The following is a 115,343-nucleotide window of genomic DNA, read 5'->3' as shown; positions in this document are numbered from 1 at the left end:
CGCTCCTGCGCACCTCGGCGAGGACCACGCCCAGGTTGCGGGCACGCATCGAGTCGTGGCGTACGGCCTGCGTCATGGAACACCCACCTCTTGACGATCCCACCACCCCGATCCATATTAAATCCATAAAGTGGATTAAATCGGAGGAACGCAGATGAGCGCCTACACCCCCAAGCCCGAAGACCGCTTCACCTTCGGGCTCTGGACCGTCGGCTGGCAGGCCCGCGATCCCTTCGGGGACGCGTCCCGGGCCCCGCTCGACCCGGTGGAGAGCGTCCACCGGCTCGCCGAGCTCGGCGCCTACGGCGTCACCTTCCACGACGACGACCTGCTGGCCGTCGAGCCCGACCGCGACCGGGCGATCGCCGCCTTCAAGAAGGCGCTGGCCGACACCGGGCTGAAGGTCCCGATGGCCACCACCAACCTCTTCACCCACCCGGTCTTCAAGGACGGGGCCTTCACCAGCAACGACCGCGACGTCCGCCGTCACGCGCTGCGCAAGGTCATCCGCAACATCGACCTCGCCGTGGAACTGGGGGCGACCACCTACGTCTGCTGGGGCGGGCGCGAGGGGGCCGAGTCCGACGCGGCCAAGGACGTCCGGGCGGCGCTCAGCCGCTACAAGGAGGGGCTGGACCTGCTCACCTCCTATGTGATCGAGCAGGGCTACGACATCCGCTTCGCCATCGAGCCCAAGCCGAACGAGCCGCGCGGCGACATCCTGCTGCCGACCATCGGCCACGCGCTCGCGTTCATCAACGAGCTGGAGCACCCCGAGCGGGTCGGCCTCAACCCCGAGGTCGGTCACGAGCAGATGGCCGGGCTGAACTTCGTGCACGGCATCGCCCAGGCGCTCTGGCACGGCAAGCTCTTCCACATCGACCTGAACGGCCAGCACGGCCCCAAGTACGACCAGGACCTGATCTTCGGCCACGGCGACGTGAAGAGCGCCTTCTTCCTGGTGGACCTGCTGGAGCACGGCGGCTACGACGGCCCCCGCCACTTCGACTACAAGCCGCTGCGCACCGAGGACGCCGAGGACGTCTGGGTCTCCGCCGCCGCCAACATGCGCACCTACCTGATCCTGAAGGAGAAGGCCGTCGCCTTCCGCGCCGACCCCGAGGTCGCCGAGGCGCTGGCCGCCAGCCGGGTCGCCGAGCTGTCGGAGCCCACGCTGGCCCCGGGCGAGACGCTCGCCGACCTGGCCCGCGACGACTTCGACCCCGACAAGGCGGCCGAGCGCGGCTTCCACTTCACCCGCCTCAACCAGCTCGCCGTGGAGCACCTCCTCGGGGTCCGCGGATGACCCTCGTGGCCGGGGTCGACTCCTCGACCCAGAGCTGCAAGGTGGTGATCAGGGACGCCCGCACGGGCGCCCTGGTCCGCCAGGGCCGCGCGGCCCACCCGGAGGGCACCGAGGTCGACCCCGAGGCGTGGTGGACGGCGCTGCGGGAGGCGCTGGACCGGGCGGGGGGGCTGGAGGGCGTCGAGTCCCTGAGCGTCGGCGCCCAGCAGCACGGCATGGTCTGCCTCGACTCCTCCGGCGCCGTCGTCAGGAAGGCGCTGCTGTGGAACGACACCCGTTCCGCCGGAGCCGCCGCCGACCTGGTGGAGGAACTGGGCGGGCCGCGGCGGTGGGCCGAGGCGGTGGGCAGCGTGCCCGTCGCGTCGTTCACCGTGACCAAGCTCCGCTGGCTGGCCGAGCACGAGCCCGGCTCCGCCCGCCGCACCGCCCGCGTCTGCCTGCCGCACGACTGGCTCACCTGGCGGCTGGGCGGGGAGTTCGTCACCGACCGGGGTGACGCCTCGGGCACCGGGTACTGGTCGCCCGCGACCGGCTCCTACCGGACCGATCTCCTGCGGGTGGCCTTCGGCGCCGAGCCCGGCCTCCCCACCGTGCTGGGCCCCCGCGACCCCGCGGGCGAGGTGCGGGCCGCGGCGGGCGTGCCCGTCACGGGAACGGTGCGTCTCGCCCCGGGCACCGGTGACAACATGGCCGCGGCCCTGGGCGTCGGTGCCGAGCCCGGGGACGTGGTGGTGTCGATCGGGACCTCCGGGACGGCCTTCGCGGTCGCCGGCGGCCCGAGCGCCGACCCCGGCGGTCTCGTGGCCGGGTTCGCGGACGCCACCGGCCGGTTCCTGCCGCTGGTGTGCACGCTGAACGCGGCCCGGGTCCTCCAGGCCGCCGCGCAGGTGCTCGGCGTGGGCACCGACGAGTTCGACCGGCTGGCCCTCACCGCCCCGGCCGGGGCCGGCGGCCTCGTCCACGTGCCGTACCTGGAGGGGGAGCGCACCCCCAACCTGCCCGGCGCCACCGGGTCGCTGCACGGCCTGACCCTGGCCACCTCGACCCCCGCCCACCTGGCCAGGGCGGCGGTGGAGGGCCTGCTCTGCCATCTCGCCGACGCCTTCGACGCGCTCGGCCTCGACCCGGCCAGGGTCCTGCTCATCGGGGGCGGCGCCCGCTCGGAGGCCGTCCGGCGGATCGCCCCCGCGGTCTTCGGCAGACCGGTGTTCGTCCCCGAGCCCGGGGAGTACGTCGCGGACGGCGCGGCCAGGCAGGCCGCCTGGCTGCTCGCCGGCGGGGACGAGCCCCCGGCCTGGGAGACCGGTGCGGCGCGGCGCTACGAGGCCGACCCGGTACCGGAGATCAGGGCCCGTTACGCCGAGGTCCGCGGCCTCGGCTGATCGGCGTCCCGGGAAGGTTCCGGCCCGGTTCCGGCAGGCCGGGCCTTCCGCGCGGGTCCGGGCGGTGCGTCCGGGACGGGGCAGGGTTCCGGAGCCGTCCGGCGGGGGTTCCCCGAGCCGCCGCCGGCGGGAGGCCCGTCCCTCTCGGGGGAGGGGACGGGCCTCAGGGACGCCTCAGGGTCGGGTCAGGGATCCTGCCGGATGCCTGAAACACCTTCCACCGGACAGTCTTGACGCATGCTCGTGCCCAAGAGGCTCTACCCGCTGCTCGCGTGCGCCGGGATCATGATGGCCGTCGTGGCCGCGGTCGTCGGCCAGATCGAGTCGGCTCCGTACCTGGACTCGCTCCACCTGACGCTCGGCGAGTACGCCGTACTGGGCGGCGGCGGAGGAGCGATCGGGTTCGCGCTGGCCGCGCTGGCGGGCGCCTCCCTCGCCACGGTCGCGGGGCTGCGGGCGGCCGCGGCGCCGGTGGGCACGGCGGCCGAACGGCTCCTGCTGGTCTGGAGCGCCGCGCTGGCCGTGCTCGCGGTGCTGCCCGCACTGGCACCGGGACTGGACGCGGAAGCGGCCGCCCAGGCGTACCGTTACACGTCGATCGTCGCGTTCGCCGCGGTGCCCGCCGCGGGCGGGCTGATGGCGGCGGGGTTCCGCCGGGACGAGCGGTGGCGGCCGGTGGCCGCGCCGGTGGAGTGGCTGGCGCTGGCCGGCGGGTTCGGTCTGCTGGCGCTCGTCTACGTCGCGCTCCCGGGGCACGGGGTGCTCATCGGTCTCGTCGAGCGCGTCACGCTGGTCATCGGAACCGCGCTGATCGGTGTGCCGGCGGTCCGGGTCGCCCGGCTGACCTGGGCCCGCGGTGCCACTCGCGCCTCACAGGCCGCACTGGGCTGACCTGCCACTTCACATAGCTATTTCATGACATGTCACAAATGAGCTACAAATAGCATGGGTCGCCGATGCTATTCTCGTCGCCGATCTAGAGGTCGCCGCGGATCCCCCCATGGCGTTCCGCGAACGAACCGTTGAGGTGACATGGCATCGAGCAGGTCCATTCGGTTCAAGCTCTCGATGCTTCTGGCGATCCCGCTCACCTCACTGGTCGCCATCTGGGGCTTCGCGACGGTCGTCACGGTCGGCGACTCCCTGAGCCTGCTCACCGTCGACAGGCTGTACCGGTCCATCGGCGCGGCCGCCGCGGACCTGAGCACCGCGCTCCAGCGTGAGCACGTCCTGTCCGCCGAGTACCTGGCCACCCGGTCCCGCGCCGACCGCGACACCCTCGCCGGCCAGCGCGTGGTCAGCGACCAGGCCCGCACCCGCCTGCGCAGGCAGACGAGCGCCGACGACGTGCAGTCGTCCATGTCGGCGGAGATGAGGGCCCGCTACGCCGAGCTGATGAAGCACGTGGACGCGATAGGCACGGTCCGCGCCAAGGTCGACGAGGGACGGATCGGGCCGGTGGGCCTCTCCCAGGAGTTCGCCCTGGTGCCGGAGGCGCTGCACCGCCTCTACGTCACCGTGAGCCTCGGCGAGGACCTGCCGCTGTACCAGCAGTCGCGCGGCGTCACGATGATCAGTCAGGCCAAGGACCTCCTCAGCCGCGAACGGGCGCTCGCCACGGGCACGCTGGCGCTCGGGCAGCCGATGAAGGACGACGAACTGCGCTTGTTCGCCCGGCTGGCCGCCAACCGGACCTTCCTCATGGACCAGGCGCTGTCCGAGCTGGAGCCCGAGCTGCGCGCTCCCTTCGCCGAGCTGACCGGTTCGCCGCTGTACGACCGCTTCACCGGGCTGGAGAGCCGCCTCCTCGGCGGCTCGGCCGTCTCCCTCGCCGAGTGGCGGACCGCGGGCGACGACCTGGACGCCTCCTACCAGCGATCCCTGACCGGCGCGGGGCTCGCGCTCACCGAACGGGCCGCCCCGCTGGCCACCGCCACCTTCGTCCGCGCCGGGGTCGCCGGCGTGCTCGGTCTTCTCGCGGTCGTCGCGTCGCTGCTGGTCTCGTACCGGATCGGCAGCGGCCTCATCAGGGAGCTCGCCGGGCTGCGGCGGGCCGCCGCGGACCTCGCCGAGGTGCGGCTGCCGAAGATCATGGAGCGGTTGCGCCGCGGTGAGCGGGCCGACGTGGCGGCCGAGGCGCCCGAGCTGGAGCCGCTGGGCAGCACGGCCGAGGTGCACGACGTCGCCATGGCCTTCGACAGCGTGCGGCGCAGCGCCGTGGACGCCGCCGTGGAGCAGGCCAGGCTGCGCGACGGGGTGGCCCAGGCGTTCCGCAACCTCGCCCGGCGCAGCCAGTCGCTGCTGCAACGCCAGCTGAAGCTGCTCGACGGCATGCAGACGCAGGCCGAGGACCCCGAGGCGCTGGAGAACCTCTTCCTGCTCGACCATCTCACCACCCGCATGCGCCGGCACGCCGAGGGCCTGGTGATCCTGTCCGGCGGCGCCTCGGGCCGCAGGTGGCGCTCGGCGGTGCACATGGAGGACGTGCTACGGGGGGCCACCGCCCAGGTCGAGAACTACGCCCGGGTACGCATCCTCCCGATGGGCGGCACGACCCTGGCCGGCAACGCGGTGGCGGACATGATGCACCTGTTCGCCGAGATCATCGAGAACGCCACGGTCTTCTCCCCGCCCGGCAGCCAGGTCTCGGTCCGGGGCGAGCCGGTGAGCGGGGGCTTCGCCGTCGAGATCGAGGACCGGGGGCTCGGGCTCACCGCCGAGAAGCGCGCGGCGATCAACGAGCGCCTGGCCCGCCCGCAGGAGTTCGATCCCGCCGAGACCGACCGGCTGGGGTTCGCCGTGGTCGGCCTGCTCGCCGCCCGCTACAAGGTCGAGGTGACGCTGCGCTCCTCCCCGTACGGCGGTACCGGTGTGGTCGTGCTGCTTCCCGAGGAACTGCTGGGCGACCCGGAACAGATCGGCCCGCAGGATCCGCCGCATCTCACCGTGCTGCCCGAACTGCCCGAGTCGTCCGCGGCCCCCGAGGACACCGCGCCCGCCGCGCCGCCCGCGGTGCCGATTCCCGCGGACCTGTGGCGGCCGACGCGGCGCGGCGGCGGCCTGCCCCGGCGGGTGCGTCAGGCGAACCTGCCGCCGAGACCCGCCGAGGAGTCCCCCGGTGCCGAGGCCGAGGAGCGGTCGCCCGAGGAGGCGAGAGCGCTGATGACCGCCCTCCAGTCGGGCTGGCGACGCGGCCGGGCCGAAGACGGGGACGGGGATGACGGATGATGAGCGGTGGACGGGGAAACGGCTTCGCGGGGGGAACCGCGCAACCTGATCGACCAGGCCGGTGGGGACCGGCCGCCAACGAGATCATCAGAGGGGAAGGGGTTTAACCACGTGCCGGGTGAGCTGTATTGGCTTCTGGATGACTTCGTCACGAGTGTGGCGGACGTCTCACACGCGCTGGTCCTGTCCAACGACGGGCTCATGATGGCCTCGTCCCGAGGGCTGAGCAAGGAGGACGCCGACCACCTCTCGGCGGTGGCCTCCGGGTTCCAGAGCCTCGCCAAGGGGACCAGCCTGCAGTTCGGCGGGGGGACGGTGCGCCAGACGATGGTGGAGATGGACTCCGCGTTCCTGTTCGTCACCGCCGCGGGCCAGGGAAGTTGCCTGGCGGTCATGACCACCGGCGCCGCCGACGTGGGACTGATCGCCTATGAGATGGCCCGGCTGGTGACCCGGGTCGGCCAGCATCTGGCCACCAATCCCCGGATGGCGGGCCAATGAGCGATGTCGAGTGGGTCGACGAGGACGCCGGGCCCGTCGTGCGTCCCTACGCCGTCACCGGCGGACGCACCAGGACCGCGTCCGCCAGGTTCGACCTGCTGGCCATGGCCGTGGCCACGGGGACGCCGATCTCCGCGGGCACGCACCTGGGCTCCCAGCACCGCCGGCTGCTCAACCTGGTCCGGCGGGCCCGCCCGATCGCGGAGATCGCCTCGGACGCGGGCCTGCCGGTCGGGGTGATCAGGGTGCTGCTGGGCGATCTGCTGGACCACGGCCTGATTCTGGTGCGGTCGCCGATCCCCGCAGCGTCGGCGCCGCCGGAGAACCTGCTCAGGGAGTTGATCAGCGGCCTGCGTGCCCTGTGAACCGGATCTTCTCCGAGGGCCCGGCCTCATGAGGCCGGGCCCTCGGAGAAGATCCGCCGGTCCGCTCAGCTCTGGTTCGCGGTCAGCACCTTCAGCGAGTGCTCCACCAACGTCACCAGCACGGTCTTCGCCGAAGCCCGGCGACGCACGTCGCACAGCAGCACCGGCACGTCCGGGTCGAGATCCAAGGCCACCCTGACCTCCTCGGCGTCGTGCCGGTCGGCGCCGTCGAAGCAGTTGACGGCCACGATGAACGGCGTGCCGCGCTGCTCGAAGTAGTCGATCGAGGGGAAGCAGTCGGTCAGTCGGCGGGTGTCGGCGAGGACCACCGCACCCAGCGCGCCGTAGGACAGCTCATCCCACATGAACCAGAAACGCTCCTGGCCGGGGGTGCCGAACAGGTAGACGACCAGGCCGTCCCTGATCGTGATGCGTCCGAAGTCCATCGCGACCGTGGTGGTGGTCTTCCCCTCGACGCCGTCGACGTCGTCGATGCCGATGCCGCGGTCGGAGAGCACCTCCTCGGTGCGGAGCGGCCGGATCTCACTGATGGCGCCGACGAGCGTGGTCTTGCCCACCCCGAAACCGCCCGCGATGAGAATCTTGAGGGCGACGGGTTCGTCAGAGGGCCCGAAGTCCATTGATCACTTCCTTGAGAATGCGCTCGCTCGCGGAGGCGCGCCCGATCGAGATGAGCTTGTGGTCCTTGAGGTCGCCGAGCAGGACACGGACCACCCCGAGCGGCAGATCGAGGTCCGAGGCGATGTCGGCGACCGAGGTGGCGGTGGTGACGAGGGCGAGGATGCGTTCCTGCTCGGGGCCGGGCACGAACCCCCCGGCCGGGGCGGTACCGGTCGCGGTGACCATCGCGACCAGGTCCAGTGTGTCACCGGAGGAACGCGTGCGGCCCCCGATGAGCGCGTAGGGCCGTACGATCGGCCCGGCCTCCTCGTCCATCCACTGTGTCATCCGGACCTCCGGCGATGAGCCAAGGGATCGAACGGCCCCCACGGGGAGACGTGGTCGCCTCGTTCGCTCACGAGAGCCCCTGACGGGGGTTGGTGGAGATGTGCTGGCCGACCCGCTTGACGAGCATCGCCATCTCGTAGGCGATGTGGCCGACGTCGGCGTCGGAGCTGCTCAGCACGGCGAGGCAGGTGCCCTGCCCGGCGGCGGTGACGAACAGGAACGCCGACTCCATCTCCACGATGGTCTGGCGCACCTCGCCACCGCCGAAATGGCGTCCCGCGCCGCGCGCCAGGCTCTGGAACCCGGAGGCGACCGCGGACAGATGCTCGGCGTCCTCGCGGCTGAGCCCCTTCGAGAAGCCGACGGCGAGCCCGTCGGTCGAGAGGATCACCGCCTGTCGTACCGCGCCCACCCTGGTGGTCAGGTCGTCGAGGAGCCAGTTCAGCTCGCCGGTGCTGCTCAATTTTCCGGTCATTCGTCCCCCTTGTCGCCTGTCATGTGGTGTGCGAAGTCAGTGCTCTGCTCCTCGCGCCCGCGCCGGGCACCCGCCTGGAAGGCGGAGAACAGGGCACGGACCTCCTCGGGTGAGCGTTCCTCGCACGGCCCGGTCTTGGGTGCCCGGTCGGCGGGCGTCGCCTCCGGCTCCTGACGGAGCTGGGGTGCCAGGTTCGCCTGCCGGATCCGCCTGGGCAGCCCGCCCGGCCCCTTGGGAGGCTCCACGGCCGTGTGGCGCGTCGGGCCGCCGTGCCCGGTCGTGGCGGTGCGGCCGGCCGGGTCCTCACCGGATGTCTCGCCGACCTTCCCCGGCCCCTCCGGCGGCTCCTGGGGCTGCAGAGGCCGTGAGCCCGCATCCCAGATCGACTCGCGGCGGGCCGGCTGCCCCGCCGGGTCACCGGGAAGCGTCCCGGGCCGGCCGTTCGCCGGATCGTCGGACCGCGCCGCCGACCGGCCGTTCCCCGGGTCCCCGGAACGCGTCCCGGAGCGGCCGTTCGCCGGACCGCGGGCGGGCAGATCGGTCACCACGCTGAGGGACGGACCGGCGGACGCCGCGGACGGCGGGACCGACCTCGTCCTGCGGGGCAGGCCACCGGACGGCCGGTCCTCGCCCGCGCCTGCCCGGGACGCCGCCGGTGCGGGGTCGGACGCGGAGCGCGGGACGCTCCCGGCCGGCTCGCCCGCCCGGTCGGCGGAGCTGAAGGGCGTCCGCTCGGCGGAGCTGAAGGGCGTCCGCTCGGCGGTGAGACTGAGCGGCGTGTCGGACTCGGCGATCAGCGCGCGCGGAATGAGCACGATGGCCGTGGTCCCGCCGAACGGCGAGGCGCGCAGCATGACCTGGACCCCGTGCCGGGAGGCGAGCTGGCCCACCACGAACAGGCCGAGGCGGTCGCTGTCGGCGAGGTCGAACTCCGGCGGGTCGGCCAGCCTCTCGTTGATCGCCGCGTACTCCATGCTGCTCAGCCCCAGGCCGCGGTCCTCCACCTCGACGGCGAAGCCGTTGGCCACCACGTCACCGCGCACGGTCACCGTGGTCTGCGGCGGCGAGAAGATCGTGGCGTTCTCGATGAGCTCGGCCACCAGGTGCGTGAGGTCGGCCACCGCGGAGCCGTCGAGCGACACCTCCGGCAGCGGCAGCACGTTGACCCGGGTGTAGTCCTCGACCTCGGCGATCGCGGCCCGCAGGACGTCGACCACCGGCACCGGCTTGCGCCACGCCCGGCCCGGCGCCGCACCGGACAGGATGATCAGGCTCTCGGCGTGCCGCCGCATGCGGGTGGTCAGGTGGTCCAGCCGGAACAGGTCCTCAAGGCCGTCGGGGTCGGTGGACCGGCGCTGCATGCTGTCGAGCAGCGTGAGCTGACGGTGGAGCAGGCTCTGCTTGCGCCGGGCCAGGTTCACGAAGACCTGGCTGACGCCGCGGCGAAGGTTGGCCTGGCCGACCGCGGCCTCGACGGCGGTGCGCTGCACCGAGCCGAACGCGTGGGCGACGTCGTGCACCTCGGCCGAACCGCCCGCCTTGATCGGCGGCGCCTCGGCCTGCACGTCGACCTCCTCGCCGCGCCGGAGCCGCTCCATGACACGCGGCAGCCGCACGTCCGCGAGGTCCAGGGCCGCCGAACGCAGACCGGCGAGCTCCCCGGCCAGCCGGCGGCCGAACCGGACGGAGAAGATGATCGAGGCGACCACCGCGACCAGGCCGACGCCGCCGGCGATCGCGATGCGGATCATGATGTCGGTGGCCACGGCCCCGGCCCGCTCGGACAGCTTCTTCGAGGACGACAGGCCGATCTGGTCGAGCCAGGTGGCGACTCCGTTGGCGGTCGCCTTCCACGAGGCGGCCTGCGGCGGCAACCGGTCGCCGGAGGATTCGATGATGGCCTTCTCCAGCTCGGTGAACTTCTCGAAGGCCGTGGAGGAGAAGGTGTCGCGGTAGGGCTTGCCCAGCTCGGCGTCCAGCGCGGCCAGTCCGCGCGTGTGCAGGAAACGCCGCGTGGCGACGTAGTCGGCGAAGGCGTGACGTTCGTCGTGGGACAGCTGATGATCGATCAAAGCCCCGCTGACCAGGGCGTTCTCCCGGGCGATCATCTCGCGGGCGTTGCCCATCGACTGCATGGCGGAGGCCTGCTGGAAGATCGCCAGGTCGGGCACCGCGGACATCTGGTCGTAGATCAGGAAGACCGAGTCGAGGATCTGGTTGTAGCTGGCCAGCGCGCTCAGCCGCGAGTGCCGGCTGCTGTCGACGCCCGCGCGGATGGCGGGGAGCCGGTCGAGCTGGCGGAGCAGCCCGGTCAGCGACGCGCGCAGTTCCGGACTGCCGGAATCACCGTCGGCCGAGGCCTTGCGGAACGCCTCGGCGGCCCGGTCGGTCCGGGCACGCTGCTCGCCGACCCCGCTGACGGACTCCCGGGAGCTGACGACCACCGACGCCTGGGTCCGCTCCGCCTGGAGCTGCAGGCCCAGCTCGGTGGAGGTGAGGCCCACCGACTGGTAGAGGTCGGCGGCCCGCAGCAGGCTGACCCCGTCGCCCACGGTCAGGTTGAGGACGAAGCCCCACATCGCGCTCAGGGACAGCAGGGGTAGGAGCAGCAGCAAGAAGATCTTGAACCGAATCGAGCGGTTTGCAGAGCCCATGTCCACTCGTCCCAACCTCTGAGCGTGTGGAGGCTCGTGCCGCTTTAGGGATGTATACGCCTCCGGAAGATCGCACAGGAGACTAGCACCGAATAAGGTTTCCGCGCAGTGGAGGATGGGATGATTACTGTGATTACCGGGGCCAGTGCCGGAATCGGCGAGGCCGCCGCGGTGGAGCTCGCCCGGCGCGGGCAGCAGGTTGTTCTGGTCGGCCGTAACCCGGAGAAACTGGACCGGGTGGCCGAGCGGGTGCGGGGGGCCGCAGGAGCCCGTCCGGCGACGTTCACCTGCGACTACACCTCTCTCGACGACGTGCGCCGGCTCGCCGCTGACCTGCGCGACCGATACGAGCGGATCGACGTCCTCGTCAACAACGCGGGTGTCATGACCACCGAGCGGAAGCTCACCCGCGACGGTCACGAGACCATGATCCAGGTGAATCACCTCGCGCCTTTCCTGCTGACGAACCTGCTGCTCGACCGGGTGGGGAGCCGTGTGATCACCACTTCCTCCCGCGCGGGCAAGACCGGGCGGCTCGACCCGTCCGACCTCGACCGCGAGCGGCGGCGCTGGAGCGGCTGGCTGCAGTACGGCGACTCCAAGCAGGCGGGAGCGCTGTTCACCGTGGAGCTGGCCCGGCGCCTGGCCGGCACCGGCGTGACCGCCACCTGCTTCCACCCCGGCGTGATCAAGACCGAGTTCGCCCCGTCGACGTTCGTGATGTGGATGGTGAAGAACATCCCCGGCATGGGGCAGACCGTCGAGCAGGGTGCGAGCACCCTGGTCCACCTCGCCACCCATCCGGACGGCGCGGCGCACCCGGGCCGTTACTTCGCCGGGAGCGCCCCCGCGTCCGTCCCGAAGGGGATGTCCGACCCCGAGCTCGCCCGCGTCCTCTGGGAGGCCAGCGAGGCCGCCGTGGCCTGACCGCCGCCCCGCCGTCCGGCGGGCGTGCCGTGGAGGCGGCGGGGACGAAGTTCCCCGGGGCGTCATCGGCGGTTCGCCGGGCGTTGGACACGGCCGGTTAACGTCCCGGGGCTGTGAGCGTCACGACCCCGCCGCGGGTGGCCCCCACGCCCGCCGGGGGCCGGGATCCCTTCTTCGACAACGCCAAGTTCCTGGCGATGGTCCTCGTCGTCTCCGGCCACCTCGTCGAGGACCTGCGGGACGTGGCCGTCGCGCACGCGGCCTACTTCTTCGTCTACACCTTCCACATGCCGCTGTTCATCGTGCTCAGCGGTTACCTGTCGCGGAACTTCACCTTCTCCTCGGGCAAGGCGCGCAAGCTGATCAGCACGCTCGCCGTGCCGTATGTGATCTTCGAGCTGCTCTACGCGCTGCCCCGTCTCGTCCTGTACGGCAAGCTCGACATCAGCCTCCTCGATCCGTACTACCTGACCTGGTTCCTGATGTCGCTGTTCCTGTGGCGGCTGTCCACCCCGGTCTGGCAGCAACTCCGGTGGCCGCTGGCGGTCGCGGTCGGCCTGTCGCTGCTGTCGGGGATGAGCAGGCTGCCCGACGAGCTGTCGATGAACCGCACGCTCGGGCTGCTCCCGTTCTACGTGCTCGGCCTCATGCTCCGGCCGGAGCACTTCGCCTGGCTGCGGCGGCGGCGGGTCCGCGCGGCCGGGGCGTTCACCCTGGTCGCCGGGGCCGTCGTGGCCCTGGCCGTGCACACTCAGGTCAAGACCGAGTGGATCCGCTGGCGGCACGCCAACGACGTGATCGGGGTGGACGACCTCACCGGCAGCCTGATCCGCCTCGGCATGCTGGCCGCGGGTGCGCTGCTGGTCGCGGCCTTCCTGGCGGTGACCCCGTCCCGGCGGACCTGGTACTCCGGGCTCGGCGCCGCCACCATGTACGCCTACCTGCTCCACGGCCTGATGGTGAAGGTCGCCGAACGCTTCTACGGCGACTGGGCCGAGACCGTGCCGGGGGTGGCCGCGGTGGCGCTCTTCGGGGTGGTTCTCGCCGCCCTGCTGTGCACCGGGCCGGTCAGGCGGGTCACCCGCTGGGCGGTCGAACCCGAGATGAGCTGGGCATTCACCAGGATCAGGCGGCCCGTGCGATCCGGTGGCGGCGTCGCACCGGCCCGTAGCGGACCGGTGGACGTGAGCGACGGCGCCGCGCTCGGCCGTACCGGGCCGGTGCCGCACGCGGGCGACGGCGTCGCACCGGCCCGTGCCGGACGGGCGGATGTGGGCGACGGCGCCGTACCCGGCCGGGGGCGTCAGGTCTGAAGGTCGTCCACCGCCCGGTAGGCGGCGGTGATCGCCGCGTCGGCGCGGGGGGACGGGACGGAGTCGGAGTTGGCGATCGCGATCCGGCCGTGCCGCCGCCGGGCCGCGTTCGCCGGGAACGGGCCGTCGGGGTAGAAGTCGATGTCCCACGGGGTGGCGTACTCTGGCGCGTAACCGTGCCCCCACCGGTTGACGGTGATCGCCTCGATGTCGCGGACCGGATCGAACCCGCCGGGCCCGAGCAGCCGGGCGAGCTGCTCGCGGATGCCGTACTCCAGGTGGGCGTACGGGGTCTTGAGCAGCGCGTACCGCCCGGCGATCGAACCGTGCGCCGGGGACATCCCCGGCGCGACCGGCGAACCGGTCAGGTGCACGGTGATCGGTTCCTCGGGCCGCCCGGGGCTCCGGTAACCGCCGATGTCGATCGGATCGGCGAGTTCGGCCACGCACCAGTAGGCACCGGTGAACCGGGTCCGCCGTATCCCCAGCTCCTTCCAGGCCCGCCAGTCGCGCAGCTGGACCGTCGCGTGCAGGACCGGCACCTTGACCGCCCGGTGCAGCGCCCGCTCCTGGGCGGGCGGCAGGTCGTCGACCAGGTACGGGATCATCGCGTTCCAGCAGGCCAGGATGACACCGCCCGCCTGGACGGTCCTGACCCGGTCGCCGTCGAAGTAACCGACCGTGGCGCCGGTGGCGCGTCCGGGGGCACCCTCGGGGGCACCATCGTTGGCGACCGAGACCACCGGGCTGGACAGCCGGACGCGCACCCGGTTGCCCGGCCGGTCGAGCGTGCCGTAGTCGAACTCCGCGGTGGTGATCCTCTCCGCGTCCACGGCGGTGGCGAATCCGGGGATCATCCGGCCGAGCATCATCCGCACGATCGCCTGGTTGCCCTCGGGGAAGCAGTGGACGCGCGGCTCGTCGGCGCCCCAGTTCCTGATCACGGTCGGGGAGTTGTACCGGGACGGCTTGTCCCGGTCGAGCCCGAGCCCCTGGAGGCCGGGGTACGGCCGGCCGTCCACGCCGCCCCAGGCGTCGATGGCGCCCAGCGCGTCCGCGCCGTACCCCCACTCCTCGACGGGCAGGGTTCTGACGAAGGCCAGGACGTCGGGGTGCGCGCCGCAGACGTCCCGCAGGAAGCCCGAGTAGGTCAGCCGGGCCAGCCGCTCCTGCTTCTCCTCGGCCGACAGCCGGGGGAACCAGTCGGGCGGGTCCTCGTACAACATGACCAGGTCCCTGCGGGCCCGCTCCGCGACCGGCAGCTCGGCGATCCAGCGGCGGGGGCGGGCATCGGGGGTGAGCACGACCAGCCGGTCCGCGGAGCCGGCGGGGAAGGACTCCCGGTCGCAGAAGACGGAGTCGTGCATGCCCAGACGTTCGTACCGCCGCCGGTCGACGTACCTCTCCAGGCGCCGCGGCCGGATCCCGAGCTTGTCCAGCAGGTCCTTGCCCTCGGGGGTCCAGGCCGACGGGTTCCTGATCGACCGCGACCCGCCGTACGCGACCAGCGGCCCCGTGCGTCCCCGCGGGGAGAACTCGTTGCGGCGGGCGTGTCCGCCCACCTCGTCGTGGTTGTCCAGGATCAGGATCCGCGCGCGGGGGTGGCGCTCCAGCCACCGGTGGGCCGCGGCGACGCCGCTGATGCCCGCGCCGACCACGACCAGGTCGTAACGCTCCCCGGTGGCCTCGGGCGTGCCGGCGTACGGCCAGAACCGTCCGTCGCGCAGGGCGTGCGGCACGCCGATCGCCTCCGCGGTGTCGCCGCGCAGCCCGGTGAAGGCGGGCGGGTAGGAGAGGTCGGCAGGAGCCTGGAGCTCGTCCGCGCCGGGGGCACCGGTCACGGCGGCCCGCGCGCCGCCGCACCCGGCCGGCGACCCCAGCGCCGCGATCCCGGCGATCACGGCCACCCCGTCGAAGAAGTCGCGGCGGGAGATGGGCCGGTCCATGCCGAGTTCCCGGGCCTTACGCGGATTGATCTCGCGAGGATCGGTCATGGGGCGATCCTCACGATGTGAACGGACCGTCGCCGCCGCCGCGCTGCTTTCCCGTGAACTTTTTACCCGGGCTGGGGAAACGTGCCGGGTGACATCTCCACCATGCCTGCCATGTAGGGACACACGAAAATTCGGCGGGCGGTAACCGGCTATACCTGGATTGTTTCCGGTGATGTCCGCGGGGAATGCGGTGCGGCGTTCTCCGGCCCGCCGCGCGGACCGCCGTCCTGCTGTCTTCGGACGACCGTGCGGGCCGCCGTCCTCCGGCTCACCGTGCGGGCCGTCGACCCTCCGGCCCGCGCACCGGACCCCGGGCCCCGGGCGGACCGGCCGCCTCCGGCCGTTTCCGACCCCGGGCGGGCCGCGGGCATTGACCGTGGAGCGCCGGAACGACCCCGGGTACCGGATCGTTGCCGGGAAGATGATAAAACGCCAGGAATAGCGCTGTTATTGGGGCGATGGTCATTGCACCGGTTATAGGCTGGTGAAGCCAGTCCCACCGGAGTAACGTCCACAATCGCAGTTCTGTCTGACGGTGGTGCGAGGAGCTTTGGGTGATCGGTAAGCAGGGCAGGGTCACCGGAAAGATCGGCCCCGGTCTGGTGGGGGAGGTCCTGGTGTCGGTCCGCGGGGGCGTCGAGGCGTTCTACGCGCATCCCACGGTCCCCGACGAGGAGATCGCCACCGGCTCGATCGTGGTCGTCGTCGAGTTCTTCCCGCCGCGGACCGTCTACGTCGCCCGCGCGCTCTCCTGACCTCCACTCGCTCGTCCCTCCACTTTTCCCCATTCGTCCCCCCGCTCGTCCCTCTGCCTGCCTCCCCGCGTCCGTCCGTCCTCTTCCCCGCGTTTCTGTGTTTTCCGTCGTTTCCCTCCCCCCATCCCCGCACCCCTCATCTCTCCGCACCCCACCGTGGAGGCCGTGATGCCTACGGAGTACCTCGTCATCGGGGGCGTCGTCCTCGTCGCCCTCCTCATCCTGATCATGCTGTTCAAGGCCTTCTGGCGGGTGGCCGAACCCAACGAGGCGTTGATCGTCTCCGGCCTCGGCGCCCGGGGGAAGTCCGACACCGCCGACAGCCTCGGGTTCAAAATCATCACCGGGAAGGGCACCGCGGTGCTGCCCGGCTTCCAGAACGCCCGTCGGTTGCGCCTGGACAGCCGCGCGGCCAACCTCCAGGTCTCCTGCGTCACCCAGCAGGGCATCCCGGTGGTCGTGCGGGGCGTGGTGATCTACAAGGTCGGCGACGACCTGCACTCGATCGCCAACGCCGCACGCCGTTTCCTCGACCAGCAGGACTCGATGAACGGTGCCATCCACGAGCTGTTCACCGGACACCTGCGTTCGATCATCGGCAACCTGACCGTCGAGGACCTCATCCTCAACCGCGAACGGCTGACCGGTGAGACCCGCGCCTCCGCCGCCGACGAGATGATCAAACTTGGTCTGATCGTCGACTCGCTGCAGATCCAGGAGATCGACGACGAGACCGGCTACATCACCAACCTCGGCAAGCCGCACGCCGCCAGGATCGCCGCCGCGGCCCGCATCGCCGAGGCGCAGCGCGACCAGGAGGCGACCGAGGCGGAGCAGGTGGCCGCCGCCAACAAGGCCGCCGCCTGGCGTGACTCCCAGATCAAGCAGGCCGCCTACCAGGCCGAGATCGACGAGGCCATGGCCAGGTCCCGCCAGGCCGGACCGCTCTCGGAGGCGTCCGCCCGCCAGGAGGTCGTCGTCCAGGAGACCCGCGCCGCCGAACTGGAGGCGTCCCTGGCCGAGCAGCGCCTCCAGGCCCAGGTCCGCAAGCCCGCCGACGCCAAGGCGTACGAGACCGTCAAGCTCTCCCAGGCCGAGCGCGACGCCCGCATCGCCCAGGCCGAGGCCGAGGCCCGGGAGACCGAACTCCGGGCCGCCGCCCAGGCGTCCCAGGTCAAGCAGGCCGCCGCGGCCGAGGCCGAGTCGGTCCGGCTCCGCGGTGAGGCCGCCGCCGCGGCCACCAGGGCCACCGGTCTCGGTGAGGCCGAGGCCGCCAAGGCCCGCGGCCTGGCCGCCGCCGAGGCCGCCAGAGCCCAGGGACTCGCGGAGGCGGAGGCCGCCAAGGCCAAGGGCCTGGCCGAGGCCGAGGCGATCCGGGCCCGCTCCGAGGCGCTGGCCGAGAACCAGGAAGCGGTCATCGCCCAGCAGCTCGCCGAGAACTGGCCGCAGATCGTCGAGGCCGGCTCCAGGGCGTTCGGCAATGTCGACCACATGGTGGTCCTCAACGGCGCTCAGGGTGTCGAGGAGATGCTCGCCAAGGCGCTCACCCTCGGCGGCACCGGGCTGGGCCTGGTCCGCAGCCTGCTCAACGGCGCCACTCCCGCTCCCGCCCCCGCCCCCATGTCCTCCGCCGCCCCCGTGCCCGCTCCCACCCCCGTGTCCTCGGCCGATCCCGTGCCTGCTCCCGCCTCCGCCCCGGGCGGTTCCGGGGGGCGTGAGCGGAGCCGCTGATCCCGCTCCCACCAGGTCTGATCAGCGCAGGTAGATTTTGCGGCACCCGTCATGTGTTGACCCCCTTTTCTCGGGCATACGCCTGGCAGCTGAGCAAACAGGGAGTGTGCAACATGACAGTTACCGGTATCCTCACCGCCATCGTCATCGGCGCCATCATCGGAGCCCTGGGCCGGCTGGTCGTGCCCGGCAAGCAGGGCATCCCGATCTGGCTGACCATCGTCATCGGTATCGTCGCCGCCCTCATCGGTACCGCGATCGCCGGTGCCCTGGGAGTCGCGAACACGGGCGGGGTCGACTGGATCGAGCTGCTTCTCCAGGTCGCTGTCGCCGCCGTCGGCGTCATCCTGACCGTGAGCCTCTACCGTAGGCGCGGGGTCCGGTAACTCCCGCTCCCGGTCCGGGCCCGGAGGCGTTCTCTGAGCCCGGGCACGGAGCCGGGGAGCGGTGCCAGGCAGGCGCACGAGGGCTCATGCGACGTGCGACCTCATTCGCAGCGGCCCCGCCCGGGATCCCGGGCGGGGCCGCTGTTGGTTGATTCCGCCCCGCCGAATCCCATCCGGCGGGGCGGACTGCCAGCAGTCGACCTTCGAAGGTGATCTCAAAGGCGTTCAGAACTGCCTTCCCTCGGTTCATCCAGCGTTGCGGCCCGTGCCGGTGGGGTCCAGGCTCATGATCACCACGTAGACGCACTTGAGCGCGGCTTGCTCGTCGGGGAAGTGCCCGCGGGCCCTGACCGCCCGGCGGATCCGGGCGTTGACCGACTCGATCGCGTTCGTCGAGCAGATCATCCGGCGGATCTCGACATCGAACGACAAGAACGGCACGGATTCAACTCAGGCGTCCTCCCACGGCTTGACGATCGCCGGATACCTGCCGCCCCCGGCCTCGGCGAACTCCATGAACCGCTTGAGCGCGGCGATCTCCACCGGTCCGGCATCGATGATGACGGTCTTGGCGCGGGTGCCGTTACGGGTGTTGCCTCCACCGCGGCCGCCTCGTGTATGTCGTAGCCGAGATGGTCGGCGGCCGGTCCGTCGGGTGCCACCAGCAGGCCGCCCGGGTTCCGGTAACGGCTCGACGGCGGCGCCGTGTCTACGTGATCAGGGCCGGGTGTTGCAGGTAGGGCTCCAGGAAACCGACGGGCGGTCGTCGACGGTGCCCTCGGCATGGTCGACCGCCGTGGTCGAGCCGTCGGACTTGCGCTCCACTAGATCAAGGTGGTAGATCCTCCTTCTCACGGTCACGGTAGGGCTTCGATCGGGGCCGGTGGGCATGTAGTAGACGCAGCGAGACTGGGCGTCTTGGATGAGGCCTATTTTGGCGGCCGTCTTCATGGCCGTTGCGCCTTGTATGCTGTCCAGCTCGTCGGCCATGCCATCCTGCCATTGGCCGACGGTGACGGCGGCGGTCGGGTACCCGCATACCTGGTAATTTCCCCAACGGCGCTCGCGGGTGCCTTCGCCCGCGGCGACGCCCCAGACCGCGGTGGAACTGCAGTCCGCCGTCACGGTGGTCGTTTCCATCAGCGTCGCCTGGACGTACGTGCTGCTCGTGACGGCTGCCGCTTCCGTCGCGGTCAGGCCGGGAATCGATACCGCGACCGCTGCGGCTACGGCGGCGGATACGAATCTTCGGTAGCTCTTCAAGGAACTCTCATTCGTCTTTCGGGTGGCGGAAGGCGGAAGATGGGATTTATCGGACTCCATCGGTGAAGCAGGCGATCCGCCACTCCTTGTGTTGGATGTGACGCCGGCTCCGGCTTGCCGTCCCGCTCCTGTTGGAAACCGACACGCATGTCTCCTCTGGGCAGGGGTGCCCGGCCTACCGGGGGCATGGAGAAAGGATCCCCCGGCGGGTTTGGAACTACTTTGGATATTCCTTGGAGGGGACTTAAGGGCCGCGTCATGGGCCCTTGGCGGCGATGCCTTTGCAGAAGGGGTGTTGTCCGGGCGATGCCGGATCGGAAATGGCGTCGGCCGGCGCAGCCGAATGGCCGGCGCGGGTGCATGGCGTGCCGACGTGGTGCGGTTCCATCTCGCCGGGGACCGTCGCCCCTGGGCCGCGACGCCGGGGTCGCGATCCGGGGCTGTCGCCCCGGCCGGAGAACGTCAGATCATCACGTGGTCGTCGGGGCGGCCGACGAAGGAGAACTGGGCGTTGCGGGTGAGCTTGATGTCGTCGGCCTGCCAGGTGTGCTTGCCCGCGTCGCCGCTGCGCCAGTAAACGAAGTTGAACCGGTCGGCGGAGTAGATCTTGACCCGGTCCTCCTTGAGACGGCGGACCAGGCGGGTGTCCTCGCCGCGGGTGACGTCCTCGAACCCGTAGTGGCGGAACATGTCGGCCTTGCCGAGGAAGGTGCCGCCCTGGACGAGGAAGGCGTAGCGGTGCTCCAGGCCGGGCAGGCGCAGCATGGTGGTGTTGCTGCCCTCGAAATAGGCGTAGTGGGCGCCCTTGCCGACGAGTTCGGCGTCGGAGTAGTCGAAGGCGCGGGCCAGGTCCGACAGGTAGTGCTCGCCGTAGAGATTGTCGTCGTCCATCTTGGCGATCAGCTCGCCCTCGGCGGCGGCGATGCCCATGTTGAGGCAGGCGCCCAGCGAGAGCGAGGCGTCGGCGGGCAGCACCACGACGTCGGTGACCCCGGCCACCCGGGCCTTGTCGGCGACGACGACCGGGTCGATGTCGAGGCCGTGCAGGACCATGACGAGCTGGACCGGCCGGTGGGTCTGCCTGGCCACCGAGGAGATCGCGTGCTCGATCTGGGAGGCGCGGTTGGTGGGCAGGACGACCGAGATCGACCGGGTCCTGGGCTGCACGGGCTTGCCGAGGACCTGGAGGACCTGGTCCACCCGGTGGGAGAACAGGTGCTTGTCGAAGACCTCGCGCATGGCCAGGTGACCCTGGCGGGCCCGCAGCTCGGGGCTGTTGACGAGGTGGAGAACCTGGTTGTACGACTCCAGCTCGTCCCGGGCGATCGGGATCAGCGAGCCGAAGGTCTCCTCGATGGCCCGCGACCAGCCCGAGACGACCGAGGTGGCGCAGGCCGACAGCTCGAAGACCCGGCGCGCGCACATGGTCGGCGAGTCGAGGACCGAGTTCACGTTGAGGAAGACCTTGTACATCTTGTACGCGGCCAGCATCTGGTCGTAGGGGAGCTCGCCCACGATGTGCGGGACGTACTCCTTCGGCCAGGCGTACTTCTCGTCGACGGTGCCGTTGCGGGCGAAGATGTGCAGGCCGAGCTCGCGGATCGGGGCGAGGACGGTCTCCATCTGCTCGCGGCGCTCGGGGTGCTTGTCCCGGAAGTACATGCCGGCGAAGACCACGTCGTGCAGGCGCCCGCGCTTGTCCTGGATGGGGTTGTGCACCCGGGGCTGGGCCGCGAACTGCAGGACGTCGACCCGGTCGTGGCCCAGCACCTCGCGGTAGCGGGGGACCATGTCGCCGTCGCAGGTGAAGACGTAGTCGAACAGCTTGGCCGTGTCGATGAAGAAGTCGAAGTTCGGCGGGTCCTCCTTGTTCCAGAAGACCGTGGGGATCCCCTCGGCGCGGCACCAGTCGACCAGTGCGCGCAGCTCCGCCTTGGGGGCGTTCGTCCCGGTCATCTGGTAGCGCCAGCGGCCCTGGTTGCCGTACCAGGCCGACTCCACGAACAGCAGTTCGGGCCGGCGCTCGGCGAAGACCTCCGGCCAGTCGCGCAGACCGAACTCGATCTGGTCCCACTCGTACCTGAAGGCCATCCGGGAGAAGTCGTCCAGGATGACCGCGACCCGCAGGTCGGGCCGGACGATCGGGCCGTCGGGCCACGTGACCTTCGGTACGTCGACGACGGGCCCCTGGTGGGCCAGTTCCTCGACGACCTCGCTCACCGGCCGGGGCGGCCTGGGCCCCGTGCGCGTCTGCATCGCGGAGCGGAGTTTGCCGGGCAACGCGGTGACCCCCGAGCCCTTGGCCGCCGTCAGCACCTCGGCCACCCGGTACGGACGCTGGACCCTGGTCGACTCCAGCTTCCACTGGGCGTAGTCGGCCTTGGCCTCGGCGATGGCGAGCCGCCGCTCCAGGTCCTGGACGCGCTCCTCGTAGCGCTCGATGACCTTGCGCTCCTCGGGCAGCCAGTTGACCGGTCCAAGACGCTTGAACTTCGGCTCTTCGGGGGTCTCTTCGCTCATGGGGGATCGCCTTTGTCCGGGTCGTGACATGGTACGGCCGGAGCCGTACCCTAATGGCCGCTTTACGGAGATTTGAGGAGCGCGGCCGGAGCGGAGCCGGCGCGGCGCGGGCCTACTCGGGGCGGGGGTTCACGGTCCCCTGCGCGGCCGGGGAGAGGTTGCCGCCGCGGAGCCAGGTCTCGATCACCCGGGCGATCCGCGGGCCGGCCTTGCCGTCCCAGAGCGGGGGCAGCTCGCCCGACGGCGTCGCGGCGCCGTCGGCCAGCGCGCGGTCGGCGGCGGCGAGCAGCTGCGCCGGGGTGACCAGCCGGTTGGTGCCGTGGCTGACGGTGATCGGCCGCTCGGTGTTGGGCCGGACGGTGAGGCAGGGGACACCCAGCATGGTGGTCTCCTCCTGGACGCCGCCGGAGTCGGTGACGACCAGGGCGGCGCCCCGGACCAGCGACAGGAAGTCCACATAGCCGAGCGGATCGACGATCGACAGGTTCCCGCCGTCCACCAGACCGGCCTCGGCGAGGCGGGTCCGGCCGCGCGGGTGGAGCGGCACCACGATCGGCAGCCTCTCGCTGACCTGCCGCACCGCGTCGACCAGTTCCTTGGCGGAGGCGGGGTCGTCGACGTTGGCGGGACGGTGCAGGGTGGCCACGCCGTACCGCTCGCCGAGCCCGAGGCGGTCGCGGACCGGCGCCGGGTCGAGCCGGTCCAACGCGGAGAACAGGCTGTCGATCATCGGGTTGCCGACCAGGTGGACCCGGGCCGGGTCGACGCCCTCGGCGGCCAGGTGCGACAGGGCGTCCGGGGAGGTGGCGAAGAGGATGTCGGACAGCGCGTCGGTGACGATCCGGTTGACCTCCTCGGGCATCTCCCGGTCGAAGGAGCGCAGGCCCGCCTCGACGTGCGCGGTCGGCACGTGCAGCTTGGCGCAGACGAGGATCGCGGCCAGCGTGGAGTTCACGTCCCCGTAGACGACGACCAGGGCGGGCCGCTGCGCGAGGACCACGTCCTCCAGGCCGGTCAGCAGGGCCGCCGTCTGGCGGGCGTGCGACCCGGATCCGACGCCGAGGTTGGCGATCGGCTCGGGGAGGCCGAGGTCGGCGAAGAACACGTCCGACATGAGCGCGTCGTAGTGCTGACCGGTGTGGACGATGCCCTGCCGCACGCCCTGTTCCGCCAGGGCCCGCACCACCGGAGCAGCCTTGACGAAGTTGGGTCGCGCGCCGAGCACGTGCAGGACGAGGGGATTTTCGGGGCCCGGAGCAGCGCCCGGACGGGCAAAGTCCCTCATTGACCTCGCCTTTCATGCGGCAGTGGGGCAAACGTTGCCTATGGTACGGTCACGGCGTGGTATCCGACGCCAACAGACCAGAGTCCCCCTCGGTTCCGGCGGAGCCCTCCGGTCCCGCGACATCCGCGGGTGCGAAGACATCCCCGCCGTCCTCCGAGCAGGTGAAGCCGTCGGCCCCGGTGACCCCGCCCGAGTCGGCGACGCCCCGGGCGTCAGAGACCGTCGAAGCCGCCGTGGAACCCGTGGAAACCGTGTCGAGGGTTCCCGAGGCCGCGGCGGAGGCCCCCGAAACCGAGGTGGCGGCTTCCGGGCCCGGCGCGGAGGCTCCCGCGGTCACGCCGGAGGTTTTCGAGCTCGGCTCAGAGATTCCCGGGCTCGGGTCGGCGGCCGAGACCGCCTCGGAGTCCGCCGGGACCCCCGCGGAGGCGCCGGAAGCGGAGCCCGAGGCCGTGTCGGCGGCACCGGAGGAGACCGCCGGGCCCGCGGACGACGCGTCCCCGAAGGACACGGAGAAGGACGCGGAGACCGCCGAAACCGTGACCGGCACGTCGCAGAAGGCACCGGAGACGTCCGAGGCATCCGAGACGCCTGAGGCATCCGAGACGCCTGAGACGCTACCTGCCTCCGAGGACGATGACACCGGCGTGGCCGCGAGTGCCGGAACACCGGGGAAGCCGGAAAGCGATGGGAAGCCGGGGGATGCCGCAAGGCCCGCGAGCGCGGTGAAGCCCGGGAAACCGGAGAACACCGGGAAACCGGAGAACACCGGAAAGCCGGCGAGCGCCGGAGCGCCGGGGAGACCGGGAAGCGGCGGAAAGCCGGGGAAGCCGGAGAGCACCGTGGTTCCGGGAGGCATCGCGGTCCAGGGAACCTCCGGGGCTCCGGCAGGCCCGGTCGGCGGGAGGCGGCGGCCGGTGTCGGCCGCGAAGGCCCGCGCCGGACTGCGCGGGCTGATCAGGGGGTTCCTCCAGCATCCGGTGATCGTCTCCCGGGTGGTGGCGACCAAGGTCAAGTCCGACCCGGTGCGCGTGGCGCAGGCGGCGGCCGAGACGCTCCCGCCGCGGCTGCGTCCGGTCGTGGGCCGCTTCGCGTGGCCCGTCGCGCGCCGCGCCAAGGTGGCCGTCCGCAAGCTCGGCATGCGCATGGTCAAGGGCCCGTGGGCCGAGGCGAAGGAGCACTTCGACGCCGGACGGCTGAGCGAGGCCGTCGCGGTGCTCCAGGCCCACACCCGTTACCCGTTCATCAGGCGGCGGGCCGCCTACTACGCCGGTGAGCTGGCCTCGATCCAGCCGAACCCGATCCCGCCCAGGGAGAAGGTCATCGTCGGCGAGCGGATCCAGGGCCGGGTGCTGCACTGCGTCACCAACGCCCTGCCGTACACGCAGGCCGGCTACACCGTCCGCACGCACCGGATCGTCACCGCGCAGCAGGCCGCCGGGCTGGACCCGCACGTGGTGACCAGCTGGGGCTGGCCGATGATGCAGGGGCACGCCGACGCGACCCCGTACGAGGAGATCGACGGGATCCCCTACCACCGGCTGATCCCCTCGGGCGGCGAGGTGCCCTTCGAGAGCCAGGGTCGGATGATCAAGGGTGCCGCCGAGGTGACGGAGCTGGTCAGGACGCTCCGGCCGCAGGTGCTGCACGCCGCGACCGACCACCGCAACGGTTCGGTGGCGCTGGCCGTGCGCGAGCGGACCGGCACGCCGATGGTCTACGAGGTGCGGGGCTTCCTGGAGGAGACCTGGGCCTCGCGCGACCCGAAGCGGGTCGGCAGCCAGCGGCACGTGCTCCAGCGCGACCGCGAGGCGTTCATCATGCGCTCCGCCGACGCGGTGGTGACCCTCGCCGAGACCATGGCCGCCGAGATCGTCGAACGGGGTGTGCCCCGAGAAAAGATCTACCTGGCACCCAACGCGGTGGACGACTCGCTGCTGACCGCCGAGTACGACGGTGACGCGTTCCGCACCGCGTACGGCATCGAGCCCGGCGACATCGTCATGGGCTCGGTGTCGAGCATCGTGGCCTACGAGGGCTTCGCAACCATGATCAACGCGGCTGCGCTGCTGCGTGACGAGGGTGCCCCGGTGAAGGTGCTGCTCGTCGGCGACGGCAAGGAACGGCCGGCGCTGCTGGAGCAGGTCGAGGAGCTGGGGCTGGGCGACATCGCGATCATGCCCGGGCGGGTCGGTCCCGAGGAGGCCCTGCAGGCGCAGGCGGCCATCGACATCTTCGTCTGCCCGCGTGAGGACCTGCGGGTCTGCCGGCTCGTCACGCCGCTGAAACCCGTCGAGGCGATGGCGCTGGGCAAGCCGGTCGTGCTGAGCGACCTGCCGGCCCTGTCGGAGCTCGTGGGCTCGGAGGGGGCGGGGTTCCTGGTGCCCGCAGGCGACGCCGAGGCGCTGGCCAAGGCGATCGCCGGGCTGCGTGACGACCCCGAGCGCAGGGCCGCGATGGGGGAGGCCGGGCGGGCCGAGGTGGCGGCCAAGCGCACCTGGAGTCGTGTGGCGCAGACGTACCGTGAGATCTACCGTTCGATTGCCAGCTGACGGCCTTATGGTGACCTTGGAAAGACCGGGCGTTTGTGATGGGTTCAATGGCATTAGGCGTGGCTCGTTCGGACTTGAGATAGCCTTTGCCACCATGAAGTGTTGTTTCCGGCTTTCCAAGGTCATCCAGTGACTGCCTACGACTTGGCAGTCATCGGACTGGGCTACGTCGGCATGCCCCTGGCCAAGGAGGCCACGGCGGCGGGTCTGCGGGTCGTCGGTTTCGAGGTCGACCCCGGCAAGGTGGCGGCCCTGAACGCGGGCCGCTCCTACATCGACGACCTGACCGACGCCGATCTTGAGCACATGCTGGCGGGCGGCTTCAGCGCCACCCTGGACGAGTCCGTACTCGCCGACAGCCGGACCATCGTCATCTGCGTCCCGACCCCGCTGGATGAGGACCACCGTCCCGACCTGTCGGCCGTCGAGGGTGCCACCGGCACCGTGGCCCGCAACCTGCGCGCGGGCACGCTGGTGGTGCTGGAGTCCACGACCTGGCCCGGCACCACCGACGAGGTCGCCCGCCCCCTGCTGGAGGCTTCGGGCCTCGTCGCGGGCGCCGACTTCCACCTCGCCTTCTCGCCCGAGCGCATCGACCCGGGCAACCCCAAGTACGGCCTGCGCAACACCCCCAAGGTCGTCGGCGGCTACACGCCCGCCTGCCGTGACCGCGCGGTCGGGTTCTACTCCCAGTTCATCGAGCAGGTCGTGCCGGTCAGCGGCACCCGCGAGGCCGAGATGGCCAAGCTCCTGGAGAACACCTACCGGCACGTCAACATCGCCCTCGTCAACGAGATGGCGATCTTCTGCGACGAGCTGGGCGTCGACCTCTGGGAAGCGATCGAGGCGGCGGCCACCAAGCCGTTCGGTTTCCAGAAGTTCCTGCCGGGCCCCGGCGTAGGCGGTCACTGCATCCCCGTCGACCCGTCCTACCTGTCGTACACGGTCCGCAAGCTGGGCTACCCGTTCCGGTTCGTGGAGCTGGCCCAGGAGATCAACGAGCGGATGCCGGCGTACGTGGTGGCCCGGGTGCAGCGCCTGCTCAACCGCCATCGCAAGGCCGTCAACGGGTCCAAGGTGCTGCTGCTCGGCGTCACCTACAAGCCCGACATCGCCGACGAGCGCGAGACCCCGGCGCTGCCGGTCGCGCGGGCGCTGCGGGAGCTGGGCGCCGATCTCGTCTTCGCCGACCCGTACGTCAAGGAATGGCATGTGGACGGCGGCCCGGTGCCGCGTATGGAAGACCTCGCCACGGCGGTCGCCGAGGCGGACGTGACCCTGCTGCTCCAGCAGCACTCCGCCTTCGACCTGTCGACCGTCGAGGACCACGGCAAGCTCGTGCTCGACACCCGAGGCGTGCTCGCCGAGGGTGAACGCGTCGAGCGGCTCTAGCGACGAAAGGGCTGCCGCAGTGCACGTGCTCGTCATGACGGTGGTGCATCACCCCGAGGACGCCCGGATCCTGCACCGCCAGATCCGCGCGCTCGTGGATGCCGGTCATGAGGTCACGTATGCCGCGCCGTACACGGCGCGGGGTGTCATGGCCCGGCCGTGGGTGAACGCGGTCGACCTTCCGCGCGCCGCGGAGCGCAGGCGGCTGTCGGCCGTGCGCGCCGCGCGCAAGGTCTTCAAGCGCATGCGTGACCAGGTCGACCTGGCGGTCATCCACGACCCCGAGCTGCTGCTCGCCGTGGCGGGCGTGCGCAGGCGGCCCCCGGTGGTCTGGGACGTCCACGAGGACACCCCGGCCACGTTGTCGCTGAAGCCGTGGCTGCCCGCGTTCCTGCGTCCGCCGGTGCGGTTCCTGGCCAGGCTGCTGGAGGGCACGGCCGAACGCCACCTGCACCTGCTGCTCGCCGAGAGCGCCTACGCCGGACGGTTCCGTCAGACCCACCTGGTGGTGCCGAACGAGACCTGGGTGCCCGACGAGGTGACGGCTCCGGGCGACGACCGCGTGGTCTACCTGGGCTGGCTGTCGGAGGCGCGCGGGGTGCGCGAGGCCATCGAGGTGGCCCGGCTGCTGCGGCCGTACCGGGTGACGGTCGAGCTGATCGGCTACGCCGACCCGCAGTCGCGGCCGGCGCTGAACGAGGCGGTGGCCGAGGGCGTGCTGGAGTGGCGCGACTTCATGCCGAACGACGAGGCGCTCAAGCGGCTCGACGGCGCGCTGGCCGGGCTCTCCCTGCTGCACGACGAGCCCAACTACCGGCACTCCATGCCCACCAAGATCGTGGAGTACATGGCCCACGGGATCCCGGTGATCACCACTCCGTCGCCCCGCGCGGTGGAGCTGGTCGAACGGTACGACAGTGGCATGGTCGTCCCCTGGAGGGATCCCCAGGCCGTCGCGCAGGCCGTGCTCTACCTGCGCGACGACGTCCGCGAGCGGCATGCCCGGGGCGCTCGTGGGTATGCGGCGGCCCGTGCGAATCACCACTGGCCCAACTCGGCACGCCGGTTCGTCGCCCAGCTGGAAGCGTGGGCGAGCGTCAAGAACTGACCTCTTGTATGGCGAAACGGCTTATATCCGCCTGATCACCAGAACGGTAGTGTCCTGAACGTGCGCTGGCTCATCGCCTTCCTGGGTGTGGTGATCATCGCCGTGGTGGCGGCGGTCGTGCTGGTCGTACCGATCGGCGAGAGCACCCCGAGCAGCGGAAGCTCGCCGGTCGCCTCGGGCTCCTCCCCGGCGGCGGTCGCGAAGCCGACCGAGTTCACCGACCCCTGTGGAACGTTCGACACCGCGGTGCGGGCCCCCTACGCGATCACCGGTTACTGGCTCATCCCGACCGCCGACCACTGCACGTGGCGGCGGCAGTTCCGCGCCATCCACCAGGTGGGCGGCGACACCGTGATCCGGATCGGCTGGGGCCTGCAGGCCCGCCGCCTCGACTCCGACGGCCGGATCCTCGACAGCGAGGGGAACGTCGACCCCCGCTACGAGCCGTGCGAGGAGAACGGCGTGCCGTGCGCCGTCGCGGCGGAGAACGACCTCAAGGCGGCCAACCCCGGCAACCGGGTGAGCTGGACGTTCGTCTACCGCACCGACGAGGCGTTCGGCCCCGGCCTGTTCCGCTGCCCCGAGTTCGAGCGGAGGATCCCCGTCGGGAAGACCGTCTTCTACCGGATCGTCGCCGTCGACGACGGCAGCGACGACTCCGACTGCGCGAACATCCGGGGCAGGGGCCGCAGCTACCACGTGATCCTGATCGCGGGGGCACAGGACGACAGCCTCACCGAACTGCTCGACCTCGGCGACCAGTTCGGGGTCAAGGTCTTCCCCGCACTGCCGCTCGCCCCGCGCGACCCGGCGCAGAAGACCCGCGCCTACAAGAAGGGCACCGACACCCTGACCACGCTCACCCGCCGCGTCATGCAGGACTACGGCGAGCGGTTCCGGGACCGGACCTCGCTGGGCGGCTTCTACCAGCCGTTCGAGCTCCAGATGCGCGAGATGAAGTACACCGGCACCGCCGAGGACGACCACCCGACGCTCAAGGTCTACGCCTCCCAGCACGCGATCGTCGAACAGGAGATGCCCGGCCGGCCCGTCCTGGTCAGCCCCTACCTCGACGCCCGCAGCCGCCTGCCGTTCAGCGCCACCCCCAAGCAGGTCGCCCGGGGGTTCGAGGCCCTCGCCCGGACCGGCGTCGGGATCGTCGCCCCGCAGGACAGCCGGGGCACCGGCAAGGTCGGCCTGTTCTGGCCCGACGAGCGCGAGGAGAAGGTCGACGAGCGGCTGCGTCCGGTCGTCGGCGAGACGACCAACGGCACCGCCTACCACGGCTCGACCCGCGACTACTACCGGGAGATGTCCATCGCCCGGGACAAGATGGTCGAGCAGGGCTTCAACGTCCAGCTCTGGGCCAACGTGGAGGCGTTCGAGCCGTCCGACCAGGAGTTCTGCGCCGAGCGGGCGGGCACCCGCGGACGCACGGACAAGGAACGGCTCGACCGGGCCGTGGCCATGGTCGGACGGTACGTCTCCAAGGTCGTCTCCTACATGTGGAGCGACTTCTACACCTGCGGCTCCCCGTCCCTCGCCGATGAGATCGCCCGCGACCACGACCGGCCCATCGCGGTCGACGCGGTCCGCATGGGACGCGACATCCAGGACGGGGTGGAGATCCGCGGCTACAACCTGCCCGTCGGCTCCAAGGTCACGATCACCTGGGAGGGGCGGGAGCAGCCCAAGGTCGTCGACGTGGCGGGGGTGAACCTGACGGTTCCGCCGCCCGGCCTGCCCGCGGGGATGGGCACGGCGTGGATCCCGTTCGACTGGTCCCAGGTGCCCCCGGACACGTGGGTCCGGCTCTCGGTCGCCGCACCCGACGGACGGGCCGCGGCTGAGCCGTTGCACGTCCGCATACAGCTCTGACCGGTGTAACGTGCCTGCCATGGTTCCGCGCATTCCCGTCAGCGTGGATCTGGTCGTCCTGACGGTGCGCTGCCAGGCGCTGTGCGCGCTCGTCTGGCAGCGCGACAGACCGCCGTACGAGGGACGCTGGGCCCTGTCAGGCGGGTTCATCCAGCTCGACGAGGATCTTCCCGCCGCCGCGGCCAGGGTCCTCGCCGAGCGTGCGGGCCTGCCCGGCGCACCCGTGCACCTGGAGCAGCTCCAGACCTACGGCTACCCCGACCGCGACCCGCGCCAGCGGGTGCTCAGCGTGGCCTACCTCGGGCTCGCCCCCGACCTGCCGGCCTCCACCGAGGCCCACATGAGCTGGGAGCCGGTCTCCTCGCTGCTGCGCGAGATGGCCTTCGACCACCGGCGCATCATGATCGACGGTGTGGAGCGCGCTCGTGCCAAGCTGGAGTACACCCCGCTGGGGGCGGCCTTCTGCCCGCCCGAGTTCACCGTCGCCGAGCTGCGCAGGGTCTACGAGATCGTCTGGGGCCGCGGCCTCGACCCGCGGAACTTCCACCGCAAGGTCACCAAGGCCGAGGGGTTCCTGGTGCCGACCGGTGGCACCACCACGCGCGACGGGGGCCGCCCCGCCAAGCTCTACCGGCGCGGCCCGGCCGTGCTGCTGCACCCGCCGATGCTGCGTTCCCTGAAGGAGGAACCGGGTCGGGCGGCGGCCGGTGGGCCCTGACGACCGCCGCGCCGGCCCCGGTCAGAGGTCGTCGATCTCCGTCAGGTCGATGTCGACGTCGAAGGGGACGGAGACCTTGAGACGGTCGTGGTGGATCCCGGTGAGCGCGTAGGCCTTGGTCGCCGGGTCGAGCTCGTAGACGTAGGCGGTCGGGCGGCCGTCCTTCTCCTCGATCCGCCAGAAGTGCTCGATGCCCGCCCGGGCGTAGAGCACGGGCTTGCGTTCCCGGTCGCGCAGCTTCGACTCCGCGGAGACCACCTCGACGGCGAGAACGACGTCGGCCGGCTGGTAGGTGGTCTGCTCCGATCCCAGATCGCCGTCGGCGTGAACCACGATGAGGTCAGGCTCGGGACGCTGGCGTTCTCCGAGCGTGACGGTCATCTCCCGGCGGACCCGCAGTTTCGCGGGCACGGTACGGCGCAGTGCGCTCTCCAGGAGGAACAAGATGAGTGAGTGGAAACGGGTCTGGGGGCTCACGAGGACGAGAGTGCCATCGATCAGCTCGGCGTGCGGAGGGATTCCGCGAAGCCGATCGAGGTCATCGGCCGTGAATCCCTCTTCCGGGGGAAATATCCACGCGGGCAGGGGCTCCGGCTCGGGTGACTCCGTCTCGGCCGCCTCGGCATCCGGCGTCTCGGTCTCGGCCAGCGATGTGACGCTCATGTCGTCCTTCCGGTCGGGCATGCCTCTCACCTCCAGTGTTCCAGGGTGGTGCCCCATCCGTCCGCTGCTCATAAAGTAAGGCCATGCCTCGTTTCCGCGCGATCCTGGACACGATGCCCGCCTACAAGGCCGGCAAAGCCGTGGTGTCCGCCGACGGCCGGTCCCACAAGCTGTCCTCGAACGAATCCCCCTACGACCCGCTGCCGTCGGTGCTGGAGGCGGTCGCCTCGGCCGCGACCCGGATGCACCGCTACCCCGACCCCGCGGCGACGGAGCTGACCGAGGCGCTCGCCGAGCGGTACGACGTGCCGGCCGAGCACGTCGCGCTCGGCGCGGGCTCGGTGACGGTGGCGCAGCAACTCTTCGAGACGGTCGGCGAGCCGGGCGCCGAGGTGATCTACGCCTGGCGGTCGTTCGAGGCGTACCCGCTCCTGGCCGACCTGTCGGGGGTGACCTCGGTGCGCGTCCCGCTCCTGGACGAGACGCACCACCTGGACGCCATGGCGGACGCGATCACCCCGAACACGCGGATGATCTTCGTTTGCAACCCGAACAACCCCACCGGCACGGTGGTCCGCTCGGCCGAGCTGACGGCGTTCCTCGACCGGGTGCCGGAGAATGTGCTCGTCGTGCTCGACGAGGCGTACCGCGAGTACGTCAGGGACGCCGACGTGGTCGACGGGCTCTCCGTCTACCGCGAGCGGCCGAACGTGGCCGTGCTGCGGACGTTCTCCAAGGCGTACGGCCTGGCCGGGCTCCGGGTGGGCTACCTGATCGGCGCCGAGCCGGTGGCCGCCGCCGTCCGCAAGACGATGGTGCCCTTCGCGGTCAACCACCTGGCCCAGGCCGCCGCGGTGGCGTCGCTGGCGGCCGAGGACGAGTTGCTGGAGCGGGTCGACGCGGTGGTCAAGGAGCGCGACCGGGTCCGCGAGACCCTGATCGCGCAGGGCTGGACGGTGCCGGTCACCGAGGCCAACTTCGTCTGGATCCGCCTGGGCGAGCGCACCCTCGACTTCGCCGGGGCGTGCGCCGCCGAGGGCGTCGCCGTGCGGCCCTTCGCCGGGGAGGGGGCCCGGGTCTCCATCGGCGATCCCGAGGCCAACGACACCTTCCTCGCCGCGGCGGCGGCCTTCCGGAACGCCTGACGGCTCCGGTCGCGGTGGCGCCGAGGGGCGACGGGCGGGTTTCCCGGCGCCCCGAGGGCCGCTCCCGTCCGTGTGCCGGGCCCTACACGGTCGCGGGTTCCTTCTCCGGCGTCGTCGCCGGACTCCCGCGCCGCTCGGTGGAGACCACCAGCGCCACGCCGAGGACGATCACCACGCCCGCCGCCATCATCGGGGCGGTGACGGGCTCGCTCAGGACGAGCGCGCCGAGCGCGACCGCCACGACCGGGTTGACGTAGGCGTACGTGGAGACCAGGGAGATCGGGGCGTTGCCCAGCAGCCACACGTAGGCGGTGAAGCCGACCAGGGAGCCGACCAGGATCAGGTAGGCCAGCGCGGCCCACGACCGCCCGGAGACGACGGCCGGGTCGAGACGCTCGCCCATGGCCAGGCCGGTCAGCACCAGCCCGGCGCCGCCCACGGCCATCTCGACCGCGCTCGCGGCGAAGGGGTCCGCAGGCATCGGGATGCGGGCCGACAGGAACGAGCCCACCGACCACGACAGCGACGCCAGCAGGATGATCACGATCCCGGCGCCGTCGCCGGTGGCGCTCCCGCCGGACAGCGACAGCCCCGCCACCCCGCCGAACCCGATGAGCACCCCGGCGAGCGCCGACATCCGCGGCCTGTCGCGGGTGAGCATCCTGAAGATCACAAGCCAGAGCGGCACGGAGGCCACCAGCAGCGCCGCCAACCCGCTGGAGATGTGCTGCTCGGCCACCGCGACCATGCCGTTGCCGCCGTTCAGCAGCAGCAGGCCGACCAGGGCGGCCCCGCCCGCCTGCTTCCACGTCATCCGGAAGGCCGCACGGCCCTTCGTCAGGCATATCGCGGCCCCCAATAGGAGGGCGGCGGTGATGAAGCGCATGGAGCCGCTGAGCAGAGGCGGAATCGTCTCGATCACGATCATGATCGCGAGGTAGGTGGAGCCCCAGACGATGTACACGATCACCAGCGCTCCCCAGATGAGAAGCGCCCTGCGACCGTCAGTAGTGTCATGACCCATAGCTCATGACAATAGCCCCTGGCTCCGACGTCCTCCTCGCGGGATTCGGACTTCGGAATCCGGACGGCCCGCGGCGACCTGGGAGGTTCCACGGCGGTGGTGGAACCTCGCAGGTCGGCGATGACGCCCGCGAAGGCTCAGCGGGCGCCGGGCTCGTGAAGGCTCAGCGGGCGCCGAGCTTCTCCACGATCAGCCGGTAGAGCTGGCGCGGGCGCCCCGGCTGCGGGGTGCGGTTCGGCGGAAGCGGCCACGCGAGTCCCTCGTCCACCAGCGTGCGCAGCAGTCGCCGTGCCGTCCGCGGTGTGACGCCGAGCATCTTGCCCGCGCTCTCCGCGTCGACCACCGTGTCTCCGCCCTCTAGCTTGGCCGCCAGGCGCGCCAGCACCTCGATGCCCTTCGGCTTCAGCTGTCCGGCCCCCTGGGGCGGCGTCCTGGGGGCGGGGATCAGCGCCCGGCCCTCGCGGTCGACCGCGAAGCCCTGTGCCTGCTTGCCCGCCTGGGAGCGCGCCAGCGCGGCCCTGGCGTGCGCCTCGGCGTCGTGGGCGGTGCGGCCCATGCCCACCCCCACCTCGACTGCCAGGCCGAGCTCGTCCCGGACGCGCGCGGCGAACGGCAGAACCCGGAAGCCCTCGGTGACCGTCGCCACCGAACCGCGGGTCGCGGTGATCATGTAGCTGTGGTCGTCGACCGCGGTGACCGAGGCATTGATCCGGTTGGCCTCCTGCACCAGCAGCCGGTGCAGGGAAAGGCGCAGCTCGTCGCGCCAGTAGCGCGGCGCGGTCCGGCGGACCGGCTCGCGGAGCGTCGGCACCTCCACCAGCACCACGGTGAGCTGCGACTCCTCAAGCCGGTGGTGCGCACCCAGCAGCGCGGCCGTGTGCAGCGCCGTGCGCACCGCGGCGGAGGTGGGCCGGATCCTGATCGCCGGCACCCCGGCCGACTGGAGACGCTCGGCCACCGAGGGCAGGCAGGTGAGCGCCCCGCTCGTACTGCCCTGGCGGACGAGGCGCTCGTGGTAGGCCGCGATCGTGCCGGCGGCACCCGGCTCGTCACGGCTCTGCACGTCTGTGAAGGGGAGGTTCAGATCGGAGTACGTCTCCTCGATCTCCGCCCTGTTCAGAACGTCGATGCTGACCCTGCGCGGGTCTATCCGTTCGTCCAGTGCCGCCCTCGCCAGCGCCGCGACCAGGGCGGCGCCCCCGAGCTGGACATACGTCGCGGGCATCGTCAGCACCCCCGATCGCCGTGCCGACTCGTAGGGGACCGGACTGGCGAACAGACAGGCGTCCACCCCCGTCCCCAGCCTGGTCACCTTGTCGGCTGCCTCCTGCTCGTCCCGGTATGCCGCCGCAACTAAGCGGCAGGGTAACGGGGCCGCCGCGTGCCCCATCAACATCACCCGTTCGACGAGGTCATGGGGGCCCACCACACCGATAGTGAGGTCCGGTGTCATGGCACCCGGGCGTGACACTCGTGGCGCTTCTTCGGCCCGCTCGACCAATGTTCGTCCCATCATGCCGTCCGTTTGTTTTCGGCTCTCTTTTGGAACGATCGCTTGCCGGGGCCGTAATGTCACGCCCGATTTGCGGCCAATTCCGGAAGCGGCTTCCGGGCTAAACCCCTGACTCCGACTGTTCACACAGGTCAGGGCGGTTTTTGAGTGGCGCAAACCCGCTGATTATGGAGCTGAAATCTCTCGGCGTACATCCGCACCCAGGGCCTGCATACGCTCGGCGAGATATGAGTGCCCCCGGTCGATGAGATATCCCGATCCGATCACGGTCTCCCCTTCGGCGGCGAGGCCCGCGAGCACGAGTGCGATTCCCGAACGCAGATCGTGAGCGGTCACCTCCGTTCCGGTGAGCGGGGTGGCTCCGCGGACGACGGCGCTGTTCTGTTTCACCTCGATGTCGGCGCCCATCTTGTTCAGTTCGGCGGCCAGCGCGAACCGGCCGTCGAAGATGCGCTCGTGGATATAGCTGGCACCGTCGGCGAGACAGGCGACCGTCATGATCGGCGACTGGAGGTCGGTGGCGAAGCCGGGGTAGGTGTCGGTGATCACGTTGATCGGACGCAGCGGGCGGTCGCGGCGCACGTGGAGCACGGCGCCGTGGTCGGCGAACTCCACCCCCATCTGCTCCAGCTTGTAGCGGACCACGCCGAGGTGGTCGAGGTCGGCGCCGACCAGGTTGACCTCGCCGCCGGTGACGGCCGCCGCCATGGCGAAGACGCCCGCGTCGAGACGGTCGGGCATCACGGTGTGCTCGACGGCCTGGAGCTCCTCGACGCCCTGCACCGTGATGAACCCGGTTCCGCCGCCGCTGATCTTCGCGCCCATCCGGGTCAGCATGTCGATCACGTCGAGGACCTCGGGCTCCAGCGCCGCGTTCTCGATCACGGTGGTGCCGCGCCCGAGGGCGGCCGCCATGATCAGGTTCTCGGTGCCGGTGTGCGAGGGGGTGTCCAGGTACAGGGTCGCGCCGGTCAGGCCGGCCGACTTGACGTGGATGACCGCGTCGCCCTCGTCCACGGCCGCACCCAGGCGCTTGTATCCCAGGTAGTGGAAGTCGAGGTTGCGGCTGCCCAGGTTGCAGCCGCCCACGCCCTCGATGATCGCCTCTCCCAGGCGGTGCAGCAGGGCGGGCACGAACAGCACCGAGCCGCGGAAACGGCGCGCGATCTCGGCGGGCAGCACCGGGCTGGTCAGCGTCGAGGCGTCGATCACCAGCGTGCGCTCCGCCTCGTGGAGCTCGACCTTGGCGCCGATCGTCTCGGCCAGCTCGACCGCGCGGCGCACGTCCTCGATGATCGGGACGTTCCGCAGGACCGTACGGCCCCTGGCCGCCAGCAGCGCGGCGCCGATCATGGGAAGCACGGCGTTCTTGGCACCCTGGATGAAGGCGGTTCCCTTGAGCGGGTTGCCACCTCGCACGCGGTAACGGACCATACGTCATGCTCCTTGCAGAAGTGTTGGGGTGGGATTCGTGTGCCGCGGGCGGCAGCCGGGGCTGTCGGCCAACAGTAGCCGTTTGATGCCCCTGAACCAGCCGGTTCGTGGGTGAACTACCCATCGAGCGGCCGGTGAGTCCACCCCGGTGGCTCGTCGGTCACCGACGCGCGCCTGCGCGCCGCCCTTCGTCCGCGAAAGATCTACCGGATCGAGTTCCCCCAGCTCTCACACCTCCTTCACCAGAGGAAGATTCTGTAGTCGCTCATCCAAGTGGGCGGCGACGAAGGCGGGAACCGGGCAATGTCTCTTGACCTCCGGCCATGAGTCGGCCAGCGCGTGGACGGTGTGCCGTACGGTCGCCGTCACCGCGGCGGGATCGGCTCCGACCGTCTCGGCGAAGCCGCGGAAGTGATCGAGCGTGATGTAGCGGGTATCGGGCTGCCCGTTGAGGGGGAGGGTCAACACGTCTTTCTGGAAAGCCGGGTAGGAAGTCACACAGACGAGGTCATAGGCAGGAGAGAGCCGCCGCCGACGCCCACCCGGATACTGCAGCGACCAGTTCTTGAGATGCTCGTCGGTGTTTCCCATCACCACGCAGGCGGTGATTCGTCGGACGTATTCTTCGAGATCATCGGGACACTCCTGCTGGATCACGCGGCCCACATCCTCGGCCCGGCCCCGATCCTTCTCATGCGGCAGCACCCCGAAGACCTGCGCGAAGTCCTCCTGGTGGATGCGGAGGCCACCGAGCCGGTCGAAACGCCGGATGGCGAAAGCCTGCCGGCCGTGGGCCTCAAGCTCCGAAGGGATGTTCTCGAGGGCGCCGACCCGGGTCAGCGTGTGCTCCGGGACTTCGATCCCGGCCATAGCCGACCAGGTCATCATCGAATGCTCGTTCTCCGGCAGGAGATCGTGACGCGAACTGGGAAACTTCACGATCCAGTCGCCTCCCACGCCGACATACCGGAACCCTTCGGGGGTGCGGGCCATGGAGAGCTTTACCTGCATCCCGGCCAGGGAGAAGCTCATCTTCCGCGTGGCCGGGTGCGGCCCGTCGCCCTCGGGCCCACTCTCCGCGTGGGTCTCCTCACCGATCACCCGGACCGCTCCCGGTAGATCTTGACCCAGGTGGGTCAGGAGAGTGAAATCACTGACCGCCTTGAGCCCGAGCTGGGCCGTGACGAGACGACGCAGACCGGACTCGGGCTCCGGGAGCAGGTTCCCGAACCAGGAGGGCAACCGGCCCCCGACGGCCTTCTCGATCTTCCTGGGGTTGTATTCGTACTGCAGGCCCAGAACCGGTCGATCCGCGGCACGGTCCAGGTACCGGAACTGGGCCCTTCCCGCCCGCCATTCCAGCATGCCGACAAGTCGGTCGCCAAGCAGTACCTGGGCGGTTGTGATGCCTTCAGTCATCCTATGTTTCCGGAATTCTCAGGGTGGTCGGGTCCGGGCCGTCGGGGAAGCCGAACAGAGCGTTCTCCTGGACATGCTCGGCGATGGCCGTCCGGACGAGCGCGGCTCGATGAGTGACGAACTCCCCTTTTTCGCCCCGCCGCCACAAGTCCAGCCCTCTGTCATCGATGAAGTGGCTTTGCAGAACCTCGGGGTCGAGTTCCTCGTGGGACAGTGCCCGGCGGATGTCGCCGACGGACACGTCGCGAGTATGGATCAGGCGGTTGGCCATCGTCTCATAGAGTGCTCCACGGTTTGCTGTGATCGGGAACAGCGGGCCTCCGGCTTGTTCCATGAGCCCCTGCGGATCCGCCACTGTGCCGACCAGGTCGTCGCCTCCCCGAGGCTGCACGAGGATTCGAGGGTGGCGGGACAGCATGCCGAGAAGGTTGACTTTCGTCTGTGCCTCGTCAAGCCGGGTGGCGTTGAGATCAGGTCTCCACGTCGTATACGGCGGAAGCATGCCGAGTAGCCGATCCACACTGGCCGCAGGGTCGCCCTTCACGGTTTCGCTGTACTTTCGCAAGGTCGCGGTGGAACCGCGCGGGGCCATGCCAAGTGCTGATCCCCGCCAGATCCAGCGGCGGAGAAGCTCCGCCACACGCCCTTCGGGAGGCCCGAACAGGGCGGTGAAGCGCACCAGGACGGGTAGGAAGACCGGGTAAGGCAGCAACCGGACATGTGGAATGGCTGCTTCCTCCCGCAAGAAGTCGACGGCGTCTCCGAGCGCCTGCGCGGCGGTCTGGACGGCCTCGCGCCGCTCGTCATCGCTCAGTGCCGCGAGGGATGCTCGCCTGGACCGATCCTCTCGCGTGGCGAGAATCGACTGGGCGAGCACACGCGTGGGAATCGTGCCGAAACCCAGCCTCCTCGCAACTGAACCCAGCATGGCCAGATCCGAACCGTCCGCCTGGTCGGATACGGCCCGGCGGGCGTGGTCGATCTCGTCACGACGCAGTGAGACGCCGGAACTGTTGATCCTCTGGAAGATTTGGGTGTAGTGCCCCATATTGTCGTCACCCTCGATGACGTACATGGCGATGGGATAGTCCCGTATCGCTGTCATCACGGTGAAGCATCTCGTCAGTTCGGCGTCGGTGAGCCTTGGGCGCTTACGCTGCCAGGCGAGCGTTTCGGCAGTGCTCATCGCGGCCGGCAGCGGGAACCAGTGCTCAGGCACCTGCCGGTGTCGATCGGCGGAGACGAACTCGTTCTCCCGGAGATCGAAGAAGATCCGGAATCGTGGGTCGGCGGTCTCCGGCGGAGCAGTGAGGGCCCCGACCAGGCTGATGACGCGCTGTTGCCCGTCGACCACCCAGAACGCGTCCGGTCTTGCTTCCGCGGCGATCGTCAAAGGGCCCAGCCGGAGAGTGTCCGTGTCAGCGGGGTGTCGCCAGATGATCAGGGTCCCGATGGGGTGACCCCGCAGGACGCTGTCGAAGAGTTTTGTGACATCTTCGTGCTCCCAGCGATAGGAACGCTGGAAGGACGGGAAACGGATGCGTCCGGACAGAACCCAGGAGACAAGCTCGACAGGACTCGTCTGGCTCACACGTGGCCGAGTGACCATGGTCATACGCCTCCTGCCTGTCTGATCAATGGTAAGCGGGAGGTTGGGCTTCACCTGCTGTTATCCGGCCTCCGGGCACTCGGTGGCGGTTGATGGAGAGACGGGCGGCCGCCGGTCCGCCCGTCGGGAAGGAGTGCCGCCCCCTCGCTCCTCAGACGTCGCGGCCCGCGATGTCGGTGCGGTGGTGCGAGCCGCGCATCCGGATGCGCCCGACCGCCTCGTACGCCGCCGCGCGGGCCGCGGGGACGTCGGGGCCGGTGCCGACCACGCTGAGCACCCGGCCGCCGTTGGAGACGATTCTGTCGCCGTCCCGGGCGGTGCCCGAATGCAGCACGTAGGCGTCCTCGAACGGGTCGGACAGGCCTTCGATCACGTCGCCCTTCACCGGGTCGTCCGGATAGTTCTCCGCCGCGATGACCACGGTGACCGCGGCGCCGTCACGGTAGGAGATCGGCCCGAACTCGCCGAGCGTGCCGTTCGCGCAGGCGAGCAGCAGGCCCGCGAGCGGCGTCTGGAGCCGGTCGAGCACGACCTGGGTCTCCGGGTCGCCGAACCTGGCGTTGAACTCGATCACCTTTGGCCCCTTGGCCGTCAGGGCGAGCCCCACGTACAGCACACCCGTGTAGGGGGTGCCGCGCCTGGCCAGCTCGGTGATCGTCGGGATGACGGTCTCGACCATCACCTGGTCGGCGAGGTCGTCCGGGGCCCACGGCAGCGGTGTGTAGGCGCCCATCCCGCCGGTGTTGGGGCCGAGGTCGCCGTCGTAGGCGCGCTTGTGGTCCTGGGCGGGTTGCAGCGGCACGGCGGTGGTGCCGTCGCAGAGGGCGAACAGCGACGCCTCGGGACCGTCGAGGAACTCCTCGATGACGACCCGCTCGCAGGCGGCGGCGTGCCGCAGGGCCTCGTCGCGGTCGCCGGTGACCACCACGCCCTTGCCCGCGGCCAGGCCGTCGTCCTTGACCACGTACGGCGCGCCGAACTCGTCGAGCGCTGCGGCGGCCTCCTCAGGCGTGACGCACGTGCGCGAGCGCGCGGTGGGGACGCCCGCGGCGGCCATGATCTCTTTGGCGAACGCCTTGGAACCCTCGACCCGCGCCGCCTGCCGCGACGGCCCGAAGCAGGCGATGCCCGCCTCCCTGACCGCGTCGGCCACCCCGGCGACCAGCGGCGCCTCGGGACCGATCACGACCAGGTCCGCGCCGAGGCCGCGGGCCAGCTCGGTGACCGCCGCAGGGTCGGTGGGCGTCACCGCATGCAGGGTCGCGACCTGCGCGACACCGGCATTGCCGGGAGCGCAGTGGACCTCGGTGACCTGGGAGTCTGCCGCCAGCGACCGGCACAGGGCATGCTCACGCCCGCCGGATCCAATCACAAGAACGCGCACTTGACAGAGCCTATCGGCCCCGGACGGGTATCCCGCAGCCCACCTGCGTCCATGTCCGGAGAGATCCCGCGGGCGGAAGATCGCGCGGCCGGAGGGATCCCGCGGGCCGGAGGGGGGCCGCGCCTCCGCCGTGTGCCGCGCGGGAGGAGCGGGGGTGCTCCGGGCGTTCACTGTCGGAGTGCGGCCGTAAACGGGGCGTGAATTTTGTCGGGTTGTGCGGGATCACTCCGGAAGTCGGCGGTAGGGTGAGATCGACCCCCAGATTTATGCTAGTTTTGGGTGGCTTTGCCTGTCTTTAACCGATTGGAGGTGGTCGGGGATGTCCTCTGGCGATCCCAGCAGTACGTGCTCGCGCACGTGCTTCGTGCGCACCCTTCACCACTCCACATCGGTGCCCGACCGGCTCCGCATGCCTTTCCGCGCCTACACGGGCTGATACGACGCGGCATGCGTTCCGGCCAGGTCGGGCGGGAAGGCTTGCTATGCGCTCCTCGCTCCTTTTCCCCCGGATCCGGCACGCACGCATGATCCGAGCCGCGCACGCCCCCGCCGTCCCGCTCCGCGCGCGGACGACCGGCGTCTGCGTTCCGCCGAGCGACTCGCTCGTCGACTACGCCGCCTACGTCGGCGGCAAGAAGATCGAGGCCCTGGGCATCCCCGACGCCCTGGAACTGGTCCGCGCGCACAACGCGGCCAGTGAGAAGCCGAACGCCTTCGTCTGGGTCGGCCTGCACGAGCCCGACGCCCCCGAGGTCGAGTGGCTGGCGGAGGTCTTCGCCCTGCACCCGCTCGCCGTCGAGGACGCCGTCAAGGCTCACCAGCGGCCCAAGGTCGAGCGGTACGGCGACTCGCTGTTCGTCGTCCTCAAGACGGTGGCCTACCTCGACCACGAGGTGCTCACCGAGACCAGTGAGATCATCGCCACCGGCGAGATCATGGTGTTCGTCGGCCCCGACTTCGTGGTGACCGTGCGGCACGGCAAGCACTGCCCGCTGGCGGACGTACGCGAACGGCTGGAGGACAAGCCCAAGCTCCTGAACCGCGGCCCGACCGGCGTGCTGCACGCGATCGCCGACCACGTCGTCGACAAGTACCTCAGCGTGGCCGACCAGATGCAGGCCGAGCTGGAGGAGGTCGAGGCCATGGTCTTCGCCGACGTCAGCGCCCGTGACATCGGCCGGATCTACAACCTCAAGCGCGAGATGATCGAGATGAAGCGGTCCGTGACGCCGCTCCAGTCGCCGATGGCCACGCTCGCCCAGCGCCGGATGATCCCCTCGGAGATGCGCGAGTACTTCCGTGACGTCGTCGACCACCTGGCCCGCGTCTGCGAGCAGGTCGAGTCGTCCAACGAACTGTGCAACTCCATCCTGCAGGCGGCCTTGGCGCGTTCCAACGCGCTCGCCAACGAGGACATGCGGAAGATCTCCTCGTGGGTGGCCATCATGGCCGTCCCCACGATGATCGCCGGCGTCTACGGCATGAACTTCGACCACATGCCCGAGCTGGAATCCGTCTTCGGCTACCCGGTCGTGCTGTGCGTGATGGTGATCGCCTGCTCGCTGCTCTACCGGGGCTTCCGCCGCAACGGCTGGCTCTGACCCCTGGCTCTGACCCCGCCCCCGCGGGCCGGTCGTGTTCGCCGGCCCGCGTGTCCCGGCTCCTAGGCGCTCGCCCGGCGCGTCGGGGCGACCGGCTCCGGCACGCGCATGCCCCGTTCGGCCCACAGCGCGCGCATCCGGTCGGGATAGTCGGTGACGACCGCCACCACCCCGAGGTCGAGCAGCTCGGCGGCCCGGCCGGGTTCGTTGACGGTCCACGCCACCAGCGGCATCCCGGCCCTCTCGGCCCGGCGCGCGAACTCCTGGTCGACCAGCACGTGCTCCGGGGAGAGCGCGGTGCCCCCCGCCTCCACTGCGGCGGCCGGGACGTCGTCGCCGAAGTCCGCGAGGTGGAGGCCGTCGAGCCAGACGCTGTCCATGGTGACCCGCTCGATCAGGGCGTAGCGCCGGGTCGCCGGGACGAGTGAGCGGGCGACCCGCAGGATCCGCCAGTCGAAGCTGAGGATCGCCGCCCGGTCGAGCATGCGGTGCCGGTCGAGCTCGGCGACCACCAGCTCGGTGAACTCGCGGGGATCGGCGCTCAGCTCGGGCCGGGTCGGGTCCGACTTCAGTTCCACGTGCACCCGGACGTCGTCGGCGCCGTAGGCGTCCACCACCCCCAGCGCGGCCCCGAGAGTCGGCATCCGGGTCTCCGGAACCGGGATCTGCGTGGGGGCGAACCGGTCGCCGGCGTGACGCGGTCTGCGCACCCCGCACTCCAGGGTGCGCAGCTGCGCCAGCGTGAGCTCACGGACGGGCCTGCCCACGTACGGGTAGCGGGGGTCGCCGGGGAAGGCCGGGCGGACGTCGGCGCTGGTGACCGAGGACACGGTGAGGTCGTGGGTGAGGACCAGGCGCCGGTCGGCCGTCAGCGCGACGTCGAACTCCAGCGCGTCGACGCCCACCTCCAGGGCGTGGGCGAGACCGGGCAGCGTGTTCTCGGGCCGGAGCCCGCGTGCCCCGCGGTGGCCATGAATCTCGGCATGCACAGGGGGACTGTACCGACCCCGCCCGCCGATCTCCGGTTGCGGCTCGCGCACCCGCGCGGCGGGACGCGAGCCGCGACCGGAGGCGGCTAGATCAGCGGGTGGATCTGGAGCGTCTCGGTGCGGCCGGGGCCGACCCCGATGGCGGAGATCCGGGCGCCGCTCATCTCCTCCAGGGCCTTGACGTACGCCTGCGCGTTGGCGGGCAGGTCCTCGAAGCTCCTGGCACCGGTGATGTCCTCCTTCCAGCCGGGGAACTCCTCGTACACCGGCTTGGCGTGGTGGAAGTCGGTCTGGGTCATCGGGATCTCGTCGTGGCGCACCCCGTCGACCTCGTACGCCACGCAGACGGGGATCCGGTCCAGGCCGGACAACACGTCCAGCTTGGTCAGGAAGTAGTCGGTGACGCCGTTGATCCTGGTGGCGTAGCGGGCGATCACCGCGTCGAACCAGCCGCAGCGCCGGTTGCGGCCGGTGGTCACGCCGTACTCGCCGCCGGTCTTGCGCAGCCAGTCGCCCATCTCGTCCTCCAGCTCCGTCGGGAATGGGCCGGAGCCGACGCGGGTGGTGTACGCCTTGAGGATGCCGATCACCCGGGTGAGCCGCGTCGGCGGGATGCCCGAGCCCGAGCAGGCGCCGCCGCTCGTCGGGGAGGAGGAGGTGACGAACGGGTAGGTGCCGTGGTCGATGTCCAGCAGGTTGCCCTGGCCACCCTCCAGCAGCACGACCTTGCCCTCGTCGAGGGCCTTGCCGAGGATCAGCGAGGTGTCGGCGATGTGCGGCTTGAGGCGCTCGGCGTAGCCGAGGTACTCCTCCAGGACCTTGTCGGCGTCGATCGCCCGCCGGTTGTAGATCTTGGTGAGGATCTGGTTCTTCTCGTTCAGCGCGACTTCGATCTTCTTCTGCAGGATGCCCGGGTCGAGCAGGTCCTGGACCCGCACCCCCATCCGGTAGATCTTGTCGCCGTACGCGGGACCGATGCCACGCCCGGTGGTCCCGATCCTCGCCTTGCCGAGGTAGCGCTCGGTCACCTTGTCGATGGCCTTGTGGTGCGGCATGATCAGGTGCGCGTTGGCGGAGATCAACAGCCGCTCCGAGGACACCCCGCGCGCCTGGAGGCCGTCGATCTCGCCGAGCAGCACGCCCGGGTCGATGACGACACCGTTGCCGATCACGGGGATGACGTTCGGGGAGAGCACTCCCGTCGGCAGGAGGTGCAGGGCGTACTTCTGGTCGCCGATGACGACCGTGTGCCCCGCGTTGTTGCCCCCTTGGTATCTGACGACGTAGTCGACCTGGTCACCGAGCAGGTCGGTCGCCTTACCCTTGCCCTCATCGCCCCACTGGGCACCAACGAGAACGACAGCCGGCATCGTGAATCTCCCACCGCAAAAACGAAAACCCCTGACGCAATCGCGACAGGGGCTCTTGCGAGGAGAGAATACCCGACGCCGTCCGATATGGGGATCTCCCACCTGGTGGAAGGAGATCCCCACCGCTGGTCAGGCGCCCGTCAGCTCCGCGGCGGCCTCGGTGCTGGAGTCCTTCAGGAACTGGAGGCAGCGCTCGGCCTCGTCCTTCTCCCCGATGCTCTGGGCGGCCCGGGCCAGCGCGTACAGGCACCGCAGGAAACCGCGGTTGGGGGCGTGTGCCCAGGGAATCGGGCCGTGCCCCTTCCAACCGGCCCTGCGGAGCTGGTCGAGGCCGCGGTGGTAACCGGTCCGGGCGAAGGCGTACGACGTCACGGCGTGACCCGCGGCGAAGTACTCATCGGCGAGAGTCGCCCACGCGGCGGGGTAGGCGGGGAAACGCGCGGCGACGTCGGATGCCTGGGCGCCGGACTCCAGCGCCTCCCGGGCCTCGGGGACGTCCGGCAGCAGGGTGGGCGGTGGGCCGGCGAGAAGGTTCTCGTGCGATTCCGTCATGCCAGGGAGAGTACTTGCTGGGTCCGCGCGGCGGCTTGCCGGCTTCGCCCGGCGGACGGACCGCGTCCCCGCCGGGGTCACACCGCACGCGACCTCCGGTGCGCGGGACCCGGGGAACCTCCCGGGAACGGGCTCCCGAGCGCGAACCCCGGGGACGGGGACGGCATGCCCCAAGCGCGAACCCCGCACAGCGGTCACCCGTCCCGCCGGGCGGAACGGGGAGCCGTTCTCCCCGGCGGGACGAGTGCCGCGGGGCCCGGATCAGGAGATCTTCGTCCCGGCGGACTTCAGGTGCTGCGCGGCCTCGACGATGCGCGCCGCCATCGAGGCCTCGGCGGCCTTGCCGTAGGAGCGCGGGTCGTAGGTCTTCTTGTTGCCGACGTCACCGTCGACCTTGAGCACGCCGTCGTAGTTCTTGAACATGTGATCGGCGATCGGGCGGGTGAAGGCGTACTGCGTGTCGGTGTCGATGTTCATCTTGATGACGCCGTACGAGATGGCCTCGTGGATCTCCTCCAGCAGCGAACCGGAACCGCCGTGGAAGACCAGGTCGAACGGCTTCTCCTTGCCGTACTTGGCGCCGACCGCCTCCTGGATCTCCTTGAGCACGCCCGGACGGAGCTTGACGTGGCCCGGCTTGTAGACGCCGTGCACGTTGCCGAAGGTCGCCGCGAGCATGTAACGGCCCTGCTCACCGACGCCCAGGGCCTCGGCCGTCGCCAGGGCGTCCTCGGCGGTGGTGTAGAGCTTGTCGTTGATCTCGCCGACGACGCCGTCCTCCTCGCCGCCGACCACGCCGATCTCGACCTCCAGGACGATCCGTGCACGGGCCGTCTTCTCCAGGAGCTCCTTGGCGATCTCCAGATTCTCCTCCAGCGGTACCGCGGAACCGTCCCACATGTGCGACTGGAACAACGGGTCCTGGCCCTTGGCCACCCGCTCAAGGGAGATGTCGAGCAACGGGCGTACGAACCCGGGCAGCTTGTCCTTGGGGCAGTGGTCGGTGTGCAGCGCCACCGTCACCGGGTACTTGGCCGCGACGACGCGGGCGTACTCCGCCAGGGCCACGGAACCGGTCACCATGTCCTTGACCGTGGTGCCCGAGAGGAACTCGGCGCCGCCGGTCGACACCTGGATGATGCCGTCGCTCTCCGCTTCGGCGAAACCTCTGAGCGCTGCGTTGAGGGTCTGGGAGGAGGTCACGTTGATGGCCGGGTAGGCGAACCCGCCTGCCTTGGCCCGGTCGAGCATCTCGGCGTAGACCTCTGGAGTCGCGATAGGCATGGGTGTCATCTCCCTGGAGACGGCTGTGAACAGCTGGCGCGGGGCTATGGAGACACTGCCCGTGGGCCAGTATTCCGGGTTCCTTCCCAGGCGGATAGCTCCGCCAACACTTCGAGCCGCGTGAGATCCCCCGACGCCGGCCCGCGGGCCGGTCGGGGCGACCGATATCGCAGGCCGGTCGTGAGATCTCCTCACAAACCGCTACTCTCCACTGTGTGGGACGCCACAGGTCTGACCCGATGGGGATCGCGCGCCTGGCCTTGGCCGGTCTGGCGGTGCTGGCGCTCGTCGCCCTGGTCGTGATCGGGGCCTTCTCGTTGTTCGGAGCCCTCCGGTCCGGCACCGAGCCGGTCGCGTCGCCCACCGCCGCGGCGACCGCCGAGTCTTCGCCTCCCGGCGACGACCGGGTTCCCACGGTTCTCGTCGAGTGCCTGCGGGACACCTGCCCCACGGTCTTCCTCAAGGTCACCGGGGGCGACGTGCTGCTCGACCGGGAGATGGTCGCCGGCGAGCAGTTCCGCTCCTTCGACCCCAAGGTCGACGTGGTGCTGGCCGACGCGGCGTCCGTTCGTGTGCTGGCGAACGGGGCCGCCCGTGACCCGGGAGAGGCGGGAGAGCGCCAGGAGTTCACCGTCTCCCGCGAAGACTGACCGGGGTCCGGTGCCCCGGAGAGGACGGCGATGAACCAGGTGAGTTTCTGCGGCTCGATCGACACCGGCGACTACGAACTCGTCGCCGGGTTGCTCCGCGACTGGCTGAGGACCGACGCGCTCCACGTCAAGATCCGGCTCTTCGGAGAGGAGATGACGTACGAGGATGAGACGATCTACCTCTACTGCTACAACGCTCTCATCAGACCGCCGAACGCCCCTTACTTCCTGCTGGAGGGCCACACCGGCGGCACGCTGGACGAGGCGGCCGGGTGGCTGCGGCAGTTGACCCGCCTGTGTGCCGGTCGGGGTGTCTCCTGCACGATCGACTACCAGGAGGTCGATGAGGACGGCACACCGGTGAGCGAGGAGGAGTTCACGGTGCGGGACGGGTTCGCGGAGCGTTAGCGGTCCGCCCGCCGGTCCGCCGACGGGCTCGGCAGGGATCGGCTCAGGCCAGGCCGAGGTCGGCCAGGCTGTAGGCGCTCCGGTACGGCAGGCCCGCGGCGGCGATCGCCGCCGCGGCGCCCCGGTCGACGATCGTGGCCACCGCCACCACCTCGGCGCCCGCCTCGCGCAACGCCTCCACCGCGGTCAGCGGGGAACCACCGGTGGTGGAGGTGTCCTCCACCGCGAGGACCCGCCGCCCCGCGACGTCCGGCCCCTCGATCCGGCGCTGCATGCCGTGCGCCTTCTGCGCCTTGCGCACCACGAACGCGTCGAGGCTCCTGCCCCGTGCCGCCGCCGCGTGCAGCATGGCGGTCGCCACCGGGTCGGCGCCCAGCGTCAGGCCGCCGACCGCCTCGTAGTCCAGATCCTCGGTCAGATCCAGCATGACCCGGCCCACCAGCGGCGCGGCCCGCCCGTCGAGGGTCACCCGGCGCATGTCCACGTAGAAGTCGGCCTCCATGCCGGAGGAGAGCACGACCTTGCCGTGCACGACGCCTTTGCCCTTGATCTCGGCCAGCAGGTTCTCGCGATCGCTCATGGCAACAAGGTTAGGGGTGGCCGGCACGGTGCCCGGAACGGGCCCGTACACGGCGGCGGGCGTCCGGTGGCAAAAACGCGATACGGGTTCGGCGGCGGCGCCGACTGCGCAATCATCGGGCAGGAAACCCAGGGTAATGGTGAGGTCACAATGAGTGTGAGAGCCTCTCGGGGGGACGCCGAGCTGCTGGCCGCGACCAGGAACGGCGCCGCCGCCGCCTACCGGCGACTCCAACGGCGGCACGTCTCTGCGGCGTGGGCCCTGGTCCGCCGGCTCGTCGCGGACGAGACCGAGGCGGCACGGATCGTCGAGGAGACCTTCGCCAGGGTCCACCATGTCATCGGCCGGGGTTGCGGCCCCGAGCAGGCGTTCCGGCCGTACCTGCTCACCGCGCTCCGCCGTGCGGTCCGCGACCGCTCAGGCCTGTCCGGTCGTCCGCAGGCCGGGGCGGTCGAGCTCTTCGACCCCGGCGTGCCCCTCGTCGACCCGGCGCTGGCGGGCCTGGAACGCTCTCCCGTCGCCAAGGCCTTCCTGTCCCTGCCCGAGAGGTGGCGGCTCGTCCTGTGGCACGTCGACGTCGAGGGGGCCGGACCGGCCGACGTCGCACCGCTGCTGGGCCTGACGGCGGACGACGCGGCGGTGCTCGCGCACCGGGCGCGCGAGGGCATGCGCCAGGCGTGCCTCCGCGTCCACCTGGCCGGGAGACCGCGGCCGGAGTGCCGCGCGCCGCTGGCCGGGCTGGGCCCGTACGTCCGGGGTGACCTCGGCCACGACCTGAGCAGGGCGGTGGACGAGCACCTGGACACCTGCTCCGGCTGCCGCCGGGTGCTCGCCGAACTGGCGGGCGTCACGAAGACCCTGCGCGCCGTCATCGGCCCGCTCGTCGCGGGCCCCGCGTTCGCCGGGTATCTGGCGGCGGCCCGCGGCGCGGGCGCCGTGCCCGGGAGGGGCCCGGCCATCCGGTGGCGGCGGGCGTCCCGGCCCGTGCGGCGGGCCGTCATGACCGGCGCGGCGGTCACCGCCGTCATGGTGGCGGCGGCGCTCGTGCTGGTGTCGGCGGAGGAGCCGACGCCCCCGCCGCTCGTCGCCCCCGAGCCGATCGTCGTCGCTCCGACGCCGGAGCCCTCCGGCGTCGGTGCTCCCGCGTCGGGGCTCCCCGACGTCGTCACCCCCGCCCCGGAGCCCTCCGGCGTCGTCACCCCTTCCGGGGAGGGGCCCGCCGCTCACCGCGCCGACCCCGGCTCCCCGCGCACGGGTCCGGGCCTCTCCGGCGCGGGTCCCGGCTCCCCGGGAACGGACCCCGGGGGACCGGGCGGAGCCGCCGGTTCCCCGGCCGCGGGCCACGGCGGCGCCTCGCAGGGGGATCCCGGCCGGATCCTCCCGGAAGAGGCGGAGGCCGTGCCCCGGTTGGCCGCCAGGATCGACGTGCTGGGTGCGCTCGTCAGGTCGGAGACCGGCATCGTGGCCGTACGCATGCGCAACACGGGCCGGAAGGAGAGCGGGGAGGTCGTCGCCGACGTCACCCTGCCCCGGGGTGTGGCGCCGCTGGTGGGAGCCGGACGTGGGCGGGCCGCACCCGGCGGCGTCACACCGGTCGGCACGGTCGACGGCTGGTCCTGCCGGGTGCGGAGCCGGGGCGCGCGGTGTGTGCGCGGCCCGCTGGAGCCCGGCCGCGCCACCGCTGTCTTCCTGCGGGTCCTGGTGTCGGCCGCAGCGGCCGAGGGGGCGGCTCCCTCGGTCAGGGTCCGCACGACGGGGGCCCGGGTGACGGCCAGGTCGCATGGCGGGGTGCGGACCCACGGCACCCCCGCGAGGTTCGCCACCGACGGCAGGGTGGCCGTCTCGGCGATCGGCAACACCCTGCTGAGCTGCCCCGCCGACCACGCCGGATGCGAACGGGCCCGTGCGCGCAGGGGCGGAGTGCGCGACAACGACCACTGGGAGATGCGTCCCGTCGACCGTGACGGGGATCCCTCGACGAGCAGTTCGAGCGCCGCCCGGTTGCGTGTCCCGGCGTCGGGAGAGGTGGTGTGGGCCGGGCTCTACTGGTCGGCGAGCGCGCGGCCCGGCGACCGGACGATCAGGTTCAGGGTGCCGGGTGACGCCCGGTACCGCCGGGTGAAGGCGTCCCGGGTGGTGGAGCGGCGACTGCCCGCGGGCTGGGGCTATCAGGCTTTCGCCGACGTGACACGACTGCTCGGCAGAGCCGGCGGGACGTACTGGGCGGCCGATCCGTCGTTGCGGCCCGGCGTCTCGCGGCACGCCGGGTGGAGCCTGGTGGTCATCACCGCCGATCAGCTCCGGCCGTACAGCCGGGTCGTGGTCGTCGACGCCGCGGCGGTGCTCGACCGGGAACGCCGCGTGTTGAACGTCCGGCTCGGCGGACTGGCCTCCGCCGCCGCGCCCGCGAACCTCACCCTGGTGACCTGGGAGGGGGACGCGGACGTGCGGGGAGACCGCGTGGCGCTGGGCGGCCGGACGCTGCGGCCCACCGGCGGCGACCGCGACCCGCGCAACCCCTTCGACGGCTCCGTCCCCGGCTCGGTGGGCACGGGCGTGACCTTCGGCACGGACGTCGACCGCTTCCGCACCCCCCTCGGCCGTGACCCGGTGCTGCGGCTCAGCACCCGCCGGGACGTCCTGCTCTTCGGCGCCGCCGTGGCGAGCGTCCCCGCCCCCTTCTGAGGTCCCGCGACGGCGACCGGGGGCTCGGGTTCCGGGCGGGGGCTCAGGTTCCGGGCGGGCGGCCGATGGTGACGGGCAGAGTGCGGAGCCTTTCCCGGTACGGTTTCATAAACGGACGAACTGGTACGGTCTGCCGGAGCGGCCCAGCTTATGGTCAGGCGAAGGCGGAATCGTCGGGATTCACTCTCGAACGATCAGCTGCTTGACTACCCTGAGGAAGGGCTGTTTCCCGGGGCTTCGGGGGCTCTTTCACGTCTGTCTGAGCCGCAGGGTCGGGCCACGAAGGAAGGGCGGTGTCGTGTGGATCGCTGCGCGCTGTTCGTGGACGCTGGCTACCTGTTGACCGACGGTGCGATGGCCGCGCACGGCACCCGCCACCGTGAGGCTGTCTCCTGGGACTATCCCGGTCTGCTCCAGTTGCTCGGCAGGCTCGCCACGGAGCGCACCGGCCTGCCGCTGCTGCGCTGCTACTGGTATGAGGCGACCGTGGAGGGCCGCCGCACCCCCGAGCACGACACCCTGGCCGACATCCCCGGCCTGAAACTCCGGCTGTCGCGCATCCGTCCCGGCCGTCGTGAGGGCGTCGACGCCCAGGTGCACCGCGATCTGATGACGCTGGCCCGCAACGGCGCGATCTGCGACGCGGTGGTGGTCAGCGGCGACGAGGATCTGACACAGGTCGTCTGCGACGCCCAGGATCTCGGTATCCGGGTCACCGTGGTGCACATCGCCGCGGACGGCAGCTGGGCCGTCTCCCGCATGCTCCGCCAGGAGTGCGACGACCTGATCGAGATCGGCGCCGACCGGCTGCGGCCCCACGTCAGCCCGGTCGGCGGTGAACCGGCCGCCGTGGGTTCCACGGGGCGCCGGCCGTCCGCCAACGGCCGGACCACCTCCTCCTACGGCGCGGGCGCCTCTCCCCTGGACGCGGATGCCTCCTCCCGAGGTGCGGACCTCTCCGCGTCGGCGGCCGGTGGCCTCACCACCGGTGGGGCGAACGGTCCGGTAGCTGGTGCGGCGACCGGTGCGGCCGGTGGTTTCGCCGCCGATGGGCCTGTGGGTGCGGCCGGTAGCCCGGCGGCCGGTGTATCCGGCAGTACGGCGGGGGGTGTATCCGGCCGTCCGGCGGCCGACGAGGCGAACGGGCAAGCGGACAGGGGGGCGACCGGTCCGGTGGCCGGTGCGGCCGGCGGTTTCGCCGTCGGTACGTCGACCGGTCCGGTGGCCGGTCCGTCGACCGGTCCGGTGGCCGGTGTGGCCGACGGCTCGCCGACCACCGGTCCGATCTCCGCGGTCCGGCCTTCCCGCGCCGCCCACGCCCAGCCCGGGGCACACTCCTCCTATTCGGGGTACACCCAGGAGCCGCCGATCACTCCGACGGCCCCGTCCCCTCAGACGCCTCCGCCCGCCGCCACGCCTCCGCCCGCCGCCACGCCTCCGTCCGCCGCCACGCCCCCGCGTGTCACCGCCGGCGGGGGCCTGACCGGCCCGCTGCCCTCCCCGCCGCAGTACTCGCTGGGCGACACCGGCGGTATGCCGAGCTACCAGTCGTCACGGACGGGCGCCCCCTACACCGGCCCCCAGCCGGCCCCCGTGCCGGTGCGGGACGGTTCCGCCGACGGCGCCGCGACCACCCTCTCCGACGCGGTGCAGGCCGCCCACAAGGAAGGCCACGACTTCGGCGAGTCCGTCGCCAAGGACGCCCCCGCCCTGTGGCTGGAGGCGGTGCTCGCCCGCAAGCCCCGTATGCCCTCCGACCTGGAGGCCCGCCTGCTGCAGGGGTCGTCCCTGCCGATCGACTTCCTCCTGCACGACGAGGTCCGCCACGCCCTGCGTCGCGGCTTCTGGGACGCCCTGGAACGAGCCCGCCGCTGAATCCGGCCGTCCCGGCGGGACGCCCCGGGCACGAGGCGCCCGGGGACGAACGTCCGTGGGATCGGCGTCGGCCAGCGGGCCGGCGCGGGGGTGTCAGGTAAGGGCGTCGAATCCGGCGCGCAGGTGGTTGACGCGTTTGGCCAGGTCGGAGACCGCAGCGGTGAGGGAAGGGTCGGCGCTGTCACGGGACAGGTCGGCCACCCGGCCCATCTCCTCCTCGATCGCGGCCAGGCGCCTGGACAGTTCGGGCAGCACCGCCGCCTGGTCGGCGGAGTCGCCGGGCGGCAGCTCGGCGGTGAGCCGATCGCGCAGCATGGCGGCCTGCTCGGCCAGCCGCCGGTTCATGTTGTACAGCTCCACGAACACGGCGACCTTGGCCCGCAGCACCCACGGGTCGAAGGGCTTGGCGAGGTAGTCGACGGCGCCCGCGGCGTAGCTGCGGAAGGCGTAGTCGGGTGCGCTGTCGACCACGGTCAGGAAGATGATCGGGATGTTGCGGGTGCGTTCACGCCGTTTGATGTGCGCGGCCGTCTCGAACCCGTCCATGCCGGGCATGCGGACATCGAGGAGGATCAGCGCGAACTCCGTGCCGAGCAGTGCCTTGAGCGCCTCCTCCCCCGAACGTGCTCGGACGGGTATCAGATCGAGCGAGCTGAGGATGGCCTCAAGCGCGATCAGATTCTCCTCGCGGTCGTCGACCAGGAGGATCTTGGCTCTGTCCGGCATCGATCACACGCCTTCGTTGGAGTCAACGGACGGCTTGCCCCGGGAGAGCCAGCCGCGCAACCGTTCCAGAAGACGGTCCACGTCGACGGGCTTGGGGACATAGTCGGAGGCGCCGGATGCGATGCTTTTCTCGCGGTCGCCCCGCATGACCTTAGCGGTCAGCGCGATGATCGGCAGATCCGCGAACTGCGGCATCCGGCGGATCGCGGAGGTGGTGGCCCAGCCGTCCATCTCCGGCATCATGATGTCCATCAGGACGAGGGCGACGTCCTCGTTGCGTTCGAGCTGCTCGATGCCCTCGCGGCCGTTCTCGGCGTAGACCACGGTGGAGCCGTACCGTTCCAGAACGCTGGTCAGCGCGAACACGTTGCGGATGTCGTCGTCCACGATCAGGATCTTGGCGTCGGTCAGCGGGTCGTCGCCCTGCCACGCCGGGCTCTCGCTCTGCGCGAAGTGGGGAACGGGCAGGTCGTCGGAGATCGGGGTCTCCGGCAGGTCGTCGGTGCCCGCCGGCGCTCCGGCGAGCGTCGTCTCCGGTGGGGCGGCGTTGGGCGTGCTCGCCCCGCCGTCGCGGGAGGCCAGCGGACCGCCGTAGGACGGCGGCAGGTAGAGGGTGAAGGTGCTGCCCTCGCCCACCTTGCTCACCACGTGGATCTCGCCGCCCAGCAGGCGGGCGATCTCGCGGCAGATCGACAGGCCGAGGCCCGTCCCGCCGTACTTGCGGCTGGTGGTTCCGTCGGCCTGGCGGAACGCCTCGAAGATGACCTCCAGCTTGTCCGCGGCGATCCCTATCCCGGTGTCGATCACCTCGAACGCGAGGATGCCGTCGGCGCCCCGCAGGGTGTCGTCGACGAACGTCACGGCGCGCGCGGCCCGGACCACCCGCAGCCGCACCTGACCCTTGGGCGTGAACTTGATCGCGTTGGAGAGCAGGTTGCGTACCACCTGCTGGAGACGCTGCTCGTCGGTGCGGATCTCGTGCGGCACCGACGGGTCGACCTCCACGGTGAACGACAGGCCCTTGTCCTGGGCCAGCGGGGCGAAGGTGGCCTCGAAGTAGTCGACGAGCTTGGGCAGCGAGATCTGCTGCGGGTGGATGTCCATCCGCCCGGCCTCGACCTTCGACAGGTCCAGGATGTCGTTGATCAGCTGTAGCAGGGCCGATCCGGCGCCGTGGATGGTTCTGGCGAACTCCACCTGCTGGGGGGTGAGGTTGCCCTCGGAGTTCTCGGTGAGCAGCTTGGCCAGCACCAGGAGGCTGTTCAGCGGGGTGCGCAGCTCGTGGGACATGTTGGCCAGGAACTCGGACTTGTACCGCGAGGAGACGGCCAGCTGCTCGGCGCGCTCCTCCAGGGTGCGGCGGGCCTGCTCGATCTGGAAGTTCTGGATCTCGATGGCCCGGTTCTGCTTGGCCAGCAGGGCGGCCTTGTCCTCCAGTTCGGCGTTGGAGCGGCGCAGTTCCTCCTGCTGCCGCTGGAGCTCGTCGGAGCGTTCCTGGAGCTCCGTGGCCAGGCGCTGCGACTCCGTCAGCAGGTCCTGGGTGCGGGAGTTGGCGATGATCGTGTTCATCGTGACGCCGATGGTCTCGACGAGCTGGTTGAGCAGGTCGTGGTGGATCTCGCTGAACTCGTTGAACGAGGCCAGCTCCAGCACGCCCAGCACCTGGTTCTCGAACAGGATCGGCAGCACGACGATCTGCGCGGGCGCGGAGCTGCTGAGGCCGGTGTCGACGGTGAGGTAGCGGGAGGGCACGTTGCCAAGGATGATCTTCTTGCCCTCCAGGGCGGCCTGGCCCACCACGCCCTCTCCGGCCGCGAACCGCTGGCGGGGGCCGGAGCCGGGCCGCACGCCGTACCCGGCGATGAGGATCAGCTCTCGCCCGCCCGTGGGCTCGGCGAGGTAGAAGGCGCCGTAGCGGGCCGACACCAGCGGCGTCAGCTCGCTCATGATGAGCCTGGCGACCTCCATCAGGTCACGGTGGCCCTGCATGAGCCGGGAGATCCTGGCGAGGTTGGACTTCAGCCAGTCTTGCTCCTGGTTGGCGGTGGTGGTGTCGCGGAGCACCGCCACCATCATGTTGATGTTGTCCTTCAGCTCGCCGATCTCACCCCCGGCGTCGACGGTGATGGAGCGGGTCAGGTCACCGGTGGCGACCGCGGTCGTCACCTCGGCGATGGCGCGGACCTGGGTGGTCAGGCGGGCGGCCAGCTCGTTGACGTTCTCGGTGAGGCCCTTCCAGATGCCCTCGGCACCCTCGACGCGGGCCTGGCCGCCCAGTTTGCCCTCCGAGCCGACCTCGCGGGCCACCCGGCTCACCTCGGAGGCGAAGGACGACAGCTGGTCGACCATGGTGTTGATGGTGGTCTTGAGCGCGAGGATCTCGCCCTGCGCGTTCACGTCGATCTTGCGGGTCAGGTTGCCCTTGGCGACGGCGGTGGTGACCTCGGCGATGTTGCGTACCTGGTAGGTCAGGTTGTTGGCCATGGAGTTGACGTTGTCGGTGAGGTCCTTCCAGACGCCGGAGACGCCGCGGACGCGGGCCTGTCCGCCGAGCTGGCCCTCGGTGCCGACTTCGCGGGCGACGCGGGTGACCTCGTCGGCGAACATCGACAGCTGGTCGACCATGGTGTTGAGGGTGTCCTTGAGCTGGAGGATCTCCCCCTGCGCGTCGGCGGTGATCTTCTTGGACAGGTTGCCCTGGGCCACCGCCGTCGACACCGCCGCGATCTGGCGCACCTGGGTGGTCAGGTTGTTGGCCATGACGTTGACGTTGTCGGTGAGGTCCTTCCAGGTGCCCGAGACCCCGGGCACCTGCGCCTGTCCGCCGAGCTGGCCCTCCGAGCCGACCTCGCGGGCCACCCGGCTCACCTCGGAGGCGAAGGACGACAGCTGGTCGACCATGGTGTTGATGGTGGTCTTGAGCGCGAGGATCTCGCCCTGCGCGTCGACGTCGATCTTGCGGGTCAGGTCGCCGTTGGCGACGGCGGTGGTGACCTCGGCGATGTTGCGTACCTGGTAGGTCAGGTTGTTGGCCATGGAGTTGACGTTGTCGGTGAGGTCCTTCCAGACGCCGGAGACGCCGCGGACGCGGGCCTGTCCGCCGAGCTGGCCCTCGGTGCCGACTTCGCGGGCGACGCGGGTGACCTCGTCGGCGAACATCGACAGCTGGTCGACCATGGTGTTGAGGGTGTCCTTGAGCTGGAGGATCTCTCCCCGCGCGTCGGCGGTGATCTTCTTGGAGAGGTCGCCCTGGGCCACCGCCGTCGACACCGCCGCGATGGCGCGGACCTGGGTGGTCAGGTTGCCCGCCATGACGTTGACGTTGTCGGTGAGGTCCTTCCAGACGCCGGAGACGCCCCGCACCTGCGCCTGTCCGCCGAGCTGGCCCTCGGTGCCGACCTCGCGGGCCACCCGGGTCACCTCCTCGGCGAACGCCAGCAGCTGGTCGACCATCGTGTTGACGGTGTTCTTCAGCTCGAACATCTCGCCGACCGCGTCGACGGTGACCTTGCGGCTCAGGTCGCCCCGCGCGACCGCGGTGGTCACCGCCGCGATGTCGCGGACCTGCGCCGAGACGCGGCTGGACATGGTGTTCACGGCCTCGGTGAGGTCACGCCAGCTTCCCGACATGCCCCGCACGTTCGCCCGGCCGCCCAGCCGGCCCTCGGTGCCGACCTCGCGGGCCACCCGGGTCACCTCGGAGGTGAACAGCGACAACTGGTCGACCATGCCGTTGATCGCCTTGCCGAGGCGGCGCACCTCACCCCGGGCGCTGCGGTCGAGATCGATCCGCTGGGACAGATCGCCCTTGGCCACCGCGTCGATCACGTCCGCGGCCCCGCTCACCGGGCCGACGAGCGCGTTGATCAACGCGTTGACGGAGTCGACGCTCTCGGCCCACGACCCGACCCCCGGGCCGGGGGTGAGACGCTCGCTGAAACGGCCCTCCTTGACCACCTCTCGCCGCACCCGGTGCAGCTCGTTGGCCAGGTGCTCGCGCCGGTCGGCGACCTCGTTGAGCAGCAGCCGGATCTCGCTTAGGATCCCTGGCGGAGCATGCGGCACCCGGCGGCGGAAGTCTCCGTCGCGCCAGGTGATGAGCGTCTGCAGGATCGGGCGCAGGTCCGACTCGCTGTAACGTCGCTCCTCGACGTCGGGCACGGTGTTGACCGTGGTCATATGGCCTCCTTGACTCCCGGGGGGCGCGGCCGTGAGTCATCCCAGTCTGTCACGGTGCGCAATGTGTAGTCCCACCTTCGATTCACCCCACGTGAGCGGGAAGTGTGGTAGTCACGGAACAATGACCAGTGCTTCCCACGCCGTCCTGGCGGCGACCTTCGCTCCAGGAGAGACGGCCGTTCCCGCCGTCAGGCGGTTCACCAGAGAGGTGATGACCGCCTGGGCCGCCACGCCCGTGCTCGCGCCGGCGGAGCACCTGGCGGCGGAGCTGGCGGCGCAGGCGACCGACGTCCCGTTCGAGGTCGTCTGGAACCACCTGGGAGACGGCCTGCAGGTCGAGGTGCGCCAGAAGTGGACCTCCGACGACGACCCCGACGCCCCGCCCGCGCCGGTGCGGGGTGCCCCGCCCGTGCCGGTGGAGGAGTGGGGTGTCACCTTCGCCGGCCAGTGGCGCACCCACTGGGCCCGTATCGCGCTTCCCGGTGCCCCGGGCCGCCCCGCGGAGGAGTGGTCGGCGGAGGAGGAGCCCAGCCGCGGGCCGCTGTGGATGGGTTTCCTCGCCGACGCCAGCGACCTGCTGGCGGGAACCCTCAACCCGGACATGGTGCCCGCGATCATCTCCCAGATCGTGGTGCCTCGGCTGGCCACCTGGTGCGCCGTCTACACCTGGGGCGACGGCGGCGGCCCGCAGCGACCAGCCTACCTCTGGCACACCGATGAGCGGCGCATCGACGAGTTGCGCGAGGAGCTCGCCGCGGTCCGCGTCCCGCACGGCGGCGGCGCCATGCAGCTCGGCGACTCGCACGTGCTGGTGTTCCCGCTGCTGGCCCGGGGCAGGACCCTCGGCGCGATGTGCCTGGGCCGGCCCGACCGGTTCGCCGACGACGTCTTCCAGTACGCCGAGGACATCGCCCGCCGCGCCGCTCTCGCCCTGGACAACGCCCTGCTGTACGCCACCCAGGCGGCGGCCAACCGGGCGTTGCAGCGCAGCCTGCTCCCGCCCGACGAGCCGGGCGAGATCCCGGGCCTCGACCCCGCCGTGGTCTACGAGCCCGCGGGCGAGACCAACGAGGTCGGCGGCGACTTCTACGACCTGTTCGCGGCCGGTGACGGCTCCTGGCGGTTCGCGGTGGGCGACGTCTGCGGGACCGGTCCGGAGGCGGCGGCCGTCACCGGCCTGGCCCGGCACACCCTGCGGCTGCTCGCCAGGGAGGGGTACGACGTGGCGGCGGTCCTCGAACGCCTCAACCAGGCCATCCTGGACGAGGGCGACCGTGCCCGCTTCCTGACGCTGCTGCACGGGGAGATCACGCCCGTCGCGGACGGGCTGGACGTTTCGCTGGTCTCCGCCGGCCACCCCGAGGCCCTGCGGCTGCGGCCCAGCGGCGTCGTGGAGACCGTGGTGACCTCCCAGTCGCTGCTGGGGGTCTTCCCCGAGGCGTCGTTCGAGGCCGAGCTCGTCCACCTCGATCCCGGTGACGTGCTCCTCGCGGTGACCGACGGGGTCACCGAGCGCCGTCGCGACGGGCGGCTGCTCGACGACGACGGGGGCCTGGCCAAGCTGTTCGCCGAGTGTGTGGGCCTGTCGGCGCGGGCCGTCGCCGAGCGCGTCCGCCGTGCCGTCCAGGACTTCGCCCCGGAGCCGAGCGCCGACGACATGGCGATCGTGGTCCTGCGCGCCTGCTGAGCCCCGCGCGTGTCCGCCGGGTCCCGCCGCCGGGACCCGGCCCGTGCGGCGGACGGAGCACGGACGGGTCCGAGCCGGGCGGAGCGGGGACGGGGCAGATCCGATCGGGGCGTCAGGGAGACTGCGCGTCGGTTTTCACGTGCTTGCGGGCGAAGTCCAGCTGCGCCGCCATCTGCGCGATGCGCTCGGCGACGACCAGCGAGCCGTGGCCCGCGTCGTAGCGGTAGACCTCGTGCTCGTGCCCGCGTCCGGCGAGCCGGGTCACGTACGCCTCGATCTGGCCGATCGGGCAGCGCGGGTCGTTCTCGCCGGCGAGGATCAGCACCGGGGCCTCGACCTGGTCGACGTAGGTGATCGGTGAGGAGGCGGCGTAGCGTTCCGGCTGCTCCTCGGGGGAGCCGCCCAGCAACGCCCGGTGGTAGGAGCGCAGCGCCTCCGTCTCCTCCTCGTACGCCGCCCGGTGGTCGGCGATCGGCACCCCGGCGATTCCGGCCGCCCACATCTTGGGCTGGGTCCCCAGGCCGAGCAACGTGAGGTAGCCGCCCCAGGAGGCGCCGGCCAGCACCAGCCGGTCCGGGTCGCAGACGCCCCGCTCGACCATGGCGTCCCTGACGGCCGCCACGTCGGACAGTTCGATGTGCCCGACGTCGCCTGACAGGGCGTCCCGCCAGGCCGACCCGTACCCGGTCGAGCCGCGGTAGTTGACCCGTACGACCGCGAAGCCGAGGTCCACCCAGGCGGCCACCTGCGGCACGAAGGAGTCGTCGTCCTGCGCGGTGGGACCGCCGTGCAGCAGGAAGACCGCGGGGAAGGGACCCGAGCCGCGCTCGGGCCGGGAGACCAGCGCGTGGACCCGCCCACCCGGCCCCTCCACGTCGACGTCCTCGACCGGGACGGACGGCGGCGGGGTCGGGCCGCTGTGGTTCAGCACCACGTGGCCGCCGCTCGACCGGATCACCGGCGGGTGGGCGCCGCTGGACCAGGAGTACTCGACGGAGCCGTCGGGGCGGGGCACGGCGGCGTGGATCACGCCGTGCCGGGTCTCGATCGGGTGGAGCGCACCGCCGGCGAGGTCGTAACGGGTCAGGGTGGTACGACCGCGGTGGTCGCGCACGACGAGCAGGGATCGGCCGTCGTCGTACCACTCCGCGGTGATCTCGCCCGGGTCGCGCAGCCAGATCTCCCGCTGCTCACCGCTCTCGGGGTCCCAGACCAGGGGTTCGCGGCGGCCCCTGCGCTCGTGCAGGGCGAGCAGCCGCCGGTCGCCCTGCACGGGTGCGAAGCGCAGGCCCACGACGCCCTTGCCCGGGCCGTCGTGCAGGTCGCCGACGACGTCACCGTCGCGCCGGAGCACCCGCAGCGCGGGATGCCGGGAGTCGCCGTGCTCGCTGTGGCCGATCGCGATCAGGGAGCCGTCCAGGGAGACCGCGGAGACGGAGGCGGCCTCGGTGTGCTCGTAGAGCGTGCTCGGGGGCTCGCCCGGTCGTAGGAGATGGATGGTGAAGCCCCGGCCCGGCCTGGCCATGCCGATGACGGCCTCGCCCGTGGAGGCCAGCGCGATTCCCGCGGGGAAGCCGGGTTCCAGGTCGACCGGCTCGTCGGGGCCGCCGTCGAATGGCTGGCGCATCCATCGGCCCCACTCGTCGCCGTCGGTGTCGCAGAACCACCAGATCCACCGCCCGGTGGGGTCGATCTCGGCGTGCGAGGTGCCCTTGGGCCGGGCCGTGGCCTGGCGTACGGACCCGGACCGGCGGTCCCAGGCGTAGATCTCCCAGGTTCCCGAGGCGTTGCCGCGGTAGAGGGCCCGGCCGGGCGCCTGGCGCGCCCACGCGGGAAGTGTCACGCGCGGCGCGCGGAACCTGGCCTGCCAGCGCTCCTCCGCCTTCATATGGCGCTTCCCTCCGTCAAGGCAGTGGCCGCACGCCTCCAGGCGTGGGCTCGCCGGATTGCGGTCCAGTATGTCGCCTTCACAGAGCATTCGCTGGAGTAACGCCCGGGAATTTATAACTAAATGCCACATCAGTCACACTGGCCCCAAATAGGATTAAGTGCCCGGCTTGCCTATTGACGACGGCCGAAGACGGACATCTGGAAAGAGGCCGTGACGAGACTTTTCATGGGGAGTTCTTCGATCTTTCGCCGAACGGCCGCCGTGTCCAGGTGCCAGGCGCTGGGACCCATACCGGCCACCGCCTCGACCGCCGCGTGCCCGAGCGTCATCTCGAACTCGACGGTGCTCCGCCCGGTCTCGACGAAGTGATCCCCCAGGCTCTCCGCCACCCGCCGCTCCTTCGACGCGTCCACCGAGAGGAGGCCCAGCCGCTCCACCAGCGGGGCGAGGTGCCTCGCGGTGGGGGTGACGACGATCAGCTCGCCGTCCTCCCGGAGGACGCGGGCGAACTCCGCCCCGTTCCGGGGAGCGAACACGTTGAGGAGCACGTCGATCGTGCCGTCCGCCACGGGCAGCGGCCGCCACACGTCGGCCACCACCGCCCCCAGCCGGGGATGTGCCCGGGCGGCCCGCCTGATCGCGTGCTTGGAGATGTCCAGCGCCAGCCCGACGGCCCCGGGCAACCGGTCGAGCACCCCGGCGAGGTAGTACCCCGTCCCCGCCCCCGCGTCCGCCACCGTCTTCGCGCCGTCGCGGCACGCGGCGGCGACCGCCTCCGCCAGCGGGCCGAAGTGCCCGGCGCCGAGGAAGGAGTCGCGGGCCGCGACCATGGCCGCGCTGTCGGCCGTGCCCGGTGCCTGGGACCCGGTCAGCAGGCTGACGTACCCCTGCCGCGCCAGGTCGAAGGCGTGCCCGAGGACGCACCGGACGACCCGGCCGTCCAGGTGCAGGCCGCCCGCGCAGACGGGGCAGCGGAGGTGGTCGACGACGTCTGCCAGCATTCCCCCATCATTCCCGCTCCCGGCAGCGGCCCGTATCGTGGTGGCTCCGCCGGCCCATCCCGGCGGAGAACGAACGGAGAGCGATGCCGCACCAGCCCGTGACGGTCGCCGGGATCGAGGTCTTCCCGCTGTGCGACGCCGTGGGGCCGATGGGGGACGCCATCCGGCGTCCGCTGCCGGAGATGTTCCCCGGCGGCTGCCACGGTGAGTCCGGCGAGTGGATCCTGCACTTCCACTGCTACCTGCTGCGCGACGGGGCGGGCCGCACGGTGCTGGTCGACACCGGCGTCGGCGGCGACGACTCGCCCGCGTCGAGCTGGGCGCCGGTGCCCGGCAGGCTGCTCGCCGAGCTGGCGCACGTGGCGGTGAGCCCGGAGGCCGTGGACGCCGTGGTCATCACGCACCTGCACAGCGACCACGCGAGCGGCGCGGTGACCGGCGGGTCACCGGTCTTCCCCAACGCCCGGCACGTCCTGCAGCGCGCCGAGATCGAGGCGGCGGACGAGTCCGTCCTCGACCACGTCATCCGGCCGCTGGGCGAGCGGGTGCAGGCCGTGGACGGCGGGGCCGAGGTGCTGCCCGGTATCCACGTGCTGCCCACGCCGGGGCACACGCCGGGTCACCAGGTCGTCCGGGTCGGGGACCTGGTGCTGACCGGAGACGTGGTGCTCCATCCGGTGCAGTTGGAGAACCCGCGGGTGCCCTACCTCTACGACGCCGATCCGGAGCTGGCCGCAGCCACCCGCGCGGAGCTGCTCGACCGGGTGAGGGCGGAACGGGGCATGATCGGCACCGCCCACTTCGCCGAGCCCTTCGTCAGGCTCGGCTGACGGCTGCGTCTGCCCGTCGCGCGGCCTCAGGAGCCCGTCCGGGCCATCAGGAGACGCCGGGCCTTGCCCCGGTATCGGAGCACCTGGACGGCGCCCAGTGCCCAGATCGGGTACTGCGTGGCGAACGCCCACCGGAAGGCGTCCAGGCCGCTTCCGCCCGTCACGTCGAGGACGGCGCCGACCATGGCGATCACCGACATCGACGCGACGAAGCCGCCGCCGTTCACGATGCCGGTGGCCGCGCCGATCCGGGTGACCGGGTTGAAGGTCCTGGCGTAGTCGAAACCGATCATCGACCCGGGGCCGTTGGCCGCGAGCACCACCACGAGCGCCACCAGCAGCCAGAGCGGGGCCCGCCCCGGCCAGACCAGCACCGCGGTCCAGGCCCCCGCGGTGGTGCCGATCACGATGAGCACCATCCGGGAGCGGTGGAACGGGAAACGCCCGGCGAGGTGGCCGAGCAGCGGCCCGCACACCATGCCGCACAGGGTCAGCGTGGTCAGCAGGACGCCCGCCGTCGCCGGGGTCAGCCCCTGGCCCTGGACCAGGAACGGATACCCCCACAGCAGCAGGAACGCCGCCGCCGAGCACTGGGTGGCCGCGTGGGTCCACATGCCCAGCCGGGTGCCCGGCTCGGCCCATGCCGCCTTCAGGCCGGGCGGCTCCCCCGTCCGTTCGGGACGGGCGTCGCGCAGCACCGTGAGCAGCAGCAGTGCCGACACCACGCCCAGGATGGCGGCTCCCAGGAACGTGGGCGTCCAGCCGTAGGCGTGCAGCGAGTGGATGAGGGGGACCGCGGAGGCGACCGCGCCAAGCTGGCCGAGCAACCCGGTGATCTGCACCATCACCGGGTTCCTGCGGGGGGAGAAGGTCAGGTTGACCAGGCGGATCACGCTGATGAACGTCATCGCGTCCCCGCAGCCGATCAGAGCGCGGCCCGCGATGCCCGGCAGCAGTCCGTCGGCCAGCGCGAAGACGAGCTCGCCGCAGGCCATCACCGCGGCCCCGAGGACCAGCATGCGCTTGGACCCGAGTCTGTCGACCAGCATCCCGACGGGCACCTGCATGCCCGCGTAGACCAGCAGTTGCAGCATGGCGAGGACGGACAGGCCGGCCGGGCTGACGTCGAGCCTGGCCGCGGCCTCGATGCTCGCGACGCCGAGCGACTGGCGATGGAACACGGCGATGACGTAGGCCAGTACACCTGTGGCCCAGAAGAGGACAGCTTTGGACCCTGGTGTCATAGGTCAAATATTACGTTTATCTATTTTTATGGGAGAAATCGGGTCACAGGCTTTCGCTTCCCGGCGGCGTCAGCGACGCGGGTAGCGCATGAGCAGGCTGGCCTGGACGTCCTCCTCGCCGAGGACGGTGTAGGAGTGCGGGACATCCGACCGCCAGGAGATGTGCTCACCGGGGCCGGCGCGCAGAGGCGCGTCGGCCGGTCCGGCGCTGAGCGTGCCCGCGAAGACGGTCACGTGCTCGGTGACCCCTTCGTGGTGGGCGGGTGAGACCTGCGGTACCCCGGGCCGGATCACCAGCCGGTAGAGCTCGTAGGTGACCCCCTCGTCCGCGAAGACCTCAAGCAGCGTCCCCCTGACGGCGGTGCCATGGATGACGGGGCCCGGGGCCGGGGGCGTGCCCCGGGACGCGGGGCTGCCGATGGCCGTCGCCAGCGGGATGCCGAGCTCGCCGGTGATCGCCCAGAGGGTCTCCAGGGTGGGGTTGCGGGTGCCGTTCTCCAGGCCGGAGAGCGTGGCCTTGCCGATGCCCGCGCGACGGGCGAGCTCCGACAGGGAGATACCGCGTTCCTCCCGTAGTGCACGGATCCGTCGGCCGATGTCATGTGCGTCGCCGTCCGTAGCGAGACGAGGGCTTTGTGATCCGAGGTTCATGAGGCTATCGTGCAACACGGCCCTGTTCCGTATACGGAACGATCGATCGGTACGCCACATCGGCCCGGTGAGGACGGATGAGATGACACGCCTGCTCCAGCCCGTCCTGGCCGGGGTGACGACCGCGGTGGTCGGCTTCGCCAGCTCCTTCGCCGTGGTGCTGGCCGGCCTCCGCGGGGTGGGGGCCGACGAGCGGCAGGCGGCGTCCGGGCTCCTCGTGGTCTGCGTGGCCAGCGGTGTGGTGGCCGTGTGGCTGGGGCTGCGGCAACGCCTGCCGATCGTCATCGCCTGGTCCACCCCGGGTGCGGCGCTGTTGGCGGCGACCGGCCCCGTGGCGGGCGGCTTCCCCGCCGCGGTCGGCGCGTTCGCGGTCTCCGGGCTGCTCGTCATCACCGCCGGCCTCTTCCCCGCGCTGGGCCGCTGTATCGCGGCCATCCCGGCCCCGATCGCCGGGGCCATGCTCGCCGGAGTCCTGCTCGACCTGTGCCTCGCACCGGTCAGGGCGCTCGGCGAGGTGCCGTCGATGGCCATGCCCACCGTGCTGGTCTGGGCGTTGCTGAACCGCTACGCCCACACATGGGCGGTGCCGGGAGCCCTGGTCGTCGCCGTGGCCGCCATCGCGCTGTCCGGGCCCGAACTGGGGGCGGTCGACGCCCGGCCGGTGCTGGAGGCGACCGCCCCGTCGTGGAACGCCCAGGCACTGGTCACCATCGCCCTGCCGCTGTTCCTGGTCACCATGGCCTCGCAGAACGTGCCTGGCATGGCGGTCCTGGCCGGGTACGGCTACCACCCGCCGTTGCGTGGCATCCTGGTCTCCACCGGCCTGGCCGGTGTCGTGGGGGCGCCCCTGGGCGGCCACGCGGTGAACCTCGCGGCCATCAGCGCGGCCCTGTCCGCCGGGCCCGACGCCGACCCCGACCCGGCACGCCGATGGGTCGCCTCGGTCACCGCCGGCGTGTCCATGATCGTCCTGGGGGTCGGTTCCGGACTGGCCACCGCGCTCGTCGTGCTCTCCCCGCCGATGCTGATCGAGGCCGTCGCCGGGCTGGCCCTGCTCGGCGCGCTCGCCTCGGCGATCACCTCGGCCGTCGCCGAACCCGAGGGCAGACAGGCGGCGATCGTCACCTTCGTGGTCACCGCGTCGGGCCTGACGATCCTCGGCGTGGGGGCCGCCTTCTGGGGTCTCGTCGCGGGCGGCCTCATGACGCTCACCCGGCGCCGGCACTCCGGAGCCGCGCCGGCCGCCGGGCGGGCCGGACCGGGCGGGAAGACGCGGGAGGACCGGCCGGACGACGCGACCCGGCCGGACGACGCGGCGCAACCGGACGACGCGGCGCAACCGGACGACGCGACCCGGCCGGATGACACGGCCCGGCAGGCGCGGCAGCCGGCGGGGTGAGAGACCGGGCGAGGCGGGTGGCGAGACCGGGGGCGGACACGGATCCGCCGGTGCGGCGGGAGCCACACCGGCGGAGGGCGGAAACAGGCGGAGGGCGGAACGCGGGGGGCGGGGGCGGGGTGACCCGGCTCCGTCACCGCCGCTGGTCCGGGCGGCCGTGGCGGCCGGCCACGAGCTGGTCGGCGGAGTGCTGGCGGGGCACCTCGACCCGCGGGTGCGGCGCCGTGTTCTCCAGCCGGTCGTCGACGCCGTCGCGGTCGCGGTCGACCCCGGGGGCGGCGGCCGACGGGGTGGTCGCGGGCGGGGTGGCGGGGGTCTCCTCGAGCTTGCGCTCCAGCTCCCGCTTCTCCTCCTCCAGGCGGGCGACGCGGTCACGGGCCTCGGCGCGGGAGGCGTTCAGCCGGCGACGACGCGCGGCCGCGCGCCGCATGCCGGCGAACATGACCGCCAGGCCGAGCAGGAAGACCGCTCCGGTGGCGACACCGGCGAAGAACATCTCCAGCTGGGTGAACTGGAACGTCCGGTCGAAGACCGTGAACGACGCGACGGCGGTCGAGGCCGCGGTCTCGTCCCACGACACCGCGACGACGGTCGCGCCCGCGAGGACGATCAAGAGTAGTCCGAGCACTATCATTTGACCTCTTCCCCAGGCTTCACATGTTGTGGTGAATGCTGCTGCCCGGCGGGAAGGGGATTATTCGTCGGGCCCCGCGGTTCCGTGGGCCATGCCGGACACACCGGCCGCGTACGGAGTGGAATACCGGAAGAAAAGCCGGATTTCCCGAACGTTTGCGAGCGCGGGTCGGAGGTTAGTGTTGACCGACATGGACCGCACCCGCCTTTACCGCAACGGCGTCCTGGAAGCCGAGGGCTTCCCCATCGACGACGTGTCCGAATACGTGAAAGACCGGTCCGCCGTCGTCTGGTTCGACCTGTGCTCACCCACACCGGCGGACCTCGCGAAGATCAGCGAGGAGCTCGGCCTCCACCCGCTGGCCGTCGAGGACGCGATCCAGCCCCGTCAGCGGCCCAAGCTCGACACCTACGACAGCCACCTGTTCATCAGCGTCTACGCGACGAAGCTCGTCGGGCACCGGATCGACTTCATCGAGATGTCGATCTTCGTGACCAAGAACGCCCTGGTCACCGTCAGGGAAAGCCCCCTCTTCGACATCGACGAGGTGATCAGGCGCTGGGACGCCAGCTCCGAGATGGCCAGGTACGGCGTGGCGTACCTTCTGCACGGCCTGCTCGACACCGTGGTCGACGGCTACTTCGACGTACTGCAGGCGATGGACGACCGGATCGAGGAACTGGAGGACGACCTCTTCCAGGACAACCCCCGGGACACGCCGCACATCCAGCGCCGGACCTTCGAGCTGCACAAGAAACTGGTGCGGTTCCGGCGGCTGGCCGTGCCGGTGCGCGAGGTCGTGGGCAGCCTGCTCCGCCGGAGCGGCGAGGTGGTGAGCCCTCCGCTGACCCCGTACTACCAGGACGTCTACGACCACACCCTGCGTGCGGCCGAGTGGGCCGACTCCCTGCAGGAGCTGACGGCCAGCGTCCGCGAGGCCCACATCAACCAGCAGGGGTTCCGGCTCAACGACATCATGAAGCGGATCACGAGCTGGGCGGCCATCATCGCGGTGCCCACGATGATCACAGGTTTCTACGGGCAGAACGTGCCGTATCCCGGCTACAACCATCCGCTCGGCTTCTGGACGTCCACGATCGCGATCGTCGTGGGCACCGTGCTGCTCTACCGGGCGTTCCAGAAACGGGGCTGGCTCTAGCGGCCGAGCCCCGGCCGCCGCGCGTCCCGCACCGGACGTGCCCGTGTCAACCGGGAGACTTCCGGGAATCGGCAAAGAAAGGGCCGGCGGACCCTCCGGGAGGCATGGGTGAGCACGCGGGGGGTGGTCACCGTGGCGCTGGGCGCCGCGGTGCTGTTCTCACTGACGACGCACGACGACACCCGGGCGACGTCCGGCGGCCCCCCGGTGGCCGCCGTGCCGCTGGACAACCCGCGCGGCACGCGACCCGGCCTGGCCCCTGTCCGCTCGGCCGCCGACCGGGCCGCCGCGGTCAGGATGATCAAAAGGCTCCGGGTCGGGCGGATGGGGCCCAAGGCCGGCTACGACCGCGCCAGGTTCGGTGAGAACTGGGCCGACACCGCCCGCGGCGTGCCGTACGCCCGCAACGGCTGCGGCACCCGCAACGACCTGCTCGCCCGTGACGGCGAGGACGTCCGCTACCGGGCGGGGTCCGACTGCGTCGTCGTGTCCATGAGGCTGCGCGACCCCTACACCGGCCGGGACATCCGGTGGAGCAAGCGACGCTCCGACGAGATCCAGGTCGACCACGTGGTCCCGCTGTCGTACGAGTGGCGGATGGGCGCCTCCCGCTGGCCGATGTCCAAGCGGGTGCGCATCGCCAACGACCCCCTCAACCTGCTCCCGGTGTACGGCGACGCCAACGAGGCCAAGGGCGGCTCGGGACCTGCCTCCTGGCTGCCCCCGGTGCGCAGGGTCCGCTGCGCCTACGTCGTCCGTTTCGCCCAGGTGGCCGTGAAGTACGGCCTTCCGGTGACCCGCGCCGACAAGAGGGTCATGCTCGCCCAGTGCCGTTAGAGGCCGTTCCCGCCGGCGCGGGGTCCGGCCGGGGCGAGCCGCCGTTCCGGGATCTGGAGGCCGCTGCCGGGCACGATCCGCGGGATCTCGCCGTTGAACGCCCAGCTCCCGACCCGGACCATGACCTCCGCCATGCCGGAGATCCTAGGGGGATACGGGCTGATTGTCGGGATCCGAGACGTGGCACCGGGTCACGGGCCGGTTTCCGGCCGACGTGACCGGTCTTCTATCCTTCGGAAAACCGGCCCCCGTCCACGTCCGGGCCGATCCCGACCAGCAGGCGAAGGAACTTTCGTGAGCACTCCGGCCCTCTCGGCCCTGCCCCTCGACGAGCTGACCGCCCAGCGGGACCAGGCCCTGCGCGACTACGAGGCACTCGTACGGCGCGGTCTCTCCCTCGACCTCACCCGGGGCAAGCCCTCGGCGCGGCAGCTCGACCTCTCCGCGGGCCTGCTGGACCTGCCCACCGGCCACACCGCCGCCGACGGCACCGACTGCCGCAACTACGGCGGACTGCAGGGCCTCGCCGAGCTGCGGGAGATCTTCAGCGGCCCGCTCCAGGTGCCCGCCGCGCAGCTGGTCGCCGCCGACAACTCCAGCCTGTCGCTGATGCACGACTCGATCGTGCACGCCATGCTCGGCAAGGTGCCCGGGGCCGAGCGCCGCTGGGCGGACGAGCCGAGGATCGCGTTCCTGTGCCCCGTGCCGGGCTACGACCGCCACTTCGCGCTCTGCGAGCGGTTCGGCATCGAGATGATCCCGGTCCCGATGGACGACCAGGGGCCCGACATGGACGTCGTGGAACGCCTCGCGGGCGGTGACCCGCAGATCAAGGGCATCTGGTGCGTCCCCAAGTACAGCAACCCCAGCGGCGTCTCCTACGGCGACGAGACGGTCCGCCGGCTGGCCGCCATGCCGACCGCGGCCCCCGACTTCCGCATCTTCTGGGACAACGCCTACGCCGTCCACCACCTCACGGACACCCCGGTGGAGATCGCGGACATCCTGGCGCTGTGCGCGGAGAACGGCCACCCCGACCGCGTCTTCGTCTACGCCTCCAGCTCCAAGATCACCTTCGCCGGCGCGGGCGTCTCCTTCTTCGGCTCGTCCCCGGCCAACGTGGCCTGGTTGCTCGGGCACACCGCCAAGCGCACCATCGGCCCCGACAAGGTCAACCACCTGCGTCATGTCCAGTTCCTCCGGGACGAGGAGGGCCTGGCGGAGCACATGCGCCGGCACCGCGACCTCATCCGGCCGAAGTTCGACGCGGTCGAGGCCATCCTCGCCAAGGAGCTCGGCGGCTCCGGCCTGGCGACCTGGTCCACCCCCGAGGGCGGTTACTTCATCAGCCTCGACGTCCTCGAAGGGTGCGCGCGCCGGGTGGTGAGCCGGGCCGGGGAGGCGGGCATCGCCCTGACCCCCGCGGGCGCCACCCACCCGTACGGCGACGACCCGCGCGACAGCACCATCCGCATCGCCCCCACCTACCCCGAACTGGACGAGGTGGAGCTCGCCATCTCCGGCCTGGCCGTCTGCGTGCGCCTGGTCGGGATCGAGAAGCTCCTGGAACAGGCCGGCTGATCCCCGCACGCCGCACAGCGGCCCCGCGTCCCGCGTCCCGCGTCTCGCGGAGCATGATCCCCGCCGGAACCCGGCGGGGAACGGGTGCACAATCGTCGGTATGAGAACGGGATCGACCGCCGTGGCGGACATCGACTGGTCGGGGTTGTTCCATGCCTACGGGCGGGCGTCGGACACGCCGGGTCACCTCCTGGCGCTGGCCGGGGACGATGAGGAGGCGCGGGGCGCGGCGGTCGACCACCTCTGGGCCGCGGTGATCCACCAGGGCACGGCCTGGTCGGCGACGCCGCCCGCGGCGCTCGTCGTGGCGGGTCTGCTGTCCGACCCCCGGACACACGACGCCTCCCTCCCGTCCGGCTCCGAACCGCGGCCCCTCCGCGTCGACCTGCTCGGTTTCCTCGGCGCGGTCGCCGAGGCGGCCCGGCCGGACATCCCCGAGGACGAGGTCAGGGCGGCGGCCTTCCCCGCGGGCCGCGGGGAGGAGGAGGTGGCCGCCGCGCTGCGCACGATGCTCGCCGACGACGACGCCTGGGGCGAGGACGTCGGCGAGTACCCGGACCACGAAGACGAAGAGGACGAAGAAGGAGAAGAGGAAGAAGGAGAAGAGGAAGTCTGGGACGAAGAGCTCACCAGCGCGCTCCTGGCGCGGGTCGTCCTCGACATCCGGGCCGTCGCGCCGGCCCTGTACGAGCCCGTCCTGTCGTGTCTCGACGACGCCGACCTGCGGGTGCGCACCGCCGCCGTCGGAACCCTCGCCGCCCTCGCGCTGATCCCCGGTGTCGTCGACCGGCCGGCCGAGGTCGTCGGCCGTCTGGAGGAGGCCGCCCGGCTGGCGGCCGGCCACGACGAGCGCGCCGTCCTGGTGCTGGCGCTGGGCGAGCTCGGCGCCGCCCCGCGGGAGTTCCTCGCCGACCCGCACCCCGCCGTCCGGGCCTGCGCGGCACTCGCCCCGGCGCTGGACGGCGACGCCGCCGCGGCCCGCGAGGTCCTGTCCGCGCTGGCGGACCCGGCCGCGGCGGACTCCTGGCTCAGCGTGCGGCCACGCCAACTCTCCGGGCACCTGCGCTTCGCCCTCGTCGCCACGGCGATCAGGAGGGCGGGCTCCTTCGAGGAGCTGCTGCCCGCCGCCCTCGGCGTGGCGGCGATGACCACCCAGTGGACGGTCGACTCCGACTGGGGCCCGCTGCTCGCGGCCGCCTTCCCCGAGCCTCTCACCGCGTCCGGCTCCCTGACCGGCGCGCAGCGGAGCTACCTCGAAGCGCTCGTCGCCAACGACGACCTCTGGAGTGAGACGGCGGGCAACCCCCTCGTCTGGTTCAAGAACGCCGGCCTCACCTACGACCGCGCCGCCTGCCGGGCCCTGCTCGCCGGGTCCACCGGCTCCGCCGGGTGACCTGACCGGCGGGCGGGCCCATGGCCGGCCCGCCGGTTCCCCACGACCATCCGCCACCTCCCCATGCCCGCCCGCCGGTCCTCCGTGACCTCCCCGCCGGTTCCCGCGACCCGCCCGCCGGGGCGGCCTCGCACCCCGTCCGGCCGGTGCCACGCAGGCGGGACACCCCATGAAACGGTAAAGAGTAACTGCGCGTTTTCACTGCGCGACCCAGAGTGATGGTACTAACCTGCCTATCAGCGCAGAACGGCGGAGGCGAGGTCGTGGTGGGGGAGGGCACGGTGGCCGTGGCCACCGGTGCGGTGCAGGAGGGCGACGACGCCCCGGCTCGCATCTTCGCCGTCAACGCCGGAGGCGTCCCCCACCTGCCCCGCGCGGTCGTCCGCCGGATGACCCCCCGCGAATCCGGGCCGGTCATCGCCACCGGCTCCGGCGTCGCGGGCGTTCCCCAGGCCGGCAGGCCGGTCCGCGCCGCACCCGGGGCCGACCGAGGCACCGCGCTCCGGTTGTAGCGCGCCCGGCCGCCCGGCCGCCCCGCCCGTTCCACCCTTCGGATCCCCTCCCGACAGGAGAGTTCTCACCATGTCGCCGAACCATGCCCGCACGAGCCGCGTGGCCCTCACCATGCCCCGGACGCCCGACCCGCTGTGGGAGTACGAGCCCGGCGCCTTCTTCTTCACCTCGCCCGCGCGGACCCTGCTGGCCAGGGGGGTCCACCGGGAGGTCCCGGGCCCGGGGGCGGCCGGCCTGCCCGACCGCGTCGCCGCAGCCCTGCGCGAGGCGGAGGAGGCCGGGCTCGTCCATCCCCTCGTGGTGGGGGCGATCCCGTTCCGCGACGACCGGCCCGCCCGCCTGCTGGTGCCCGCCGAGGTCCGTTGGACGGATGCCCCGGCCGGGTCCCAGGCCGTCCCCGAGCCGGTACGGGGCATCTTCACCGAGTTGGGCCCGGTCCCCGACCCCGGCGACTACATGCGCGGCGTGGAGAAGGCACTCGACAAGCTGACCGCCGGGGAGCTCAAGAAGATCGTGCTGGCCCGGGCCCTGGACGTCACCCTGGGCCGTCCGGTCGACGTCAGGCAGGTCCTGCGCAACCTGGTCCGGCGCGACCCGCAGGCCTACGGCTACGCGGTCGACCTGCCCTCGCGCACCGCCGCGCCGCGCACGCTGCTCGGAGCCAGCCCCGAACTTCTCGTCTCCCGCTCCGGGCGGCGGATCGCCACGAACCCGCTGGCCGGCTCCGCACCCCGTGACCCCGACCCCGCCGCCGACCGCGAGCGGGCCCGTGCCCTGCTCGCCTCCGACAAGGACCTGCGCGAGCACGCCCTGGTGATCGAGAACGTCGTGGAGGCCCTGCGGCCGTACTGCCGTGAGCTGTCCGTCCCCGCCGGGCCGTCATTGCTGTCCACCGCGTCCATGTGGCACCTGTCGACCCGGATCACCGGCGTGCTCGACGATCCCGCGGTCACCTCGCTGGAGCTGGCCACCGTGCTGCACCCCACCCCGGCGGTCTGCGGCACGCCCGCGGGTGCCGCGCGCCGCGCCATCGAGGAGATCGAGCCGTTCGACCGCGGCCTGTACGCCGGGCTCGTCGGCTGGTGCGACGCGACCGGCGACGGCGAGTGGGTGGTGACGATCCGCTGTGCCGAGGTCGCCGACCACCGCCTCAGACTGTTCGCCGGCGCCGGGATCGTCGCCGGTTCGGTGCCGGAGACCGAGCTCGCCGAGACCACCGCCAAGTTCCGCACCATGCTCCGCGCCGTCGGCCTGGACCACGACCGCTGACGGAGATGATGGAGACGAGCGCCTCCCGGCAGGGTCTGCCCGACCGCTGACCGACTTCGGGTCTTCGGCGGGATCTGCCGGCCCTGGCCGGGGGGCTCGTGCGCACTCACCGGACGTGGCGTTGTGGCCCCACCGCTGCTTCGAGAGCGATCCGGAGGCGTCGTCACGCGGTCAGTCGCTCACCCAACGCAGAAGGCCGCTTCCGGTCTTCGGAAGCGGCCTTCTGACTGGCCTTGCTGGGTCGGGGTGGCGGGATTTGAACCCACGGCCTCTTCGTCCCGAACGAAGCGCGCTGCCAAGCTGCGCTACACCCCGGTCGCACGCCGGTCTTGCTCGTGCTTCGGAAAGTCTAGCGGACTTCGGGGGTGCTTGCGCCGCCTCTGCGGCGGGGGACCAGAGTGAGGAGGCTCGCCTCGGGATAACAGGCGAAGCGGACCGGGGAGTAAGGGCTGGTCCCGAGGCCCGCCGAGACGTGGAGGAAGGCGGATTCGTGCCGGCTCAGGCCCTTGACGCGGGCACGGTCGATTCCGCAGTTCGTGACCAGGGCACCGTAGAACGGGACGCAGACCTGGCCGCCGTGGGTGTGACCGGCCAGGAGGAGCTGGTAGCCGTCGGCGGCGAAGCGCGACATGTTGCGGGGCTCGGGCGAGTGCATCACCCCCAGGCGCAGGTCGGCCTCCGCCGGTGCCGGGCCGGCGATCAGGTCGTAGCGGTCGAGGTTGATGTGGGAGTCGTGGATGCCGCCCACGGCCACGTCGAGGTCGCCGACCTTGATCCGGGCGGTGGTGTTGTTCATGTCGAGCCAGCCCTCCGCGGCCATGGCGGCGCCCAGTTCCTCCCAGGGGAGTGAGGGGACCTTCTGGCCGTAGTCGGCCTTGGAGGTGCGCCAGAGGTACCGTGCGGGGTTCTTGGGCCGTGGCTCGTACATGTCGTTGGAGCCGTAGACGAACAGGCCCGGCCGTGCCAGCAGTGGCTCCAGGGCGTGCATGAGGGGTGCGACCGCCTCGGGGTGGGCGATGGAGTCGCCGGTGTTGACCACCAGGTCGGGGTTGAGCGCCCCCAGCGAGCGGACCCAGTTGATGAGCATGCTCCTGCCGGGGGTGAGATGCAGGTCCGACAGGTGCAGGATGCGCACCGGACGCTGCCCGGGTGCCAGCACGGGGACGTCGAAACGCCGCAGCCGGAACGCGTTGCGTTCGACGACCGAGGCGTAGACGAGGCCGGCCAGACCGGCGCCGAACAGGGACAGGGGAATCGCGGCTGCTTTCCTCACCCCCTCATCATGCCTGAGATCGGCGCGTCGGACGGAAACTCGGGATACAGCGGGGCTGGTGAGGCGGCAAGATGGACCGCATGAGCGCATTGAAGGACAAACTGAGGGCCGATCTCACGGCCTCCATGAGGAATAGGGACGAGGTCCGCACCCGCACGCTTCGCATGGCCCTGGCGGCCGTGAACGTCGAGGAGGTCTCGGGCAAGGCGGCGCGTGAGCTGACCGACGACGAGGTCCTCAAGGTGCTGACGAAGGAGGCCAAGAAGCGCCGCGAGGCGGCCGAGGCGTTCACCGGCGCCGGACGCGCGGAGCAGGCCCAGGCCGAGCTGGACGAGCAGGCCGTGCTGGAGGGGTACCTTCCGGCTCAGCTCTCCGACGAGGAGCTCGCCGCGATCGTGGACGAGGCCGTCGCCGAGAGCGGCGCATCCGGACCGCAGGCCATGGGGCAGGTCATGAAGCTGGTGAACCCGAAGGTCGCCGGCCGCGCCGAGGGTGGCCGCGTCGCCCAGGTCGTCCGCGCCAGGCTCTCCTCCTGATCTCTCCGGCCCTCGCGGCCGGCCCGGTGGCGGGAGCCGCGCGGCGGGCTCGGCGGTGTGAGGCCGCACGGCCGGCCCGGTGGGTCCGTAGGACCGGTCGCCGGCCCGTGTGACGGCGGGAGCCCTCCTCCCCGAGCCCCTCGAAGGGGCCGGGAGGAGGGCTCCCGCCGTTGTCACCGGGTCATCGGGTGACGATCGGGATGCTCCCGCCGCCGTTGCGTCCGCCGTCGTTGCCCGGCCAGAACGTGCCGCCGTTGCCGTCCTCGCCGTCGCCCGGCCCGTCGGGGCCCCGGTCGCCGCCGTCGTCGTCGCCCTCGGGCTTCGGCGGGGGCTTGGGTGCGCACCGGCCGGCGGAGCAGCCGCCGAAGCGATCCATGTTCACCGGGGTGAAGGGGGTCGCCTTGACGCCCTTGAGCGCGTCGATCATGGAGTACTTCCAGATGCGGCCGGAGATCGTGGCGCCGTAGACGTAGCCGTAGTACTGCCCGCCGATGTTCACGTTGAGCAGGGGGTGCTTGAAGGCGCCGCGCGGGTCGCCGATGCTCACCGCGGAGGCGAGGTCGGGGGTGAACCCGGCGAACCAGGCGGCGGTGTAGCCGTCGGTGGTGCCGGTCTTGCCCGCCGCCGGGCGGCCGATGCCGCCGTACTGGCTCATCGTGCCCTTGGTGAACACCCCGGACATGATGTGCGAGGCCGCGTCGGCGACCTCCTCGTCGAGCACCTGCTTGCACTCCGGCTTGTACGGCGTGGCCTTGCCGTCACGGTCGACGCTCTCGGTGATGACCATCGGCTTGCAGTAGGTGCCGCGGGCGGCGATCGCCGCGTAGGCGCCGGCGACCGTCACCGGGTCCATCTCGTTGGGGCCGAGCGTGAAGGTCTCGACCTCGGCCAGCGGACGGCCGTCGGCGCGCTTGATGCCCAGCCGCTTGGCCATCTTCACCGTCTCGCAGAGCCCGACCTCCTCCTCCAGGCGCAGGAAGAAGGTGTTGACCGAGCCGAGGGTGCCGGTGGTCAGGGTCTTGAAGCCGCCGCCGCCCTCACTGGAGTTGCTGACCGTGTGCTTCGGGTCGCCGACCGCGTTGCCCTTGCAGTCGCGGAAGGCGCCGTAGCTCGGCGCGTTGTAGCCGGAGCCGGTGGTGAAGCCGTCGTTGAGCTTCATGCCCTGTTCGAGCGCCGTCAGCAGGGTGAAGGGCTTGAACGTGGACCCCGCCTGGAACCCACCGCCGCCACCGTGCGCCGCGTCGCCGACGAGGTTGTAGCTGATCTCGTTCTTCTTCTTGTTCCCGCCGAACTTGCGGCTGGCGGCCATCGCCTTGATGGCGCCGGTGCCGGGGACGACCATCGCCTGTGCGGCGACCGGCTTGTCGCTGGTCTTGACGAACTGCTTGATGGCCTTCTCCGAGGCCTTCTGCGCCTTGCGGTCGAGCGTCGTCTTGATGACGAGGCCGCCCCGCTCCAGCGTCCGCTCGCGCTGCTTGCGGGACTTGCCGAAGGCCTCGTTCGTCAGGAGCTCGTGCTGGACGTACAGGCAGAAGTAGGGGTAGTCGCTCTCCTCGCAGCCACCGGGGGCGGGGATGTCCTTCCAGCCGAGCTTCTTCTTCTTGGCCTCGTCGGCCTCCTGCTGGGTGATCTTGCCCAGCTCGGCCATCCGGTTCAGCACGACGTTGCGCCGCTCCAGCAGCCGGTCGCGGAAGGCCTTGCCCCGGCTGGGGTCGGTCTGGCTGGGGTTCTGCACCGCTCCGGCCAGGGTCGCCGCCTCCCACAGGTTGAGCTTGGAGGCGGGCTTGTCGAAGAAGCGCCTGGACGCGGTCTCGATGCCGTAGGCGCCCGCGCCGAAGTAGGAGATGTTCAGGTACCGCTCAAGGATCTCCGACTTGGTGTACTTCTCCTCGACGGCCAGCGCGTGACGCAGCTCGTTGAGCTTGCGGGAGAAGGTCGGCGCCACCGCGGCCTCCTGCTCCTCCTTGGTCTCGGCGCTGTTGAGCAGCACGAGCTTGACGTACTGCTGGGTGATGGAGGATCCGCCCTGGATGACCCCGCCACCGGAGACGTTCTTCACCGCCGCGCGGAAGGTGCCCTCCAGGTCGATCGCCCCGTGCTCGTAGAACCGGTAGTCCTCGATCGCGACGATGGCGGTCTTCATCACGTCGGCGACCTGGTCCAGCTTGACCGACTCGCGGTTGCCCTCATTGAAATGGAACTGGGCGAACTGCTTGCCGTCGGCGTCGAGCAGGGTGGTCTTCTCCGGGAGAGGGGGCTCCTTGAGCTCCTCGGGGCGGAGCTGTAGCTCGTCCGTCGTGGCGTTCACCGTCATTCCCGCGCCGCCCACTGCAGGGAGTGCCACCGCGGCGACCAGCACGCCCGTGGCGATCGACGCGCCGAACAGCTTGACGACCTTGACGACCGCCGACCCCTGATCTTTGCCTTGAGCTTGCACAAATCCAAGGGTACGTCGGGCGGGTGACCCAAACGGTCACGGACCACCATTTTGCCGTGACGGTCCCCTGCGCAGGGACGGGGTGACTAGTCATTCCCGGCCAGATGGCCGTGGATGACCATGTGAGAATTTGGTCCCGCCGGGGTCTGTCGGCCCGAACGTCTGATTGCGTACGTTCTCTTTCTGCAGCAATTGAATACCGAGGCCCGACGCCCGCGCCCGTCGGCCCAAGTCACGACTGACCACCTAAGGGGAGTGGGGTCGAATGTGGATCACGGATTGGACCTCCCGTGCGGCCTGTAAGGGTGCGGATCCTGACGCGTTGTTCGTTCAGGGCGCTGCCCAGAACCGAGCAAAGCTGATCTGCCGAGGATGCCCGGTCCGGACCGAGTGCCTCGCCGATGCGCTGGACAACCGCATCGAGTTCGGGGTGTGGGGCGGGATGACCGAGCGCGAACGCCGAGCGCTGCTGCGCCGGCGACCTGACGTCGACTCCTGGCGGGAACTGCTGGAGATGGCCAAAGAGGAATACGAGCGGACCAACGAGCTGATCGCCGGCTGAGTTCGCGCACACGTGTACGGCCGGCGCCGGGCGCCGGCCGTACACATGTGTCAGGAGCCGATGCCGTGCCCGGTGAACCGTGGCCGGCGCGTGCCGCCCATCCGACGCCGGGCAGCGTGTCCGGCGGGTTCGGCGGGCCGGAACGCGCCGGTCGTCACTGGGCGGCCAGGAGGCGGCCGACCTCGCGCAGCCCGTCCAGGTCGTGCACGTCCTCCGACATGGCGGTGACCCGGGCGACGGGCACCGTGGGGTGGGCGGAGAAGAAGTGCTCCTGCTCGCGCTGCTCGCGGGCGACCAGGTGCATGCGGTCGGCGTGCAGCCGCAGCACGGCCGAGGTCAGCTCGTGCTCGCCGCGTGAGTCCAGGTCCTCCGCCGCGGCGGCGCTGCGGGCCGCCGACAGCGCGGCCGCGGGTGAGTGGTGCACCCGGTTGACCACGAGCCCGGCCAGCGGCATGCGCTCCTCGGCGAGCCGCTCCACGAAGTAGGACGCCTCACGCATCGCGTCGCGCTCGGGCGAGGCCACGACGACGAACGCGGTTCCGGGTGCCTGCAGGAGCTGGTAGGTCTGCTCGGCGCGGGCCCTGAACCCGCCGAAGACCGCGTCCAGCGCGGAGACGAACGTCTGCAGGTCCTTGAGCACCTGGGCCCCCAGCAGCTTGGTCAACGCCCCGGCGACGATACCGAAACCCGCGTTGAGCAGCTTGAACGCGCTCCGTCCTCCAGCCTTGGCCGGGGCCATGAGCAGCCGGATGAGCCGGCCGTCGAGGAAGCGGCCGAGCCGTTCGGGCGCGTCGAGGAAGTCGAGTGCCGAGCGGGACGGCGGGGTGTCGACGATGATCAGATCCCATTCGCCCGACCGGCGGAGCTGGCCGAGCTTCTCCATCGCCATGTACTCCTGCGTGCCGGAGAAGCTCGACGACAGGGACTGGTAGAAGGGGTTCGTCAGGATCTGGCGGGCCCGCTCGGGATCGGCGTGCGCTTCGATGATCTCGTCGAAGGTCCGCTTCATGTCGAGCATCATGGCGTGCAGATGGCCCTCGCCCGACACGCCCGTGACCGGCCGGGGGACGTTGTCGAGCTCGGTCAGCCCCATCGACTGGGCCAGGCGCCGGGCCGGATCGACGGTGAGCACCACGGCGGAGCGCCCGCGCTCGGCCGCGCGCAGGCCCAACGCCGCGGCGGTGGTGGTCTTGCCGACGCCGCCGGAGCCGCAGCAGACGATGATCCGGGTGCCCGGGTCATCGATGATCGCGTCGAGGTCGAGGACCGGCGGGGTCTTCACGCTGCTCCCTGGGTGCGGATCGATTCTGCCAGCTCGTACAACCCGGACAGGTCCACCCCGTCGGCCAGCAACGGCAGCTCGTAGCGGGGACGGCCGGAGGTGTTCAGCGTCGCCCTCTCGCGACGCTCCAGCTCGCCGCGGCGGGCGTGCTCGGCGATCTCCTCGGTCAACGCCTCGGCCACGCTGACCGCGGCCGGGCCCCCGTCGGTGAGCCCGGCGACCTTCAGGCCGAGTATCAGCTCGGACGGGTCGAAGCGGTCCTCGGCGGCGGCGTCCAGAACCGACGCGGGAAGCCGCGACTCACGGACCATGTTGGTGAAGATCCCGCCCGGCGGCAGCCCCGCCTCGCGCAGCTCCTGCAGGCCGTCGAGGGTCTCCTGGACCGGCATTTCCTCCAGGAGCGTGACGAAGTGCACCGCGGTCTCGGGAGAGGACACGACGCCGTTCACCAGGTCGGCGTGGTTCTTGATCGGACCGACCCTGGCCAGCCCGGCGACCTCGTTGGTGACGTTGAGGAAACGCGTGATCCGGCCGGTCGGCGGAGCGTCGAGCACGACCGCGTCGTACACCCTTCGGCCGTCCTTGCCCTTGCGCCGGACGGCCTCGCTCGTCTTGCCGGTGACCAGGACGTCGCGAAAGCCCGGCGCGATGGTGGTGGCGAAGTCGACGACGCCCATCTTGGTGAGCGCCTTGCCGGCCCGGCGCATGCCGTAGAACATCTCCAGATATTCGAGCATGGCCTCCTCGGGGTCGACGGCGAGCGCGTAGACGTCCCCGCCGCCGGGCGCGACGGCGATCTTGCGCTCCTCGTACGGCAGCGGCGGCAGGTCGAAGACCTGGGCGACCCCCTGCCGCCCCTCGACCTCGACGAGAAGGACCTTCCGGCCGCCCGCGGCGAGGGCGAGGGCGAGTGCGGCGGCCACCGTGGTCTTGCCGGTGCCGCCCTTGCCGGTGACGACGTGAAGGCGTACGCCGTCCCAGTCGGTGTCGCGAGCTTTCACGTTTCGAAGGCTACCCAACGGTTACTTGACGACTCTCCGGACCCTTGACCGTGAACCCCCCGCGGCGACCCCCACGACGGGGGTTCCGTGACCCGCCGGAGCCGGGTCCGTTGCGCCGCGGCGGCCGTCCGCCGCGCGGGAGGCGCACGCCCGCTCACCGCTGCGGGTACCCCATGCCCGAGAACCGCGCTGGTCAGCGCCTTATGTCCGGTCCGTCGCCCCGCGGCCGTGCCGTACCCGGGCCGGGGGCCGGCCGAAGGGGCGGCCGGACGGGACGCCGCCGGCCGCGGCCCTAATCGATGGGGTGCGGAAAGTAAATATGCCGATTCTCACAGGGCTCTCATAGGGCGCCGACCCTGCTCGTGGGGAGCCGGCGCGGTTCCGTCCCGGCGTCGCGAGCCTGGCCGCGGACCGGCGGCGGGCGTGGGGAGGCCCTCGGGGACCGCCCGGCGGGCGGGGTCTCGCTAATGTGTCCCGCATGACGAAATGGGAGTACGCGACGGTGCCGCTGCTGGTTCACGCGACCAAGCAGATCCTCGACAACTGGGGCCAGGACGGCTGGGAGCTCGTCCAGGTCGTGCCGGGGCCCAACCCCGAGCAACTGGTCGCCTACCTGAAGCGGCCCACGCAGTGACGGCCGAGGAGAGGCTGGCCGAGCTCGGTCTGACCCTGCCGCAGGTCGTGCCGCCGCTGGCGGCGTACGTGCCGGCGGTTCGCACCGGTGACCACGTCTACACCTCGGGTCAGCTCCCGATGGTGGACGGCAAGCTCCTGGTCACCGGCAAGGTCGGTGCGGAGGTGAGCGCGGAGGAGGCTCAGGGGCTCGCGAGGATCTGCGCGCTCAACGCCCTCGCCGCGGTCGCGTCGGCGGCCGGCGGGCTGTCGAACATCGTGCGGATCGTCAAGGTCGTCGGTTTCGTGGCCAGTTCCGCCGACTTCACCGGTCAGCCGCAGGTGGTCAACGGAGCGAGCGAACTGCTCGCGGAGGTCTTCGGCGAGCAGGGCAGGCACGCCCGCAGCGCCGTCGGCGTCACCGTCCTTCCGCTGGACGCGCCCGTCGAGGTCGAGCTGATCGCCGAGGTGCGCTGACGTCCGAGGTGCGCCGACGCCTGAGGACACCGGCCGCCGGTGCGCGTCGGCGGTCGGCGTTCCCGGCGCCGGTGTGCGGCGACGGTCGGTGTGCGGCGGCCGGAGATGGGAACAGGACGCCGGAACCCCGGCGATTGTCCGGGACGGAGCCGTGCCACATGATGGACCTGCAACCGAGCGATGTTCTGGTGGAGGGTCGGAATGGGCGGTATCCCGCTTCCCGGTGAGCTGGGCGAGCATGCACGCGGCATCCTGGCCGGGCAGGTGAAACCCGTCCCGGCCAGGGACGCCGCGACGGTGGCCCTCCTGCGCGAGGGCTCCGGCGCCGTGGAGGTCTACCTGCTGCGCCGCAAGGCGAGCATGGCCTTCGCGGCGGGGGCCTACGTCTTCCCCGGCGGGTCGCTCGACCCGCGTGACGCCGACCAGGCGATCGCCTGGTCGGGGCCGTCCCCCGCGGCCTGGGGTGAGGTCTTCCGCGCCGACGAGCGGACCGCCCGGGGCCTGGTGTGCGCGGCCGTGCGGGAGACGTTCGAGGAGTCGGGCGTGCTCCTCGCCGGAACCCCCACCGGATCCGTCGTGGCCGACACCACCGGGGACGACTGGGAGGCCGACCGGCTCGCGCTGATCGACCGGACCCTGTCCTTCGCCGACTTCCTCGGCAGGCGCGGCCTGGTCCTCCGCTCCGACCTGCTGCGGCCCTGGGCACACTGGATCACCCCCGAGGTCGAGAGCCGCCGCTTCGACACCCGGTTCTTCGTCGCGGCCCTCCCGTCCGGTCAGCGCACCCGTGACGTCGGCGGCGAGGCCGACGAGGTCCTCTGGGCACGGCCCGCCGACGTGATCACCCGCGCGGCGGAGGGCCAGATCTTCCTGATGCCGCCGACCCACCGCACGCTCGGCGAGCTGGCCGCGTACGAGAAGGTCGCCGACGTGCTCGCGACCGAACGTGAGATCGTGACGTTCATGCCGAGGATCGCCGAGGTGGACGGGGAGATGCGGATCGTGCTCGACGACGGCTACCGGTTCGGTGGCGTGTGAGCGGGCTGCGGATCCCCCTCACCGGGCCCGACGGGGCGGGTACCGAGCACGCGCTGAACCTCCTCGCCCCCAACCCGTCCGAGATGACCCTGGACGGCACCAACACGTGGGTGATCGGCGACGGGGAGGAGACACTGGTCGTCGACCCGGGGCCGGACGACGAGGGGCACCTCGCCAGGGTCGCCGCCCATCTGGAGGGCCGCCGGGTCGTCGCGATCCTGCTCACCCACGGGCACCACGACCACAGCGGCGGTGCCGCCGCCTTCGCCGCCCTGGTAGGCGCGCCGGTACGGGCCCTGGACCCGGCGCACCGCCTGGGCGAGGAGGGGCTCGGCGACGGGGACGTGCTCGTGGCCGGAGACGTGGAACTGCACGTGGTCGGCACGCCCGGCCACTCGTTCGACTCGCTCTGCTTCTGGCTGCCGCAGGACCGGGCGATCCTCACCGGCGACACCGTCCTCGGCCGGGGCACCACGGTGATCGCCCCGGACGGTGACCTGGCCGACTACCTGCGCTCCCTGGACCTGCTCCGGGCCAGGGTCGAGCAGGTCGGCGCGGAGGCGTTGCTGCCGGGTCACGGCCCCGTGCTGCCCAACCCGATCGGAGCGCTCGACGGCTACGTCGCGCACCGACGGCGGCGGCTGGACCAGATCCGGGCGGCACGGGAACGGGGGGCGGTCACACCCCGGCAGATCGTCGAGATCGTCTACGCGGACGTGGACGAGTCGCTCTGGTCCGCCGCCGAGATGTCGGTGCGCGCGCAGCTCGCCTACCTGGACGGGCTCTGACACCGCCCGCTCCGGCTCCGCGACCGTCCCCGGCCGAAGCCCCGGCTCCGAGACCGCCCGTCCCGTGCGGGACGGGCGGCATGGCCCATGACAGGCCCGTCCCTCCCACGCGCCGGAGCCACCCGGGCGGGGCGGCCGGCGACACGGTCAGCGCGAACGGTTGTGCAGGCGGTCCATATCCATGATGACCACGGCCTTGGCCTCGATGCGCAGCCAGCCGCGCTGGGCGAAGTCGGCCAGCGCCTTGTTCACGGTCTCGCGCGAGGCGCCGACCAGCTGGGCCAGCTCCTCCTGGGTGAGGTCGTGGTGGACGCGGACGCCGTCGTCGACCTTCTGTCCGAAGCGGTCGGCCAGGTCGAGCAGGGCCTTGGCCACCCGGCCGGGCACGTCGGTGAAGACCAGGTCGGCCAGTACGTCGTTGGTCCGGCGGAGCCGCTGGGCCAGGGCTCGGAGCAGGTGCAGGGCCACCTCGGGGCGGCCGGTCAGCCAGGGACGCAGGTCGTCGTGACCGAGGCCGGCCAGGCGGACGTCCGTCAGCGCGGTGGCGGACGCCGTACGCGGACGAGGGTCGAACAGGGACAACTCGCCGAACATCTCGCCGGGGCCGAGCACGCTGAGCAGGTTCTCCCGGCCGTCGGGCGCGGTGCGGGAAAGCTTGATCTTCCCTTCGAGCACCACGTAGAGGCGGTCGCCGGTCTCGTTCTCGCTGAAGAGGGTCTGCCCCTTGGACAGTTCCACCTCGGAGACGCTCGTGCGCAGCGCGGCGGCGCCCTCACGGTCGAGCGCGGCGAACAGAGGGGCTTTGCCCAGCACGTCGTCGGTGTTCACGGTGCCTCCTGTTTCACGGCTCACGCAGTAATTGTGACCCATTCCACCGCACGACTCTCCGGCGGCCCTTGAGCGTAGGCTGTCGGGGTGCTCCGCAACGCCAGTCCATCCGGGGAGTCCCGGCTCGCCTTGGTCCGCCGAGCTCGGCGGATGGCCCGAATTCTGGCGGAAACCTACCCCGACGCGCACTGCGAGCTCGACTTCGGCAATCCGCTGGAGTTGCTGGTCGCGACGATCCTGTCCGCGCAGTGCACCGACAAGAGGGTCAACACCGTCACACCCCGCCTCTTCGCCAGGTACCCGGCGGCGGAAGACTACGCCGCGGCCGACCGGGCCGAGCTGGAGGAGATCATCCGGCCCACCGGGTTCTTCCGGGCCAAGGCCGCCGGCATCATCGGGATGGCCCAGGTCCTGTGCGAACGCTTCGGCGGCGAGGTCCCGGGCCGGCTGGAGGACCTGGTGACGCTGCCGAGCGTCGGCAGGAAGACGGCCAACGTCGTGTTGGGCAACGCTTTCGGCACGCCGGGGCTGACCGTCGACACCCACTTCCAGCGGCTCGTCCGGCGGTTCGGCTGGACCGCGGAGACCGATCCGGTGAAAATCGAGCAGGTCGTCGCCGGACTCATCCCCAGGCGCGACTGGACGATGACGTCCCACCACCTGATCTGGCACGGCCGCCGCGTCTGCCACGCCCGCAGGCCAGCCTGCGGCGCCTGCCCGCTCACGACGCTCTGCCCCTCGTACGGGATCGGCCCCGCCGACCCGGTGGAGGCCGCCAGACTGGTGCGTCCCGGCCCCTTCTCGTGACCGCTCGCGGGTTTCCCGCCTTCCGCCGGCCGAGACCGGGAAGCGGGTGGCGGGACGGCGTGTTGCAGAAGACCGGAGGTGTGCCCGTGGAAGTCCCTGGGTGGCTGGAGACGCTGGCGGAGCGGGTCGCGCGGATGCAGGTTCCCCCGTTGCTGCGTCCACCGGCGTCGGGCGGGCGACCGGCCGCGGTGCTGCTGTTGTTCGGGGAGGGGCCGTTCGGGCCCGACGTGCTGCTCATCCAGCGCAGTTCCCGCGGACGCACGCACGCGGGCCAGCCGGCCTTCCCCGGCGGCGGGGTCGACCCCGACGACGGCGGCCCGGTCGCCGCGGCGCTGCGTGAGGCGGAGGAGGAGACCGGTCTCGACCCGGCCGGTGTCCACGTGGTCGGGACCATGCCCGAGCTGTACGTCAGCCGCAGCGACAACCGGGTGACCCCGGTACTCGCCTGGTGGCACACGCCCTGCGTGGTGCACGCGGCCTCCCCCGACGAGGTGGAGTCGGTGGAGCGGGTCCCCATCCGGGAGCTCGTCGACCCGGCCAACCGGCTCAGGCTCCGCCACCCCGGCGGTCACTGCGGGCCGGCGTTCCGGGTGCGCGGGCTGCTGGTGTGGGGGTTCACCGCGGGAGTGCTCGACGGGGTGCTCGCCGGCTCGGGGTTCGCGCTTCCCTGGGACCACTCACGGGTCGAGGATCTTCCGCCGGACGTCCTCAACCTCGCGTCCCGTTGACAGGGCGAGCCCGAGACACGCCCAGTCGGCCACGTCGTCGTCCGGATCGTGGATCAGCCGCCGCAGGGCGGCCAGCCCGGTCGGGTCGGGCGGACTTCCCATGATGTTGGGCAACGCGTACGCCGCGCCGTACCGCACCCCCGGATCGGGATGCTCGGCCAGGGTGATCACCGACGGCAGCGCGCGGCGGTCCCTCAGGTGCCCGAAGGCGATCAGCACCGAGTAGAGCACCAGGCAGTCGTCCTCGCGGGCGGCCAGGGCACGCAGCACCGGCAGGCTCCGGTCGGCGAAACCGAGCCGGCCCAGGATGTCGACTCCGAGCATGCGCTCGGCCGGTGTCTCGCCCGCGCACAGGCGCCTGGCCGCGTCGAAGGTCTCCAGGTCGCCTCTGCGTTGCAGCTCCTCGATCGCCTGCCAGCGGATCACGCCGTCCTGGTCCCGGTCGCGCAGCGCGGTCTCGATGAGAGCCGCCACGGGCGCCGACCCCCCGATCGTTGCCATCCGGCCACGATAACGGCACAGACCTCCGACAAGGTGTGCACGCGCGGGGCGACGTCTGGATAACGTAAAGGAGTGACCGGTGATCTCCTCGACCTCGTCCTGATCGCGTTGATGGTGGCCTTCGCGGTGTCGGGGTACCGCCAGGGATTCATCATCGGAGCCCTGAGCTTCGTCGGTTTCGTGGGCGGCGGCCTGCTCGGCATGTTCATCGCCCCGCCGATCGCCGGAGCCCTGGTCGACGGCGACACCGAGCGCGCGCTGCTGGCGATCGTCATCGTCTTCCTCGCCGCCACGATCGGGCAGTTCGCCTCCTCGACGATCGGCGCCGTCGTCCGGAGTCACGTGACCTGGGAGCCCGCCAAGGTCGTCGACGCGGTCGGCGGCACCTTCGCCAGCGCCTTGTCGGTCCTGATCATCGCCTGGCTGATCGGTTCCCTGGTGGCCTCCTCGCACTTCACCCTGATCAGCGAGCAGGTCAACAAGTCGTTGCTGCTGAGCACGGTCGACCAGGCGCTGCCCACCGCCGCCAAGGAGTGGCAGAAGCCGTTCAAGAACTTCATCGACACCTCGGGCTTCCCCAAGGTGTTCGACGCGCTCGGAGCCGGTCAGTTCGTCGAGGTCGCGCCGCCCGACCGGAGCGTGGCCACCGGCAACCGCTACCTCTCCCGGGCCCGCCGGGGCATCGTCAAGGTCCAGGGCGTCGCGTCGAGCTGCCGTAAGCACATCGAGGGCACCGGGTTCGTCTTCGCCCAGAACAAGGTCATGACCAACGCGCACGTGGTCGCCGGAGTCGACCAGAGCCTCCAGGTCACCGACTACACCAACCGGTCCCACGCCGCCCGGGTCGTGCTCTACAACCCCGACCGGGACATCGCCGTCCTGCACGTCCCCGACCTGAACATGCCGATCCTGCGCTTCGACGGCACCGCCAAGAAGGGCGCCGACGCGATCGTCGCGGGCTTCCCGCACGGCCAGGGCTACACCCTGCGTCCGGCCCGCATCCGGGTGCAGCAGCGGGCCAAGGGCTTCAACATCTACGAGGACAAGACCGTCTACCGCGACGTCTACGCGATCCGCGGCCTGGTCCAGCAGGGCAACTCCGGCGGTCCGCTGCTCACCCCGGAGGGGAAGGTCTACGGTGTCGTCTTCGCGGCGGCCCTCGACCAGCAGGAGACCGGCTACGTCCTCACCGCCGCCGAGGTCGCGCCGGACGCCGAGGACGGCTCCAAGCTGTTCAACCGGGTCGGCACCCAGGAGTGCGACCAGAACTGACCGGTGCCCGGGGCCGCGGGCGGGGCCTACAGCAGGGCCTCGACCCTGGCGATCGCCGCGTCGGCCTCCAGCTCGTCGAGCAGGTAGGCAGTCTTCGCGAGCCGCTCGTACGACATGCCGTACCGGCTGATCCGGTCGGCTCCGCGCGCGAACAGCGCCGCGGCTCCGCGCCGGTTGCCCCGTTGCAGGTGGGTGAGGCCGACGCAGATCTGCGCCAGCCCCTGCCACAGCTCCCGTTCCTCCTGCGGGGAGTTCTTCCAGCGTCCTTCGAGCACCTCGTGGGCGTGGAACGGCCGTCGCTCGCCCAGCAGCCGCCGCGCCTCGGCCAGGGCCTCCTCCGCGCTCGGGGCGTAGTCGTCGGGGACGCGTTCGACGCCTTCGGCGCCGTGTGGCAGCGGGCGTCCGAACGCGTCGCGAGGCCGCTGGTTCCTGGGCCTGCCGTCGGAGTCGCGGTCGCGTCCGTTCACCGGTCGGCCTCCGGGTCGGCGAGCCAGCGGACCAGCTCGGCGTCGAACTCCTCCGGGCGCTCCTCGTGCGGGAAGTGCCCGGCGCCCTCGACCAGCCGCCACTGGTAGGAAGCCGTCACGTAGCGGCCGGAACCCTGGGCGGTGCGGGGCAGCACGTGCCTGTCGAGCGCGCCGTGCACCTGCAGGGTGGGCACGTTGATCTGGGCACGCATGGTTCTCGCGTAGCGCGTTCCGTCGGGGCGGAACTGGGAGCGGCCGAACCAGCGGTGGTACTCCAGCGCGCAGTGCGAGACGCTGGGGATGCGGAACGCCTCACGGTAGGTCTTCGAGACGTCCTCCTCCGGCCAGCCGGGCCCCGACCACTGCTCCAGCAGCCGCCCCACCAGGGCGCCTCCAGCGGCGGTCAGCCGGCGCTCGGGGAGCAGCGGCAACTGAAAGCCCAGCGCGTAGCGGGCCGCCATGAGCTGGCCGAACGGCTCGCCGAACAGTGCGCTGCGCAGCCTGCGCGGGTGCGGTGCCGACACCGGGACCAGCCGCAGGACCACCTTGGGGTCGGTCACGGCCATCGTCCAGGCGATCAGGCCGCCCCAGCCGTGGCCGACCACGATCGCTCCGGTCTCGCCCAGCGCGCGGATCAGCCCGGCCGCGTCGGCGGCCAGGGTGTACAGGTCGTAGCCGCGCGGCGGTTTGTCACTGGCGCCGTAGCCCCGCAGGTCGACGGCGGCGGCGCGGTATCCCGCCGCGGGCAGCGAGACGAGCTGGTGACGCCAGCTCCACCAGAACTGCGGGAAGCCGTGCAGGAGCAGCACCAGCGGTCCCGTACCGGCCTCCACGACGTGGAAACGGGTGCCGCCGGCGTGCACGGCGCGGTGGGTCCAGGGACCCTCCACCGCGACCAGGGACTCGTCGGGCCGGCTCACCTGGTCGGTCTCACCGGCTCGCGGTGGCTGCCGACCTGGCCCGCGGTGGGCGGGGCCGCAGGGGTGGGAAGACCGGGTGCCGTCTCGCCGCTCTTGATCGTCTTGAGCGAGCGCAGGGTTCGCTTCATCCCGGTGAGACCCTTGAGCCGCCGGATGCCGACGAAGACCAGCAACCCCGCCACGATCAGATAGAAGACGGTGACGATCGTGAAGGCCAGCCATGTCCACACGCCCAGGGCGACCAGGCCGTACGCGATCGCGAACGAGGCGAGGATCAGGCAGAGGTGGCCCATGAAGGCGGCGGCGCCGAAGAGGCCCGCGGCCATGCCGACCCGTTTGGCGTCGAACCTGAACTCCGCCTTGGCGAGTTCTATCTCGGCACGGACCAGGGTGGAGATGTGGTCGCTGGCGGCGGCGACCAGCGCGCCCAGCGACTCCTCCTGCGGTTCCGCGGGCGGGTTTTCTGTCATCGAAATCCTCCAGTATGGAGATCCCGGGCTTCAGCCGCGGGGAGGAAACGCGTAACGGTAACGGAACGTGCCTGGTACGGTACCGACTGTCCGGCGGTGAGCACCATGCCGCCGCACTCCACCGGCCGGCCCGCGCGATGCGGGGCCGGCGGAGGCCGGGTGAGAGCCGGCCCGGGTCCGGAACCGGGGCGACCGTCGGCGAGGCGGGAGACCCGGCCCGTGCGGGCCGGAATCCCTTGGCTTCTGCCGTGTGGCGGCTGGCAAGGACGATCTCCCATCGAAGGTCGGTGTCAACCATCATGCTGCGCTGTGGCGGGATCACGCGCGCGGCGTGAGGCTCTCCGGGACGACGCGAATACGACCGGCCATCCGGTCTGACGGGGTCTCTTCTCGCCGGAGTCGCGGTGCACGCGGGTCGACACGCCGGGAAGCTACCCCGGCGGCGGTCGGGTGAACACCGTTGCGGGGCATGAGACCTCCGGGAACACAAGGGGGCGTCCCCCACCGGCCGACCGGGCTTCCGGCACACCTGATCACCAGACTACAGAAGTCCACGGTGAAGATCCCGGCCGGGTTCGCGCGCGGCGGGGGCGGTGCGGAAGAGCCGGCCCGCAGCCGGGGACACGGTACGGGCGAGCGGGGAGGCCGACCACGAAGGACGGGCGGCGGGGCCGTTCTCCCCGGCGCCGGGGAGAACGGCCCGGTCGGCGGGGGCATGCGGAGGGCACGGCCCCCGTCGCCGGAGGCCGCGCCCGTGGTGTGCTCACTGCTTGTATGCCGCGCCGCGGGTCCCGGGTGCCCCTGAACGCCTCCCGGGGCCTTGTCGTCCCTTCGGTGCCCGTTCGCCGAGATACCCGCCTGGCCCGGCCTGGCCCGGTCGGTCGCGGCCCCGGCGGGAGACACTCGTCTACATCGTCCCGGTCAGTCCTCGCTCTTGGCGCCGGGCAGCTTCGCGGAGATCAGGTTCATCACCGCGCTGTCGGCCAGCGTGGTGACGTCGCCGATGCTGCGGTTCTCCGCCACGTCACGCAGCAGGCGGCGCATGATCTTGCCCGAGCGGGTCTTGGGCAGCTCCGGGACGACCAGGATCTGACGCGGCTTGGCGATCGGGCCCAGCGTCTTGGCCACGTGGTTGCGGAGCTCGGTGGCGATGTCCTCGCTCTCCTCCACACTGCCGCGCAGGATCACGAACGACACGATGGCCTGGCCGGTGACCGGGTCGGTCGCGCCGACCACCGCCGCCTCGGCGACCTTCGGATGCGAGACGAGCGCCGACTCGACCTCGGTGGTGGAGATGTTGTGCCCGGAGACGAGCATGACGTCGTCGACCCGGCCGAGCAGCCAGATGTCACCGTCCTCGTCCTTCTTGGCGCCGTCGCCGGCGAAGTACATGCCCTCGAAGCGGGACCAGTAGGTGTCGATGTAACGCTGGTCGTCGCCCCAGATCGTGCGGAGCATCGACGGCCACGGGTCACGGATGGCGAGGTAACCGCCGCCGCCGTTGCCGACACTGTTGCCCTGGTCGTCCACGACGTCGGCGGTGATGCCGGGCAGCGGGCGCATGGCGGCGCCGGGCTTGCCCTCCGTCACGCCGGGCAGCGGACTGATCATGATGGCGCCGGTCTCGGTCTGCCACCAGGTGTCCACGACCGGGGTACGGTTGCCGCCGATGTGCTCGCGGTACCAGACGTAGGCTTCGGGGTTGATCGGCTCGCCGACGCTGCCCAGGATCCGCAGGGACGACATGTCGTACTTTGCGGGAATGTCGTCACCCCACTTCATGAACGTGCGGATGGCGGTCGGGGCCGTGTAGAGCAGCGTGACCTTGTACTTCTGCACGATCTCCCAGAACCGGCCGCGGTGCGGGGTGTCCGGGGTGCCCTCGTAGATGACGCTGGTCGCGCCGTTGGCCAGCGGGCCGTAGACGATGTAGGAGTGTCCCGTCACCCAGCCGATGTCGGCGGTGCACCAGTAGACGTCGGTCTCGGGCTTGAGGTCGAACACGGCGTGGTGCGTGTAGGCGGTCTGGGTCAGGTAACCGCCGGTGGTGTGCAGGATGCCCTTGGGCCTGCCGGTCGTCCCGCTGGTGTAGAGGATGAAGAGAGGGTGCTCGGCGTCGTGCGGCAGGGCCTCGTGGACGTCCGGCTGCCGCTCGACGAGGTCGTGCCACCAGACGTCCTTGTCGGTCCACTCCACGTCCTGGCCGGTCCTGCGGACCACCAGCACGTGCTCGATGCCGGGGCACTCCTTCAGCGCCTCGTCGACGGTCGGCTTGAGCGCGCTTGGCGCGCCGCGGCGGTAACCGCCGTCGGCGGTGATCACGATCTTGGCGTCCGCGTCCTTGATGCGACCGCTGAGCGCGCTCGCGGAGAATCCACCGAACACCACCGAGTGGATCGCGCCGATGCGGGCACAGGCCAGCATCGCGATCGGCAACTCGGGGATCATCGGCATGTAGATCGCGACACGGTCGCCCTTGCCGACGCCCAGCTCCCGCAACGCGTTGGCGGCCTTGGCGACCTCGCGCTGCAGGTCGGCGTAGGTGAGCGTACGGCTGTCGCCTTCCGGCTCACCCTCCCAGTGGTAGGCGACCCTGTCGCCCCGACCCGCCTCGACGTGGCGGTCGACGCAGTTGTAGGCGATGTTGAGCTCTCCGCCGACGAACCACTTGGCGAAGGGCGGGCTCCAGTCGAGGACGCTGTCCCAGCGCTTCGACCAGGTCAGCCGGTCGGCCTGCTTCTCCCAGAAGGCCAGACGGTCCTTCTGGGCCTCGGCGTAGGCGTCGGCGGTCACGTTCGCGGTCGCGGCCAGGTCGGCGGGAGGGGCGAACCGTCGGGTCTCGTGGAGCAGGTTCGACAGGGTCTCCTGGGTCTCACGCGACTCGGAACCAGAGGTCTCCGGGGCCACTACGCACTCCTTACGTACTGCTGTCGGGTCGTGTTCCACTTCACCAGGCCAGCGGTCCTCGCCACAAGAGGTCTAGACAGGTCTGTACCAAGTGGTGAGGAGATGGCATATACCTACAAATTGCCTTGATAGTGATATGAGATGGTTAGGAAGCGTTGCGTTTTCGACACCTTAGGAAGGTAGAGGGCGTTATTCAACGCGCGTTATCACGGCGGTGCGCCGGGCGGCGGGATGCGTTCGCTGAACGGTTTCCCCACCGCCTCCCGTACCGCTCGTCGCATGCCTCCCCACGCCCTCCTCCTCGCTCCTGCCTTCGACGCCGTCCTGGTCACCGCCTTCATCTTCGCTCCCGCCGTCGTCCCGGTCACCCTCCCGGCCTCCGTCACCGCTCCGGTCCCCGCGGCCGGCCCGGTCGCCACCCGTGGCCTGCGCCGCCTCCTCCGTCCACCCGGCCGTCGGATTCCGCCCGTTCGCGGGACGTCTTCGTCGTCCGCGCCATCGCCGAAGCCCTCTCCGGTAGCTCCCCTACCGCCCGGTAAGGTCGGGCACCGTGAGCGACCCATTGGCTGTCATCGCAGAAATGCCCGAGGTGTCCGAAGCGGTCGCCGGTGCGCGCAAGGCCGTCGACCGGCTTTACGGCCACCGCGTGCTCCGGCGCAAGAGCCCGGACGTGTCGGCCAGGTCGGCGCTGCGCGGTGCCCGCGCGTCGGCCGCACTGGCGGGTGTCGACGTTCCCCTGGAAGCCGTCCCCGAGGCCACCGACCCCGTGATCCAAGGCGCGTTGCGCGTCTCGGCGGAGCTGGGACGGCTCGGCGCGACCTGGCGCACCGCACCCCGTCAGGTGCTGGCCAGGCTGCACACACTCGCCGCCACAGGCCTGACGGAAGACCTCGGCCGTCCCCGCTCCGTCTCCGTCGTGCCGGACCCGCTCGGCCTGGGGCCCGCTCCCGGCCCCGAGGAGACGGTGGCCCGGGTGGACGGGCTGGTCGGCCTGGTGACGTCCTCCTCCAAGGCGCCCGCACTGGTGCTCGCCGCCATCGTCCACGCGGAGTTGATGGTCCTGCGTCCCTTCGGGACGGCGGACGGGGTGGTCGCACGGGCGGCGGAACGGTTGACGCTGGTGGAGTTCGGTCTCGACCCCAAGTCGCTGGTGGCCGTCGAAGTGGGGCACCTCGAACTCGGCCCCGCGTATGCGGACGGTCTGCGGGCCTATCTCAGCGGCACCGCCGACGGCGTGGCGACCTGGGTGCGTCACTGCGCCTCGGCGGTCACCCTGGGCGTGCGCGAGACCACGGCGATCTGTGAGGCCATGCAACGAGGTTGAGAGCCTTGGGGCAACGAGGGCGAGGGCGTCGAACGCGCCGTCCGGCGGACGTGGTCGCCATGGTCCGGCTGGTTCGGGGTGAGCCGGGTCCGGCCGGGGAGGAGTTGGGCCGGTTGCCGGGATCATGGGGCGTGGTTGATCATGGAACGCTGTCGATCAGGGACATCCGTGACATCCGCCCCCAGTAAAGCGGACGACGCCCCTGGGATGGGGCGCCGTCGCCGGCACGCTCCACCGGGTTACCAAGCGTGCACCTCATAATCATTGGAGCGGGACAAGCCCGATCCAAAGTGCCTCCCGCGGCTGACGGCGCGTGGGTACCCGGGGTCGTGCCCGGACAGGTGGTCCGTGCAACCTTTGTACGCCGGATCCAGGCTGGTGGGAACCCCCGGCGTCAAGACCTTTACGGATCGGGGGGCATAAAAGGATGAACCATCCCGTACGTCTTCTCGCTCTGCGAGGCCGCCGATCGTCGTCCGGACGGGCCGGATCGAGACGCCGGATGCGCTCACCGAGAGTGGTCGCCATCGGAGCCGGGGATGGGAGTGATCGCAGCCCGATGTCACGGAGACCGGGTCGTTACCTTAAAAAACCAGCAGAAATCAAAGATTTCTCCTCGACGAAACTTGCGTGGATCGGGCAGCATGAGGTGGTATCTCCGCATACTGGAGTAACTGTGCATGGGTTTGCATTGCGATCCCCTTGCCAGGCTCCGGTCGGCTGTTGAAAGCTTTCTTCTGAAACGGGACCGGCTCTACCCCCCCAGAGCCGGACCGCTCGGCGACCCCCGCTCTCCCCCCCGGCGGGGGTCGCCCCTTTTCCCCCGCCGTCCCGGCCTTCGAGTCGCCGCGGTTTTCCACAGGCGGAGGCGCTTGCCGCAGGTCTGTCCACAGAATGGTGTTCGGCTTCCCGGGTAGGGGGGCCCGTCCCGGAAGCTGGGCCTCCCGCAACCCCGGGAGCCCCGCCGAGAGCGCGAACACGCCTTGTGACCCCGGCGGGCTCCCGCGTCCCAGGGAGGCACCCGTGGACCGCCCGCTGGTCATCACCGAAGACCATGATCTGCTTGACGATCTACTCCGCGTCGCTGCCGCGGCCGGAGCGGAACTCGACGTCACCCACGTGCCCGCGCACGCCCGCCCCTACTGGAACCGTGCTCCGCTGGTGGTGGTCGGCGGTGACGTGGCCGACGCCCTGGCCGCCGTCGGGCCGCCACCCCGTCCTCGTGTCTTCCTCGCCACCCGCACCCCCGAAGATCCCGACATGTGGCGCAAGTGCGTCGCGGTGGGTGCGCAGGCCGTGCTGGAGCTGCCCTCAGCCGAGCGGCGGCTCGTCGACGAGTTCGCCGACGCCGTGGAGCCGCCCACGCGGCCCGGAGCGGTGGTGTGCGTCGCGGCCGGGCGCGGCGGCGCCGGAGCCAGCGTGCTGGCCGTCTCACTGGCGCTGACCGCCTCGCGGCGCCGCCTCCGCACCCTCCTCATCGACGCCGACCCGCTCGGTGGTGGCCTGGACGTCCTCCTCGGCCAGGAGGAGTGCGACGGGGCGCGCTGGTCCGACCTGGTCGCCAGGGAGGGGCGGGTCAGTTTCACCGCGCTCCAGGCGGCGCTGCCGACCTTCGCCGGGCTGACGGTGCTCTCCTTCCACCGGGGCGAGGTCGAGCCGGTCCCCGCCGAGGCCATGCGCTCGGTCCTCGAAGCCGGGCAGCGCGGTTTCGATCTGGTGGTCGTCGACCTGCCCCGCTACCTCGACCAGGCCGCGGTGGAGGTGCTCGGCCGGGCCACCAGCACCCTTCTGGTCGTCACCGCCGACGTGCGGGGGGTGCTCGCCGCGGCCCAGGTGCTCGCCGGGTTGCGTAAGCACACCGGCGAGGTGCGGGCCATCGTGCGTGACGGCGTGCTGGACCATGAGGTGGTGACCGGCTCACTCGGCGTGCCGTACGCCGGGAGCATCCCCGATCAGCCACGCCTCACCGCCATGCTCAACCGCGGTGACGTCCCCCCGACCGGTCGCCGCACCTCCCTTGGCCGGTTCTGCGGCTCGTTCCTCGACGCCGTGCTCGGGCCGGACGCATGAGACGGGCTGAGAACACCACCGCCGTTCCGCCCGAGCTGGTGGAGGCGGTCCGGTTGCGGTTGGCCCACGCCGGGGTCGAGCCCAGTGCCGCGCACGTCGCGGTCGCGCTCCGTGCCGAGCGGGCGATGCTCGGTGACGCGGAGATCCTGGCGGTCGCCCGGGTCCTGTGCGCCGATCTGATCGGCGCCGGTCCGCTGGAGCCGCTGCTGGCCGAGCCCGAGGTCACCGACGTTCTGGTGAACGGCCCTCGCGAAGTGTGGGTCGACGACGGCCGCGGCCTGCGCCTCACCCAGATCGTCTTCCCCGACGAGGACGCGCTCCGGAGACTCGCCCAGCGTCTCGCCTCGGCCGCCGGCAGACGCCTGGACGACGCCTGTCCCCACGTCGACGCACGTCTCGCCGGCGGCGTCCGGCTCCACGCGGTTCTCCCACCTGTGGCACCCAACGGCACCTGCCTGTCCCTGCGGCTGCCACCCCGGTGCACCTTCACCCTTCCCAACCTCGTCGCGGCGGGTGCCGTCCGGGCCGACTGCGTGCCCGTCCTTACCGCGGTGATCGAGTCGAGGCTCGCCTTCCTGGTCACCGGCGGCACCGGAACCGGGAAGACCACGATGCTCTCGGCCCTGCTGTCGCTGGCGGATCCCGGTGAGCGGCTGTTGCTGGTCGAAGACTCGGCCGAGTTGAGGCCGCTCCATCCCCATGTGGTGCGCCTGGAGTCCCGCCCGCCCAACATCGAGGGCGCGGGCGGCGTGGGCCTGCGCGACCTGGTCCGCCAGGCCCTGCGGATGCGTCCCGACCGCCTCGTGGTCGGTGAGGTCAGAGGTGCGGAGGTCGTCGACCTTCTGGCGGCGCTCAACACCGGCCATGAGGGTGGTTGCGGCACCCTGCACGCCAATACGGCGACCGACGTGCCGCCCAGGCTTGAAGCCCTCGCCTGCGCCGCCGGTCTCAGCAGGGAGGCGGTCCACAGCCAGATCGCGGCGGCCCTCGACGTTGTGATCCACCTCGTCCGCGACCACGCCGGTGGCCGTCGCCGGGTCGCTGAGATCTGCATGATGATCCGCCGCCCCTCCGGTCTGGTCGACGCCGAGCCGGCTCTCACGTTCACCCCGGACGGAGGTGTGGTCGCCGGCCCCGGTCTGCCTACACTGGCCGCCCGAGCCCCGGGCGTCCTGCTTCCCGTCGCCCTCCGCCGCAGCCCTTACACCTCCTCGCGTTCGGTGCGCTCTTCCACGACCGGCGGTCCACCACCCCCGGGCCGCCCGCTCCGCCCGCCCACGCTGGAGAGCCCGGCTGCTCCGGCGCGGAGGGAGGGGCCATGACGGCGGGAGCGGTGCTGGCGCTCACCGCCGTGGCGGTGTGGCTGTGGACCGGCCCCGATCGCGGGACCACCCGTCTGCACCGGATGAACCGGCGCGGTCCGGCCATGTCACACTCCCTGCGGGAGAGATTCGCCCGCCGCTCTCGGCCTGCGGGGCGTGCCGCCGCGTGGCGGACCGCGTCGATCGAGCTGTGTCAGGGGCTGTCGGCCGAGCTGTCCGCAGGGCGGACCGCCGGTGAGTCGCTGGCCCGTGCGGTTCAGGCCGCGAGTTTTCCCGACCCCGTGGTCCTGCGTCCACTGGTCGCGGCGGCACGAGACGGAGGTGACGTCCCCGCCGCCCTGCTCGCGGTCGCTCCCGAGGAGGGCGGCGAGGCTTTCCACGCCCTGGCCGCCTGCTGGAAGGTCAGCGTGACCACCGGGGCGGGCCTGTCCGTCCTCGTCGAGCGCGTCACCGCCTCCCTTCGCGAGGCACAGGCGCACCGTCGCAATGTCACCGCCCAGCTCGCCGGCCCCCGGGCCACCGCCCGGCTCCTGGCGGGCCTGCCCGTTCTCGGCATCACGATGGCGGCAGGCCTCGGCATGCGCCCGTTGCATTTTCTCTTCGGTGGCCCGGCAGGCGCGGGATGCCTGATCCTCGGTCTCGCGCTCGACGCCTGCGGCCTGTGGTGGACCCACCGCCTGGTGGTTCGCGCACAGCGGGCCTGACCTGGGCCTGACCCCATGGGCCCTGATCTGGGCGTGACCCCATGGGCCTGACCCGATCCTGTCCTCATGGGCCCTGACCCGGGCCTGACTCCGGCTGGCCGGAGTCAGGCCCACCACCGCGCGGCCGACTGGGTTTATGCGGGCTCATCCGGCAGGTCGAGGGCGGGTGACCGGCTGAGGTCGTGCAGCCATCGAGGACATGTGGTCGGCAGGTTGAGATCGTATGGCTGGCTGAGGTCCTGCGGCTGGCCGGTCGAGACCGTGCGGCCGGTCGAGACGGGAACTGAAGCGAACACAGGGAGGATCCCATGATTGGTTGGCTGGCCGTGGCGCTCGCCGCGATCGCCGGGTGGTTGTGGAACACCCGCGGCGATCCCGCAGACCGCATTCGCGGAGCCCGGCGTTCGGTGGCTGCCGATGGCCCTTCCGAGATGAGACCGGAGACCGGTGGGGTCCCGCTCCGGTCGCGTCCGGCGACCGCCACGGGGAAACCGGAGACCGGTGGAGTCCCGTTCTCGCCGCGGCCGGCAACCGCCACCGGACAGGCGCACGATCCGGCATGGGGGCGGCGACCGAGCCGGGGTGAGGTGACGATCTCATTCGCCGTCGGGCTGACGGTGTTCCTCGCCGTCGGCGGTATGCCCGGAGGAGTGGCCGGAACGGCCGGTGCCACGATCGCCCTGGTTGTCCTGCGTCGGCGGGAACCATCGGAGCTGAGGCGGGAGCGTGAGCGGGTGGCGGCGGATCTTCCGCTGGCGGCAGATCTCATGGTCGCCTGCCTCCGTGCCGGGCAACCGATCACCGGAGCCCTCGACGTCACGGCGGAGGCGATCGGCGGGCCGCTCGGTGACCGCCTGGTCTGGGTCGGCGGCCAACTGCGGCTTGGGGCCACGCCGGAGACGGCATGGCAGGCCCTGGCGACCGAACGCCCGCTCACCTTCCTGGCGCGGACGATGAACCGGGCCGCGCTCAGCGGTGCTCCGGTGGCCGACGTTCTCACCCGCCTCGCGGACGACTCCCGGCATGCGGCCCGTGCCGCGTCCGCGGCGGCCGTCCAGCGGGTCGGCGTCCAGGTGGTCGCCCCGCTCGGGCTGTGTTTTCTGCCCGCCTTCGTCTTCCTTGGAATCATCCCCGTTGTGGCAGGTCTGGCCAGTGAGGTGCTGCTGCCATAAGTTATCCACAGATTTTTCTCTGGATATCCGAGTTGTCCACAGGGGGAGGTTGCATCCTGTGGACAAGCGGCGAAGGTGCTCCCCGTTCGTGACCCTCGTTCATCCCGCCGACGATCTCCCGGCCGGATGATCACACGTCCCACCACCGGCCTCCACTTGGGCGGCCAGGGTTCACCTGTCGTCGGAGATTTTCTCCGCACCTACCCTCACCGGCCCACCGGTCTGTTCCGATTCCCCCACCAGTTGGCTCTCCTCCACCGGCCCACCGGCCGGTCTCCTTTCTTCTCGCGAGACCATCGGCCGTTCCCTCCTGTCGGCCGGCTCCCTCCCGCTGTCGACCGGTTCCCTCCCGTCGGGGAGACGGCCGGCTCACCGCGGGAGACGCGGAGGTGCGCCGTGGCCTTGACACGACCGCGAACAGGCGCACGCCGTCCGGCCTCCTCCGGAAGAGGTCATCATGGGCGCACGGCCTCCTCATCGAAGACGGTGAGGCCACCAAGGGTGCTTGGCCTCCTCATCGGAGGCCGTTTCGCTGAGCACTGGTCTCCCGAGGGGGCGTCGTACGGCGCACAGGTTGTGGACAACCTCGACTTGTCCACAGAACACCGTTCACCCCCGCTGGGCCGCGAGCCGATGGAAGAGCCTGACTTCACTGATGCCGGGCGATGTGCCTGGCGAAGACCTCAGGAGGTAACCATGCGTCCGATGAAGGCCGTCAGCATGCGACATGACCTGACGGGGTGGGTGCGTGCCCGATGGGCGCTGCTGATCACCGGTCCGCACCGTGAGCGTGGCATGTCCACCACCGAGTACGCGGTCGGAACCATCGCCGCCTGCGCCTTCGCGGCGCTCCTTTTCAAGGTGGTGACGAGCTCGGAGGTCCAGCAGATGATCACGGCGCTGATCAACCGGGCACTGACCGTGGCCGGGTGACCCCGTGGCGGTGATGCTCGCCGCCCACCGGTGCAAAGGGTCGGTGACCGCTGAGACGGCCGCGGTGCTGCCTGCCCTGATGGTGGTGCTGGCGGCCGGACTATGGGCCGTGGCGGCGGTCGAGGCCCGGCTCGAGTGCGTGGACGCCGCCCGTGCGGGGGCTCGGGCCGTCTCGCGTGGTGAGCCGTTGGAGCGGGTCCGGAGCAGCGTCCTGGCAGCGGTCCCGGCGGGTGCGCGAGTCGTGGTGACCCGAGGTGCCGATGTGGCCCGGGTGGAGGTGTCGGTGCACGTCAGACCGCAATGGGGCACCTCTCTTCCAGGGGTCACCGTCCGGGCGACTGCGGTCTCCGCCGTCGAGCCGGAGGCAGGTCAATGATCATGAAGGGTTCCGCCCGATGCGGCAGGAGGACGATGTCCTGGCCTTTGCGGGGCGATGGGGGAGGGCCTTTCCGGGGCGATGGGGAACGGGGGTCGGCGACAGTCTGGGCCGTCGGGTTGGCGGCGTTGCTCTTCGCGGTGGTGATGGCGGTCGTGTTCACCGGCGCGGTCAGAGTGGCCCGGCACCAAGCGCAGGCGGCCGCCGATCTGAGCGCGCTCGCCGCCGCCCGGGTGGCCTTCGCCGATCCCGGTGAGAGCTGTGGGAAGGCCTCACTGATCGCCGCCGGTAACGGGGCGGAGATCACCCGATGCTCCGTCGGTGACGACGGCATAGCCGATGTCCAGGCCGCCGTATGGCTGTCGCTGCCTGTGCCGTTCGGATCAGGCGGTACGCGGGTCACGGCGCGGGCACGTGCGGGGCCCGTGCACATCACCGGTCCCGGTGAATGAGGCGGTGGTGGTCTTGCTTGCGAGGCTGGCCGTGATCTTGTTCATGAGGCTGATTCGTGCGGATGGGGACTCGCCGGGTGGGCGAAGCAGCATGGTGAAAAGCTCCCTATCGTCATGCCCCGGATAGCGAGCCCATAGGTGATCAATAGTTATAAATCACCACATGGGTGTGAAATATCAATAAAACCGTTGTATAACTTGAAAACGGATTTAACTGATCAAAGTTCGCTGAAAGTGACATAAGTTCCCTAAGTGGTCGTGCGTACGGAGGTGTTGACTTGCGCCTGGCATGTCGATCCGCCTCCAATGGGCTGGGTCTGGGGTCGGCGTGCTGATGCGTGGTCGGCGGGCTGGGCCTGGCCTGGTGTGTGATTCGTGTTGTGCGGGCTGATTCGGGCTCGGCATGCGGATCTACGCGCCCAATGGGGTGATTCTGGGCCCGATGTACCGATTCGTGGTCGGCGGCTAGTTCTGGGCCTGGTGTATAGATTTGCGTCCAGTGGATTGGGCCTGGGCCTGGTGTGTGATTCATGTTGTTCGGGCCAATGCGGGCTCGGCGTGCTGATTCGTGGTCGCCTCTGAATCTGAAAGCTCGACGTTGCATGTGATCATGCTCTTGGGCTGCGGTGATAGGTGACATCCGTGTGACGCCAGCCTTTGATCGTCAGCTGCCGGCCTTGACTTGTCCCCGAGTGCGGACGGGGACCTCACCCGTCCTCGTATCGGCCTCGACCGGCCGGCCCGAATGTGTGATCACCGGTCGGGGCCCACAGTCGCCCGCGCAATGATGCTGGTGTTTTCCGGACAGCTCTTTCCTCTGATGGGAGCCTTCCGGAATAGGATCGTGATCGAATCACACCTCTTTGGGAGTCGTTCATGTAGTAATGCGGCATCCGAACCGTTAGCGAAGCGGCGTCCGAACCGTTCTCCCCCTCACTTGCGATCACTATTTCGGAGGTGCGAGTCGGCGCTGAGCCGCCAGGTCGTCTTCTGAAGGTGCGAGTCGATGCCGGGCCGCCAGGTCGTCTTCTGAAGGTGCGAGTCGGCGCTGAGCCGCCGGACCGTTAACTCGCCGAAGGCCCTTGACCGCAGGGCAGGTTCTCCCGGCCACGGGACGGGTCGAGACCGAGAAGGACCGCCAGGAGCCGGAGGGCTCCAGTCTTGTCCAGGGGGTCGTTGCCGTTGCCGCACTTGGGTGACTGGATGCAGGAGGGGCAGCCGTGCTCGCACTCGCAGGAGGCGATGGCCTCGCGGGTGGCCGTGAGCCAGTCGAGAGCACGTGCGTAGCCGCGTTCGGCGAAGCCCGCGCCGCCCTCGTGGCCGTCGTAGACGAAGACGGTGAGCAACTCGGTGTCGGGGTGGAGTTCGGTGGAGACGCCTCCGATGTCCCAGCGGTCGCAGGTGGCGAACAGCGGCAGCAGGCCGATGGCGGCGTGTTCGGCGGCGTGCGCCGCTCCGCCGAGGTCGACGCCGTCCCGGGCCAGGGGGGCGACCGCCGAGGCGGGCAGCGTCCACCAGACGGCGCGGGTCCGCAGGGTGCGTGGAGGCAGGTCGAGGGGTTCGTCACCGAGAAGCTCACCGCTCTGGACCCCGCGCTTGAGATAGGACACCACCTGGTTGGTGACCTCCACTGTGCCGAGGTGCAGCTCACCCGGCCCGAGAGGACGCGAACGGAGCGATTCGATGACCGAGATGTCGGTGACGTCTCTTGCGAAGGTCATGTACTCGGGCTTGCCCGCCTCGACCAGGGCGACTCCCGCCTGCAGGTCGAGTTCGGCCACCACGAACGTCTCCCCCTGATGCACGTAGACGGCGCCGGTGTGCACCGCCGCGTGGGCGGAGGGTTCGTCCACGGTGCCGAGCAGCCGTCCGGTGGACATCTCCACGACCTGCACCGGAGCGCCGCCCGCCCCGCGGAGGTCGGCGAGGTCGGCGGCCCGCTCCCGGCTGGTCCAGTACCAGCCCGTGGCACGTTCCCGCAACATCCCGTCCCTGACCAGAGCGCGGAGCACCTCTTCGGCCGCGGGGCCGAACAGGTGCAGATCGTCCCGGGTGAGCGGGATCTCCGCGGCCGCCGCGCACAGATGCGGGGCCAGCACGTACGGGTTGTCGGGGTCGAGCACGATGGTCTCCACCGGGCGGCCGAACAGAGCCTCGGGATGGTGGACCAGGTAGGTGTCGAGGGGGTCGTCCCTGGCGATGAGCACCGCCAGCGCGTCCGCCCCGTCGCGCCCGGCGCGTCCGGCCTGCTGCCAGAGAGAGGCGCGGGTGCCGGGCCATCCGGCGATCAGCACGGCGTCCAGCCCCGACACGTCGACGCCGAGCTCCAGCGCGTTGGTCGTCGCCAGCCCGAGCAGGTCGCCCGAGCGCAACGCCTTCTCCAGGCTCCGGCGGTCGTCCGCCAGGTATCCGGCCCGGTAGGCGGCCACCCTGTCCGGCAGGTCCGCAGGCAGGCCGGCGCCGGAGACGAGGTCTTCGAGCCTGGCCCGCGTGGTGAGAGCCACGGTCTCGGCGGCCCGCCGCGAACGGACGAAGGCCAGGGTGCGGACGTCGGACAGCACGAGGTCGGCCATGAGTTCGGCGCTCTCGGCGGTGGCCGTGCGGCGCAGGGGAGCGCCTCCCTCGCCGCGCAGATCGGTCAGGGGCGGCTCCCACAGGACGAACGTCGTCGCGCCCCGGGGGGAGGCGTCCGTGGTCACCTCGGCCGCCTGAAGGCCCGTCAGACGTGTCGCGAAGGCGCCGGGATCGCCGGCGGTGGCCGAGGAGAGCACGAAACCGGGTCCGGAGCCGTACCGCGCGCAGATCCGGCGCAGGCGGCGCAGGATCTGCGCGACGTGCGAGCCGAAGACGCCCCGGTAACCGTGGCACTCGTCCACGACGACCAGACGCAGCCGCCGCCAGAAGGACGACCACTGCGCGTGCCGGGGCAGCAGGCCGCGGTGGAGCATGTCCGGGTTGGTGAGGACGTAGTTGGCGTGTTTGCGGACCCAGACCCGCTCCTCGAAGGGGGTGTCGCCGTCGTAGGTGGCCGCACGGAGCTCGGGGACGTCGAGCTCCGCCAGGACACGGAGCTGGTCGGCGGCCAGCGCCTTGGTGGGCGACAGATAGAGGACCGTGCCGCCGTCGAAGACCGCGGAGAGGGCCGGCACCAGGTAGGAGAGTGACTTGCCCGAAGCGGTGCCTGTGGCGATGATCACGTTTTGGCCACATCTGACCAGGTCGGCGGCCTCCGCCTGGTGCGGCCAGAGGCCGGTGACGCCGAGGTTCGCCCAGCGCGTAACCAGTCGCTCGTCGACCCAGTCGGGCCAGCGGGTCTCCCCGGCCTGACGTGCGGAAACGTGTTCAACGTGGGTGACACGTCCGCGACGTGCGGGAACGCCGAGCAGCCGGTCGAGCGCGGTACCCGTGCGGAGGGGCGAAGATGTGGGCGGAGTCACTGGTTTCCAGTCTTGCATCTGTGGGCAGAGTCGCCGGGAATCGTGATTTCGTATAGACACTGAGCGTACGCATGGTTGAATGCCGCGCGTCAGGGCTTGTCATCGGGGCCGTAGCCGGTCCTGGGGGCTCGCCCATCAGTACTTCGCAGTCAAGGCGCTGGAGGATCTGTGGATGCTCTGAAGTTGGACCACCATTCGGATGACCGTCTCACCATCGTTGAGGTGGAAGGTGAGATCGATGTCTACACCGCGCCCAGATTGCGTGAGCTCCTGATCGACCTGGTCAACAAGGGAAACTTCCACCTGCTCGTCAACATGGAGAAGGTGGACTTCCTTGACTCCACGGGCCTCGGGGTCCTGGTCGGGGGGCTCAAGCGGGTTCGGGCGCATGACGGCTCGCTGGAGCTGGTCTGCACCCAGGAGCGCATCCTGAAGATTTTCCGGATCACCGGCCTGACCAAGGTCTTCGGGATCTACGCCTCGGTCAAGGAGGCCAAGGAAGCTCACGGTCGAGACAAGTAGTCGTGGCTACCGTCGAGCTGACGTTCAGCGCGCTTCCCGCGCACGTCCGGACGGCGCGTCTGGTCGCCACGGCGATCGCGCGACGCACCGGCGTGGAGGAGTCGCTACTGGACGAGGTGCGGCTCGCCGTCGGTGAGGCGTGCTCGCGGGCCGTGGAGGCACATCGTCTCCACTGTCCGGGAGAGCCGATCCGGATCGAGCTGCGTGATGACCCGGGGCGCTTCGAGGTGACCGTCACCGACTCCGCCCCGAGTGACGAACTGGAGCACGATCGCGGCCTTCTGGGGTTCGACGATCCCTTCGGTCAGCTTCCTGATGCCTTGATGTCGGGGTTCGGCATCGCTGTCATCGCGGGCCTGGCCGACGACGTTCAGGTCTACCCGAGCCAGAAGGGCATGCGCATACGCATGAGCTGGCCGGCGGCGACGAACGGCCTGTCTCCGGTCTGACAGACGACTTCGGCAGCCGGGCACGTCCACGCGGACGTGCCCGGCTTTCCGTATGAAGGCCCCTAATTTTGATTAAAACATAATTTATTATTATGTTGCCCGAAATGGGGAAGAAACAGACGTGCACGGGTTAGGCGTGGCGGTCTAAATGACCTTATAAGCAGGCCGGTCGACAGAGGGCGCTTGACGCGTTGTCAATTAGCGGCCTGGAGAGGCTTCATATCCGCGTCTTTGCTGCGTAGACTCCCGGCACCGGCCAAGGTTTATCCTCCGGACGGCCCGCGAGCGAGCCGTCCGGAGGGGTCTGCGGACGCAACTGGAAGCGGCACTGCCAACCAATCCCGGATGTGCGCCGCTCCGCCCGCCTACCAGATGAAGCAGCGCACTCCGGGCAGGACGTCTACCCGTCTTGCCGAGGAGAGTCGGATGTCTGTGCTCCATCTCGCCGCTGTCGATCAGCCAGCGGTATCCCTGAGCGGTTCCCATTTCACCATCGTGATCGTGGTCGCCGTCGTGGCCCTGCTCGCACTCGCCGTCGCCGGAGTTCTGGTGCGCGAAGTGCTGGCCGCCGGTCAAGGCACCGAGCGCATGCAGAACATCGCACGAGCCGTCCAGGAAGGGGCTTCCGCCTATCTGGCGCGGCAGTTCCGGACGCTCGTGCTCTTCGTCATCCTGATCCCGTTCCTGCTGTACCTGCTGCCCGCCGAGTCGACCGGCGTCGCGATAGGCAGGTCCCTTTTCTTCGTGGTCGGCGCGTTGTTCTCCGCACTGACCGGCTTCATCGGCATGTGGCTCGCGGTTCGGGGGAACCTCCGCGTCGCCGCCGCCGCCCGTGAGTCGGGGGAGAAGGTCGCGATGCGGATCGCCTTCCGCACCGGCGGTGTGGCAGGCATGATCACCGTCGGTCTCGGCCTGCTCGGCGCCGCCGTGGTCGTGATCGTCTACGGCGGTGAGGCGCCGGCCGTGCTGGAGGGCTTCGGCTTCGGCGCCGCGCTGCTCGCCATGTTCATGCGGGTCGGCGGCGGCATCTTCACCAAGGCCGCCGACGTCGGGGCCGACCTGGTCGGCAAGGTCGAGCAGGGCATCCCCGAGGACGACCCGCGCAACGCCGCCACCATCGCCGACAACGTGGGCGACAACGTGGGCGACTGCGCGGGCATGGCCGCCGACCTGTTCGAGTCCTACGCGGTCATGCTGGTCGCCAGCCTGATCCTGGGCAAGGTGGCCTTCGGCGTCGAGGGCCTGGTCTTCCCGCTCGTCGTACCCATGATCGGTGTGCTGACCGCCATCATCGGCATCTTCGCCACCGCTCCGCGCAGTCGTGACCGCAACGGCATGGCCGCGATCAACCGCGGCTTCTTCATCTCCGCGGCCATCTCGGCGGTTCTCGTCGCCGTCGCGGCCTTCCTCTACCTGCCGAGCAGCTTCGCCGGGCTGACCGGTGTGAGCGCGGAGATCGCCGCGATCACCTCCGACCCGCGTCTGATCGCGATCGGCGCGGTGCTCATCGGCCTCGTCCTGGCCAGCGCCATCCAGATCCTCACCGGATACTTCACCGAGACGAACCGCCGCCCGGTGCGGGACATCGGCGAGAGCTCCCGCACCGGCGCCGCCACGGTCATCCTGTCCGGCATCAGCGTCGGCCTGGAGTCGGCGGTCTACTCGGCCCTGGTCATCGGCGCCGCCGTCTACGGCGCCTTCCTGCTGGGCTTCGGCAACGTCACCATCGCCCTGTTCGCCGTCGCGCTGGCGGGCACCGGCCTGCTGACCACGGTCGGTGTGATCGTGTCGATGGACACCTTCGGCCCGGTATCCGACAACGCCCAGGGCATCGCCGAGATGTCCGGTGACGTCGAGGGTGAGGGTGCCCGGGTGCTCACCTCGCTGGACGCCGTCGGCAACACCACCAAGGCCATCACCAAGGGCATCGCGATCGCGACGGCGGTGCTCGCGGCGACCGCGCTGTTCGGCGCGTTCCGTACGGCGATCGAGACCCAGCTGGCCACGGCCACCCAGTCGGTACGGGAGGCGCTCGGCGGGTTCGGCACGTTCAGCCTGAGCGTCGACTCCCCGAACGTGCTGGTCGGATTGATCATCGGCGCTTCGGTGGTGTTCATGTTCTCCGGTCTGGCGATCCTGGCGGTCGGCCGCGCGGCCGGGCGGGTGGTCATGGAGGTCCGCGAGCAGTTCCGCTCCAAGCCGGGGATCATGAACGGTACGGAGCTGCCCGACTACGGCAGGGTCGTCGACATCTGCACCCGCGACTCACTGCGGGAGCTGGCCACGCCCGGCCTGCTCGCCGTGCTGACGCCGATCGCGGTCGGCTTCGCGCTCGGATACGCGCCGCTCGGCGCTTTCCTGGCCGGCGCCATCGCCTGCGGCACGCTGATGGCGGTCTTCCTGGCCAACTCCGGTGGTGCCTGGGACAACGCCAAGAAACTGGTCGAGGACGGCCACCACGGCGGCAAGGGGTCCGAGGCCCACTCGGCCACCGTCATCGGCGACACCGTCGGCGACCCGTTCAAGGACACCGCGGGCCCGGCGATCAACCCGTTGCTGAAGGTGATGAACCTGGTGGCGCTGCTGATCGCCCCGGCGGTGGTGGCGTACGCGGACAACACGGCGCTGCGGGTCGGGATCTCGGTGCTCGCGGTCGGCATCATCGTCGCGGCGGTGATCGTCTCCAAGCGCCGCTCGGCCGGTCTCGCGCCGGAGCGGGAGGGCAGCGTCGACCGGGAGCGCGAGCAGGTCGTCTCCAGCTGAGTGCGGCCCGCCGGGACACGCCGTAACCGGGTATGAGGCCCGGCGGGAGCGAACGAGGCCCGGCGGGAGCGCGCCGTCGCCGCGTGTGAGGCCCGGTGCGGGGTGCTCGTCTGAGCCGGGCGAGGTCTGACGGGCGAGGTCTGACGGGAGGGGTGCGTGGGCTCCGCGCACCCCTTTCGCGCGTGCGGAGCATCGCGGTGGGAAACTGGGCGTTGTGAATCCTCCACTCTCCGAAGAGAGCGGCCTCTCCCTCCCCTCGACAGAGGCGGGCGACGGCCGAGTCTTGACCGTTTCGAACGGCGGAACCACGACAGGGAGGCGATTCCCTTGACGGAACAACCGCCTTCCGGTGGCAAGGCGCTCCTGCTCATCCTGCTGGCGATGGCCGTGGTGCTCGCGGCGATCGCGGGCCTGGCCATGTGGGCGGCGCGGTGACGGCGCGCACACTGGTCGTCCTGCGCCACGCCGCGGCGGCCCAGGTCCCCGGCCTCGCCGACCGGGAGCGGCCCCTCACCGGCGAAGGTGAGCGCGACGCCCGCAGGGCGGGGGAGACGATCTCCGGCATGGGGGTCCGGCCCGACCTGGTGCTCTGCTCGCCGTCGGTGCGCACCAGGCGTACCGCGGAGCTGGCCCTTCCCGGCGCGGACATCGTGGTGGAGCACGCTGTCTACGAGGCGTACTCCGACGAGTTGCTGACCCTGATCCGGCGGAGCGACCCGCAGGTGCGCACGCTGCTGCTGGTCGGCCACAACCCCGGTGTCCACCAGCTGGTCCGGGACCTCACGCAGGAGCCCGGCGGCCCCGGGTTCCCGCCGGGCTCGTTCACCGTCATCGAGGTCGCCGGGGAATGGGCCGAACTGGACGGCGGTCGCCGGGTGGCCCGGTGGAGCCCGGAAGAGCACTGAACCTCCGGGGCGCCGGGCCGGGGAGCGCTCAGCGCGCGACGCCGTCCTCCGCGTCGGCTTCCTCGACCTCGGCGCGGGGGATGCCCAGCAGGTAGAGGATCGAGTCGAGGTAGGGGACGTTGACGGCGGTGTCGGCCGCCTGGCGGACGACGGGCTTGGCGTTGAACGCGATGCCGAGACCGGCCGCCGCGATCATGTCAAGGTCGTTGGCGCCGTCGCCGATGGCCACGGTCTGGCTGATCGGGATGCCGGCCTCACGGGCGAAGCGCTCCAGGGCCCGCGCCTTGCCCGGCCGGTCGACGATCTCACCGAGCACCCGCCCGGTGAGCACTCCGTCGACGACCTCCAGGGTGTTGGCGGCGGAGTAGTCGATGCCGAGATCCTCGACGAGGGCGTCGGTGAGCTGGGTGAACCCGCCGCTGACGATCGCGAACCGGTAGTCGAGCCGCTTGAGGGTGCGGACCAGGGTGCGGGCGCCGGGGGTCAGCACGACCTCCTTGCGGACCTTCTCGAAGACCTCCGCGGACAGTCCTTCCAGCAGCGCGACGCGGCGGCGCAGCGACTCGGCGAAGTCGAGCTCGCCGCGCATCGCCTCCTCGGTGACCCGGGCGACCTCGTCCAGGCAGCCGGCGTGCGCGGCCAGCAATTCGATGACCTCGGCCTGGATGAGCGTCGAGTCGACGTCCATCACGATCAGACGCTTGGCCCTGCGGTGCAGACCGGACCGCTGCACGGCCACGTCGACCTGCTGGACGTGCGCCTCGGCGGCGAGGTCCGCGCGGAGACTGTCGGGGTCGGCCCCCGAGACGGACAGTTCGATGCAGGTGACCGGGTAGCTGGACAGGCGTTCGATCCGGTCGATGTTGGCCCCGGCGGCGGCGATCCGCCCCGCGATGCCCGCCATCGCGGAGGGCTGGAGGGGAGAGCCGAGTACGGTGACGTTGAGCCGTCCCCGCCTGCGCTTCTCCTTCGGGTCGGACCCGGTGGAGAGTTCCACGTGCAGGCCCAGGTCCTCCGCGGTGCGTTCGACGGCGGTCCAGAGCGCGCCGAGGGTGCCGCCGGTGCCGGTCGGTGTGTCACCCGCGTACGAGACGAGGACGCCCAGCGTGAGCCGGTTGCGGATGACGACCTGTTCCACGTCCGAGACGACGACGGGGAAGCCCGCCAGCACCGAGAAGAGGCGGGAGGTCACGCCCGGTCGGTCCGGGCCGGTCAACGTGATCAGGAGCGTGCGCTGGTTCATCGTGTCCTACGCTACTTGGCTCCCGATTCGGCCGTTAATGCGGTTCACCATCCGGACGCCTGGAATTCGTGGCCCTTCCAGGTCCCGCGTCACCTGGGACTGTCTTCATGAGTCCATGACGACCCTTCCCGTTGAGCCGCGCGTCGCTCGTTACACCGTCGGGCTCGCCGGTACCGCTGCCGAGATGAGGCAGGCGCAGCGCCTGCGTCACCGGGTGTTCGCCGAGGAGATGGGTGCTCGGCTGGACAGTCCCATCACCGGTCTGGACGTCGACCCGCTCGACGCCTACTGCGACCACCTCCTGGTACGGCACGCCGAGACGGACGAGGTCGTCGGCACCTACCGGCTGCTCGCCCCGCGCAGGGCCGACCGGCTCTACTCCGAGTCGGAGTTCGATCTGGCCGCGCTGGCGGGGATACGGCCGGCCATGGTCGAGGCGGGCCGGGCCTGCGTGCATCCCGATCACCGGGGCGGAGCGGTGATCGGGTTGATGTGGGCGGGCATCGCCCGCTACATGGCCGCCGGCGGGTACGGCTGGCTGGGCGGGTGCTGCTCGGTGCCGGTGGCGGACGCCGACGGGATCGCGGAACGGGTGCCGCTCTCCCCGCCCGAGTACCGGGTCAGGCCCCACCGTCCGTGGCGGCCGGACCGGACCTTCGCGCCGGTCCCCGTGCAGGCGGCGGCTCCCCCGCGACCGGGCGAGGGGGCGGGGCCGGTGGCCGAGGCGACGGCGCGGCCTCCGCTCCCGCCGTTGCTCCGCGCGTACCTGCGGCTGGGTGCGTGGGTCTGCGGTCCGCCGGCTCACGATCCGGCCTTCGGCACGGCCGACTTCTTCGTACTCCTCCCGATGGGGAACCTGCACACGCGCTACCTGCGCCGCTTCCTGGGCGGGGCGTCATGAACCCGTGGCTGCCGGCGGCACCGTGCACGCCCGCCGCGTGCCTCACGCCACCGGAGGTGACAGCCGCCTGGCCGCGCAGGGTCCTGCGGCTGACGGCCGTGACACTGGTGCTCCTGTCCGGGGTGGCGTTCGCGCTGGTGGCCACCGGTCTGGGGGACCGTGGCCGGATCCGGTTGGCGGGAGCCTGGTCCAGGCTGCTGTTGCGCGCGATCGGCGTCCGGGTGGAGGCGCGGCAGGGGTTCACCTTCCTGGCCGGTTCGGCCACCGGACCCCGGACCGTCCGGATGGCCCGGGGCCGGATCGTCCCGGCTTCCGGGTACCGTTCCGTCCCGGCCGCCGGGCCCGATCTCGATCCGCCGGGGCGGGGCAGCCCGCAGGCCGCCCCGCTGTTCGTGGCCAACCACGTGTCCTGGCTGGACCCGCTCGTCATGGTGGCGGCTCAGCCGTGTCACCTGCTGGCCAAGCGTGACGTGCTGGGATGGCCGGTGATCGGTGTGCTGGCGACGGTCGCGGGAGTGTTCTTCATCGACCGGGAGCGGCTGTCCGCCCTGCCCGTGGCCGTGAGCCGGATGGCCGCGGCGCTCGCCGGAGGCCACGCGGTGGCGGCCTTCCCCGAGGGGACCACGTGGTGCGGCCGGAAGATGGGCACGTTCCGCCCGGCCGTCTTCCAGGCGGCGCTGGACGCCGGAGCCCCGGTCAGACCGGTGGCGCTCAGATATCTGGGACCGTCCGGTACTCCCGCGACCGCCTCCGCCTTCGTCGGGGACGACACGCTGTGGGCCTCGGTACGCCGCGTGGTGGCCATCCGGCGCCTGACGGTGGAGGTGACGGTGCTGCCCGAGGTCCGGGGAGACGACCGCAGGGCACTGGCCTGGGCGGCCGAGTCGTCCGTCGCCTCGGTGGTGGTCGTCGGCGCCGCGCACGACGTCCCGGTCGCCGCCTGACCGCGCGTCGCGGCCGCGTCCACGGGCGCGTTCCCGCCGCCTCCCGGGCTTGAAGGGATCCTGTCGCGGGGATCCGGGCTCCGCACTCGATGGTTCCGTGTCGTGGCGCCGCCGGCGGGCCCGTTCCGGGGTGATGACGGACCGCCCCTGTGGTTCGATGTAAAAATATCTCGGTGAAGGATCCGGATCTTGGCATACGGGAGATGGCCGACCAGTGGGCGGCCCGGCGGCCCGGCGTCGACGCCCGGCCGATGGCGCTGTTCGGGCGGCTCAGCAGGGCCGACACCCTGGCCAACGCCGCCATGACCGCCACGCTACGGGTCCACGGTCTCAACCGCGGCGAGTTCGACGTGCTGGCCACGCTGTACCGGAGTGGTGAGGAGCTTTCCGCGGGAGCGCTCGCCTCGTCGCTGCTGCTGTCGCCCGCGGCGACCACGAACCGCGTCGACCGGTTGGAGGCGGCCGGGTTGCTGGTTCGTGTCCCCGATCCGGCCGACGGCCGCGGCGTGCTCCTGCGGCTTCTGGATCGGGGGCGGAGGCTGGTGGAGGAGGCCGTCGAGGATCATGTACGCGGCCTTCAGACGCTGCTGGACGGGCTCTCGGAAGAGGAGCGGGAACAGCTCTCCCGGCTGCTGGCCCGCCTGCTGCGGAGCATGGCCGCCGGGTGAGGGCGGCGGCCCTCCACGAGGAGGCGCCGGGTCCCCGGTCTAGCCCGATGATCCCAGGTAGGCGATGACGGCCGCCACCCGGCGGTGGGTGTCGGGGCTGTTCTCCAGGGCCAGCTTCATGAAGATCGAGTTGACGTGCTTCTCGATCGCGGAGACCGACAGGTGCAGGGCACGTGCGATACCGCCGTTGGACAGGCCGTGGGCCATCTCCCTGAGCACGTCCAGTTCCCTGGGGGTCAGCTCGGCGGGCGGCGGGCTGCTCCGCACCCCTCGCCTGGCCAGCAGCCCTTCCACCACCTTGGGGTCGATCACCGAGCCGCCCTCGGCCACCGACCTGATCGCGCCGAACAACTCGTCGATGTCGCCGACCCTGTCCTTGAGCAGGTAGGCCCGTCCCTCGGTGCCGTCCTTGAACAGGTCGAGGGCGAACATCGCGTCGGCGAACTGGGAGAGCACCACGACCCCGATGCCCCGCGACTCCGCGCGGATCCGGTGGGCGGCGTCGATGCCCTCCATTCCCGGACGCACGAGCTCGGCGGAGCCCGGCATGCGGATGTCGGTCACCACCGTGTCGGGCGTGAGCCGCCGTGCGGCGTCGAGCAGTTCGTCGGCGGTGCCCACGGCGGCGACCACCGAGATCTCTCCCGAAGCCTCCAGGAGGCGGCGGGTGCCCTCCCGCACCAGATAGTGGTCCTCGGCCAGGACGACCCTCAGCTCAGCCATGGGTCACGCGGCCCGCGGAACTCGTCATGGGGGAATCCTGCCGGGTGAGGGAGCGCAGCGCATATGAGGTTGCCCGCACTCTCCGGGGAACCGCCCCTGGAGGCCGTGTCCTGCTGGGGAAGCGTCCCTCCGAAGGGCGTGCCCTCCGGAGGACTGTGTCCCTCCAGGAGGTCGCCTCCCGTGGGGAGGCCGTGTCTCCTCGGAGCGGCGCGGAGAAATCCATCGGGGAACAGGTGGGCGGGAGGTGAACATCGCGGGAAACGGGGAAGTCCATCCGGGGGATTCTTCTCCGGAGCCGGGAAACGCGAAAAAGGTCATTAACTAATTTAATGGGATAAATCATATAAAAGCTGCTGATGGTGGTCCGGAGTGCTCGGAGGCCGCGACCCGGCTGACGGACCGTTCCCGCCCCGCGGTCCCGCCGGTGCCGGGTTCGTGTCCCGGGAACGTGAGAAGCCCCGCCCTGCGCAGGACGGGGCTTCCGAGACGTGCCGTCAGCGGACGATCTTGGTCTTGGCCTTCTTCACGAAGTACCAGCTCTTGATGCCCAGGCGCTCGTACTCGTCCCGGGACAGGTTCTCGGCGCCGTTCGGCAGGTCGTAGGCGTCGACGCCGAGGATGGCCTCGGCGGTGCCGCGAGCCCGGTTGGTGAGCTTGACGGTGATCCGGAGGGTGGCCTGCTCGCCCACCTTGATGGCGCGCGGGTACCAGCACCAGAAGCCGTCATCGTAGACGTCGCACTCGGAGCCCTTGGGGCCGTAGATCGCGGTGATCTTGGAGTTCTTGGGCAGGGCGCCGCCCATGTAGAACGTGTCGGCCAGGTGCGGGCCCCCGTTGACGGCCTTGACCGTGTAGGTGATCTTCCCGCCCGCCCGGACCTTCTTCGGCGCCGAGATGCTGACCTTGAAGGAGGAGTAGGGCTCGTCCGCCGTCTTGACGGCGGACGCGGGGGCCTGAACCGGAGCCTGCGCGGGGGCGGCCGAGGCGGGGGCGGCGAACAGCACGCCGCCGGCCAGCGAGGCCGCCAGGGTGAGGGCTGCGATCCTGGAGATCGGATGGCGCATCAAACATCTCCCAGTCGAAGAGTGAGGGGACGCTTGGAACGCCCCAGAAGGACCGCAGCGTTTTATCACATATTTTGATGTATGTAGAAATTGTATTTTCTACGGCAGATTTAGCGGAGCGCCCGGCGCCGCGTCACGCAGGCGGAACGGGGTCCCGCACCGACCGGCCGCCAGCTGCGGGCGGCCTCCGGGCGCTCCGAGTCCTCTTCGGGGAGCATCTCCCCGCAAGGAGGCGGACTAGCGAATGATCTTGGTCTTCACTCGCCCGTACTTGATGTCGGTGCCGACGTCGATGCCGTGGATGTCGAAGGTGCCGAGCCCGCCCGCGGGGATGTCGATGGAGGCCGAGCCGAACTCGGCGACGGCGGTGCCGCGAGCGTTGCGGTTCACCCACGCCCGGATCTTGAGGGTGGTCGACTTGCCGGGGTTGAGGGTGTCGAGCAGGCAGCCGACCTCGCGGCCGGTGACCTCGCAGTACGCACCCTTGGGCTTGCTGATGATGCGGACCTTGGAGACCTGCTTGGGCAGGTAGCCGCCGACGTAGGCGATGTCGGTGTACCACTTGCCGACGTTCTTGATCTTGAGCG

At 71.0% G+C, this 115,343-nt stretch carries 99 protein-coding genes, 1 tRNA gene and 1 pseudogene (2 of these 101 cut by a window edge); 55 read left to right on the top strand and 46 right to left on the bottom strand.

Features of this window, described 5'->3' with window-relative positions:
- Positions 1-76: the 5' portion of an ROK family transcriptional regulator gene (locus F4562_RS15630; protein ID WP_184537319.1), read on the bottom strand. The gene continues 1,106 nt to the left of window position 1, outside the view; 76 of the gene's 1,182 nt are visible here — the first part of the coding sequence; the start codon lies at positions 74-76; its stop codon lies off the left edge, out of view.
- A 78-nt stretch (positions 77-154) separates the two neighbouring features.
- Between F4562_RS15630 and xylA the strand changes: the two genes are divergently transcribed.
- The 6 genes from xylA (at position 155) to F4562_RS15600 (ending at position 6,782) form a co-directional block, all read left to right on the top strand.
- Positions 155-1,306, top strand: coding sequence for a xylose isomerase (xylA, locus tag F4562_RS15625; protein ID WP_184537321.1), 1,152 nt, complete (start codon positions 155-157; stop codon positions 1,304-1,306).
- Complete coding sequence (gene xylB / locus F4562_RS15620) at positions 1,303-2,688, top strand: xylulokinase (RefSeq protein WP_184537323.1); 1,386 nt, start codon at positions 1,303-1,305, stop codon at positions 2,686-2,688. The genes xylA and xylB overlap by 4 nt, the downstream gene beginning before the upstream one ends.
- Positions 2,689-2,925: 237 nt before the next feature.
- Positions 2,926-3,579 (top strand): DUF998 domain-containing protein, encoded by a 654-nt coding sequence (locus F4562_RS15615; RefSeq protein WP_184537324.1) that lies wholly within the window; start codon positions 2,926-2,928, stop codon positions 3,577-3,579.
- A 141-nt stretch (positions 3,580-3,720) separates the two neighbouring features.
- Positions 3,721-5,916 carry a sensor histidine kinase gene (locus F4562_RS15610; RefSeq protein WP_184537326.1) on the top strand — a complete coding sequence of 732 codons (2,196 nt, stop codon included), beginning with the start codon at positions 3,721-3,723 and terminating at the stop codon, positions 5,914-5,916.
- Between the two features lie 111 nt (positions 5,917-6,027).
- Entirely contained in the window at positions 6,028-6,417 is a 390-nt protein-coding gene (locus F4562_RS15605; RefSeq protein ID WP_184537328.1) for a roadblock/LC7 domain-containing protein, read from the top strand.
- The gene (locus F4562_RS15600) at positions 6,414-6,782 is read left to right on the top strand and encodes a DUF742 domain-containing protein (protein ID WP_184537330.1); all 369 of its coding nucleotides are present in this window, start codon (positions 6,414-6,416) and stop codon (positions 6,780-6,782) included. Before F4562_RS15605 ends, F4562_RS15600 begins: the two co-directional genes overlap by 4 nt.
- 65 nt (positions 6,783-6,847) lie before the next feature.
- Here F4562_RS15600 and F4562_RS15595 read toward each other — a convergent pair whose 3' ends face one another.
- The 4 genes from F4562_RS15595 to F4562_RS15580 form a co-directional block, all read right to left on the bottom strand.
- Complete coding sequence (locus F4562_RS15595) at positions 6,848-7,423, bottom strand: GTP-binding protein (protein WP_184537332.1); 576 nt, start codon at positions 7,421-7,423, stop codon at positions 6,848-6,850.
- A complete protein-coding gene (locus F4562_RS15590; RefSeq protein ID WP_184537334.1) occupies positions 7,404-7,751 on the bottom strand; it encodes a DUF742 domain-containing protein in 348 nt (115 codons plus the stop codon). The genes F4562_RS15595 and F4562_RS15590 overlap by 20 nt, the downstream gene beginning before the upstream one ends.
- A 67-nt stretch (positions 7,752-7,818) precedes the next feature.
- Complete coding sequence (locus tag F4562_RS15585; RefSeq protein WP_184537336.1) at positions 7,819-8,226, bottom strand: roadblock/LC7 domain-containing protein; 408 nt, start codon at positions 8,224-8,226, stop codon at positions 7,819-7,821.
- The gene (locus F4562_RS15580; RefSeq protein WP_184537338.1) at positions 8,223-10,880 is read right to left on the bottom strand and encodes a nitrate- and nitrite sensing domain-containing protein; all 2,658 of its coding nucleotides are present in this window, start codon (positions 10,878-10,880) and stop codon (positions 8,223-8,225) included. The genes F4562_RS15585 and F4562_RS15580 overlap by 4 nt, the downstream gene beginning before the upstream one ends.
- A 120-nt stretch (positions 10,881-11,000) precedes the next feature.
- Between F4562_RS15580 and F4562_RS15575 the strand changes: the two genes are divergently transcribed.
- Both F4562_RS15575 and F4562_RS15570 read left to right on the top strand, forming a co-directional pair.
- Entirely contained in the window at positions 11,001-11,807 is an 807-nt protein-coding gene (locus F4562_RS15575; protein WP_184537340.1) for an SDR family oxidoreductase, read from the top strand.
- 113 nt (positions 11,808-11,920) lie between these two features.
- A complete protein-coding gene (locus tag F4562_RS15570; protein ID WP_184537342.1) occupies positions 11,921-13,120 on the top strand; it encodes an acyltransferase family protein in 1,200 nt (399 codons plus the stop codon).
- Here the strand turns inward: F4562_RS15570 and F4562_RS15565 are convergent.
- Entirely contained in the window at positions 13,111-15,114 is a 2,004-nt protein-coding gene (locus tag F4562_RS15565) for an NAD(P)-binding protein (protein WP_246473444.1), read from the bottom strand. The two genes, F4562_RS15570 and F4562_RS15565, sit on opposite strands and share 10 nt — an antisense overlap.
- A 554-nt stretch (positions 15,115-15,668) precedes the next feature.
- Between F4562_RS15565 and F4562_RS15560 the strand changes: the two genes are divergently transcribed.
- The 3 genes from F4562_RS15560 (at position 15,669) to F4562_RS15550 (ending at position 17,986) form a co-directional block, all read left to right on the top strand.
- Positions 15,669-15,869 carry an NfeD C-terminal domain-containing protein gene (locus tag F4562_RS15560; RefSeq protein WP_184537344.1) on the top strand — a complete coding sequence of 67 codons (201 nt, stop codon included), beginning with the start codon at positions 15,669-15,671 and terminating at the stop codon, positions 15,867-15,869.
- Between the two features lie 168 nt (positions 15,870-16,037).
- Complete coding sequence (locus tag F4562_RS15555) at positions 16,038-17,600, top strand: flotillin family protein (protein ID WP_246473443.1); 1,563 nt, start codon at positions 16,038-16,040, stop codon at positions 17,598-17,600.
- A gap of 113 nt (positions 17,601-17,713) precedes the next feature.
- Positions 17,714-17,986: a GlsB/YeaQ/YmgE family stress response membrane protein gene (locus F4562_RS15550; protein WP_184537346.1), complete on the top strand. Its 273-nt coding sequence runs from the start codon at positions 17,714-17,716 to the stop codon at positions 17,984-17,986.
- Positions 17,987-18,167: 181 nt separating this feature from the next.
- Here F4562_RS15550 and F4562_RS15545 read toward each other — a convergent pair.
- From F4562_RS15545 to wecB, 4 genes and pseudogenes are all read right to left on the bottom strand, one after another.
- Positions 18,168-18,475, bottom strand: a pseudogene (locus F4562_RS15545) (transposase); the annotation flags it as partial.
- Between the two features lie 228 nt (positions 18,476-18,703).
- Entirely contained in the window at positions 18,704-19,249 is a 546-nt protein-coding gene (locus F4562_RS15540) for a hypothetical protein (RefSeq protein WP_184537348.1), read from the bottom strand.
- 462 nt (positions 19,250-19,711) lie between these two features.
- Positions 19,712-21,769 carry a glycosyltransferase family protein gene (locus F4562_RS15535; RefSeq protein WP_184537350.1) on the bottom strand — a complete coding sequence of 686 codons (2,058 nt, stop codon included), beginning with the start codon at positions 21,767-21,769 and terminating at the stop codon, positions 19,712-19,714.
- A gap of 112 nt (positions 21,770-21,881) precedes the next feature.
- Positions 21,882-23,054: a non-hydrolyzing UDP-N-acetylglucosamine 2-epimerase gene (wecB, locus tag F4562_RS15530; RefSeq protein ID WP_184537352.1), complete on the bottom strand. Its 1,173-nt coding sequence runs from the start codon at positions 23,052-23,054 to the stop codon at positions 21,882-21,884.
- A 914-nt stretch (positions 23,055-23,968) separates the two neighbouring features.
- On the opposite strand from wecB, the gene F4562_RS15525 reads away from it, so the two are divergent.
- From F4562_RS15525 to F4562_RS15505, 5 genes are all read left to right on the top strand, one after another.
- Positions 23,969-25,603 carry a glycosyltransferase family 4 protein gene (locus F4562_RS15525; RefSeq protein ID WP_311733788.1) on the top strand — a complete coding sequence of 545 codons (1,635 nt, stop codon included), beginning with the start codon at positions 23,969-23,971 and terminating at the stop codon, positions 25,601-25,603.
- A gap of 129 nt (positions 25,604-25,732) precedes the next feature.
- Positions 25,733-26,995, top strand: a complete 1,263-nt coding sequence (locus tag F4562_RS15520; RefSeq protein ID WP_184537354.1) for a nucleotide sugar dehydrogenase — start codon at positions 25,733-25,735, stop codon at positions 26,993-26,995.
- 19 nt (positions 26,996-27,014) lie between these two features.
- A complete protein-coding gene (locus F4562_RS15515) occupies positions 27,015-28,103 on the top strand; it encodes a glycosyltransferase (protein WP_184537355.1) in 1,089 nt (362 codons plus the stop codon).
- Positions 28,104-28,163: 60 nt separating this feature from the next.
- Positions 28,164-29,981 (top strand): DUF4434 domain-containing protein, encoded by a 1,818-nt coding sequence (locus tag F4562_RS15510; RefSeq protein WP_184537357.1) that lies wholly within the window; start codon positions 28,164-28,166, stop codon positions 29,979-29,981.
- A 19-nt stretch (positions 29,982-30,000) separates the two neighbouring features.
- A complete protein-coding gene (locus F4562_RS15505) occupies positions 30,001-30,699 on the top strand; it encodes an NUDIX hydrolase (RefSeq protein WP_184537360.1) in 699 nt (232 codons plus the stop codon).
- Between the two features lie 21 nt (positions 30,700-30,720).
- Here F4562_RS15505 and F4562_RS15500 read toward each other — a convergent pair whose 3' ends face one another.
- Positions 30,721-31,383 (bottom strand): Uma2 family endonuclease, encoded by a 663-nt coding sequence (locus F4562_RS15500; protein ID WP_184537361.1) that lies wholly within the window; start codon positions 31,381-31,383, stop codon positions 30,721-30,723.
- A gap of 62 nt (positions 31,384-31,445) precedes the next feature.
- Here F4562_RS15500 and hisC point away from each other — a divergent pair, with 62 nt between their 5' ends.
- A complete protein-coding gene (gene hisC / locus F4562_RS15495) occupies positions 31,446-32,507 on the top strand; it encodes a histidinol-phosphate transaminase (RefSeq protein ID WP_184537364.1) in 1,062 nt (353 codons plus the stop codon).
- 82 nt (positions 32,508-32,589) lie between these two features.
- Here the strand turns inward: hisC and F4562_RS15490 are convergent, their stop codons facing one another.
- From F4562_RS15490 to purD, 6 genes are all read right to left on the bottom strand, one after another.
- Entirely contained in the window at positions 32,590-33,531 is a 942-nt protein-coding gene (locus tag F4562_RS15490) for an EamA family transporter (protein WP_184537366.1), read from the bottom strand.
- 163 nt (positions 33,532-33,694) lie between these two features.
- Complete coding sequence (locus F4562_RS15485; protein ID WP_184539446.1) at positions 33,695-34,984, bottom strand: GTP cyclohydrolase IIa; 1,290 nt, start codon at positions 34,982-34,984, stop codon at positions 33,695-33,697.
- Between the two features lie 225 nt (positions 34,985-35,209).
- Complete coding sequence (murA, locus tag F4562_RS15480) at positions 35,210-36,478, bottom strand: UDP-N-acetylglucosamine 1-carboxyvinyltransferase (RefSeq protein ID WP_184537367.1); 1,269 nt, start codon at positions 36,476-36,478, stop codon at positions 35,210-35,212.
- A gap of 228 nt (positions 36,479-36,706) precedes the next feature.
- Positions 36,707-37,897, bottom strand: a complete 1,191-nt coding sequence (locus F4562_RS15475; protein WP_184537369.1) for a type II toxin-antitoxin system HipA family toxin — start codon at positions 37,895-37,897, stop codon at positions 36,707-36,709.
- A 1-nt stretch (position 37,898) separates the two neighbouring features.
- Positions 37,899-39,512, bottom strand: a complete 1,614-nt coding sequence (locus F4562_RS15470) for a DUF262 domain-containing protein (protein WP_184537371.1) — start codon at positions 39,510-39,512, stop codon at positions 37,899-37,901.
- Between the two features lie 145 nt (positions 39,513-39,657).
- Positions 39,658-40,890 carry a phosphoribosylamine--glycine ligase gene (gene purD, locus F4562_RS15465; protein WP_184537373.1) on the bottom strand — a complete coding sequence of 411 codons (1,233 nt, stop codon included), beginning with the start codon at positions 40,888-40,890 and terminating at the stop codon, positions 39,658-39,660.
- A 482-nt stretch (positions 40,891-41,372) separates the two neighbouring features.
- On the opposite strand from purD, the gene corA reads away from it, so the two are divergent.
- Positions 41,373-42,491, top strand: coding sequence for a magnesium/cobalt transporter CorA (corA, locus tag F4562_RS15460; RefSeq protein WP_184537375.1), 1,119 nt, complete (start codon positions 41,373-41,375; stop codon positions 42,489-42,491).
- A 62-nt stretch (positions 42,492-42,553) separates the two neighbouring features.
- Here corA and F4562_RS15455 read toward each other — a convergent pair whose 3' ends face one another.
- The 4 genes from F4562_RS15455 to fbaA form a co-directional block, all read right to left on the bottom strand.
- Positions 42,554-43,480 (bottom strand): glycerophosphodiester phosphodiesterase family protein, encoded by a 927-nt coding sequence (locus tag F4562_RS15455; RefSeq protein ID WP_184537377.1) that lies wholly within the window; start codon positions 43,478-43,480, stop codon positions 42,554-42,556.
- Between the two features lie 86 nt (positions 43,481-43,566).
- Positions 43,567-44,850, bottom strand: coding sequence for an adenylosuccinate synthase (locus tag F4562_RS15450; RefSeq protein WP_184537379.1), 1,284 nt, complete (start codon positions 44,848-44,850; stop codon positions 43,567-43,569).
- Between the two features lie 129 nt (positions 44,851-44,979).
- On the bottom strand, positions 44,980-45,402 hold the full coding sequence (locus F4562_RS15445) for a DUF3151 domain-containing protein (RefSeq protein ID WP_184537381.1): 423 nt from the start codon (positions 45,400-45,402) through the stop codon (positions 44,980-44,982).
- 261 nt (positions 45,403-45,663) lie between these two features.
- On the bottom strand, positions 45,664-46,686 hold the full coding sequence (fbaA, locus tag F4562_RS15440; protein ID WP_184537383.1) for a class II fructose-bisphosphate aldolase: 1,023 nt from the start codon (positions 46,684-46,686) through the stop codon (positions 45,664-45,666).
- 239 nt (positions 46,687-46,925) lie between these two features.
- Here fbaA and F4562_RS15435 point away from each other — a divergent pair, with 239 nt between their 5' ends.
- Entirely contained in the window at positions 46,926-47,336 is a 411-nt protein-coding gene (locus F4562_RS15435) for a hypothetical protein (RefSeq protein WP_184537385.1), read from the top strand.
- A gap of 30 nt (positions 47,337-47,366) precedes the next feature.
- Entirely contained in the window at positions 47,367-47,744 is a 378-nt protein-coding gene (locus F4562_RS15430; protein WP_184537387.1) for a hypothetical protein, read from the top strand.
- A gap of 43 nt (positions 47,745-47,787) precedes the next feature.
- On the opposite strand, the gene pyrE is transcribed toward F4562_RS15430, so the two are convergent.
- Complete coding sequence (gene pyrE / locus F4562_RS15425; protein ID WP_184537389.1) at positions 47,788-48,324, bottom strand: orotate phosphoribosyltransferase; 537 nt, start codon at positions 48,322-48,324, stop codon at positions 47,788-47,790.
- Between the two features lie 150 nt (positions 48,325-48,474).
- Between pyrE and F4562_RS15420 the strand changes: the two genes are divergently transcribed.
- Positions 48,475-51,009 (top strand): zf-HC2 domain-containing protein, encoded by a 2,535-nt coding sequence (locus F4562_RS15420; RefSeq protein WP_184537391.1) that lies wholly within the window; start codon positions 48,475-48,477, stop codon positions 51,007-51,009.
- A gap of 300 nt (positions 51,010-51,309) precedes the next feature.
- Positions 51,310-52,884, top strand: coding sequence for an NYN domain-containing protein (locus tag F4562_RS15415; protein WP_184537393.1), 1,575 nt, complete (start codon positions 51,310-51,312; stop codon positions 52,882-52,884).
- Positions 52,885-52,977: 93 nt separating this feature from the next.
- Here F4562_RS15415 and F4562_RS15410 read toward each other — a convergent pair whose 3' ends face one another.
- Entirely contained in the window at positions 52,978-53,610 is a 633-nt protein-coding gene (locus F4562_RS15410; protein ID WP_184537395.1) for a response regulator, read from the bottom strand.
- Positions 53,611-53,613: 3 nt separating this feature from the next.
- Positions 53,614-57,789, bottom strand: coding sequence for a HAMP domain-containing protein (locus F4562_RS15405; protein ID WP_184537397.1), 4,176 nt, complete (start codon positions 57,787-57,789; stop codon positions 53,614-53,616).
- A gap of 121 nt (positions 57,790-57,910) precedes the next feature.
- Here F4562_RS15405 and F4562_RS15400 point away from each other — a divergent pair, with 121 nt between their 5' ends.
- Positions 57,911-59,476 carry a PP2C family protein-serine/threonine phosphatase gene (locus F4562_RS15400; RefSeq protein ID WP_184537399.1) on the top strand — a complete coding sequence of 522 codons (1,566 nt, stop codon included), beginning with the start codon at positions 57,911-57,913 and terminating at the stop codon, positions 59,474-59,476.
- A 112-nt stretch (positions 59,477-59,588) separates the two neighbouring features.
- Here the strand turns inward: F4562_RS15400 and F4562_RS15395 are convergent, their stop codons facing one another.
- Together F4562_RS15395 and F4562_RS15390 are read right to left on the bottom strand one after the other, a co-directional pair.
- Positions 59,589-61,364: a S9 family peptidase gene (locus F4562_RS15395; protein ID WP_184537401.1), complete on the bottom strand. Its 1,776-nt coding sequence runs from the start codon at positions 61,362-61,364 to the stop codon at positions 59,589-59,591.
- Positions 61,365-61,537: 173 nt separating this feature from the next.
- Positions 61,538-62,368 carry a putative RNA methyltransferase gene (locus F4562_RS15390; protein WP_184537403.1) on the bottom strand — a complete coding sequence of 277 codons (831 nt, stop codon included), beginning with the start codon at positions 62,366-62,368 and terminating at the stop codon, positions 61,538-61,540.
- Positions 62,369-62,451: 83 nt separating this feature from the next.
- Between F4562_RS15390 and F4562_RS15385 the strand changes: the two genes are divergently transcribed.
- Positions 62,452-63,198 carry an MBL fold metallo-hydrolase gene (locus F4562_RS15385; protein WP_184537405.1) on the top strand — a complete coding sequence of 249 codons (747 nt, stop codon included), beginning with the start codon at positions 62,452-62,454 and terminating at the stop codon, positions 63,196-63,198.
- A gap of 26 nt (positions 63,199-63,224) precedes the next feature.
- Here the strand turns inward: F4562_RS15385 and F4562_RS15380 are convergent, their stop codons facing one another.
- Positions 63,225-64,442 (bottom strand): MFS transporter, encoded by a 1,218-nt coding sequence (locus F4562_RS15380; RefSeq protein ID WP_184537407.1) that lies wholly within the window; start codon positions 64,440-64,442, stop codon positions 63,225-63,227.
- A gap of 69 nt (positions 64,443-64,511) precedes the next feature.
- Positions 64,512-65,093 (bottom strand): helix-turn-helix domain-containing protein, encoded by a 582-nt coding sequence (locus tag F4562_RS15375; protein ID WP_184537410.1) that lies wholly within the window; start codon positions 65,091-65,093, stop codon positions 64,512-64,514.
- An 82-nt stretch (positions 65,094-65,175) separates the two neighbouring features.
- Between F4562_RS15375 and F4562_RS15370 the strand changes: the two genes are divergently transcribed.
- Positions 65,176-66,492 carry a benzoate/H(+) symporter BenE family transporter gene (locus F4562_RS15370; protein WP_184537412.1) on the top strand — a complete coding sequence of 439 codons (1,317 nt, stop codon included), beginning with the start codon at positions 65,176-65,178 and terminating at the stop codon, positions 66,490-66,492.
- 133 nt (positions 66,493-66,625) lie between these two features.
- Here the strand turns inward: F4562_RS15370 and F4562_RS15365 are convergent, their stop codons facing one another.
- The gene (locus F4562_RS15365) at positions 66,626-67,120 is read right to left on the bottom strand and encodes a hypothetical protein (RefSeq protein WP_184537414.1); all 495 of its coding nucleotides are present in this window, start codon (positions 67,118-67,120) and stop codon (positions 66,626-66,628) included.
- Between the two features lie 196 nt (positions 67,121-67,316).
- Here F4562_RS15365 and F4562_RS15360 point away from each other — a divergent pair, with 196 nt between their 5' ends.
- Positions 67,317-68,285 (top strand): magnesium transporter CorA family protein, encoded by a 969-nt coding sequence (locus F4562_RS15360; RefSeq protein ID WP_184537416.1) that lies wholly within the window; start codon positions 67,317-67,319, stop codon positions 68,283-68,285.
- A 108-nt stretch (positions 68,286-68,393) separates the two neighbouring features.
- Positions 68,394-69,122 carry an HNH endonuclease family protein gene (locus F4562_RS15355; RefSeq protein WP_184537418.1) on the top strand — a complete coding sequence of 243 codons (729 nt, stop codon included), beginning with the start codon at positions 68,394-68,396 and terminating at the stop codon, positions 69,120-69,122.
- Here F4562_RS15355 and F4562_RS15350 read toward each other — a convergent pair.
- Positions 69,119-69,256 (bottom strand): hypothetical protein, encoded by a 138-nt coding sequence (locus F4562_RS15350; protein ID WP_184537420.1) that lies wholly within the window; start codon positions 69,254-69,256, stop codon positions 69,119-69,121. The genes F4562_RS15355 and F4562_RS15350 overlap by 4 nt on opposite strands.
- Positions 69,257-69,416: 160 nt before the next feature.
- Here F4562_RS15350 and F4562_RS15345 point away from each other — a divergent pair, with 160 nt between their 5' ends.
- The 4 genes from F4562_RS15345 to dhbC all read left to right on the top strand — a co-directional run bounded on the left by F4562_RS15345 (position 69,417) and on the right by dhbC (position 73,878).
- Positions 69,417-70,703 (top strand): aspartate aminotransferase type Ic, encoded by a 1,287-nt coding sequence (locus F4562_RS15345; protein WP_184537422.1) that lies wholly within the window; start codon positions 69,417-69,419, stop codon positions 70,701-70,703.
- Between the two features lie 100 nt (positions 70,704-70,803).
- Positions 70,804-72,096 (top strand): HEAT repeat domain-containing protein, encoded by a 1,293-nt coding sequence (locus F4562_RS15340; protein ID WP_184537424.1) that lies wholly within the window; start codon positions 70,804-70,806, stop codon positions 72,094-72,096.
- 281 nt (positions 72,097-72,377) lie between these two features.
- Entirely contained in the window at positions 72,378-72,608 is a 231-nt protein-coding gene (locus F4562_RS15335) for a hypothetical protein (RefSeq protein WP_184537426.1), read from the top strand.
- Positions 72,609-72,678: 70 nt separating this feature from the next.
- Positions 72,679-73,878 carry an isochorismate synthase DhbC gene (gene dhbC, locus F4562_RS15330; RefSeq protein WP_246473441.1) on the top strand — a complete coding sequence of 400 codons (1,200 nt, stop codon included), beginning with the start codon at positions 72,679-72,681 and terminating at the stop codon, positions 73,876-73,878.
- A gap of 241 nt (positions 73,879-74,119) precedes the next feature.
- Here the strand turns inward: dhbC and F4562_RS15325 are convergent.
- Positions 74,120-74,193 (bottom strand) — tRNA-Pro (locus F4562_RS15325).
- Between the two features lie 34 nt (positions 74,194-74,227).
- A complete protein-coding gene (locus tag F4562_RS15320) occupies positions 74,228-75,151 on the bottom strand; it encodes a metallophosphoesterase (RefSeq protein ID WP_311733789.1) in 924 nt (307 codons plus the stop codon).
- Between the two features lie 80 nt (positions 75,152-75,231).
- Here F4562_RS15320 and F4562_RS15315 point away from each other — a divergent pair, with 80 nt between their 5' ends.
- Positions 75,232-75,687 (top strand): GatB/YqeY domain-containing protein, encoded by a 456-nt coding sequence (locus F4562_RS15315; RefSeq protein WP_184537430.1) that lies wholly within the window; start codon positions 75,232-75,234, stop codon positions 75,685-75,687.
- 181 nt (positions 75,688-75,868) lie between these two features.
- Here F4562_RS15315 and F4562_RS15310 read toward each other — a convergent pair whose 3' ends face one another.
- Positions 75,869-78,124, bottom strand: coding sequence for a transglycosylase domain-containing protein (locus F4562_RS15310; RefSeq protein ID WP_311733790.1), 2,256 nt, complete (start codon positions 78,122-78,124; stop codon positions 75,869-75,871).
- A 265-nt stretch (positions 78,125-78,389) separates the two neighbouring features.
- Here F4562_RS15310 and F4562_RS15305 point away from each other — a divergent pair, with 265 nt between their 5' ends.
- Positions 78,390-78,686, top strand: a complete 297-nt coding sequence (locus F4562_RS15305) for a WhiB family transcriptional regulator (protein WP_184537432.1) — start codon at positions 78,390-78,392, stop codon at positions 78,684-78,686.
- A 154-nt stretch (positions 78,687-78,840) separates the two neighbouring features.
- Here the strand turns inward: F4562_RS15305 and bagB are convergent, their stop codons facing one another.
- Both bagB and bagA read right to left on the bottom strand, forming a co-directional pair.
- Positions 78,841-79,968, bottom strand: a complete 1,128-nt coding sequence (bagB, locus tag F4562_RS15300; RefSeq protein WP_184537434.1) for an ATPase BagB — start codon at positions 79,966-79,968, stop codon at positions 78,841-78,843.
- A complete protein-coding gene (gene bagA, locus F4562_RS15295; RefSeq protein WP_184537436.1) occupies positions 79,965-80,969 on the bottom strand; it encodes an ATPase BagA in 1,005 nt (334 codons plus the stop codon). Before bagA ends, bagB begins: the two co-directional genes overlap by 4 nt.
- A 478-nt stretch (positions 80,970-81,447) precedes the next feature.
- Between bagA and sp36 the strand changes: the two genes are divergently transcribed.
- The 4 genes from sp36 to F4562_RS15280 all read left to right on the top strand — a co-directional run bounded on the left by sp36 (position 81,448) and on the right by F4562_RS15280 (position 83,884).
- Positions 81,448-81,603, top strand: a complete 156-nt coding sequence (gene sp36, locus F4562_RS34235; protein WP_221206082.1) for a Sp36 family protein — start codon at positions 81,448-81,450, stop codon at positions 81,601-81,603.
- On the top strand, positions 81,600-82,058 hold the full coding sequence (locus F4562_RS15290) for a RidA family protein (protein WP_311733791.1): 459 nt from the start codon (positions 81,600-81,602) through the stop codon (positions 82,056-82,058). The genes sp36 and F4562_RS15290 overlap by 4 nt, the downstream gene beginning before the upstream one ends.
- A 201-nt stretch (positions 82,059-82,259) precedes the next feature.
- Entirely contained in the window at positions 82,260-83,096 is an 837-nt protein-coding gene (locus F4562_RS15285; RefSeq protein WP_184537440.1) for an NUDIX hydrolase, read from the top strand.
- Positions 83,093-83,884: an MBL fold metallo-hydrolase gene (locus F4562_RS15280; RefSeq protein WP_184537442.1), complete on the top strand. Its 792-nt coding sequence runs from the start codon at positions 83,093-83,095 to the stop codon at positions 83,882-83,884. Before F4562_RS15285 ends, F4562_RS15280 begins: the two co-directional genes overlap by 4 nt.
- 147 nt (positions 83,885-84,031) lie before the next feature.
- On the opposite strand, the gene F4562_RS15275 is transcribed toward F4562_RS15280, so the two are convergent.
- Positions 84,032-84,754: a Crp/Fnr family transcriptional regulator gene (locus tag F4562_RS15275; protein ID WP_184537444.1), complete on the bottom strand. Its 723-nt coding sequence runs from the start codon at positions 84,752-84,754 to the stop codon at positions 84,032-84,034.
- Between the two features lie 45 nt (positions 84,755-84,799).
- On the opposite strand from F4562_RS15275, the gene nth reads away from it, so the two are divergent.
- Positions 84,800-85,519 (top strand): endonuclease III, encoded by a 720-nt coding sequence (nth, locus tag F4562_RS15270; protein WP_375782450.1) that lies wholly within the window; start codon positions 84,800-84,802, stop codon positions 85,517-85,519.
- A gap of 86 nt (positions 85,520-85,605) precedes the next feature.
- Entirely contained in the window at positions 85,606-86,247 is a 642-nt protein-coding gene (locus F4562_RS15265; RefSeq protein WP_311733792.1) for an NUDIX hydrolase, read from the top strand.
- Here F4562_RS15265 and F4562_RS15260 read toward each other — a convergent pair.
- A complete protein-coding gene (locus tag F4562_RS15260; protein ID WP_184537447.1) occupies positions 86,197-86,748 on the bottom strand; it encodes a HEAT repeat domain-containing protein in 552 nt (183 codons plus the stop codon). The genes F4562_RS15265 and F4562_RS15260 overlap by 51 nt on opposite strands.
- A 72-nt stretch (positions 86,749-86,820) precedes the next feature.
- Between F4562_RS15260 and F4562_RS15255 the strand changes: the two genes are divergently transcribed.
- Positions 86,821-88,020 (top strand): MarP family serine protease, encoded by a 1,200-nt coding sequence (locus F4562_RS15255; protein ID WP_184537449.1) that lies wholly within the window; start codon positions 86,821-86,823, stop codon positions 88,018-88,020.
- 26 nt (positions 88,021-88,046) lie between these two features.
- Here F4562_RS15255 and F4562_RS15250 read toward each other — a convergent pair whose 3' ends face one another.
- From F4562_RS15250 to acs, 4 genes are all read right to left on the bottom strand, one after another.
- Positions 88,047-88,487: a DUF309 domain-containing protein gene (locus F4562_RS15250; RefSeq protein ID WP_184537452.1), complete on the bottom strand. Its 441-nt coding sequence runs from the start codon at positions 88,485-88,487 to the stop codon at positions 88,047-88,049.
- Positions 88,484-89,407, bottom strand: a complete 924-nt coding sequence (locus F4562_RS15245; RefSeq protein WP_184537454.1) for an alpha/beta fold hydrolase — start codon at positions 89,405-89,407, stop codon at positions 88,484-88,486. Before F4562_RS15245 ends, F4562_RS15250 begins: the two co-directional genes overlap by 4 nt.
- A complete protein-coding gene (locus F4562_RS15240; protein ID WP_184537456.1) occupies positions 89,404-89,877 on the bottom strand; it encodes a phage holin family protein in 474 nt (157 codons plus the stop codon). The genes F4562_RS15245 and F4562_RS15240 overlap by 4 nt, the downstream gene beginning before the upstream one ends.
- Before the next feature lie 921 nt (positions 89,878-90,798).
- Positions 90,799-92,784 carry an acetate--CoA ligase gene (gene acs / locus F4562_RS15235; protein ID WP_184537457.1) on the bottom strand — a complete coding sequence of 662 codons (1,986 nt, stop codon included), beginning with the start codon at positions 92,782-92,784 and terminating at the stop codon, positions 90,799-90,801.
- Positions 92,785-93,364: 580 nt separating this feature from the next.
- Between acs and F4562_RS15230 the strand changes: the two genes are divergently transcribed.
- From F4562_RS15230 to F4562_RS15195, 8 genes are all read left to right on the top strand, one after another.
- Complete coding sequence (locus F4562_RS15230) at positions 93,365-94,108, top strand: Fic family protein (RefSeq protein ID WP_184537459.1); 744 nt, start codon at positions 93,365-93,367, stop codon at positions 94,106-94,108.
- Positions 94,109-95,131: 1,023 nt separating this feature from the next.
- The gene (gene ssd / locus F4562_RS15225; RefSeq protein WP_184537461.1) at positions 95,132-96,178 is read left to right on the top strand and encodes a septum site-determining protein Ssd; all 1,047 of its coding nucleotides are present in this window, start codon (positions 95,132-95,134) and stop codon (positions 96,176-96,178) included.
- On the top strand, positions 96,175-97,500 hold the full coding sequence (locus F4562_RS15220; protein WP_246473440.1) for a TadA family conjugal transfer-associated ATPase: 1,326 nt from the start codon (positions 96,175-96,177) through the stop codon (positions 97,498-97,500). The genes ssd and F4562_RS15220 overlap by 4 nt, the downstream gene beginning before the upstream one ends.
- Positions 97,497-98,204 (top strand): type II secretion system F family protein, encoded by a 708-nt coding sequence (locus F4562_RS15215; RefSeq protein ID WP_184537463.1) that lies wholly within the window; start codon positions 97,497-97,499, stop codon positions 98,202-98,204. The genes F4562_RS15220 and F4562_RS15215 overlap by 4 nt, the downstream gene beginning before the upstream one ends.
- A 587-nt stretch (positions 98,205-98,791) precedes the next feature.
- Positions 98,792-99,376 (top strand): type II secretion system F family protein, encoded by a 585-nt coding sequence (locus tag F4562_RS15210; protein WP_311733794.1) that lies wholly within the window; start codon positions 98,792-98,794, stop codon positions 99,374-99,376.
- A gap of 696 nt (positions 99,377-100,072) precedes the next feature.
- Positions 100,073-100,309: a DUF4244 domain-containing protein gene (locus F4562_RS15205; RefSeq protein ID WP_246473439.1), complete on the top strand. Its 237-nt coding sequence runs from the start codon at positions 100,073-100,075 to the stop codon at positions 100,307-100,309.
- 43 nt (positions 100,310-100,352) lie between these two features.
- The gene (locus F4562_RS15200) at positions 100,353-100,685 is read left to right on the top strand and encodes a TadE family type IV pilus minor pilin (RefSeq protein ID WP_311733795.1); all 333 of its coding nucleotides are present in this window, start codon (positions 100,353-100,355) and stop codon (positions 100,683-100,685) included.
- Positions 100,610-101,137: an Rv3654c family TadE-like protein gene (locus F4562_RS15195; RefSeq protein ID WP_312872127.1), complete on the top strand. Its 528-nt coding sequence runs from the start codon at positions 100,610-100,612 to the stop codon at positions 101,135-101,137. The genes F4562_RS15200 and F4562_RS15195 overlap by 76 nt, the downstream gene beginning before the upstream one ends.
- Before the next feature lie 1,064 nt (positions 101,138-102,201).
- Here the strand turns inward: F4562_RS15195 and F4562_RS15190 are convergent.
- Positions 102,202-104,592: a DNA 3'-5' helicase SftH gene (locus tag F4562_RS15190; RefSeq protein ID WP_184537467.1), complete on the bottom strand. Its 2,391-nt coding sequence runs from the start codon at positions 104,590-104,592 to the stop codon at positions 102,202-102,204.
- A 159-nt stretch (positions 104,593-104,751) separates the two neighbouring features.
- Between F4562_RS15190 and F4562_RS15185 the strand changes: the two genes are divergently transcribed.
- From F4562_RS15185 to F4562_RS15170, 4 genes are all read left to right on the top strand, one after another.
- Complete coding sequence (locus tag F4562_RS15185; protein WP_221206227.1) at positions 104,752-105,096, top strand: STAS domain-containing protein; 345 nt, start codon at positions 104,752-104,754, stop codon at positions 105,094-105,096.
- A 2-nt stretch (positions 105,097-105,098) separates the two neighbouring features.
- Positions 105,099-105,545 (top strand): ATP-binding protein, encoded by a 447-nt coding sequence (locus F4562_RS15180; RefSeq protein ID WP_184537471.1) that lies wholly within the window; start codon positions 105,099-105,101, stop codon positions 105,543-105,545.
- A 426-nt stretch (positions 105,546-105,971) separates the two neighbouring features.
- On the top strand, positions 105,972-108,308 hold the full coding sequence (locus tag F4562_RS15175; RefSeq protein WP_184537473.1) for a sodium-translocating pyrophosphatase: 2,337 nt from the start codon (positions 105,972-105,974) through the stop codon (positions 108,306-108,308).
- Between the two features lie 431 nt (positions 108,309-108,739).
- Positions 108,740-109,213 carry a SixA phosphatase family protein gene (locus F4562_RS15170; RefSeq protein WP_311733797.1) on the top strand — a complete coding sequence of 158 codons (474 nt, stop codon included), beginning with the start codon at positions 108,740-108,742 and terminating at the stop codon, positions 109,211-109,213.
- Between the two features lie 28 nt (positions 109,214-109,241).
- Here the strand turns inward: F4562_RS15170 and serB are convergent, their stop codons facing one another.
- Positions 109,242-110,456, bottom strand: a complete 1,215-nt coding sequence (gene serB, locus F4562_RS15165; RefSeq protein WP_184537477.1) for a phosphoserine phosphatase SerB — start codon at positions 110,454-110,456, stop codon at positions 109,242-109,244.
- Between the two features lie 184 nt (positions 110,457-110,640).
- Here serB and F4562_RS15160 point away from each other — a divergent pair, with 184 nt between their 5' ends.
- From F4562_RS15160 to F4562_RS15150, 3 genes are all read left to right on the top strand, one after another.
- Positions 110,641-111,357 carry a GNAT family N-acetyltransferase gene (locus F4562_RS15160; RefSeq protein WP_221206086.1) on the top strand — a complete coding sequence of 239 codons (717 nt, stop codon included), beginning with the start codon at positions 110,641-110,643 and terminating at the stop codon, positions 111,355-111,357.
- 56 nt (positions 111,358-111,413) lie between these two features.
- Positions 111,414-112,301: a lysophospholipid acyltransferase family protein gene (locus F4562_RS34955; protein ID WP_221206088.1), complete on the top strand. Its 888-nt coding sequence runs from the start codon at positions 111,414-111,416 to the stop codon at positions 112,299-112,301.
- Positions 112,302-112,474: 173 nt separating this feature from the next.
- Positions 112,475-112,969, top strand: a complete 495-nt coding sequence (locus F4562_RS15150) for a MarR family winged helix-turn-helix transcriptional regulator (RefSeq protein ID WP_184537481.1) — start codon at positions 112,475-112,477, stop codon at positions 112,967-112,969.
- A 39-nt stretch (positions 112,970-113,008) separates the two neighbouring features.
- On the opposite strand, the gene F4562_RS15145 is transcribed toward F4562_RS15150, so the two are convergent.
- The 3 genes from F4562_RS15145 to F4562_RS15135 form a co-directional block, all read right to left on the bottom strand.
- The gene (locus F4562_RS15145; protein ID WP_184537483.1) at positions 113,009-113,692 is read right to left on the bottom strand and encodes a response regulator transcription factor; all 684 of its coding nucleotides are present in this window, start codon (positions 113,690-113,692) and stop codon (positions 113,009-113,011) included.
- Positions 113,693-114,186: 494 nt separating this feature from the next.
- Positions 114,187-114,756, bottom strand: a complete 570-nt coding sequence (locus F4562_RS15140; RefSeq protein WP_184537485.1) for a DUF11 domain-containing protein — start codon at positions 114,754-114,756, stop codon at positions 114,187-114,189.
- Positions 114,757-114,993: 237 nt separating this feature from the next.
- Positions 114,994-115,343: the 3' portion of a DUF11 domain-containing protein gene (locus tag F4562_RS15135; RefSeq protein WP_184537487.1), read on the bottom strand. 196 nt of this gene lie beyond the right edge of the window; 350 of the gene's 546 nt are visible here — the last part of the coding sequence; its start codon lies beyond the right edge, outside the window — the gene reads right to left on this strand; its stop codon occupies positions 114,994-114,996.

It is taken from the genome of Streptosporangium becharense, from assembly GCF_014204985.1.
Taxonomy (GTDB): domain Bacteria; phylum Actinomycetota; class Actinomycetes; order Streptosporangiales; family Streptosporangiaceae; genus Streptosporangium; species Streptosporangium becharense.
Note: the sequence above shows the minus strand (reverse complement) of the source record. Positions and strands in the feature narration are given on the sequence as shown.

Excerpts from the sequence above, each read along its gene's own strand:
- xylA (WP_184537321.1), top strand. The coding sequence starts at position 155 with ATGAGCGCCTACACCCCCAAGCCCGAAGACCGCTTCACCTTCGGGCTC.
- xylB (WP_184537323.1), top strand. The coding sequence starts at position 1,303 with ATGACCCTCGTGGCCGGGGTCGACTCCTCGACCCAGAGCTGCAAGGTG.
- F4562_RS15615 (WP_184537324.1), top strand. The coding sequence starts at position 2,926 with ATGCTCGTGCCCAAGAGGCTCTACCCGCTGCTCGCGTGCGCCGGGATC.
- F4562_RS15610 (WP_184537326.1), top strand. The coding sequence starts at position 3,721 with ATGGCATCGAGCAGGTCCATTCGGTTCAAGCTCTCGATGCTTCTGGCG.
- F4562_RS15600 (WP_184537330.1), top strand. The coding sequence starts at position 6,414 with ATGAGCGATGTCGAGTGGGTCGACGAGGACGCCGGGCCCGTCGTGCGT.
- F4562_RS15595 (WP_184537332.1), bottom strand. The coding sequence starts at position 7,423 with ATGGACTTCGGGCCCTCTGACGAACCCGTCGCCCTCAAGATTCTCATC.
- F4562_RS15590 (WP_184537334.1), bottom strand. The coding sequence starts at position 7,751 with ATGACACAGTGGATGGACGAGGAGGCCGGGCCGATCGTACGGCCCTAC.
- F4562_RS15585 (WP_184537336.1), bottom strand. The coding sequence starts at position 8,226 with ATGACCGGAAAATTGAGCAGCACCGGCGAGCTGAACTGGCTCCTCGAC.
- F4562_RS15580 (WP_184537338.1), bottom strand. The coding sequence starts at position 10,880 with ATGGGCTCTGCAAACCGCTCGATTCGGTTCAAGATCTTCTTGCTGCTG.
- F4562_RS15575 (WP_184537340.1), top strand. The coding sequence starts at position 11,001 with ATGATTACTGTGATTACCGGGGCCAGTGCCGGAATCGGCGAGGCCGCC.
- F4562_RS15565 (WP_246473444.1), bottom strand. The coding sequence starts at position 15,114 with ATGACCGATCCTCGCGAGATCAATCCGCGTAAGGCCCGGGAACTCGGC.
- F4562_RS15555 (WP_246473443.1), top strand. The coding sequence starts at position 16,038 with ATGCCTACGGAGTACCTCGTCATCGGGGGCGTCGTCCTCGTCGCCCTC.
- F4562_RS15550 (WP_184537346.1), top strand. The coding sequence starts at position 17,714 with ATGACAGTTACCGGTATCCTCACCGCCATCGTCATCGGCGCCATCATC.
- F4562_RS15535 (WP_184537350.1), bottom strand. The coding sequence starts at position 21,769 with ATGAGCGAAGAGACCCCCGAAGAGCCGAAGTTCAAGCGTCTTGGACCG.
- wecB (WP_184537352.1), bottom strand. The coding sequence starts at position 23,054 with ATGAGGGACTTTGCCCGTCCGGGCGCTGCTCCGGGCCCCGAAAATCCC.
- F4562_RS15505 (WP_184537360.1), top strand. The coding sequence starts at position 30,001 with ATGGTTCCGCGCATTCCCGTCAGCGTGGATCTGGTCGTCCTGACGGTG.
- F4562_RS15500 (WP_184537361.1), bottom strand. The coding sequence starts at position 31,383 with ATGCCCGACCGGAAGGACGACATGAGCGTCACATCGCTGGCCGAGACC.
- hisC (WP_184537364.1), top strand. The coding sequence starts at position 31,446 with ATGCCTCGTTTCCGCGCGATCCTGGACACGATGCCCGCCTACAAGGCC.
- F4562_RS15490 (WP_184537366.1), bottom strand. The coding sequence starts at position 33,531 with ATGGGTCATGACACTACTGACGGTCGCAGGGCGCTTCTCATCTGGGGA.
- F4562_RS15485 (WP_184539446.1), bottom strand. The coding sequence starts at position 34,984 with ATGACACCGGACCTCACTATCGGTGTGGTGGGCCCCCATGACCTCGTC.
- murA (WP_184537367.1), bottom strand. The coding sequence starts at position 36,478 with ATGGTCCGTTACCGCGTGCGAGGTGGCAACCCGCTCAAGGGAACCGCC.
- F4562_RS15475 (WP_184537369.1), bottom strand. The coding sequence starts at position 37,897 with ATGACTGAAGGCATCACAACCGCCCAGGTACTGCTTGGCGACCGACTT.
- F4562_RS15470 (WP_184537371.1), bottom strand. The coding sequence starts at position 39,512 with ATGACCATGGTCACTCGGCCACGTGTGAGCCAGACGAGTCCTGTCGAG.
- corA (WP_184537375.1), top strand. The coding sequence starts at position 41,373 with ATGCGCTCCTCGCTCCTTTTCCCCCGGATCCGGCACGCACGCATGATC.
- F4562_RS15450 (WP_184537379.1), bottom strand. The coding sequence starts at position 44,850 with ATGCCGGCTGTCGTTCTCGTTGGTGCCCAGTGGGGCGATGAGGGCAAG.
- F4562_RS15445 (WP_184537381.1), bottom strand. The coding sequence starts at position 45,402 with ATGACGGAATCGCACGAGAACCTTCTCGCCGGCCCACCGCCCACCCTG.
- fbaA (WP_184537383.1), bottom strand. The coding sequence starts at position 46,686 with ATGCCTATCGCGACTCCAGAGGTCTACGCCGAGATGCTCGACCGGGCC.
- F4562_RS15435 (WP_184537385.1), top strand. The coding sequence starts at position 46,926 with ATGGGGATCGCGCGCCTGGCCTTGGCCGGTCTGGCGGTGCTGGCGCTC.
- F4562_RS15430 (WP_184537387.1), top strand. The coding sequence starts at position 47,367 with ATGAACCAGGTGAGTTTCTGCGGCTCGATCGACACCGGCGACTACGAA.
- pyrE (WP_184537389.1), bottom strand. The coding sequence starts at position 48,324 with ATGAGCGATCGCGAGAACCTGCTGGCCGAGATCAAGGGCAAAGGCGTC.
- F4562_RS15420 (WP_184537391.1), top strand. The coding sequence starts at position 48,475 with ATGAGTGTGAGAGCCTCTCGGGGGGACGCCGAGCTGCTGGCCGCGACC.
- F4562_RS15410 (WP_184537395.1), bottom strand. The coding sequence starts at position 53,610 with ATGCCGGACAGAGCCAAGATCCTCCTGGTCGACGACCGCGAGGAGAAT.
- F4562_RS15405 (WP_184537397.1), bottom strand. The coding sequence starts at position 57,789 with ATGACCACGGTCAACACCGTGCCCGACGTCGAGGAGCGACGTTACAGC.
- F4562_RS15400 (WP_184537399.1), top strand. The coding sequence starts at position 57,911 with ATGACCAGTGCTTCCCACGCCGTCCTGGCGGCGACCTTCGCTCCAGGA.
- F4562_RS15395 (WP_184537401.1), bottom strand. The coding sequence starts at position 61,364 with ATGAAGGCGGAGGAGCGCTGGCAGGCCAGGTTCCGCGCGCCGCGCGTG.
- F4562_RS15390 (WP_184537403.1), bottom strand. The coding sequence starts at position 62,368 with ATGCTGGCAGACGTCGTCGACCACCTCCGCTGCCCCGTCTGCGCGGGC.
- F4562_RS15385 (WP_184537405.1), top strand. The coding sequence starts at position 62,452 with ATGCCGCACCAGCCCGTGACGGTCGCCGGGATCGAGGTCTTCCCGCTG.
- F4562_RS15380 (WP_184537407.1), bottom strand. The coding sequence starts at position 64,442 with ATGACACCAGGGTCCAAAGCTGTCCTCTTCTGGGCCACAGGTGTACTG.
- F4562_RS15375 (WP_184537410.1), bottom strand. The coding sequence starts at position 65,093 with ATGAACCTCGGATCACAAAGCCCTCGTCTCGCTACGGACGGCGACGCA.
- F4562_RS15370 (WP_184537412.1), top strand. The coding sequence starts at position 65,176 with ATGACACGCCTGCTCCAGCCCGTCCTGGCCGGGGTGACGACCGCGGTG.
- F4562_RS15360 (WP_184537416.1), top strand. The coding sequence starts at position 67,317 with ATGGACCGCACCCGCCTTTACCGCAACGGCGTCCTGGAAGCCGAGGGC.
- F4562_RS15350 (WP_184537420.1), bottom strand. The coding sequence starts at position 69,256 with ATGGCGGAGGTCATGGTCCGGGTCGGGAGCTGGGCGTTCAACGGCGAG.
- F4562_RS15340 (WP_184537424.1), top strand. The coding sequence starts at position 70,804 with ATGAGAACGGGATCGACCGCCGTGGCGGACATCGACTGGTCGGGGTTG.
- dhbC (WP_246473441.1), top strand. The coding sequence starts at position 72,679 with ATGTCGCCGAACCATGCCCGCACGAGCCGCGTGGCCCTCACCATGCCC.
- F4562_RS15315 (WP_184537430.1), top strand. The coding sequence starts at position 75,232 with ATGAGCGCATTGAAGGACAAACTGAGGGCCGATCTCACGGCCTCCATG.
- F4562_RS15305 (WP_184537432.1), top strand. The coding sequence starts at position 78,390 with ATGTGGATCACGGATTGGACCTCCCGTGCGGCCTGTAAGGGTGCGGAT.
- sp36 (WP_221206082.1), top strand. The coding sequence starts at position 81,448 with ATGACGAAATGGGAGTACGCGACGGTGCCGCTGCTGGTTCACGCGACC.
- F4562_RS15285 (WP_184537440.1), top strand. The coding sequence starts at position 82,260 with ATGGGCGGTATCCCGCTTCCCGGTGAGCTGGGCGAGCATGCACGCGGC.
- F4562_RS15275 (WP_184537444.1), bottom strand. The coding sequence starts at position 84,754 with ATGGGTCACAATTACTGCGTGAGCCGTGAAACAGGAGGCACCGTGAAC.
- F4562_RS15260 (WP_184537447.1), bottom strand. The coding sequence starts at position 86,748 with ATGGCAACGATCGGGGGGTCGGCGCCCGTGGCGGCTCTCATCGAGACC.
- F4562_RS15240 (WP_184537456.1), bottom strand. The coding sequence starts at position 89,877 with ATGACAGAAAACCCGCCCGCGGAACCGCAGGAGGAGTCGCTGGGCGCG.
- F4562_RS15230 (WP_184537459.1), top strand. The coding sequence starts at position 93,365 with ATGCCCGAGGTGTCCGAAGCGGTCGCCGGTGCGCGCAAGGCCGTCGAC.
- F4562_RS15220 (WP_246473440.1), top strand. The coding sequence starts at position 96,175 with ATGAGACGGGCTGAGAACACCACCGCCGTTCCGCCCGAGCTGGTGGAG.
- F4562_RS15215 (WP_184537463.1), top strand. The coding sequence starts at position 97,497 with ATGACGGCGGGAGCGGTGCTGGCGCTCACCGCCGTGGCGGTGTGGCTG.
- F4562_RS15205 (WP_246473439.1), top strand. The coding sequence starts at position 100,073 with ATGCGTCCGATGAAGGCCGTCAGCATGCGACATGACCTGACGGGGTGG.
- F4562_RS15195 (WP_312872127.1), top strand. The coding sequence starts at position 100,610 with ATGGGGCACCTCTCTTCCAGGGGTCACCGTCCGGGCGACTGCGGTCTC.
- F4562_RS15190 (WP_184537467.1), bottom strand. The coding sequence starts at position 104,592 with ATGCAAGACTGGAAACCAGTGACTCCGCCCACATCTTCGCCCCTCCGC.
- F4562_RS15175 (WP_184537473.1), top strand. The coding sequence starts at position 105,972 with ATGTCTGTGCTCCATCTCGCCGCTGTCGATCAGCCAGCGGTATCCCTG.
- serB (WP_184537477.1), bottom strand. The coding sequence starts at position 110,456 with ATGAACCAGCGCACGCTCCTGATCACGTTGACCGGCCCGGACCGACCG.
- F4562_RS15160 (WP_221206086.1), top strand. The coding sequence starts at position 110,641 with ATGAGGCAGGCGCAGCGCCTGCGTCACCGGGTGTTCGCCGAGGAGATG.
- F4562_RS15145 (WP_184537483.1), bottom strand. The coding sequence starts at position 113,692 with ATGGCTGAGCTGAGGGTCGTCCTGGCCGAGGACCACTATCTGGTGCGG.
- F4562_RS15140 (WP_184537485.1), bottom strand. The coding sequence starts at position 114,756 with ATGCGCCATCCGATCTCCAGGATCGCAGCCCTCACCCTGGCGGCCTCG.